The 115343-nt window shown below is 44.6% G+C and carries 103 protein-coding genes, 2 tRNA genes and 1 rRNA gene (1 of these 106 running past the window's edge); 64 read left to right on the forward strand and 42 right to left on the reverse strand.

What is annotated here, in order from left to right; genetic code table 11:
* The first annotated feature begins 4 nt into the window (after positions 1-4).
* A 5S ribosomal RNA gene (rrf, locus tag ACI882_RS07445) occupies positions 5-120 on the forward strand.
* 667 nt (positions 121-787) lie between these two features.
* Positions 788-1717, forward strand: coding sequence for an SRPBCC family protein (locus ACI882_RS07450; RefSeq protein ID WP_411748459.1), 930 nt, complete (start codon positions 788-790; stop codon positions 1715-1717).
* A gap of 704 nt (positions 1718-2421) precedes the next feature.
* Here ACI882_RS07450 and ACI882_RS07455 read toward each other — a convergent pair.
* On the reverse strand, positions 2422-2748 hold the full coding sequence (locus ACI882_RS07455; protein WP_411746932.1) for a hypothetical protein: 327 nt from the start codon (positions 2746-2748) through the stop codon (positions 2422-2424).
* Here ACI882_RS07455 and ACI882_RS07460 point away from each other — a divergent pair.
* Positions 2747-3334, forward strand: coding sequence for an alpha-ketoglutarate-dependent dioxygenase AlkB family protein (locus ACI882_RS07460; protein ID WP_411746933.1), 588 nt, complete (start codon positions 2747-2749; stop codon positions 3332-3334). The genes ACI882_RS07455 and ACI882_RS07460 overlap by 2 nt on opposite strands.
* On the opposite strand, the gene ACI882_RS07465 is transcribed toward ACI882_RS07460, so the two are convergent.
* Positions 3331-3933 (reverse strand): hypothetical protein, encoded by a 603-nt coding sequence (locus ACI882_RS07465; protein ID WP_411745877.1) that lies wholly within the window; start codon positions 3931-3933, stop codon positions 3331-3333. The genes ACI882_RS07460 and ACI882_RS07465 overlap by 4 nt on opposite strands.
* A 242-nt stretch (positions 3934-4175) precedes the next feature.
* On the opposite strand from ACI882_RS07465, the gene ACI882_RS07470 reads away from it, so the two are divergent.
* A complete protein-coding gene (locus tag ACI882_RS07470) occupies positions 4176-5042 on the forward strand; it encodes an acyl-CoA thioesterase (protein ID WP_411745878.1) in 867 nt (288 codons plus the stop codon).
* A gap of 2 nt (positions 5043-5044) precedes the next feature.
* On the forward strand, positions 5045-5647 hold the full coding sequence (locus ACI882_RS07475; RefSeq protein ID WP_411745879.1) for a UbiX family flavin prenyltransferase: 603 nt from the start codon (positions 5045-5047) through the stop codon (positions 5645-5647).
* Here the strand turns inward: ACI882_RS07475 and ACI882_RS07480 are convergent, their stop codons facing one another.
* The 5 genes from ACI882_RS07480 to traF all read right to left on the reverse strand — a co-directional run bounded on the left by ACI882_RS07480 (position 5648) and on the right by traF (position 11785).
* Complete coding sequence (locus ACI882_RS07480; RefSeq protein WP_411745880.1) at positions 5648-6871, reverse strand: multifunctional CCA addition/repair protein; 1224 nt, start codon at positions 6869-6871, stop codon at positions 5648-5650. It lies immediately after the preceding gene.
* A gap of 306 nt (positions 6872-7177) precedes the next feature.
* Positions 7178-7369: a hypothetical protein gene (locus ACI882_RS07485; RefSeq protein WP_411745881.1), complete on the reverse strand. Its 192-nt coding sequence runs from the start codon at positions 7367-7369 to the stop codon at positions 7178-7180.
* A gap of 10 nt (positions 7370-7379) precedes the next feature.
* Positions 7380-8594, reverse strand: a complete 1215-nt coding sequence (locus ACI882_RS07490) for a YeeE/YedE family protein (protein ID WP_411746934.1) — start codon at positions 8592-8594, stop codon at positions 7380-7382.
* A gap of 296 nt (positions 8595-8890) precedes the next feature.
* Entirely contained in the window at positions 8891-9826 is a 936-nt protein-coding gene (locus ACI882_RS07495) for a sulfurtransferase (RefSeq protein WP_411745446.1), read from the reverse strand.
* A 258-nt stretch (positions 9827-10084) separates the two neighbouring features.
* Positions 10085-11785 carry a conjugal transfer protein TraF gene (traF, locus tag ACI882_RS07500; RefSeq protein WP_411745447.1) on the reverse strand — a complete coding sequence of 567 codons (1701 nt, stop codon included), beginning with the start codon at positions 11783-11785 and terminating at the stop codon, positions 10085-10087.
* A gap of 348 nt (positions 11786-12133) precedes the next feature.
* On the opposite strand from traF, the gene ACI882_RS07505 reads away from it, so the two are divergent.
* Together ACI882_RS07505 and ACI882_RS07510 are read left to right on the forward strand one after the other, a co-directional pair.
* Complete coding sequence (locus ACI882_RS07505; protein ID WP_411745448.1) at positions 12134-12730, forward strand: LPP20 family lipoprotein; 597 nt, start codon at positions 12134-12136, stop codon at positions 12728-12730.
* A 12-nt stretch (positions 12731-12742) separates the two neighbouring features.
* Complete coding sequence (locus tag ACI882_RS07510; RefSeq protein ID WP_411745449.1) at positions 12743-13978, forward strand: flagellar assembly protein T N-terminal domain-containing protein; 1236 nt, start codon at positions 12743-12745, stop codon at positions 13976-13978.
* Positions 13979-13985: 7 nt separating this feature from the next.
* Here ACI882_RS07510 and ACI882_RS07515 read toward each other — a convergent pair whose 3' ends face one another.
* Genes ACI882_RS07515 through ACI882_RS07535 form a run of 5 tightly spaced genes read right to left on the reverse strand, consistent with a single transcriptional unit; the run spans position 13986 to position 20298 of the window.
* Positions 13986-14810 carry a symmetrical bis(5'-nucleosyl)-tetraphosphatase gene (locus ACI882_RS07515; RefSeq protein WP_411745450.1) on the reverse strand — a complete coding sequence of 275 codons (825 nt, stop codon included), beginning with the start codon at positions 14808-14810 and terminating at the stop codon, positions 13986-13988.
* An 8-nt stretch (positions 14811-14818) separates the two neighbouring features.
* A complete protein-coding gene (gene rsmA / locus ACI882_RS07520; RefSeq protein WP_411745451.1) occupies positions 14819-15598 on the reverse strand; it encodes a 16S rRNA (adenine(1518)-N(6)/adenine(1519)-N(6))-dimethyltransferase RsmA in 780 nt (259 codons plus the stop codon).
* Positions 15591-16592, reverse strand: a complete 1002-nt coding sequence (pdxA, locus tag ACI882_RS07525) for a 4-hydroxythreonine-4-phosphate dehydrogenase PdxA (protein WP_411745452.1) — start codon at positions 16590-16592, stop codon at positions 15591-15593. Before pdxA ends, rsmA begins: the two co-directional genes overlap by 8 nt.
* Complete coding sequence (locus ACI882_RS07530; protein WP_411746259.1) at positions 16589-17806, reverse strand: peptidylprolyl isomerase; 1218 nt, start codon at positions 17804-17806, stop codon at positions 16589-16591. The genes pdxA and ACI882_RS07530 overlap by 4 nt, the downstream gene beginning before the upstream one ends.
* 17 nt (positions 17807-17823) lie before the next feature.
* Positions 17824-20298 carry an LPS-assembly protein LptD gene (locus tag ACI882_RS07535; protein ID WP_411744673.1) on the reverse strand — a complete coding sequence of 825 codons (2475 nt, stop codon included), beginning with the start codon at positions 20296-20298 and terminating at the stop codon, positions 17824-17826.
* A gap of 150 nt (positions 20299-20448) precedes the next feature.
* On the opposite strand from ACI882_RS07535, the gene djlA reads away from it, so the two are divergent.
* Complete coding sequence (gene djlA / locus ACI882_RS07540) at positions 20449-21252, forward strand: co-chaperone DjlA (protein ID WP_411744674.1); 804 nt, start codon at positions 20449-20451, stop codon at positions 21250-21252.
* Positions 21253-21261: 9 nt separating this feature from the next.
* Here djlA and trmB read toward each other — a convergent pair whose 3' ends face one another.
* From trmB to ftsY, 6 genes are all read right to left on the reverse strand, one after another.
* Positions 21262-21960 (reverse strand): tRNA (guanosine(46)-N7)-methyltransferase TrmB, encoded by a 699-nt coding sequence (gene trmB, locus ACI882_RS07545; RefSeq protein ID WP_411744675.1) that lies wholly within the window; start codon positions 21958-21960, stop codon positions 21262-21264.
* A 13-nt stretch (positions 21961-21973) separates the two neighbouring features.
* A complete protein-coding gene (locus ACI882_RS07550; RefSeq protein WP_411744676.1) occupies positions 21974-22342 on the reverse strand; it encodes a DUF423 domain-containing protein in 369 nt (122 codons plus the stop codon).
* Between the two features lie 79 nt (positions 22343-22421).
* Positions 22422-23294 (reverse strand): RNA polymerase sigma factor RpoH, encoded by an 873-nt coding sequence (gene rpoH, locus ACI882_RS07555; RefSeq protein ID WP_411744677.1) that lies wholly within the window; start codon positions 23292-23294, stop codon positions 22422-22424.
* Positions 23295-23442: 148 nt separating this feature from the next.
* Positions 23443-24408, reverse strand: coding sequence for a permease-like cell division protein FtsX (gene ftsX / locus ACI882_RS07560; protein ID WP_411744678.1), 966 nt, complete (start codon positions 24406-24408; stop codon positions 23443-23445).
* Positions 24401-25084 carry a cell division ATP-binding protein FtsE gene (ftsE, locus tag ACI882_RS07565; RefSeq protein WP_411744679.1) on the reverse strand — a complete coding sequence of 228 codons (684 nt, stop codon included), beginning with the start codon at positions 25082-25084 and terminating at the stop codon, positions 24401-24403. Before ftsE ends, ftsX begins: the two co-directional genes overlap by 8 nt.
* Entirely contained in the window at positions 25081-26073 is a 993-nt protein-coding gene (ftsY, locus tag ACI882_RS07570; protein ID WP_411744680.1) for a signal recognition particle-docking protein FtsY, read from the reverse strand. Before ftsY ends, ftsE begins: the two co-directional genes overlap by 4 nt.
* A 77-nt stretch (positions 26074-26150) precedes the next feature.
* Between ftsY and ACI882_RS07575 the strand changes: the two genes are divergently transcribed.
* The 6 genes from ACI882_RS07575 to ACI882_RS07600 all read left to right on the forward strand — a co-directional run bounded on the left by ACI882_RS07575 (position 26151) and on the right by ACI882_RS07600 (position 31110).
* Positions 26151-27047 (forward strand): hypothetical protein, encoded by an 897-nt coding sequence (locus ACI882_RS07575; RefSeq protein WP_411744681.1) that lies wholly within the window; start codon positions 26151-26153, stop codon positions 27045-27047.
* Positions 27025-27618 carry a 16S rRNA (guanine(966)-N(2))-methyltransferase RsmD gene (rsmD, locus tag ACI882_RS07580; protein WP_411744682.1) on the forward strand — a complete coding sequence of 198 codons (594 nt, stop codon included), beginning with the start codon at positions 27025-27027 and terminating at the stop codon, positions 27616-27618. Before ACI882_RS07575 ends, rsmD begins: the two co-directional genes overlap by 23 nt.
* A gap of 62 nt (positions 27619-27680) precedes the next feature.
* Positions 27681-29108 (forward strand): coniferyl aldehyde dehydrogenase, encoded by a 1428-nt coding sequence (locus ACI882_RS07585; protein ID WP_411744683.1) that lies wholly within the window; start codon positions 27681-27683, stop codon positions 29106-29108.
* Between the two features lie 57 nt (positions 29109-29165).
* Positions 29166-29648, forward strand: a complete 483-nt coding sequence (coaD, locus tag ACI882_RS07590) for a pantetheine-phosphate adenylyltransferase (protein WP_411744684.1) — start codon at positions 29166-29168, stop codon at positions 29646-29648.
* Between the two features lie 28 nt (positions 29649-29676).
* Positions 29677-29931, forward strand: a complete 255-nt coding sequence (locus ACI882_RS07595; RefSeq protein WP_411744685.1) for a YfhL family 4Fe-4S dicluster ferredoxin — start codon at positions 29677-29679, stop codon at positions 29929-29931.
* 138 nt (positions 29932-30069) lie between these two features.
* Positions 30070-31110 (forward strand): GMP reductase, encoded by a 1041-nt coding sequence (locus tag ACI882_RS07600; RefSeq protein ID WP_411744686.1) that lies wholly within the window; start codon positions 30070-30072, stop codon positions 31108-31110.
* Positions 31111-31273: 163 nt separating this feature from the next.
* On the opposite strand, the gene ACI882_RS07605 is transcribed toward ACI882_RS07600, so the two are convergent.
* Genes ACI882_RS07605 through ACI882_RS07620 form a run of 4 tightly spaced genes read right to left on the reverse strand, consistent with a single transcriptional unit; the run spans position 31274 to position 35487 of the window.
* On the reverse strand, positions 31274-31969 hold the full coding sequence (locus ACI882_RS07605) for a CDP-alcohol phosphatidyltransferase family protein (RefSeq protein ID WP_411748460.1): 696 nt from the start codon (positions 31967-31969) through the stop codon (positions 31274-31276).
* On the reverse strand, positions 31911-32549 hold the full coding sequence (locus ACI882_RS07610) for an ATP-binding cassette domain-containing protein (RefSeq protein WP_411742761.1): 639 nt from the start codon (positions 32547-32549) through the stop codon (positions 31911-31913). The genes ACI882_RS07605 and ACI882_RS07610 overlap by 59 nt, the downstream gene beginning before the upstream one ends.
* A 12-nt stretch (positions 32550-32561) precedes the next feature.
* Complete coding sequence (locus ACI882_RS07615; protein WP_411742762.1) at positions 32562-34274, reverse strand: ABC transporter permease; 1713 nt, start codon at positions 34272-34274, stop codon at positions 32562-32564.
* Between the two features lie 13 nt (positions 34275-34287).
* Positions 34288-35487: an ABC transporter substrate-binding protein gene (locus ACI882_RS07620; protein ID WP_411742763.1), complete on the reverse strand. Its 1200-nt coding sequence runs from the start codon at positions 35485-35487 to the stop codon at positions 34288-34290.
* Positions 35488-35660: 173 nt separating this feature from the next.
* On the opposite strand from ACI882_RS07620, the gene glnE reads away from it, so the two are divergent.
* Positions 35661-38474, forward strand: coding sequence for a bifunctional [glutamate--ammonia ligase]-adenylyl-L-tyrosine phosphorylase/[glutamate--ammonia-ligase] adenylyltransferase (gene glnE / locus ACI882_RS07625; protein ID WP_411742764.1), 2814 nt, complete (start codon positions 35661-35663; stop codon positions 38472-38474).
* Positions 38475-38605: 131 nt separating this feature from the next.
* Positions 38606-39601, forward strand: a complete 996-nt coding sequence (locus ACI882_RS07630) for a branched-chain amino acid aminotransferase (protein ID WP_411742765.1) — start codon at positions 38606-38608, stop codon at positions 39599-39601.
* Positions 39602-39660: 59 nt separating this feature from the next.
* On the opposite strand, the gene yhbY is transcribed toward ACI882_RS07630, so the two are convergent.
* Positions 39661-39975 carry a ribosome assembly RNA-binding protein YhbY gene (gene yhbY / locus ACI882_RS07635; protein ID WP_411742766.1) on the reverse strand — a complete coding sequence of 105 codons (315 nt, stop codon included), beginning with the start codon at positions 39973-39975 and terminating at the stop codon, positions 39661-39663.
* Between the two features lie 84 nt (positions 39976-40059).
* Between yhbY and rlmE the strand changes: the two genes are divergently transcribed.
* From rlmE to ACI882_RS07720, 17 genes are all read left to right on the forward strand, one after another.
* Positions 40060-40680 (forward strand): 23S rRNA (uridine(2552)-2'-O)-methyltransferase RlmE, encoded by a 621-nt coding sequence (rlmE, locus tag ACI882_RS07640; RefSeq protein WP_411742767.1) that lies wholly within the window; start codon positions 40060-40062, stop codon positions 40678-40680.
* Between the two features lie 46 nt (positions 40681-40726).
* Positions 40727-42661: an ATP-dependent zinc metalloprotease FtsH gene (gene ftsH / locus ACI882_RS07645; RefSeq protein WP_411742768.1), complete on the forward strand. Its 1935-nt coding sequence runs from the start codon at positions 40727-40729 to the stop codon at positions 42659-42661.
* A gap of 107 nt (positions 42662-42768) precedes the next feature.
* Positions 42769-43605 carry a dihydropteroate synthase gene (gene folP, locus ACI882_RS07650; protein WP_411742769.1) on the forward strand — a complete coding sequence of 279 codons (837 nt, stop codon included), beginning with the start codon at positions 42769-42771 and terminating at the stop codon, positions 43603-43605.
* Between the two features lie 16 nt (positions 43606-43621).
* Positions 43622-44971, forward strand: a complete 1350-nt coding sequence (glmM, locus tag ACI882_RS07655; RefSeq protein ID WP_411742770.1) for a phosphoglucosamine mutase — start codon at positions 43622-43624, stop codon at positions 44969-44971.
* A 115-nt stretch (positions 44972-45086) separates the two neighbouring features.
* A complete protein-coding gene (gene tpiA, locus ACI882_RS07660; protein ID WP_411742771.1) occupies positions 45087-45836 on the forward strand; it encodes a triose-phosphate isomerase in 750 nt (249 codons plus the stop codon).
* Between the two features lie 11 nt (positions 45837-45847).
* The gene (gene secG, locus ACI882_RS07665) at positions 45848-46183 is read left to right on the forward strand and encodes a preprotein translocase subunit SecG (protein ID WP_411742805.1); all 336 of its coding nucleotides are present in this window, start codon (positions 45848-45850) and stop codon (positions 46181-46183) included.
* A gap of 9 nt (positions 46184-46192) precedes the next feature.
* A tRNA-Leu gene (locus ACI882_RS07670) sits at positions 46193-46279 on the forward strand.
* Between the two features lie 357 nt (positions 46280-46636).
* Positions 46637-47092, forward strand: coding sequence for a ribosome maturation factor RimP (gene rimP / locus ACI882_RS07675; protein WP_411742772.1), 456 nt, complete (start codon positions 46637-46639; stop codon positions 47090-47092).
* 64 nt (positions 47093-47156) lie between these two features.
* Entirely contained in the window at positions 47157-48650 is a 1494-nt protein-coding gene (gene nusA / locus ACI882_RS07680; protein ID WP_411742773.1) for a transcription termination factor NusA, read from the forward strand.
* A 17-nt stretch (positions 48651-48667) separates the two neighbouring features.
* Positions 48668-51250 carry a translation initiation factor IF-2 gene (gene infB / locus ACI882_RS07685; protein WP_411742774.1) on the forward strand — a complete coding sequence of 861 codons (2583 nt, stop codon included), beginning with the start codon at positions 48668-48670 and terminating at the stop codon, positions 51248-51250.
* A 75-nt stretch (positions 51251-51325) separates the two neighbouring features.
* Positions 51326-51730: a 30S ribosome-binding factor RbfA gene (gene rbfA / locus ACI882_RS07690; protein ID WP_411742775.1), complete on the forward strand. Its 405-nt coding sequence runs from the start codon at positions 51326-51328 to the stop codon at positions 51728-51730.
* A 3-nt stretch (positions 51731-51733) separates the two neighbouring features.
* Entirely contained in the window at positions 51734-52645 is a 912-nt protein-coding gene (gene truB / locus ACI882_RS07695) for a tRNA pseudouridine(55) synthase TruB (protein ID WP_411742776.1), read from the forward strand.
* 148 nt (positions 52646-52793) lie between these two features.
* Entirely contained in the window at positions 52794-53063 is a 270-nt protein-coding gene (rpsO, locus tag ACI882_RS07700; protein ID WP_411742777.1) for a 30S ribosomal protein S15, read from the forward strand.
* Between the two features lie 193 nt (positions 53064-53256).
* A complete protein-coding gene (pnp, locus tag ACI882_RS07705) occupies positions 53257-55380 on the forward strand; it encodes a polyribonucleotide nucleotidyltransferase (RefSeq protein ID WP_411742778.1) in 2124 nt (707 codons plus the stop codon).
* 266 nt (positions 55381-55646) lie between these two features.
* Positions 55647-56021, forward strand: a complete 375-nt coding sequence (locus ACI882_RS07710) for a helix-turn-helix domain-containing protein (RefSeq protein ID WP_411742779.1) — start codon at positions 55647-55649, stop codon at positions 56019-56021.
* Between the two features lie 116 nt (positions 56022-56137).
* Positions 56138-57949 carry a diguanylate cyclase gene (locus ACI882_RS07715; RefSeq protein ID WP_411742806.1) on the forward strand — a complete coding sequence of 604 codons (1812 nt, stop codon included), beginning with the start codon at positions 56138-56140 and terminating at the stop codon, positions 57947-57949.
* Positions 57950-58041: 92 nt separating this feature from the next.
* On the forward strand, positions 58042-59838 hold the full coding sequence (locus tag ACI882_RS07720; protein ID WP_411742780.1) for a diguanylate cyclase: 1797 nt from the start codon (positions 58042-58044) through the stop codon (positions 59836-59838).
* 154 nt (positions 59839-59992) lie between these two features.
* Here ACI882_RS07720 and ACI882_RS07725 read toward each other — a convergent pair whose 3' ends face one another.
* A complete protein-coding gene (locus tag ACI882_RS07725) occupies positions 59993-62515 on the reverse strand; it encodes a penicillin-binding protein 1A (RefSeq protein ID WP_411742781.1) in 2523 nt (840 codons plus the stop codon).
* 168 nt (positions 62516-62683) lie between these two features.
* Here ACI882_RS07725 and ACI882_RS07730 point away from each other — a divergent pair, with 168 nt between their 5' ends.
* From ACI882_RS07730 to ACI882_RS07775, 10 genes are all read left to right on the forward strand, one after another.
* Positions 62684-63760, forward strand: a complete 1077-nt coding sequence (locus tag ACI882_RS07730; RefSeq protein ID WP_411742782.1) for a pilus assembly protein PilM — start codon at positions 62684-62686, stop codon at positions 63758-63760.
* A complete protein-coding gene (locus ACI882_RS07735; protein ID WP_411742783.1) occupies positions 63747-64313 on the forward strand; it encodes a PilN domain-containing protein in 567 nt (188 codons plus the stop codon). The genes ACI882_RS07730 and ACI882_RS07735 overlap by 14 nt, the downstream gene beginning before the upstream one ends.
* Position 64314: 1 nt before the next feature.
* Positions 64315-64947 (forward strand): type 4a pilus biogenesis protein PilO, encoded by a 633-nt coding sequence (locus ACI882_RS07740; RefSeq protein ID WP_411742784.1) that lies wholly within the window; start codon positions 64315-64317, stop codon positions 64945-64947.
* Positions 64947-65498, forward strand: coding sequence for a pilus assembly protein PilP (locus ACI882_RS07745; protein ID WP_411742785.1), 552 nt, complete (start codon positions 64947-64949; stop codon positions 65496-65498). Before ACI882_RS07740 ends, ACI882_RS07745 begins: the two co-directional genes overlap by 1 nt.
* A 23-nt stretch (positions 65499-65521) precedes the next feature.
* Complete coding sequence (gene pilQ, locus ACI882_RS07750) at positions 65522-67597, forward strand: type IV pilus secretin PilQ (protein WP_411742786.1); 2076 nt, start codon at positions 65522-65524, stop codon at positions 67595-67597.
* Positions 67597-68112 carry a shikimate kinase AroK gene (aroK, locus tag ACI882_RS07755; protein ID WP_411742787.1) on the forward strand — a complete coding sequence of 172 codons (516 nt, stop codon included), beginning with the start codon at positions 67597-67599 and terminating at the stop codon, positions 68110-68112. The genes pilQ and aroK overlap by 1 nt, the downstream gene beginning before the upstream one ends.
* A gap of 2 nt (positions 68113-68114) precedes the next feature.
* Positions 68115-69197 carry a 3-dehydroquinate synthase gene (gene aroB, locus ACI882_RS07760; RefSeq protein WP_411742788.1) on the forward strand — a complete coding sequence of 361 codons (1083 nt, stop codon included), beginning with the start codon at positions 68115-68117 and terminating at the stop codon, positions 69195-69197.
* 76 nt (positions 69198-69273) lie between these two features.
* Positions 69274-70677, forward strand: coding sequence for an SPOR domain-containing protein (locus ACI882_RS07765; RefSeq protein ID WP_411742789.1), 1404 nt, complete (start codon positions 69274-69276; stop codon positions 70675-70677).
* 139 nt (positions 70678-70816) lie between these two features.
* Positions 70817-75262 (forward strand): glutamate synthase large subunit, encoded by a 4446-nt coding sequence (gltB, locus tag ACI882_RS07770; protein ID WP_411742790.1) that lies wholly within the window; start codon positions 70817-70819, stop codon positions 75260-75262.
* A gap of 17 nt (positions 75263-75279) precedes the next feature.
* On the forward strand, positions 75280-76698 hold the full coding sequence (locus ACI882_RS07775) for an FAD-dependent oxidoreductase (RefSeq protein WP_411742791.1): 1419 nt from the start codon (positions 75280-75282) through the stop codon (positions 76696-76698).
* Between the two features lie 333 nt (positions 76699-77031).
* Here ACI882_RS07775 and ACI882_RS07780 read toward each other — a convergent pair whose 3' ends face one another.
* Positions 77032-77607 (reverse strand): ACP phosphodiesterase, encoded by a 576-nt coding sequence (locus tag ACI882_RS07780; protein WP_411742792.1) that lies wholly within the window; start codon positions 77605-77607, stop codon positions 77032-77034.
* A 73-nt stretch (positions 77608-77680) separates the two neighbouring features.
* Here ACI882_RS07780 and hemE point away from each other — a divergent pair, with 73 nt between their 5' ends.
* The 3 genes from hemE to ACI882_RS07795 all read left to right on the forward strand — a co-directional run bounded on the left by hemE (position 77681) and on the right by ACI882_RS07795 (position 81525).
* Positions 77681-78745 (forward strand): uroporphyrinogen decarboxylase, encoded by a 1065-nt coding sequence (hemE, locus tag ACI882_RS07785; protein ID WP_411742793.1) that lies wholly within the window; start codon positions 77681-77683, stop codon positions 78743-78745.
* Positions 78746-78860: 115 nt separating this feature from the next.
* Positions 78861-81101: a DNA topoisomerase IV subunit A gene (parC, locus tag ACI882_RS07790; protein WP_411742794.1), complete on the forward strand. Its 2241-nt coding sequence runs from the start codon at positions 78861-78863 to the stop codon at positions 81099-81101.
* A gap of 154 nt (positions 81102-81255) precedes the next feature.
* Positions 81256-81525, forward strand: a complete 270-nt coding sequence (locus tag ACI882_RS07795; RefSeq protein WP_411746257.1) for a late competence development ComFB family protein — start codon at positions 81256-81258, stop codon at positions 81523-81525.
* Between the two features lie 47 nt (positions 81526-81572).
* Here ACI882_RS07795 and ACI882_RS07800 read toward each other — a convergent pair whose 3' ends face one another.
* Complete coding sequence (locus ACI882_RS07800; RefSeq protein WP_411742796.1) at positions 81573-82829, reverse strand: ABC transporter substrate-binding protein; 1257 nt, start codon at positions 82827-82829, stop codon at positions 81573-81575.
* A 201-nt stretch (positions 82830-83030) separates the two neighbouring features.
* Between ACI882_RS07800 and hemC the strand changes: the two genes are divergently transcribed.
* The 11 genes from hemC to ACI882_RS07855 all read left to right on the forward strand — a co-directional run bounded on the left by hemC (position 83031) and on the right by ACI882_RS07855 (position 97298).
* Positions 83031-83978, forward strand: a complete 948-nt coding sequence (hemC, locus tag ACI882_RS07805) for a hydroxymethylbilane synthase (RefSeq protein WP_411742797.1) — start codon at positions 83031-83033, stop codon at positions 83976-83978.
* Between the two features lie 2 nt (positions 83979-83980).
* Entirely contained in the window at positions 83981-84721 is a 741-nt protein-coding gene (locus ACI882_RS07810; RefSeq protein ID WP_411742798.1) for a uroporphyrinogen-III synthase, read from the forward strand.
* Complete coding sequence (locus ACI882_RS07815; protein WP_411742799.1) at positions 84718-85851, forward strand: uroporphyrinogen-III C-methyltransferase; 1134 nt, start codon at positions 84718-84720, stop codon at positions 85849-85851. Before ACI882_RS07810 ends, ACI882_RS07815 begins: the two co-directional genes overlap by 4 nt.
* Positions 85848-86993, forward strand: a complete 1146-nt coding sequence (locus ACI882_RS07820; protein ID WP_411742800.1) for a heme biosynthesis HemY N-terminal domain-containing protein — start codon at positions 85848-85850, stop codon at positions 86991-86993. The genes ACI882_RS07815 and ACI882_RS07820 overlap by 4 nt, the downstream gene beginning before the upstream one ends.
* Before the next feature lie 26 nt (positions 86994-87019).
* Positions 87020-87502, forward strand: coding sequence for a GAF domain-containing protein (locus ACI882_RS07825; RefSeq protein ID WP_411742801.1), 483 nt, complete (start codon positions 87020-87022; stop codon positions 87500-87502).
* A gap of 192 nt (positions 87503-87694) precedes the next feature.
* Complete coding sequence (locus tag ACI882_RS07830) at positions 87695-88942, forward strand: ABC transporter substrate-binding protein (protein ID WP_411742802.1); 1248 nt, start codon at positions 87695-87697, stop codon at positions 88940-88942.
* Between the two features lie 250 nt (positions 88943-89192).
* Positions 89193-90083 (forward strand): carbohydrate ABC transporter permease, encoded by an 891-nt coding sequence (locus ACI882_RS07835; RefSeq protein ID WP_411742803.1) that lies wholly within the window; start codon positions 89193-89195, stop codon positions 90081-90083.
* Positions 90076-90954: a carbohydrate ABC transporter permease gene (locus tag ACI882_RS07840; RefSeq protein WP_411742804.1), complete on the forward strand. Its 879-nt coding sequence runs from the start codon at positions 90076-90078 to the stop codon at positions 90952-90954. Before ACI882_RS07835 ends, ACI882_RS07840 begins: the two co-directional genes overlap by 8 nt.
* A gap of 13 nt (positions 90955-90967) precedes the next feature.
* Complete coding sequence (locus tag ACI882_RS07845) at positions 90968-92080, forward strand: ABC transporter ATP-binding protein (protein ID WP_411746256.1); 1113 nt, start codon at positions 90968-90970, stop codon at positions 92078-92080.
* 191 nt (positions 92081-92271) lie between these two features.
* The gene (locus ACI882_RS07850) at positions 92272-95205 is read left to right on the forward strand and encodes an EAL domain-containing protein (RefSeq protein ID WP_411743817.1); all 2934 of its coding nucleotides are present in this window, start codon (positions 92272-92274) and stop codon (positions 95203-95205) included.
* A 20-nt stretch (positions 95206-95225) separates the two neighbouring features.
* Entirely contained in the window at positions 95226-97298 is a 2073-nt protein-coding gene (locus ACI882_RS07855; protein WP_411743816.1) for a diguanylate cyclase domain-containing protein, read from the forward strand.
* An 8-nt stretch (positions 97299-97306) separates the two neighbouring features.
* Here ACI882_RS07855 and ACI882_RS07860 read toward each other — a convergent pair whose 3' ends face one another.
* A complete protein-coding gene (locus tag ACI882_RS07860) occupies positions 97307-98170 on the reverse strand; it encodes a hypothetical protein (RefSeq protein WP_411743815.1) in 864 nt (287 codons plus the stop codon).
* A gap of 34 nt (positions 98171-98204) precedes the next feature.
* Entirely contained in the window at positions 98205-99596 is a 1392-nt protein-coding gene (gene argH, locus ACI882_RS07865; RefSeq protein WP_411743814.1) for an argininosuccinate lyase, read from the reverse strand.
* A gap of 252 nt (positions 99597-99848) precedes the next feature.
* Between argH and ACI882_RS07870 the strand changes: the two genes are divergently transcribed.
* From ACI882_RS07870 to ACI882_RS07895, 6 genes are all read left to right on the forward strand, one after another.
* Positions 99849-100853 carry a sensor histidine kinase gene (locus ACI882_RS07870; RefSeq protein ID WP_411743813.1) on the forward strand — a complete coding sequence of 335 codons (1005 nt, stop codon included), beginning with the start codon at positions 99849-99851 and terminating at the stop codon, positions 100851-100853.
* The gene (locus ACI882_RS07875) at positions 100854-101573 is read left to right on the forward strand and encodes a LytR/AlgR family response regulator transcription factor (RefSeq protein ID WP_411743812.1); all 720 of its coding nucleotides are present in this window, start codon (positions 100854-100856) and stop codon (positions 101571-101573) included. It abuts the gene before it with no gap.
* A gap of 135 nt (positions 101574-101708) precedes the next feature.
* Positions 101709-101912 carry a hypothetical protein gene (locus tag ACI882_RS07880; RefSeq protein WP_411743811.1) on the forward strand — a complete coding sequence of 68 codons (204 nt, stop codon included), beginning with the start codon at positions 101709-101711 and terminating at the stop codon, positions 101910-101912.
* Positions 101913-102696: 784 nt separating this feature from the next.
* Positions 102697-104238, forward strand: coding sequence for a phosphoenolpyruvate carboxykinase (locus ACI882_RS07885; RefSeq protein ID WP_411743810.1), 1542 nt, complete (start codon positions 102697-102699; stop codon positions 104236-104238).
* A gap of 221 nt (positions 104239-104459) precedes the next feature.
* Entirely contained in the window at positions 104460-105458 is a 999-nt protein-coding gene (gene thiL / locus ACI882_RS07890) for a thiamine-phosphate kinase (protein WP_411743809.1), read from the forward strand.
* Positions 105459-105468: 10 nt separating this feature from the next.
* The gene (locus ACI882_RS07895; protein WP_411743808.1) at positions 105469-105948 is read left to right on the forward strand and encodes a phosphatidylglycerophosphatase A; all 480 of its coding nucleotides are present in this window, start codon (positions 105469-105471) and stop codon (positions 105946-105948) included.
* Here ACI882_RS07895 and ACI882_RS07900 read toward each other — a convergent pair.
* The 3 genes from ACI882_RS07900 to ptsP are packed head-to-tail and all read right to left on the reverse strand — an operon-like array spanning position 105945 to position 109845.
* On the reverse strand, positions 105945-106784 hold the full coding sequence (locus ACI882_RS07900) for a hypothetical protein (RefSeq protein WP_411743807.1): 840 nt from the start codon (positions 106782-106784) through the stop codon (positions 105945-105947). The two genes, ACI882_RS07895 and ACI882_RS07900, sit on opposite strands and share 4 nt — an antisense overlap.
* On the reverse strand, positions 106781-107587 hold the full coding sequence (locus tag ACI882_RS07905; RefSeq protein ID WP_411743806.1) for a hypothetical protein: 807 nt from the start codon (positions 107585-107587) through the stop codon (positions 106781-106783). The genes ACI882_RS07900 and ACI882_RS07905 overlap by 4 nt, the downstream gene beginning before the upstream one ends.
* The gene (gene ptsP, locus ACI882_RS07910) at positions 107587-109845 is read right to left on the reverse strand and encodes a phosphoenolpyruvate--protein phosphotransferase (RefSeq protein WP_411743805.1); all 2259 of its coding nucleotides are present in this window, start codon (positions 109843-109845) and stop codon (positions 107587-107589) included. Before ptsP ends, ACI882_RS07905 begins: the two co-directional genes overlap by 1 nt.
* Before the next feature lie 308 nt (positions 109846-110153).
* Between ptsP and ACI882_RS07915 the strand changes: the two genes are divergently transcribed.
* A tRNA-Ile gene (locus ACI882_RS07915) sits at positions 110154-110230 on the forward strand.
* 89 nt (positions 110231-110319) lie between these two features.
* Here the strand turns inward: ACI882_RS07915 and ACI882_RS07920 are convergent.
* The 11 genes from ACI882_RS07920 to ACI882_RS07970 all read right to left on the reverse strand — a co-directional run.
* Positions 110320-110442, reverse strand: a complete 123-nt coding sequence (locus ACI882_RS07920; RefSeq protein ID WP_411743804.1) for a hypothetical protein — start codon at positions 110440-110442, stop codon at positions 110320-110322.
* A complete protein-coding gene (locus ACI882_RS07925; RefSeq protein ID WP_411743803.1) occupies positions 110435-110593 on the reverse strand; it encodes a hypothetical protein in 159 nt (52 codons plus the stop codon). Before ACI882_RS07925 ends, ACI882_RS07920 begins: the two co-directional genes overlap by 8 nt.
* Positions 110590-111069: a hypothetical protein gene (locus tag ACI882_RS07930; RefSeq protein ID WP_411743802.1), complete on the reverse strand. Its 480-nt coding sequence runs from the start codon at positions 111067-111069 to the stop codon at positions 110590-110592. Before ACI882_RS07930 ends, ACI882_RS07925 begins: the two co-directional genes overlap by 4 nt.
* 468 nt (positions 111070-111537) lie before the next feature.
* Positions 111538-112083, reverse strand: a complete 546-nt coding sequence (locus tag ACI882_RS07935; RefSeq protein WP_411743801.1) for a hypothetical protein — start codon at positions 112081-112083, stop codon at positions 111538-111540.
* A complete protein-coding gene (locus tag ACI882_RS07940) occupies positions 112080-112538 on the reverse strand; it encodes a hypothetical protein (protein WP_411743800.1) in 459 nt (152 codons plus the stop codon). Before ACI882_RS07940 ends, ACI882_RS07935 begins: the two co-directional genes overlap by 4 nt.
* Complete coding sequence (locus tag ACI882_RS07945) at positions 112538-112765, reverse strand: hypothetical protein (protein WP_411743799.1); 228 nt, start codon at positions 112763-112765, stop codon at positions 112538-112540. The genes ACI882_RS07940 and ACI882_RS07945 overlap by 1 nt, the downstream gene beginning before the upstream one ends.
* Positions 112765-112929 carry a hypothetical protein gene (locus ACI882_RS07950; RefSeq protein ID WP_411743798.1) on the reverse strand — a complete coding sequence of 55 codons (165 nt, stop codon included), beginning with the start codon at positions 112927-112929 and terminating at the stop codon, positions 112765-112767. The genes ACI882_RS07945 and ACI882_RS07950 overlap by 1 nt, the downstream gene beginning before the upstream one ends.
* 8 nt (positions 112930-112937) lie before the next feature.
* On the reverse strand, positions 112938-113189 hold the full coding sequence (locus tag ACI882_RS07955; protein ID WP_411743797.1) for a hypothetical protein: 252 nt from the start codon (positions 113187-113189) through the stop codon (positions 112938-112940).
* A 12-nt stretch (positions 113190-113201) separates the two neighbouring features.
* Complete coding sequence (locus ACI882_RS07960) at positions 113202-114056, reverse strand: major capsid protein P2 (protein WP_411743796.1); 855 nt, start codon at positions 114054-114056, stop codon at positions 113202-113204.
* Positions 114057-114413: 357 nt separating this feature from the next.
* Positions 114414-115052 carry a hypothetical protein gene (locus ACI882_RS07965; RefSeq protein WP_411746471.1) on the reverse strand — a complete coding sequence of 213 codons (639 nt, stop codon included), beginning with the start codon at positions 115050-115052 and terminating at the stop codon, positions 114414-114416.
* On the reverse strand, positions 115042-115343 hold the 3' portion of the coding sequence (locus tag ACI882_RS07970) for a hypothetical protein (protein ID WP_411746470.1). It continues 124 nt past the right edge of the window; only the last 302 of its 426 coding nucleotides appear in the window; its start codon lies beyond the right edge, outside the window — the gene reads right to left on this strand; it ends in the stop codon at positions 115042-115044. Before ACI882_RS07970 ends, ACI882_RS07965 begins: the two co-directional genes overlap by 11 nt.

The following is a 115343-nucleotide window of genomic DNA, read 5'->3' on the forward strand; positions in this document are numbered from 1 at the left end:
TTTGCTTGACGACCATAGAGCGTTGGAACCACCTGATCCCATACCGAACTCAGCAGTGAAACGACGTATCGCCGATGGTAGTGTGGGGTCTCCCCATGTGAGAGTAGGTCATCGTCAAGCTCTTAAAAAAGAAAAGCCCGTTAGGTTATCCTAGCGGGCTTTTTGCTGTCTGGGGTTTTTAACAGATGGCTACGGGCTTCGAGCTGCGGGTAGGGTCAAAAGATGGCTGTAGCAAGGCAACCTGTAGGAGCGATCGTAGCAAAGCGAAGACGCGATAGCTGTAACTCGAAGCCAAAAGTCCGGTTAAAAAGCATTAACATTGAACATGATTTGCCGAAGCCTGTTTTGCTGAGGGTCTGCGACAGGATAAGTTGTAAAGCGGTTGCCGACATAAAGTGTTGGAACGGTCAACGACAAGCACCCTAAAAAACTCGCGTCTCCGCAAGCTCCGAGCGCTCCTACGTGAACAGGTTATTGAGGGTGGTTACGTAATAACCTTGTTGGCGGGGTTGGGTTGAGTGGGAATCTGAAGCATGGATGCCGAAGCTAAGCGGCGCAGGATGCGCGAACAGCGACCGCTCAAGCAACCCCACCAATGAGGCGACCACAGCCCCAGAAAGTGCCCTAAGCTAGAAAAGGTCTAGCCAAAAGGTATCAGCACAGCGACCGCTCATAGCTATATCTGCTATAGTGAATTTCATATAGTCGTTTATCTAATAATAAAAAAAGCGATCTATTGAGGCAGTTTGCGCTGTTTCAGTGTTACATAAAATTGAAGGAGTTCGTAATGCCTGCCTATCATGTTGAAGAATCCATTTTTATAAAAAAACAACCTGCTGAATTGGTTGAGTACCTTAGTGACTTTACGTCTTGGCCTACTTGGTCGCCTTGGTTGGTTATGGAGCCGAATTGCCCTGTGACTTATCAAGGTACTCAGGGTGAGGTTGGCGCTGGTTATCATTGGCAAGGTGATTTAACGGGTGAAGGTAAGATGACGCTTAAGGAGAAGTCTGATAAGCAGCTCGTAATTGATCTTCAATTTATTAAACCTTTTAAGTCATTCGCGACGGCGACTTTTAAAATTGGTCCAGAAGGTGACGGCAGTAAGGTAACCTGGTTACTTGATGCTAAATTACCGTTCTTTTTGTTTTTTATGAAAAAGATGCTCGAACAGACGTTAAGTATGGATTATGTTCGAGGCTTAAAAATGCTCAAAAGTTTACTTGAGGCGGGTAGTATCGCTAGCAAGATGGAACTGATCGGGGAGCGGCAGCAAGCAAAGATGCACTATGTAGCTTTAGCTAGTGAAGCTACAATTAATGAGTTGGGTGATCTTATTAGTTCTGACTATGAAAAAATTTACACACACTTCAAAGAGAAAAACATAAGCGCAGTAGGAGCTCCTATCACCTTGTATGAAAGTATGGATATGGAAACCTCTATCTGTAAAGTAAGGAACCTATTCCCTGTTGAGAACCCAGTCGCAGTGGAAGCGCCCTTTATTTGCGATTCGATAGCAGAATCAAAAACCTATGTTGTTAAGCATGTAGGTGATTATCAATTTATTGGTAACGCCTGGTCTTATGCAATGTTCTCAGCAAGACACAATAAAGTTAAAATTAAGAAAATGCCGGCGGGGTTCGAAGCTTACCTCAATAATCCTCATGAGGTTTCGACTGAGCATTTAGAAACAGAAATCGTGTTGTTTGCAAAATAGTTTTACCTTTGCCAGTTCAATCGAGAAAGCGTGATTGGTGTACAACCCAACCTACTCGACACACTCCTGAAAACAACACCTATAGGAGTTTTCGCAGCGCAGCGGAGAGACGATGGTTGAGCTGCAAGCCTCAAGCGAAATACAAAATTAAACCCAATCGCGTCTCCGCAGGCTCCTACGTGAACTCGATGTTGAGGGTGGCTACGTAAAAGCCTTGTTGGTGGGGTTGGGTTGAGCAGATATCTGAGCCATGGATGCCGAAGTTTAGCGGCGCAGGATGCGCGAATAGCGACCGATCAAGCCAACCCCACCAATGAGGCGACCAAAGCCATCGTAGAACCCAAGCCAACCTCGCCAATGAGGCGAACCATTGCCACAGTAGAATCCGATGATGCGTTCACAGCCAATCAATGTCAGTTAACATATGAAGCAAAAAAATGGCGGACCAAGTAGATGGCCCGCCATTTATGTACCTCCTTGTCCTAATATCCTTATTAGAAATCCTGTAAGTTTAATCCTTTAAACATGCCATCCTTGGCGTACTACTCCCTTACTATTCAAACATTTTGAAGCAAACTAGCTTCGGCCTGAATCGAAGGGAAATGTAAGGTAGTCGAAATGAAAAAGACACAAGTTTCCGAAAAGTACCTATATACTAGACACAGGGTAGCTTTAGATAATACTTTACTAGGAAACTTGAGTGATCAGTCAGAACGCTTATCAAGTTGCGCTTTCAATGCGGCGAAGGTTTCTAGCTTAATATCTTCAGCCAACTCTACGGGCTGGGTATCAGGGATTAATGCACCTGAGTCGAGCGTAGCGTTGATAGATTCAGACGCGATGGGTTGATTCTTAGTCAGTAAGTGAGCATTCAACGCATCAACCGCTTCAATCGAGCCTTGAATGTCATCATCGTCACCTTGCCAATTGTCGATACGTGTTTCTAATTTTTGAATCATTTCTTCGACTTGAGCATCACTGGGTGATGATTCTTTTAACCATTTTTCTGCACTTTGTGCGTTGGTAGACATGAGCAAACCTATAACATTAATTGATGATGGCCTATCTTGTGTCGAAGTATACTCAGATTGGCTCGATAATGCAGATGCTTGCTTTGAAAAGTTACTGCAAGAGATTGATTGGAAATATCGTGAAATAACTTTGTTTGGAACTCAGCACACCATACCCAGAAAAGAAGCATGGGTAGGTGAAAAAGGCATCGCTTATCGATACAGCGGCCATACTTACATCGCCAATGGCTGGCCAGAGGGCTTAATAAAGCTACCTAAATTAATTAACCGTCACTTTGGTTGGCAAGCCAATAGCGCATTATTAAATTATTATGCCGATGGGCAACAGTCTATGGGCTGGCACAGTGATAACGAGCCAGAGTTAGGAGTAGACCCTACAATAGTTATCTTATCTTTGGGTGAAAGCCGAACCTTACAATTAAGGCACAAATCTGAGAAATCGAAAAAGCACGCAATCGACTTAGCGCATGGCTCATTATTAGTAATGTCAAAAGAAACACAACAGAATTGGCAGCACGCAATTCCAAAGCGAATGAAGGTAAAGCAACCCAGAATCAGTTGTACTTTTAGGTGTGTTAAGAGTTAAAGGCCTTCAGATATTTCATCCGCGTCGCGGTATAACGAAGACATCTTGTCGAAAATAGCCTTTTTGATGTTTTCCTTTTCAAAGTTGGAACGCAAGTCTAATTCAGATAGCTTTAAGCGGTGAAGATGTAGGCAGGGTATGTCTGTATCAAACTCGCGTAAGTCGCCTTTAATAAGAATAGGTAAAAACGGGTCGTTGTCTTGTCCGGTACGTACCATTTTTTTCAGCGCATGTCGTATAGGTAGTGGTACAGGCCTTACATTGCTGTTTTTGTATTTCACAATAATATAAAGACCACTTTTTCCGATCAAAGAGCCAGGCACAATAAAGAGCCCTGTATCTCTGACGGCATTTTGGGAAATATTATGGAATGTGTCATGAAAAGCGTAAGGGTTGGGCAATACCACCATTTTTCCAGATTCAGTCGATGGAAAGTTGAGCGTATAGTTGGTATAAATTTGTTCCACAGAGGGGGAGTAAACGCAAAGTCGTGATTCAAAGCGCGATACAAAGCTTTTGGCCATATCTCTCTGTGAGAAGTTATCTAAACTCCAGACTAGGTCGTTATTGGCAGTTTGTGGGTTCGACGCTGAGGTCATAGGTAACTCCATTGCAACACACTTTTAATATAGCCTTAATCGGTCGCTATAACACTATTGTTTGAAAAGAATACTTATTATTGTGATGCCGTTTGGTTTTTGACCTTATTTCCATGAAAAACGCCAATATATTGATAAAAGGGTGCAAATTATTGTCCTATTGGCTCTCAACGTCAAAAAGACGCAGTAACTCTGCTTGGCTTAGGCTAAAATACTCACAAATTATTTATGGGTGAGAACTAATGTCCGATGTAGTAACTAACCTGATCGAGTTACTGAAATTAGAGTCTTTAGGTGAAAATCGCTTTCGGGGCTCGTCACAAGATTTGGGCTATCCTAAGCTGTATGGTGGTCATGTCATTGGCCAAGCTATATCCGCTGCGAGCCAAACATTAACTGATAAAACAGTTCATTCTTTACATGCTTATTTTTTGCGCCCTGGTGATGTTCATCACCCTATTGATTATCAAGTTGAGTGTGTACGTGATGGCCGTTCATTTAGTGTGCGACGAGTCATAGCGAGCCAGTTTGATAAGCCAATATTAGCGTTGACGGCATCTTTTCAAATCGAAGAAGAAGGTATTACTCATCAAGTAGCAATGCCAAACGTACCCGGCCCCGATTTGCTTGAGCCTGAACTTAAGATATTTCGTGCCCATGCCGAAGAAATTCCTGAGCGTGTTCGCGCACAATTTACTACAGATCGTCCAATTGAATATCGTATTGTTGAAGCTCAAAACCCATTTCGCCCGCGTCACGGTATTGCTAAACGGCACATGTGGATCCGCTCTACCGCGCCATTGCCTGACGACCCGATAGTTCATCAATCTATGCTGGCTTATACCACGGATTACGGGTTCTTAGAGACCGCGCTAATGCCTCATGGTATATCGGTTGTCAGCCCAAACTTAACCATTGCAAGTTTAGATCACGCAATTTGGTTTCACCGTCCATTCCGTTTGGATGATTGGCTGCTTTATGTTGCTGACTCCCCTACAACTGGAGGAGCAAGAGGCTTTGTACGTGGTCAAATATTTGATAGAGAAGGCCACCTTGTTGCCAGTACCACGCAAGAAGGTATGCTGCGATACAATGAAGGCGAGCAATAGTTATGTCAATTGAGATAACGCTAGCCATAACTGGGGCTTCGGGAGCCCCTTATGCTAAGAGATTGCTCCAGGTACTGTTAGACAAGCAGGTGACAGTTCACCTTCTGGTTTCTAAAGCCGCGCTAATGGTGTTGGCCCAAGAAGATAATACGCCTTGGCCTTCAAATCACGATAAAATGAAGCAGCATATTCGTGAAACGCTATCGACTAAAGGCCAGCTTCATGTCTATGGTAAAGAAGACTGGTCTAGCCCGGTTGCCAGTGGTTCTGGTGCACCTGAAACAATGATTATTTGTCCATGTTCAATGGGGTCAATGGCAGCCATTGCAACAGGACAGTGTGATAACCTAATTGAGCGTGCTGCAGATGTTGCCCTTAAAGAAAGTAATAAACTAATTATTGTGCCGCGTGAAACTCCTTTAAGTGAAATACATTTAAAGAATATGCTGACACTGAAACAGGCTGGCGCGCTTATTCTACCTGCGAGTCCAGGTTTTTATCATCAGCCTAAAAGCATCGAAGATTTGATCGACTTTATTGTCGCAAGAATTTTGAAAGCCGCTGGAATCAAGCAAGAATTACTCGCCCCTTGGGGACGAGGCTAACTAAAGTGTTGCTATGTAGATCTTGATACGCTTTGCACGCTCAAGATCTATTGCGTCACCTAATTTTTTACCTTCAACCCCTTGCTCAATAAACATCTGTGCCGTGACCTGCGAAGCTAGCTTTAAACACTCCTGTAGAATCTGACCCTGATAGTAAGTATGTTGCTCAAAGCCCGATCGGCCTCTGAAATCAGCTTCACAAACCATTGAAAAGTGCTCAACATTTTCAGGTTGTTGAAAACCGCCAAGTGATTTAAGCAGCGAGACGATAGTACTCGGCTTTAAGTTCTTGATGTTATGGCTATGAGTATGAAATCGAGCGACTCGCTCAGCTAACAAGGTTGCTTTTGTTGGCCATTTATATTGCTTTGCTATTTTTTTAATTAGGTTAGCGCCCTTGCCTTCATGACCATGGTGAGAAGGCAAAATATCAGTGGGTGTTAACCCTTTACCCAAATCATGGCACAGCGTCGCAAATAACAGATCTATTTTATTTGTTAATAAACGGCAAATGTCGAGTGCTTTTAAGGTGTGGATTCCGGTATCTACCTCAGGGTGCCAGCGCATCGTTTGTGGCACACCAAAGAGCCTATCTAATTCAGGAAAGACAACTTTTAGTGCATTGCATCGTCTCAAAACGTTGAAAAACTCACTAGGAACATCAGCTTGCAAAGCTCGCGACATTTCTTGCCAAACTCGTTCTGGTACCAGGTGTTCTAGTTCACCACTTTTTACCATGTTAGCCATAAGCTCCATGGTTTCATCTGCAATGGAAAAGCCAAGTGGTTTTAAACGAGCAGCAAATCGTGCTACACGTAATACGCGCAAAGGGTCTTCACTAAATGCCGGAGAAACATGGCGAAGTATTTTGTTGTTAATATCATCAAGGCCACCATACGGATCAACATACTGACCCTCATCTGACTTTGCGATGGCATTAACCGTTAAATCACGTCTTAGTAAGTCTTCTTCTAAAGTCACGGAAGGATCAAATGCGACTTGAAACCCAGTATAACCATGGCCAGATTTTCGTTCGGTCCGGGCAAGGGCATATTCTTGTTTTGTTTTTGGGTGTAAAAAAACAGGGAAGTCATCGCCTACTTGAGTGTAACCTTGACGCTTTAAATCGTCAGGCGAGGCGCCGACTACAACCCAATCTTTATCTTTGATGGGGATACCAAGCAGCTCATCTCTGATTGCGCCACCAACGAGGAAAGTTTGCATAGTTCTCAGCAGTTAGTAAGTATTGGTATAAGTATAGTCTAGTCGGGTGGGCTATGCGAAGGCGTTGTGGTTAATTAAAAGGACGCCTTATGTGTCCAGCTCTCCCAAAAATATTTAAGAGTATGCGCAAGGTTCAGCGGCCCACAGCTTGAAATTTCGGTCGCCATAGACCCGTCCATGGGGGCTTGCTTGAAACATCCATGTTTCAAACACCCGAATTCCAAGCAATGGGCCGCTTCTACACTATGGGACAGTAGTGGCCTTATGTGAGGCTGGCCTCTTTGAAATTAGAGCGAGTACAGGTGGTTATTTTCGCTCAGAAGGACAAGGTGCGCCACAAGGTGCGCAAGCGCCTAAATCTCTTTGCATCAAAGTTGTTTGCCCTCCTTGGCCCATATTGAACGCAAAAGTTGGGCTACGTAGATGATCAGCCAAAACCACAACTAGAATGGCGACCATAATCGCGCCTACACGCCAGCGTTTATACATTTGTGTCATGCAATACTCCTTAATTGCCTAAACCAAAAAATGGTCGTGCTTTTATGCCTAGCAATGAACCAACGAATGCTGACGCAAACCATATCCAGCCATGTACACTGGCTGATGCAATGCCTGAGAACATCGCGCCAATGTTGCATCCGAAACCTAGTCGAGCGCCGTAGCCCATTAAGGTGCCACCAACAATAGCGGCTAATACAGAGCGAAAGACTAGCGGGTTTTGACTGCCTGCGTTGTACTTGTTGGCTAAGCCAGCTGCGAGCATCGCACCGAGCAAGAGACCAAAGTTCATAACAGAAGGTACGTTCACCAACAGCGAGTCTTTCAATGCAAGAGCACCATAATCCCAAGTCCAGAATTCAACCTGGGTCATATCAATACCGACAAACTGAGCAATTTTTGCGCCCCAAAGTGCAAAGGCAAAGGTAACGCCCCAAGGCGTTCCGCTGAGAATCACCGTTAGTAAGTTACCAATTGCAAGAATGACGGCTGCCCACAAGAATGGCCAGCGTCCGGTTACTAGGGTTCTAAAAACAGAAACTGAACGGTCGCGTTCTAGTAAGCCATGACTGGTTTTACCTGTTAGGCGTTTTTCACGACGACCGACAATAAGCCACAAGCCAGCAAGCACTGCCCATTGCACGGCGATTGCGCCCCATGGCCCAAGACTGGTTGTCAGTTGAATAGGGTCGGTGCCCGGCGCGTCGAGCCAGAAAGGTAGGTGAACGGTACCAATGACCGAACCGATGATAAAAAAGGTTAACGTTAAAACCATGCGTAAGTTGCCCGCACCGACGGTAAATAATGTACCCGATCCACAGCCTCCGCCTAACTGCATGCCGAAGCCAAATATAAATGAGCCGAGTATTAGTGATACGCCGACAGGCGCAATCGTTCCGGCTGTGCCTTCTATGCCGCCAGAGATCACGGGCACAATTAACAAACAGGCTAGGCCCAATAAAAACAACTGAGCACGCATTCCCGTGCCGTTACCACTAACGACCCAGTTGCGCCAGCCAGCCGTGAAACCAAACGCGCCATGATACAAAGCAATACCAAGTACAGCCCCGACAAAAAACAGCCCGACAAGAAATGGCGCAGTTTCCAGCGCAATTAAACTACCAAGCACAGCCATGCCAAGCAGTGAGATAGTAATAATAAAACGATCGACTTTAAGAGGCTTAACAGCAGTCTCTTGAGTCACCTGATTATTAGACGTAGTCATTTAAAATGCTCTCGAAATGAAGTTATGTGAATAAACGGTAAAACCGCCTTTAATCGCTTACTTGCAGCTGGCGCAGTTTTTAAGCTTTTAAACCCGCAGCTCGAAGCCCGAAGCCAAAAACCGCCTTGACATCAATTCACTCTGTCTAGGTCGCTGTTCGCGCATCCCTGCGCCGCTAAGCTTCGGCATCCATGCCTCAGATTCCCGAGCCAGAGCAATTTGCTGCCAAGGCTACAGTTTGGTGCAGGTTTTAAGCTCTTAAACCCGCAGCCCGAAGCCCGCAGCCAAAAACCGTTTTAACCCCCAAAAACCCCCAACAACTTACCTAAACCACGACGCTCAGTTTGAACAGGGCGATCAGGGTCTTGTGTCCATGCGGTCATCGAGCCATCGTACATTGCCACGTTAGGTAAGCCTGCAATTTCAGATAGTGCAAACCAGTCAGTTGCTGCCCAGTGGCCTGTGTTACAGAAAGTCACTGTTCGACCGGCGTCTAGTTTTAGACTTGCATCTTCGGCTAGTTGACGAATTCGGTCTTTAGTTAGGAAATACGCTACTCCGTCATTCGTATCGACTAAGCTAGCCTCGGTTAAATTTATTGCGCCAGGTAGCGTACCTGCGACTCTTGCTGGGCCGGCTTTGGTTTGGCCATTAAAGAAATCAGTTGGCCGAGCATCGACAAACTGTACATCATCATTCTTCAAAGTTGCGGCAACATCTTCTGTGGTCGCAAGATATTGCTCTTGGAAGTTAACCTCAAATTGAGCTGGAATAGGGCTGTTTGGCGTATTGGCTACATCGTAACCTTGCTGTACCCAACCCTTATAGCCACCATTAAGAATGCTGACTGAATCATGGCCGAGTACTTTAAAGGTCCAGTAAACGCGGGCTGCACTGCCAAAGTCTGATGAATTTTCACCTGGTGGTACAATAACTACGTGCTGAGTATTATCGATACCTAGCTTACCAATCATGTCGGCCAAAACGGTCAGTTCTGGTAAGTTGCCCGTGACACCTTCACGCTCGGCACGCCAGCTACCGTAAGCTTGGAATACTGAACCAGGTACATGGGCTTCTTCGAAGGCTTTGGCATCACGAATATCCAGTACCGTAACGGATTTGTTTGAAAGTTCATTGTTTAACCAATCAGCACTGACTAAAGGCGTAAATGCCATCGTCAGGCTTGAAGCGAAAGATAGAGCAGTAGTTATAAAAGCAGTTCGTAACAACATCAAAGCATCTCCAGTTTTAATTCAAAAGTGGCTGGATTGTAACTTTGATTAATTAGAACAAGAAATACTTAATATTAATCTGGTTATTCTTTCTAGATATATGGATGGGTGGGTCGAGGCCATAATTTAGCTGAGCTTGTATCTGTTGATGGTAGATGTAACAAAGCCAGAATCTTTGCGATGCACTAAAGTTTCGTTACTTTGGCTATCGTTCAGATTCTGGCTTTATGTTAATGCTTTTGATTTTGAGCCGCTGAACTAGAAGTTCATTGAAAGCTCAACGACGGCACCTGCATCTTGAATGACCGTTGCCCAGTCATCGAAAGAGGCTGGTTTGGCCCAGGCGCTCACTTCAAGGCCGACACCAAATGGTGTAATACCAATACCGCCCGATACAACGCTGCTGTCTTCAACACTTAAGTTTGCACGATAACCAGCACGTAATGCTGCATGGCCCCAAGCATTTAACTCAGCACCGATTCCGAAGTAACGAGTTGGAACGCCGTATTTTAACGGCTTATTTTCGGTAATATCTAAATCTACGGCTACTTTAGTAAACTTAGTTTCGTGCGCCGCACCAACACGCAGTTTAGGCCGAATCAAAAGCTCTGTGCCAGCCTTACTTTCAAGTGTCCAAGGGATTAAGTCTTTTAACGCAACGCCTGCCCGCACTTTACCGTGGAAGTCCCAAGTTTTGGCTGCACCAAAGTCAACGTTAACACGCATTAATGAGGTGGTGTTGTTCAAAAAATAGCCGCTAGGGTCAGCAGACATTAAGTCCATTTCATCTTCTGCGTTGGCAAGAGCAATGGTTTTTTCGAAAATATTAATTGATTGGAGTTTAGGGGTTACACCGAATGCGATGTCTTCACCGGCCACGACAAAGCGACGGGCTGCGGCAATACTGACTTCAGTGATGTTTGCACCGACGAATTCGATTTCAGATTCAGGGTCACTGCTTGTACTAATAGTCAACTCACCATTAGTGATCGTGCCATTTGCCCCGTTGTAACCAGATAAATTGGCTTGAGCTGCGTTCACATCTCCTTGTGCATCAACGATGGCTTGCTCTTTTGCATCTAAACCATTAGCCCATGTATTATATTCCACAGGGTTCGTATCGGCATTAGGGCGTGAATCGAAGTAAGCTGTCATATCAGCATTGGCCGCAGCAAGAGCATTCACAGCAGAAGTTAAATTGGTTGCTTCCGCTGAAAACCCTGTTAAATCTGCAGACAAATCAATAACGGGGTCTAAATCATTTGACGCCACATTCAATGACGCACCAATAGTTGTGCCGCTTGAAATACTGAGGGCCATTCCTAGTGTTTCACTGGGAAGTGCTAGATTTAGAATATCGAGCCCTAAACCTAGTTGGAGAGGTTTTCCAGAGAACCCTTCTAAATCATCTTGAGCCGATTCCGTAGTTCTATTCAAATTCCCCATTTGAAGGTTTACAGTTGCAACATCAGTATCAAGGCTTGCTGAGTTATTTGATAGACTGGTTGACGCGGTATTAAGGTCGTCGATTGCAGTTTGCGCTGTTGCTTCATCGCCGGCATTCTCTAAGTCTGTAACTGCTATACCTACATTATTAATATCTGTAGCAATTGCTGTCATTGTAGGAGTAATTGCACTAACAGCAGTTTGTAATGCATCAGAATCGATTGTCTGAAACTGATCCCACGTCCCACCTTCCTCAGTGAACGCAGTTCCACTGGCTATTAATCCCTTAGAATCATCAATATAAAACTTAACACTAGGCAAAGTCATACCAAAGCCAACACCATCATACTGATCAGCTAATAGAGCTGGATTGAAAGCGATCGCATTTTGTACTTCAGAAGAAGCAACGCCGGTATTACCCATGGCGTTAGATTGTGCATCGTTACCGTTAAACGGTGTCGCAATTGCGGTACCTGAAATAGCAACAGCTACAGCTAGAAGTGTTTTTTTCATAGATTTTCCTAATTGGGTTTTCACTATATTTACCGTAGCTTAGACCAATAATTGCGATACAGCACAGTTCAGTAAGTAATTATTAACCTTGTGCAGCTCAAATAAAAAGGGTCAAGTGATGATATTGTCTTCAATTGTGCCTGAATGACGGACAATTGACGATTTTTTTGAAACTATTAGTCGTTTAGCTGGCGAGGCGCTATTTTCATATCAAAAAACATGACAAAAAAGCTGCCTCTACCGTGAGTATTTTATAAAAGAAATTTGAAGTTTTGCCTAAGGCTTTCTTCAGCTACGCCGATACACAAGTCAAAGCAGCAATTCAGCGGCATCGCAGTGGAGTGACCTATGACTGTTCGGAATCTTATATTAATGGCCTTTATCGTGGTTTTTACAACCAGTTGCAGTGTATGGCCGTTTAACAGTAAACAAAAGAAAGTAGATGAAATTGTCTCTAACGTTAAGCAGATTAACGAAAAGCTTCCGCCAATGGAGCCAATGGTGTTGCGAGTAACCGGGTACGGTGCCATTAACCCAACGACACGTGGCCTGACAGAAGTTCAAAAACGTTTGTTGGCTATGCGTGCTTCTAAGTTAGATGCTTACCGGACATTGGCGGAACGTGTTTATGGTACGCAAATTATCGGTAACTCTACAGTTGAGAACTTAGTCGTTCAAAGCGATCAATATCGTACCTTTGTTGATGCTAGTATTTTAGGCGCGAACGTGATTTACCAAGATGCCTTGCCCGATGGTAGCTATGAAACCATGGTTGAAATGATCATTGATGAAGGCTTCCGAAATTGTTTAGATAGCCAGAATAATGGTCGGCAAAACACAAGTTGCGCATCGAGTGCCTTACACGATCTAAATTCTTTGTCGCGTAGCAGCATGTCAGCGCAAGGCGTTGAGTCATCTGGTTCTGGTTTATATTTCATCGAATAAGAGGAGAGCAAAGTGATTGATTTTAAAATGACAATTCGTTTCGTGGTCACTTTGCTGGTCTCAGTGGTTGTAGGTGTGGCAGCAGACACTCCGATGCCTAATTTACGTTTAGTCGATGCACAAGGTTTTGCGCCGGTTGAGTACAATGATGAAAACAGTGCTCGCTTGCGTGCCTTACGCAACGCAATTGAAAACGCCTCATTTCAAGGGGCATCTAATATTCAAAGTACACAGATCATGGAGAACGGTAACTTAACCGTCGATTACTTACGAATCAGCAGTACCGCTAAAGTGTCTGATGTGCAAATTATGAGTGAATCGCGTGAAGGCGATTTGTATCAGGTTTCTATTTTAGCCAAGGTTGACCCGCAAGAAATGTGTGCCAACGTAATGGCAAACCAGTTTAGAAAATCAGTGGCTGTAACAGGTTTTTCTATGGAACATCCTGAGCATGCTTCGCTAGGGCACCTAGGTTCTGTCGATCGTTCGCTTGCTGCTTTGTTAGTGAATGATTTAAGCGGTCTCAATGGTTTGCGTGTACTCAATGCAAATTACATGACGCTTTACCCAAACAACGCCAGTGCACCCACACAAATTTCTCCGCGGATGACCTTGACCCGTGCGGTTACTGCGGCAAAAGATTTAGGTGTGCAGTTTGTGGTATCGGGTGTTATTCGTGATATCGCTATGGAAAATCCAGATGCGCCGCGTGCTAGTAATTGGGATCAATGGCTTAAAAAAGTTGGCATTACCAAAGCCGCTCGTACTCGCCATTTTGTTCTTGATGTTTTTGTCCACGATGGTTACTCAGGCGCGCTTGTTTTTCAAACTCGTTACCGTACCTACGGCATTTGGAATGAAAAAAATAATGCGCAGGTGGGCTTCGGCACTGCTAAGTTCTTTTCGACAGACTTTGGCGGCGAAGTTCGTGACATGTTAGATCAGGCCGTTACTGATCTGCAAAAAACTATTCAATGCCAGCCGTTTATGGCAACCATTGCTCAAGTAAGTGGTAAGCGTATATATATTTCGAGCGGTGCTGAAAGTGGGCTACGCCCAGGAGACTTCTTATCGGTTTATCGCACCAGTCAAAAATTTGATCGACAAGGTGAGAGCTTTTGGCAGATATCCGATACTCGTTTAGTTGCAGAGGTAAAGCAGGTACAACCTTACTATGCCGTTGCCGATTTACCGATTGATACTGACCGTTTGAATCTACAAATGGATGATATCGTGATGGCCTGGTAGCGGGTTGCTAAACTTGATAAAAAACCAGACCATTGCTGTCACAGTGCGTGCGTTCGCCGCTGTCTAAGTTCATCATAGTCATATAGTTCCCCCATACATAGCCAGTATCTAAGGCTAAGTAATCATCTGATTGGGTGACGCCCATAAGCGCCGCCCAATGCCCAAATACTAACGTATGTTGCCGGCGTTTCTGCCAATGAAACCAAGGCTGCATGTTATCGGGTGCATCATTAGCTGCTCCGCTATGAGAAAAATTCAACTGGCCGTTTGATGCGCAAAAACGCATGCGTGTAAAGGCATTAATGATGTAGCGAATGCGATCGTTGCCGGTGAGTGCTTCTTGCCAGGTATCAGGATTATTGCCATACATCTGTTCAAAGAAATCTAAACGCGTTGTTTCAACTTTTAAAATGCTTTCAGCTTGGGCTGCCAGTTCAATAGCCTGCTGATCTGACCAGCAAGGTGGTATGCCTGCATGGGTCATGATGAGCTTGCGCTGAGGGTCTTGTATTAATAGTGGTTGCTGACTTAACCACTGCAAGTCTTGATCGATATTGGCTGCTGCTAAGGTGGTTAATATATCTTTGCTGTTGGTGGTTTTTACCCCCGCGTGTATGGCTAATAAATGCAGGTCATGGTTGCCCAATACCGTTGACGCACTTTGTCCAAGCTCTCGCACAAACCTTAAGGTACCCGCAGAGTCTGGCCCACGATTAACTAGGTCACCGGTGAGCCATAGGTGATCTTGTGCTGGATCAAAATTGACATGATCCAGCAACATTTTGAGTGGGTTGAGGCAACCTTGTAAGTCGCCAACTGCGTACAAAGCCATTCGTTTTCTTAATCGCTGATAACGTTTGCGATGTCGACGAAGGTTTTAATGCTCAGTGTTTCTGCACGTGCTCCTGGATCAACATCAATAGACACTAGCTGCTCTTCAGTCACCATCCCTTTGAGGTTGTTGCGCAGTGTTTTACGACGTTGCGCGAATGCGGCTTTAACAACCTGCTCAAAGGTCGCGAAGTTTTTTGCTTTATGTTTTATTTCTTTGTGCGGTATCAAGCGAACAATCGCTGAGTCTACTTTTGGTGCTGGGTCAAATGACCCAGGCGGTACGGTAAACAAGTATCGAGTTTGGCACTGGTACTGCATCATAATACCGAGACGGCCATAGGCTTTTTCACCGGGTACTGCACAGAGTCGTTCAACCACTTCTTTTTGCAACATAAAGTGCATGTCAGAAATAATGGGTGCGTAGCTCAGTAGATGAAACATTAGTGGTGTTGAAATATTGTAAGGCAGGTTGCCAACAAGACGAAGCGGACGGTCATCGTTATGCAGCGATGCAAAATCAAATTGCATAGCATCGGCTTCGTGAATGGTCAGTGCTTTGGCATTAAAAAATTGCGTACGTAAAATTGGAATTAAATCGCGGTCAAGTTCAATAACATCTAGCACACCATCAGTAGCGGCTAACAATGGCTCGGTGATTGCGCCTCGGCCAGGTCCAATTTCAATTAGATGTTGATCAGGCTTAGGTGCAATACACGCAATAATTTTATCAATGACATGTGAGTCATGAAGGAAGTTTTGTCCAAATCTTTTACGAGCTTTATGCATAACGTTGCTCCCGGTGCATAGCCATAGTGTGCGCCGTGGTTAAGGCAGTAATGAGTGACCCTGTGTTAGCTTTGCCTGTGCCGGCTAAATCAAAAGCGGTGCCGTGATCGACAGAGGTGCGAATAAAGGGCAGGCCGAGAGTAATGTTGACCGCGTTACCAAAACCTTTGTATTTTAAAACGGGTAAGCCTTGGTCGTGGTACATGGCTAAAACCGCATCGGCTTTATCTAAATAGTGTGGCTGAAATAAGGTGTCTGCCGGTAATGGCCCGGTTAGGTTTATATTCAAGGCTCTGAGCTTATCAAGTGCTGGAATAATAGTATCGAGTTCTTCTCTTCCTAAATGACCATCTTCACCTGCATGAGGGTTTAAGCCCGTGACTAATATGTTTGGCGCAGCACAACCAAAATCTTGTTGCAATGCTGCGTAGAGAATTGCGATAGTGGTATGCAACTTCTCTGGAGTAATGGCAGCGGGTACATCTTTTAGTGGCAGGTGGGTTGTAACTAGTGCAACACGTAAGCCTTCGGTGGCGAGCATCATAACCACGTCCTCGACTTGGCAAGCGTCCCGCAAATATTCGGTGTGGCCAGTAAAGGCTAAGCCTGCGTCATTGATAACGCCTTTATGTACAGGCCCAGTAACAATGCCTGAGACAATATTTTGCTGAGCAAACTCTATGGCGGCATCAAGCGTTTGCAAGACATAAGCTGCATTTTCAATAGTTAAGGTGCCGCTGGTGCAAGGCGCTTTTAACGGGATGTCATAAACATAAAGCGTGGCTTTTGGTGCCGGCTTTAAATTTGCGAAGTCTTCTTTACCGACACTCACTAACTTAGTTGCTAAGCCTAACTCAGTGGCGCGGTCTGCCATTAATTGCATCGACGCAAAAACAACAAATAACTCATCGGTGCCTTTATCGACAAGCTGCAATACAACGTCCGGGCCGATACCAGCAGGCTCACCTGGGGTGAGCGCTAACGGTCTTATCATGGTCGGTACTCTATATAAGATTCTGCGAGTAATTCTGCCTGCCAGCGTTGAATGGCATCTTGGAAACGCAGATTTTGTAATTGATTGCGAATTTGATTCCGTAAGACATCTAAGCCTACGTTACGAGTACGAGTGCCTTCAACGCGTAAAATATGGAATCCGAATTGGGTTTGTATGACGTCCGATATTTCATTGACTTTAACAGCGGCTGCGGCATTAGAAAATTCGCCAACATAGGTATCCAAGGTAGCCCAGCCTAAGCTGCCACCTCGACCTCGTGTACCGGTATCGTCACTAAAATCATCGGCGAGTTTGGCCATATCGGCACCGTCGATAATCTGGGTACGAATATTCTCGATGGCTGATCTAGCCGAAGCCTCATCTAGCAATGCATCGGTTTTAATTAGGATATGTCGTATATCATATTCTGTAATGTCAATTTGTTTGGTTTCGGTTTTATCAACGAGCTGGCCAAGGTGTATGGCATTGTCTGTTTCAATTAAAATGGCTTCTTGTTCCGCGAGTACCGGCACAATAGTTTTGAAAACGGTCGGAATAGTTTCTAATTTACGCAAGCCTAAATCTTGAGCGTTAGGGTCTAATTTAAGCGACTGGCCATCGTTGAGCTTGGCGACTAGTGCTTGAGCTTCTGCTAACTCTGCAACCGGGAATTGACGATAAAATAACTGGTATTCAATTTCTTGTAACGATTGCCCCGCTTGACTGGCAATAAAGCGTTCAATTTCTGCTTCCGATACATAGACAGAGCGCGCAACAGAGCGTCGGTGAACTTCATTGAGTAACAGCTCGCGTTGAATTTGCTGTCGGAATGAAGCCACTGTTTGGCCTTGTTGAACTACTGCTTGTTGTAATTCTTCGGTGGTTAAATTTTGGCGTTGAGCAATGGTATTGATTGCGCTGTCGATGTTGGATTGAGGTATTGCCAAATTCATCTTGTCGGCTACCTGAGATTGCAACGACTCTAAAATCAGTTGGTCGAGAACTTGTTTTTCAAGTATTTCTTGGGCGGGTAAAATTTGTGGGTTTGCGCGATATTGGCCTTTAACGTTGTCAACGCGAGCGGTTAGCTCGACTTGAGTGACAATATCATCGTTCGCGATGGCTCGAATTCGATCGAGTTCTTGTGCACCGGAAAGGGCGCTAGCCAATACGATCATCGGGGCGAAGCAGTAATTAATCAGAGTCTGTTTCATGTTGTATGCCAGTGAACCTATTTGTAATTAAACATTTTACCGGAATAACCGATATTTAAATTAGTTAAAAAATCTTCAATGGTGCCAAAGCTTGCACCTATACCTTTAAGAGTGAATTCAAAATACACGCCTTTATTTGTTTCTAGAGGGAAGAAGGTATCGCTTTGATCATCTTCCACCGCAGTATTGTAACCTGCTAAACGAACACTCCAGCAGCAGCTGTCGTAATCTATGCCATAGACGAACTCTTTAAATTTATAATTTTCGACACTAAATTCTTGTTCATTATTTTCTGCAATAGCATACCCGATTAAGGCTATGTTGGGTCGAACAGGAAAGTAACTTGCAAAACCAATCTCACGTTCAAAACCTTCTTGTGTCGCATTTAAGCTAGTAAATACTTTGTCTTCGGGCTGATAACTCGCATTGACGCTGTAATCTCCAAGCTCTAAATCATCGTGGCCAAAGTCCCATCGCGTCGTTAGTTTAAATGCGTCGCTGGGTGTAAAACTGGCACTCACTTGCCAAGGCGAAAACTCTGCAGCAGTGTCCTCTGGAGTTAGAGGGTCGGTTAAGGTAATGCGTTCTTGGCTTAGTTTAACGCCTTTTGCGAGACTCAGTGTTGCGAAAGCTCGATCATCAGCGGCCGTGGCAAACTTGCTTGAAATACTAGTGGATAATCGATTGATATCACCAAGACGATCAATACTGTCAAAACGAGTGGTTTGGAACAGGGCATAATCACTTGCTTCGGTTGTTTCTAATACTGCATTGTTTTGCTCAGCAAAAGGCGTATAGGTGTAATGCAACCTTGGCGATAAGGTGGTGTTGATGTTAGTGCCTTGGCTTTCAAATGTTAAGCCTTGGTCAAAAGTAGCGCTCCAAAGTGCCCGGTCCGTATAAGCATCTGCTGTGGCCGCATCGGACGTCGGGAAGTCATTAAATAATTCGTTCGAGGTTTGGTAGCCTGTGTAGTAGCCGGTAACACTCGGTTTGAAATAACCCCAGCGTTCAATAAAGGGTTTACTTAATTCAACTTGACCGTGCATGCGCTGGGTTGAATTGTTAAGCCAAACGTCGGAGCTGGTTAAAGTGCTTTTTAATTCGTCAGTTAAGTTACGGTCAAAATACGCCAGACGAACTTGCTCTTTGGTTGTGAAACTGTCGAACCAGTTAGTACGATGATTGACATTGAGTTCAGGTTGTCTTTTAAGTTCGTATTTTGCCGCGGTGGCTGGGCGGTCTTGCGCATCGTATAACGTATGAAACTCGCCATAGAGACTGGTTTGCCAAGCATCGAATTGGGTCCCTACAGTTGAGTGATACTTTTTAAATAAGTAGGTGTTCGGGGCACTGTCGGCTACAGGCTGAACATAATCTAAGGCTAGCGTATTCTTAAATTTTCCTGCCTGATTGGTTATTTTGGCATTAAAGGTTTGTTCATGCGTGGCCTCCGTCTTTGCAGCGAAAGCTTGTTCATAGTTCACATCACTGACCCAGTTGGTGGTGAAGTTGTAACCCGTGGTTGAGTTGAACTTACCCGATTGACGGTGTTGAATGTTCCAGCGATTAGGGTCTTCTTGTCCGGCAGTGATTTCCTCGGCCGGTATGGCTAGAAACGCGAAGCTGTTAACACCATTGTGGTTAGGCGTTAAAAACCGGAATTCGTTATCGAATAAAGAGCCTTGGTTGCCTAAATAGTGGAACGTCAGAGTGTCGTCGTAATTAGGCGCTAAATTAATATAAAAGGGTAAGCGCAATTCGCTTAAAAACTGATCGTTTTCAGCAAAGCCGAACGTCGGCGTTAAAAAGCCCGTAAAACGCTGATCATCTAGTGGAAAACTCACGTAAGGCCAGTAAAAAACAGGAATGCCTTGAACGCGAAGCTGTGTGTGCCAAGCCTTGGCATAGCGTTTTTCGTTGTCGATGGTCATACTTGACGATTTCAAAGACCAAGCATTATCGGTGGGAGCGCAACGAGTTAACTTGACGTTTTTTGCAAAAGTGTAGGCTTCGTCTCGGCTCATGTAAGCGGCAGAGCCATGCATATCGTTATCGTGGATGACGAAATTCGTTTGGTCTGCATTGGCGTGGTTATCTAATGTGCTCACTTCGGCTTGGTCACTTGAGAGTGCAAAGCCGGGGAAGCGAATTAAAGCAGAACCGGTTAACGATGCCAATTCTGTGCTTCGGTCATAGCTGAGCTGATCGGACTGTGCTGATAAATTCTCACCGGTTAAAGAGACATCGCCGTAAAATACACCGGTGCCGTCGTTTTGAGTATCGGCACGGTCGTAAAACACTCGAGTTGTTGGCTCTACACTTAATTCAGGCGCCACAAAACCGCCTGTGCAGTAGGGAGCGATGTAACGCGACTCCTGCGCAGGTAAATTGTTCATTTCGACCCAATCTATGTCGACCACTGTTTCTGCGTAGCTAACGGTGGTGTAAGATGTGATCGCGACGGCCAAGGCTCGATAGTGTAATTTCAACGTTATTGGGTTGTCTGATTTAAAGCGTCGATTCTATCGAATTATGGAGCAGGCGCACAGTTTTAAAGGGTAATCCGTTAGTAAAATGTCAGTTGGCCAGCTAATCTAAGTTGAATTGACCTTTCGAGTTGTAAAGTGAGTATAGGGTTTATGTTAAATTGGACAGGAAAATTAATCGGCGCGGCATTGGGCTTGTATTTTGGCGGGCCGGTAGGGCTGGCCTTGGGCGTATTATTAGGTAATGCGTTCGATAAAACGCAAGCAAAACGAGCGCAAGGTGATTTATCAGGTGCTTCTAAGGGTGTGCTGCAAACGACCTTCTTTCAAGCTACTTTCTCGGTAATGGGCAAGGTCGCTAAGGCCGATGGTCGAGTGAGCGAAAAAGAAATTGAAATTGCTCGACATGTAATGGCTAGAATGGGGCTAAATGAGAATCAGCGCTTAGAAGCGATGAGCCTGTTCAATGAAGGCAAATCGGCAGAGTTTTCTATCGAGACTATTTTGACAGATTTAGCCGATGTCATTGGTCGGCGCGTGACGTTGGCGCAAATATTTTTAGAAGTACAATTGCAAGTTGCCTACTCCGATGGTCAATTAACGGTTAATGAGCGCAATGTTTTGCAAACCATCAGTAATTACTTGGGTATTAACCGGATTCAGTTTGAAATAATACATCAGCGTATTCGTGCTCAAATGCATTTTTCTGAGGGTCAGCAGCGCCAGCAAAACCGCTCTACTCAGCATCAAATAGAAAGCGCCTATCAAATACTGGGTGTAAGCTCCAACGCCTCTGAAGCTGAGCTGAAAAAGGCTTACCGTCGATTAATGAGCCAGCATCACCCTGATAAGCTGGTTGCAAAAGGCTTACCAGAGGAAATGATGTCGATAGCTAAAGAGAAAACACAAGAAATACAATTGGCCTATGAGCAAGTCCGTAAAGCGCGCAAAAGCTAAGTATGTTACTTAGCTTTGCTTTTGGTAAATAAGATCCCAAACTCCGTGACCTAACTTTTGGCCGCGTTTTTCGAACTTGGTCACCGGTCGGTGTGCTGGCCGGCCTTCGGTGTAGTTACCTTTTCCGCTGCTATTTTCATAGCCTTCGGCAGCTTCCATCACCTCAAACATATGCTCGGCGTAGTTTTCCCAATCGGTAGCCATGTGGAATATGCCACCTACTTTAAGCTTTTGACGGACCAGTTGAGCAAACTCAGGCTGAACAATACGGCGTTTATTGTGACGCTTTTTATGCCAAGGATCAGGGAAAAACAGTTGAACCGTCGCTAGTGAACCATCTGCGATGCATTGCTGTAAAATTTCGACCGCGTCTTCTTTGTAGCAACGAATGTTAGGCACCTGTTCTTTTTCGGTTCTATTGAGCATTCGGCCGATACCCGGCAAGTGCACTTCAATACCGATAAAATCTTTTTCTGGTGCGGCGATGGCCATATCAACAAAGGAATCGCCCATGCCAAAGCCAATTTCCAATACCACATCTGACGCACGATTAAATGTGCTCGCTAGATCTAAATGACCATCGGCTAGGGTTAAGCCATATTTTGCCCAGTTATCATCTAGGCTTTTTTTCTGGCCATCGGTCATGCGTGCTGCCCGCATCACGAAACTACGGATCTTGCGTTGGATGGGTTGATCTTGGTCTGTCATTAGATCTCTCTGCTTATGAACGTTTAAATAAGATAGCGGCGGCGGTGATCCAGCCCGATATCATGAGTACGCCACCTATAGGCGCAATAGCCCCAAGCCAGCTTAAATTGAGTATCACCAGTAAATACAATGCACTGCTAAAAATGATGCTACCGGCAAACATTAGCAAAACCGCGGGCTTAAAAGAAACCGTTAAATTAATAGCTAATGATGTAAGTATTAACAGCGCTAGGCCGTGAAACATTAGGTATCGACTGGCAGTTTGCCACGTTTCTAAACGGGCAGGGCTAACTGTATCGGCAATGGCATGAGCCCCAAAGGCACCGAAAGCAACGGCAACAGCACACATTAATGCCCCCGCAGTTAAAGCAAATCGATTCATAAGTGTAGCCGCCTCCTAAGCCGTTATTATAGCCAAAAAAAAGCCGCACGAAGCGGCTTTTTAATGTCGTTAAGCAGTCTTAGAACTCGACCGACATAACCTTTTTAACTTTATTCATTGCGTTCTTTTCTAATTGACGAATACGCTCTGCAGAAACACCGTATTTATCGGCCAGTTCATGCAGAGTGGCTTTCTCGTCACTTAACCAACGCTGTTTGATAATGTCTTTTGAACGATCGTCTAAATCTGCTAATGCAGCGAATAATTGCTCGTTTGCATCATCGGTATAGTTGGCGTTCTCAACCGTGAGGGCAGGGTCGTCAGCGTTGTTCATCAAGTAATCAGATGGGTGAAAAGCTACGCCATCATCCTCATCGTCTTGCATACCATCGAATGTTGGGTCGCCGGAGGTGAGTCGGCCTTCCATGTCATAAACGGTTTTTTTCGGTACCCCAAGGGTATCGGCAATGTCTTGAGCTTCTTTGTCGTTTAACCAGCCTAAGCGTTTTTTTGAACTGCGTAGGTTAAAGAATAACTTACGTTGGGCTTTGGTGGTGGCGATTTTAACGATGCGCCAGTTACGAAGAATAAACTCATGTATTTCTGCTTTAATCCAATGCACGGCAAAACTAACTAAGCGCACACCCACTTCTGGGTTAAAACGACGCACTGCCTTCATTAGGCCTACGTTGCCTTCTTGGATTAGGTCACCCTGATTTAGGCCGTAACCTGAATAGCTTTTTGCGATGTGCACAACAAATCGTAGGTGAGAAAGCACCAAACGACGGGCAGATTCTAAGTGTTCATCATAATATAGACGCTCTGCTAATTCTTTTTCTTCCTCGGCAGTCAGTAACTCGAAGCTGTTGACAGTTGAAATATACGCTTCAAGGTTCTGGCCTGGTGACAAGGTGTCTAAAACCAGTGCCGGTACTGTGTTGTTAAGTTTCACTCAGATGATCCTCCTGGGAGTTAGTGTGAAAGTTACGCGATTAACCATTATAGGTCAGCTGGGCTATGAAAGAAAACCCAGTTTTACATCTTAGAGACATATACGTTGCAATAGTGTGTTTAGATCGGCCCAATAATCAAATAAAACCTTAACGGGCATTTTCTATGTCTCGTAAATGACGCCATAAGGCTATTCTCGCCCCTAATAGGCTGATCAGTATAGAGGCCAGAAGTAACAATATGATATCGGTGCCTTTTAGCCAAATGGACTGGGCAGAAATACCATAACTGCTTAAGAAAGAGTCTAACACTGGGTGAATGCTTAGGCTGATGGTCGTGATCAGCAACCAAGCTGCAATACCGCCAATTAAACCGTACCAAAAGCCGAGATAGATAAAGGGGCGTTTTATATAGGCATCGGTCGCGCCAAGCAGTTTAATGATAATAATCTCGTCTTTGCGAGATTCGATACTCAACCGAATGGTATTGCCGACAATCAATATCACCGCAATCGCTAAAATGGCGCCCAATAGCTGCACTACTTTTTCGGCCAGAGATAAAAGTTGGTTAAGCCGGTTGATCCAATCTAGGTCTATTTGAATGTTGTCTACGTGCGCCAAGCCTTGCAGGGTTAGAATCATGGCTTCTAGTTCGACGGCATCTTGCTGTGTGGGTATCAATACGATGCTTGCTGGAAGCGGGTTATCGAAATCGACCAGTTCATTACTGAGAGTGAGCGTTTGACGAAATTCTGACCAAGCTTGGTCTTTACCAATAAACTGGCTGAGTTCAATTTCGGGTCGATCAGCTAGCTCAGCGCTGAGCTGTAAGCCTTCGGCTTTGGTGGTGTCATCGGATAAGTAGAGCGTTATTTGGCCGCCAGCTTGCCAGGCTTGGGTCGATAAATTTACCGCATGAAAAGCAACATAAAAAAGAGTTGGAAGCATGATGGCAATGGCAATAACTAACCAAGTTAATGCAGAAGAAATAGGGTGCTTCACCAAACGTAACAGTGAATCTATGGCGCATTGCTTATGATGTCGAAACCAAGATTTATAATCTATTGATGGTGCTCTGTTGCGGCGTCTGTTGGTTGCGGCTTTGCGTTTAGCCATGGGTTGCTCCTTGCAGGAACGGAGCAGCTAAAAGCTTACCTTGACTTAAAGACAGCACTCGGTAATCAAGTCGGGCAATCAAGCCTAAATCATGGCTGGCGATCAGGACGGTGGTACCAATTTCATTAAATTGGCGGAACAAACTCATAATGTCACGAGATAACTCGGGGTCTAAGTTACCGGTGGGTTCATCGGCTAAAATAAGGTCTGGCTTTTTAACAACCGCACGAGCAATACCGACACGCTGTTGTTCACCACCAGAAAGCTGCACGGGGTTGAACTTTTCTTTGCTTAACAAGCCGACTTTATCAAGGGCTGCGCGAACACGACGTTTAACGTCATTCGGGGCTTCACCGGCAATGAGCAGCGGTTGCGCTACATTGGTGAATACGCTTTGATCCATAATAAGCTGGTGGTCTTGGTGAACGACGCCTATTTTGCGTCTAAAAAACGCAATGTCTCGGTTCGATAAGGTGTTAAGTTGCTGGCCATCAACCCGGATTTGGCCCGAGGAAGGTTTCTCTACCGCAGTTAATAACTTTAAGAATGTGCTTTTACCTGCACCAGAGTGCCCGGTTAAAAAGGCCATTTCACCTCTTGCGAGGTGGCAACTGACACTTGATAGGGCTTCAAAGCCGCCGTCATAGCGTTTACTGACTTGGTCAAAGTTGATCATTCGGTATCGGAACCCAGCAAGGCATCGACAAACTCAGATGCAGTAAAGGTATTTAAGTCTTCCGCCTGTTCGCCAACGCCAATGAAGCGAACCGGGAGCCCTAGTTTTTTTGCCAGTGCGAAAATGACGCCGCCCTTTGCGGTGCCATCGAGCTTAGTTAGAACTAACCCTGTTAATGGTGCGACTTTGGTGAAATTTTCTGCTTGGCTGACGGCATTTTGGCCGGTGGCGGCATCTAAAACTAATAGAACTTCGTGCGGAGCGGTGTCATCAATTTTCTTCATGACACGCAGTACTTTTTCAAGTTCTGCCATTAGGTTGTCTTTGTTGTGTAAGCGGCCCGCGGTATCGGCGATAACAACGTCAAAATTACGCGAGGTCGCTGCTTGGACTGCATCATAAATTACGGATGCACTGTCAGCGCCAGTATGCTGTGCAATGACCGGTACGTCGTTGCGCTCACCCCAAGTTTGCAATTGTTCTACTGCTGCCGCGCGGAAAGTATCGCCAGCGGCTAGCATTACTGAGTGGCCTTGGGCTTTAAAGTGCTTGGTCATTTTTCCAATGGTGGTGGTTTTACCAACGCCATTTACGCCGACCACTAAAATTACAAAGGGTTTGTCAGATTTTTCGATCACAAGCGGTGCTTCAACGACTTGCAGTTGCTCTGCTAAGGTATCGTGTAAGGCTTGCATAAGCGCCTCGGAATCTTTCAATTCTTTACGGCTAACACGCTCAACAAGGTCATCTAAAATAGCTTGAGTGGCTTCAATGCCCACATCGGACGATAAAAGCAGTGTTTCTAGCTCTTCAAGGGTATCTTCATCGAGTGATTTTTTACCAAGCAAGGCGGTCGCCATGCCACTTGAAAACTGCTGACGAGTTTTGCCTAATCCAGATTTAACTCGGTCAAACCAAGAGCTTTTTGGCTCGGTTTGAGTTTCAGTTGTTTTCTCTGATTTGTCTTTACGTTTTGAAAATCCGAACATTTTAAGTATTTGCCAGTTTTGCTTTGATAAACGGGACGGTATGCTAGCACAGAGTCACCAAAAAATGGATAAGTAGAATGCTGCACTTTCAGCGTCGAACCTTGTGGATCATTATTTATGTCACCATTCCACTGGTCATAATTTTAAATAACTTAGATGGTACGCCAGATAACGAGCATGTTGGCGAGGTGAGCGGGTCTGATCTCCTCTGGTCTCTTGATGAATTAACCGTCGAGCAGCAAGGCGGAATAGCTTGGTTAGACCTAAGGACGGCAAAATCTGTTGAGCTGAGTGTCATCCTAAACGCCATCCCAACTACTTCGCTTGCACTACCTAATAGCACTGCCTTTGCTAGTTATTTTCAAGGTGGAAAGTTTGTTATTTCAGTGACAAACCCGGTAAATGAAGCCGCGTTCGATGAGTCGTTGAAGTTTATAGCGCAATGGGTGCCCGCGGACATCGAAGCCATAGTAGTGTCGGGTCCTTATTCATCACAGTGGGTAGAGCTGATTCAGAAACGCTTACAAACACCAAAAGGCGAGGGTTTGGCAATTAGTTTTGCCGCCGGAAAAGGTTTGGCACGGTTAGCGTCACCGGCCATGAGCTCTCCAGATCAGCTCGCCTTCTTGATGGCGGTTAGTATCTTAAAGCAACGATTGTCGGGTTATAATATTCAAATGGCATGGGATCACCGGCGTTCTGAAAGCCAGGTGACCTTTAACAGTACGTTGTCAGAAGATGCGTTTTACCCTGTGACGCAAGAAGAGTTTGAGCCTGTACATCGGGCATTTTCACAGTCAGCCTCCGTGCGAGAGCGTTCACAATTGCAATTACATAAATATTTACAGACGGCAATGATATATGAATTGCCTTTCAGTTTTTTTGTAGAACAACCCAGTCGGCTCGCAGCGGTTAAGGTTGAAGATGTTAATCGAATGATGGAGTTCGCCCTTGAGCAAGTCAAAACGCGCTAAGCCCGCTGAAACCAATGCGCAATTAAGAATTATTGGTGGTAGGCACAGAGGCCGGAAATTGCCAATCCCGTCATTGCCAGGCTTGCGCCCAACACCGGATCGGATTCGAGAAACAATATTCAATTGGCTGCAGTTTGATCTGCACGACAAATTGGTCGTTGATTGTTTTGCGGGTACTGGCGCTTTAGGCTTAGAGTCTTTATCTCGCGGGGCGGCATCTTGTCAGTTTGTTGAACCGGCAACGCCAGCCGCCAAGTCAATTGAAAGCTCGTTGGGTTTACTTAAAGAAACCACAGGCACGGTTCATAAAACCAATGCCAGTGCATTTTTGGCGACCATGACGGAGCCAGCCGACCTGTTTTTTGTTGATCCTCCATTCGAGCTTGACCTTTGGCAAACAACTCTGGAAATGATAGCGCAGCGGTCTTTATTATCGGAGTATGGCTTTGTTTACGTAGAGTGCCCTAAAACCAAAGCCATTGAGTTAGATGAAACATGGCTCACGGTGAAAGATAAGACAGCGGGGAATTTAAGAATTCGGCTCTTACAGCAAGTCAATATAGGTAGTTGACCGATAGTCATTTAGAGTTAGAATGAATTTTTTATGAAACTGATTCAATAAGGCAATTAGATATGTCAGAGCCCAATTTAGATACTTCTTTCGGTGCTGTAGAAACACAGTTTAATGTGCTTCGGCGTGGCTACGGCTCTTTGCCTTATCCAAGCGTTGCGGTGCGAAAGCAGCGTTTGCTCAAACTAAAAGCTCTCATTCTTGATAACCAAGATGCCTTGATAGCGGCGATATCGGCCGATTTTACTATTAGGGCGAGTAACGACACTCTATCGGCTGAAGTATTACCCAGTATCATGGGGATTAACGATACCATGAAAAAATTAGGCCGATGGATGAAGCCTGAACGTAAGTTCGTTAACTTACTGTTCCAGCCTGCAACCGCCAAGGTACTCAATCAACCATTGGGCGTCATCGGTATTATTGCGCCATGGAATTACCCTTTATTTTTAACGGTAGGCCCGTTGACCAGCGCATTAGCGGCAGGAAATGTTGCCTTAGTTAAAGTTTCTGAATTCACACCAAATTTTGGTGTTCTATTTGAGCGATTGGTGGGTGAATACTTCGATGAAACAGAAATAAGAGTGGTTAATGGGGATGTCAGTGTTGCTCAAGCTTTTTCTGAATTACCGTTCGATCACATGTTGTTTACCGGTTCGACGGCCGTAGGCAAGCATATTATGCGTGCAGCGAGCCAAAACTTAACGCCGGTCACATTGGAGTTGGGTGGTAAAAGCCCGGTGGTGATCGACCCGTCAATGCCCATTCGCGAAGCGGCTGCGCGGCTAGTGTTCCCTAAATGTGTCAACGCAGGGCAAACCTGTGTCGCGCCCGATTACGTACTCTGCCCAAAGAAAGATATTGAAGAGTTTGTTCAGCATTTTATGGTTGAAGCTAAACGCCAATTCCCAACGGTCAGTGATAACAATGATTATACGGCGATCATCAATGATCGACAGCGTGCGCGTTTAGTTGGCTATGTTGAAGAAGCTGTAGCGAAAGGTGCTAAGGCACATATTGCCGGAGAAAGTGATGACCTCGCAGATTACGGTGCAAAATTACCGCCTATTTTGCTAACTAACGTGCCACTCGATTGCGCTGTTATGCAAGATGAGATCTTTGGGCCGATACTACCCATTATTGGTTATGAAACATTGGCGGAAGCGGTCAGATTCATCAACCTTCGCCCACGACCACTCGCTCTGTATGTGTTTGGTTATGATGCCTCTTTAAAGCCCGTTTTTGAGCTACAAACACACAGTGGCGCGCTGGTCTTTAATGAAGCTATGATTCATGTTGCAATGGATAACCTACCATTTGGTGGTGTGGGGCCAAGTGGCATGGGGCATTATCATGGTGAATATGGCTTTCAAACCTTTTCGAAAGCCAAACCGGTGCTCAGCAAAGGCCGCTTTAGTAGTTTAAAATTAGTTTATCCACCCTATAAAAGCTGGCTTATGTCATCAATTATGAGAATATTTGGTCGGTAATTTGTCTGTAGCGTTCGCATACGTTAATATGCGCGCGCTTTTAACTGGAGCCAAAAAATGTCGAGCATTGTGGTGTACCCTGGTACATTTGACCCAATAACCCGTGGTCATATGGATTTAATAGAACGTGGTTTACGCCACTTCGACAAAGTTATTGTGGCCGTCGCAGACAGTCCACGTAAAAAACCTCTCTTCGATTTAGCTAAGCGAGTCGAGCTTGCGAAGCAAGTCACCGAAGGCATGGGTAATGTTGAAGTCGCTGGGTTCAGCAATTTACTGGTTGAGTTTGCGCGCGAAAAAAATGCGTCTGTGATTCTACGTGGTTTACGTGTCGTCAGTGACTTCGAATACGAGTTTCAATTAGCGAACATGAACCGTGTCTTAGCTCCAGACTTAGAAAGTCTATTTTTAACGCCATCTGAGCAATATTCGTTTATATCTTCGACTTTTGTCCGTGAAATTGCCCATCTAAATGGTGATGTGTCAAAAATGGTCCACCCAATTGTTGAAGCGGCTTTAAAAGAGCGTTTTAATAATTAATTGATATTTTAACCAGAGGATTAAACGCATGGCGCTTATTATCACTGATGAATGCATTAACTGTGATGTGTGTGAGCCGGAATGCCCAAATAGCGCAATTACCGAAGGTGAGGAAATCTACGAGATAGATCCAAACCTATGCACAGAGTGTGTTGGCCATTACGATGAGCCTCAATGCCAGCAGGTATGTCCTGTAGACTGCATTCCTAATGACCCTGAACATGTTGAAGACAAAGAACAGCTGCAAGAAAAATACGAACGAATTATGGCCGCTTCAGCCTAATTAAAATTGTGTTTTTGTAGGTTTCTTCGTTCTACCTCGATTGCCTAACCAAGTGGTCAAATATCTATACTCTTACTGTTAGTTGCGTGTTAGCATCCTACTCCGGCCTGAACAAAAGATTCAAAACCCGGAGTAGTTATGCACGTAGAAAATGACATCAAACTTGGCTTTAAAGATGTGATGATTCGACCTAAACGGTCGACATTAAAAAGCCGCTCGCAAGTTTCCCTAGATCGAACCTATACCTTTCGTAACAGCCATAAAAAATGGACGGGTGTACCCATTATTGCTGCAAATATGGATACCGTAGGTACCTTTGACGCGGCCAAAACCCTCGCCAACCATAAAATGCTCACGGCAGTCCATAAGCATTACAGTGTTGAGCAGTGGCAGCAGTTTTTAACTGAGCTAACCGATGAACAATGTAATTACATAATGGTCAGCACGGGTACTTCTGATACCGACTTCACTAAGTTAAAGGATATTCTCGCGCTAGATTCGCGTTTGATGTTTGCCTGTATAGATGTGGCGAATGGCTATTCAGAGCATTTTGTTGAATTTTTACGCCGAGTGCGTGCCGATGATGCCAATGTGGTGATTGTTGCGGGTAACGTGGTAACCGGTGAAATGGCTGAAGAGCTTATTATTTCAGGTGCCGATATTGTCAAAGTTGGCATTGGTCCAGGCTCAGTTTGCACCACTCGCGTTAAAACCGGCGTGGGCTACCCTCAAGTATCTGCAGTAATAGAATGCGCCGACGCGGCTCATGGTCTGAATGGTCACGTGATCTCAGATGGCGGCTGTTCAAGCCCAGGAGATGTGTCGAAAGCGTTCGGTGCTGGCGCCGATTTTGTCATGCTCGGTGGAATGCTGGCCGGACACGATGAGTCTGGAGGTGATTTAGTAGAGCAAGACGGCAAACAATTTAAGCTGTTTTATGGTATGAGCTCAGATACAGCAATGAACAAATATCACGGCGGTGTCGCAAATTACCGCGCCAGTGAAGGAAAAACCGTAAAAGTGCCTTACCGTGGGCCATTAGAAAACACCATTTCTGATATTTTAGGTGGCGTACGTTCTACCTGCACTTACGTTGGCGCAGCGTCGTTAAAAGAGCTTTCTAAACGAACCACCTTTATTCGAGTTCAAGAACAAGAAAATCGAGTTTTTACTCAGTAGCGGTTTAAATACAAAGACTGTATTGGGCTGCCCCCAAAGTCACAAGCGGGGCTGAGGTGCTGTAAAAATAGGGCGTTCATTGGCATGGATGCCAATGACGAGCCCCCATGGATGGGTTCACGGCGTCCCTAGTTTTACAGCACCTCGGCTCAGTAGCCACCGTTCACGAGCTTTCAGTGGGTTTGGTTTTACACTGCTCGCTTTGCTTTAAAGAATAAACAGCGCTGCGAACCCTTATCGCAGTGGTAAGTGCACACAAACCTGCAAACATCCAAGCTAGTTGCATAAAGTATTGTGGTAATAGGCACATTAATACGAATATTGCGATTGTTTCGGTGCCTTCTGTAATGCCATTGAGATAGTAAAAGCCTTTGTTCGGGTAAGTCATCGATGATAGTTGTCGGCGTTCTGCAAAAATGGCAAACGCTAAGAAGCTAGAGCCGGTACCCATAAAAGAAAAAATTAACGCACTCGCTGCTAAGGAATTTTGTTCAGGGTTGGCGAGTGCAAAGCCAAAGACTATGGCTGAATAGAAAATAAAATCTAAAACTATATCCAAAAAAGCACCAACATCTGTTGGTTCCTGCAAGCGCGCTAGTTCGCCATCGAGTCCATCTGCGAGTCGATTCAGCAACAGGGCCACTAATGCCCAGCTGTATTGCTCGTAGGCGAGCAAAGGTACGCACAGCATGCCAATCATAAAGCCCGTCACTGTTACATGATTAGCGCGAAGCCCAGTTCGAGACAGTTGCTTTGCGACTCCTTTTAAACCAGGTTTTAGGTGTTTGAGCGACCAACGATCAAGCATAGACATTCTCCAGAACAAAGGTATTGCTGCCAGCAGGAACGTCTTGTTCATCGTGGGTGACCAACAAAGCAGGAATGCTATAGGCTTTAATCTGATCAAATACCCGTTGACGAAACTGTGCTCTTAACTGTGCATCAAGTTTTGAAAAAGGTTCGTCGAGTAAAATGAGTTTCGGGTTCGACAAAAGTGTACGTAGCAAGCTAATGCGCGCTCTTTGCCCGCCTGATAAAGTAGCTACATCTCTGGTTTCAAAGCCTTCAAGGCCGGATGCCGCTAACGCAGTCAAGAGCTGCTTTCGTTTATCAGCTTTTGATAACCTGGCGGGTAGACCGAAGGCCAAATTATCAAACACATTTAGATGGGGAAATAATAGATCGTCTTGAAATAAAATACCGACACCGCGCTGCTCTATAGCGACGTTTTTTAATGACGTGCCATTTAACGATATTTCACCGTTAATTTGAAAATTACCGGGTAACGTGCCAGAAATTGCAGACAGTAGGGTCGATTTACCTGAACCACTTGGCCCCATAATAGCTGCAATTTCGCCATTGTTTACGGTTAGGTTTATGGCATCAAATAACGGTTTGTCGTGTAAGCAGACGGTTAGTTGATCAATAATAAATGACATGCCTTATAGCCTCTATTGATGACTCATGGAACGGTGACGGCGAAAACGCAGTGCAGGGATAATAATGGCCAAACTGAATATGGCAAAGGGCAGTAATTGTTGCCACATGGCCATGACCGCCATCATTCTTCGATTGCTGCCCGAGGTCATCGCGACTGCCTCGGTAGTAATGGTCGCAAAGTGACCCGCGCCGACAAAGAGTGTAGGCAAATACTGTGCAATCGAAACTGAAAAACCGATCGCAAACGAATATAAAATAGGTCTTAGTAACATGACAAATTTTATGGTCATAAAAGATTTAGTGCGACGCTTAGAAAGCGTTTTAGCAATGTAGATATAACGGTCATCGAAATTTCGATACGGCTCACTGAGCGTTAAAAAAACATAGGGTATAACAAATATTAAGTGCGACCATAAAACAGCCAGCCAAGAACTGTCTAAACCAAAATAAATTAAGCTAACCTGAAAACCAAATAAAAAGGCGACCTGAGGAACCAATAACGGAATATATATCCATAACAACAGTTGCCTAGTATTTATTTTGCGATTGTATTTATAACGCATTCTTACTTCATTTTCTAATGCACCAATACATAAAATAACAGCAATAATGGCGGCAGCAGAGGCGAGCCCAAATGTAGTTAATAGCGTGTCCAACAATCGATCAAAAGACCGACCCCATGAAGAGAATGTAATTGCCTCAGGTAATAAATCTGGGTAACGCCAGCGTTGAGCAACACTCCATAGCGCTGTGACCGTAAAAGATAAAATATAGCTTACCGATAAACCAATCAGTAAAACCCACGTAATAAAGGTTAACGGTTTTGAGGGTAGGCGATGACGCACGCCACGCCACAGTACGTAGCAACATAAACGCGCTAGAACTTTTTCAAAAACACGCACCAATAACAAAGTGGCGACCAATAGTGCCAGTAAATGACTCGCGCCCACGGCACCAATTAAGCGATAAGATAAGTCAGCATCGGTAAACAAACGGGTAATCACAACCGCTGCGGTCGGCGGTGCAGTCGGGCCGGCAATAATGGATAAGTCAACCACTGATAAAGAGTAAGCAATGATAGAATAAAATGGTAATCGTAAGCGTTGATAAAGTTGAGGAAATAGCAACCATAACCAAGAAAACAAACGCGAGTAACCTAAGCTTGCTCCTAACCAAAGCGTTTTAGATACTTTTAATGAAGGCAATGTAGCGAGTGCCATAAAAAGTAGAAATGGCGCTTCCTTGAGCATCAATACAATCATTAAACTCACACCGTCGCTATCTTGTAGCGTGGTGATAACTGGAGGCCGGTCAAAATAACCCGTCAATGAATTAATGACTCTAAACATCCAGCCGCTCGGTGTAATGAGAAAGCCAAAGCCAATAGCAAAGGCGGCATGTGGAATAGATAGAATCGGCGCGAGCGCCCGCTCCACTTTTTTAAACAGCGCTGATGGATACAAGCCAATTAGAACGATAAAAACCATCGCCAAAGCAAAAATAGAAGACAGTATTCCTATGAAAAAAGATAAAGAGAATGCGCTTCCCATGCCAGGGTGTTGATAAAAGTCGAGTACGGGTTGCCAAGAAAAATTATTTTGCCCTAAAACCGGAAAGTAACCGGCAGCCGGTAACCAGGTCCCCAATAAACCAACGGCAACGGGACCTAGAAAAAGACAGGCCATGAACCATGGCGCTGTCGCAAGCAAAAAATTACGCTTCACGTTGTCTGCTCGATCAGTTGGCGTATCGCGCTAACCAAGCTTTTTCCAATGCATCTACCCAGCTAGTGTGAGGCTCCCGTAATACCGCGCCTAATTCTGCATCGGTAAGGGTTGCAACACCCAAGGGCAGTGCTGCAAATAAGGCGCTATCTTCAGCGGTTAACTTACTGGTAGCAAGTACCGTAGGGTCCCCCCATATAGCAGGATCTGCTTTACGAGCTTGCGCTTTCGGAGACATTAAAAAATTTGCAAACACCATAGCGCCTTCGCTGCTGCTTGAGTTAAAAGGAATGCTTACAAAGTGGGTGTTGCCAATAGAGCCCTTGCTGTGGACATAGGTCTTTATTGATTCTGGTAGCTCGCCGGTGGCGATGGCATTGCTGGCATCGTTTGGATTAAAGCTAAGTGAAATATCAAGCTCACCATCGTTGAGGAGCTGCTTCATTTGTGGTGCACCTGAGGCGAATGTTTTACCTTGACCCCACATGTGAGGGTGCAGCGAATCTAAGTAGTCCCAAAGTGGAGCCGTTACTTCATCAAAATCAGCCAAAGTAACCGGGGCATATACTGCCTCTGGCGTAGCGGTTAGTTCAAGTACGGCTTGCTTAACAAAGGTAGTTCCGTAAAAAGACGGTGGTGCTGGGTAAGTCACACGGCCCGGATTGTTTTCAGCGTATTGCAGTAACTCAGGCATACTTTTAGGTGGCGTTGATAGTTGCTCAGAATCATACATAAACACCAATTGTGCCATGCCCCAAGGTGCTTCCATGTTGTCGACCGAGGTAGTGAAGTCAAACAAGGTGGTCGGTTTATTTTCAGTATCGACATATTGATAGTTTGGTAGGTTTTGCGTGAAAGCACCCAGCAATAAGCCGTTTTCTTTCATTGAGCGAAAGTTTTCGCCATTAATCCAAATTAAATCTACCGCGCCATCTTGGTTTTTACCTGCGGTTTTTTCGGTTAACACTTGGCTAACGACATTGCCCGCATCTGTTATACGCACTTGTTTAACGGTGACATTGTGGCTAGCTTTAACTTGTGTGGCGGCCCAATCGATATAATCATTGATGGTTTCGCTGCCACCCCATGCATGGAAATAGACCGTTTGCCCTTTGGCTTTTTGTTCGATATCTGTCCAAGATTGCGCATGTAAGTAACTAGAGGTAGCTAGCACCGTGGCCATTGCCACCTGAGCTAATTGGGTTATGCTCATTTAAAGCGTCCTTAATTGATGTAGAGTCGTTGCAAATTGGTTCTAACTCGCAAATGATAGTAACAGTTCGTGAATAACCAGACTCAGAGTAAATTAAAAAGTTCCGTGAATACATCGGCTTGTCTCATTATGTCATTGTACCGACGGGCTTTCTAATAAGGAATGACCTCATTATGGATAAATTACTAAAAAAGGCCTTGGAGGCTTTCCAAGCCCTTGATAACTATAGCCAATTTGAAAATAAAGCGCAGCTAGATCAAGTGATTATTGCTAGTCCTTGGTTTTGTGAGTGGTTGAAAAAACAGACTGATTGGCCAGAACAATTTACGTTTTTCTTGACTGAAGTCGATGTTGTAAAAGAGCTTGAATCTTTAGCGATGCATTGGACTGTTGATAATGAAGCTCAGGTGATGCAAGACCTGCGCGTTTGGCGTAACCGTCATATGGCGCGAATGATCGCGCGCGATGCACTGAATCTATCTAGCGTGCGCGAAACAGCTGCGCAAGTGTCCGCTTTAGCAGACGCAGCCGTGACTTATGCCGTGCGCTGGAGTGAGCAGTTCTGGCAAATAAAAAATGGTGTGCCCGCGCCTTGCCCATTTACCGGGCAGCCGCAACGGTTGCATGTTATTGCAATGGGTAAGCACGGCGCACAAGAGTTAAACCTTTCTTCCGATATCGACTTGATCTTTGCATACCCAACTGAAGCCACGACAGATAAAGGCAAGTCTCATGAGCAATTCTTTACCCGAGTAGGGCGCAAGGTTATTCAGCTGCTCGACGCAAGAACTGCAGAAGGCATCGTCTTTCGTGTTGATATGCGATTGCGACCCTGGGGGCAATCGGGCGTGTTAGCGTCTAACTTCAAAGCCCTAAACAGTTACTATCAGCAGCAGGGTCGGTTTTGGGAACGTTTTGCGATGGTCAAGGCAAGAGCTGTGACGGGCACCAACGACTCCAAATTTGAATTGGAGCAATTGCTCAGCCCGTTTGTTTATCGCCGTTATGTTGATTTTCAAGCCGTGGGGGCTTTACGCGAATTAAAGGATAAAATACAACAAGAAGTTCGTCGGCAAAATTTAGAGCGCAATATTAAATTAGGTCGTGGTGGCATTCGAGAAGTAGAGTTTATCGCTCAAGTCTTTCAATTGGTGCGTGGTGGGCAAGATGAAGCACTGCAAACACGAGGCACTTGGCCAGCGCTAAAATTATTAGCTGAGCTGGGGCTGCTGCCCGAGAACGTAGTCGATGAGCTAATACTGGCCTACGACTTTCTGCGTGACCTTGAACATAAAATACAAGCCCTGCGCGATGAGCAAACTCAAATGCTGCCAGTTGACGAAGGTGATCTAGAGCGTTTAGCCAGCAATATGAACCAAACTTCCGTAGCAGATTTACTGGTAGCTTTAGAACAACACCGTGAGCGGGTGAATGTGCATTTTAGCAATCTCATTGCAGAAGAGGAGCCGGTCTTACAGTCGCCAGAAATAGGTCCACTCATTAGTGCATGGTTAAACAAGAACCGACCTGAGGGCGTAACCAAAGCTGAAGGTTTATCAGATGAAGTGCTTGCCTTCGCAAGTGATCCATCGGTCATGAAGCTAAGTGGAGATTCAAAATCTAATTTAGATAACTTTATGCCAATGCTGTGGCATGAGCTCACTAAGTTCTCGGATGGAGCGAAGCGATTCTTAGCCATTCGACCCATATTAGAGTCAGTATTACGCCGTTCATCTTATTTTGTATTACTTTCAGAAAATCCAAACGCTATTAAGGAATTAGTGAAGTTAGCGCCTTTAAGTTTATGGGTCGCAAAGCAATTTAAAGAAAAGCCGTTCTTATTAGATGAACTCACCGACTTAAAGAGTTTTTATCAATTGCCACGGCAAGCAGAGCTTCAAGATGAACTACACCAGCTTATGTTGCGTGTACCTGAGGATGATCTTGAGCGGCAAATGGAAGTATTAAGACACTTCCGCCATGGACGAGTATTGCGTGCCGCCGCTTGTGAAGTGACCAATCAATTACCGCTCATGAAAATTTCTGACTATTTAGCATGGGTTGCGGAAGTGGTGGTTGAGCAAGCGCTTGCGATTGTTTGGCGGCAAATGCTAGCAAAACACGGGCGTCCTTTAAAAGCAGATGGTGAATGGAGTGAGCCACTATTCGGTGTCATTGCATACGGCAAGATGGGCGGTTTAGAAGTTTCCTACGAATCTGATCTAGATTTAGTCTTTTTACACGATGCCGATACTCAAGGGCAAACCGAAGGCCCAGTGGTGGTAGATAACGTGGTATTTATGGCTCGCCTGGGTCAAAAGCTTATACATATTCTCAGTAGCGTAACGCCGTCTGGCAGACTGTACGAAGTCGATACACGGTTAAGGCCGTCAGGAAGCTCTGGATTATTAGTGACAGGCTTGGCGGGTTTTGAGAAGTATCAGCGCAGTGATGCATGGACATGGGAGCATCAAGCGCTAGTCCGAGCAAGGTTTATAGCTGGGGATCGAGAGTTGAAAGATAAGTTTGATTTAATTCGTCAATCTATTCTATGTCAGCCACGAGTCCCTGCTGCATTGAAAAAAGATATTATTGAGATGCGCGCCAAAATGTCTGGACACCTATCGACGAAATCGGCAGATCCAGATGCCGCCGTGTTCGATATTAAGCATGACTTTGGCGGGATTGTTGATTTAGAGTTTTTGGTGCAGTACTTGGTGCTCGCGAATGCAGAGCAACACCCTGCTTTAGCGGTTTGGTCGGATAATGTTCGCTGCATTGAGTCGTTGGCTCAACAAGGTCTGATAACAGAGCAATCACAGCAAAGTTGGATGCAGGCTTATTTGGCGCTAAGGCAAGAAGTTCATTATGCGATTTTACAAAATGAAAACCGGCAACGGCAGGTCAACGAGCTACCTGAAGCCTTTGTCGAAGCCGCAAATTTAGTGCGCAAAGTCTGGCAAGAACAGATGGGCCAAACTGACTAAGAATAATCGTTGTGTACATTGGAATGAACAGTTGCAATCTTTGCGGATCAAAGCAGGTGGCAAGTGCTAGTGATTTAAGTTGAAATTGTCATACAATGGTAAAATGACCGAATTTAATAAGAGACTTTAATATGGCTGCATTTGGAACTGTTTTTATACCGGAAATGACCTTGGCAACATTTTCTGATAATCAATGGAGCGACAGTAAAATAGTTCCAGCCGATAAATTGGAGTTTCATCCGGGTGCGCACGTACTTCATTATTCAAGCACCTGTTTTGAGGGCTTGAAAGCCTTTCGCCATGAAGATGGTTCGGTAAAAATCTTTCGTATGGACGCCAATATTGCGCGTATGGCGCAAAGCTCACGAATCTTGAGTCTACCTAAACTAGATGAAAGCTTGTTGTCCTCAATGATTACCGACATTGTCGCTAAATACGCAGATGAAACACCAGCGCCTCCGGGGTCTATGTATATTCGCCCAACCCACATTGGCACCGAAGCGGCGATTGGTAAAGCGGCGGCACCGTCACTGAGTTCAATGTTGTATGTTTTGTTGTCGCCAGTGGGAGATTACTTTGCTGGTGGTTCAAAGGCATTGCGGTTATTGCTTGAAGAAGACGGTATGCGCTGTGCCCCGCACATGGGTATGGTGAAAAGTGGTGGTAATTACGCCAGTGCGTTATCGCCTATTTCAGCCGCACGTGAAAAGTACAATGCAGATCAAGTTCTATTTTGCCCTAATGGCGATGTTCAGGAAACCGGCGCTGCGAACTTTATCTTAATAGACGGTAACGAGATTATAACCAAGGCACTAGATAGCTCATTTTTGCATGGCATAACGCGTGATAGTATTTTAACGCTGGCACGCGATATGGGTATGACGGTATCTGAACGTGAATTTAGCGTTGAGGAGCTGTTGGAGCGAGCGGCGAAACCCGGTACTGAAGCTGCTTTGTCGGGAACTGCTGCGGTATTAACGCCAGTGGGTACTTTGATCCACAAGGACAAAGAATATTCAGTTGGTACTGGTGAAGCAGGCCCTACAACTGAGAAGCTACGCCAAGCATTGAATGATATTCAGTGGGGTAAAGCGGAAGACAAGCACGGCTGGTTAACTAAAATTTAGTCGCAGTTATGGCACATTAACGTACAGGTTCCACTGTACGTTAATGTTAGAATACTTGCTTAAAGGTGGGAGAAGCGGCTGATATTCGACAGCTTAGGGTTTGGTTCTTTGCACTTTTTCAATAGAAGCGCAATATGACCGACTTGTTGAACTAAGGTTGCACTGCTTTGCTCAATAATAGTGTCGATGATTGTCTTCTTATCTTCGCGATCTTCAGCAACGATTTTCACTTTAATTAACTCATGGTCACTCAGTGCTCGTTGAATTTCAGCCATAACGGAGTCACTCAGGCCCTTATCGGCCACCGTAACGACAGGGCTGAGCTGATGTCCAATGGTGCGAAAACGTTTCTTTTGCTCTTGAGTTAATTTCATATTCTTTATGTCTCATGTTTAAATGTAATCGAAATGATGTAATTGTACTTTAGATCGACACAAATTACCTAAAGAGGAATTGAATTGGCACGATCAAAAACCAGCAAACAGTGGTTGGACGAACATTTTGATGATCGCTATGTGAAAATGTCTCGTCAAGACGGTTATCGTAGCCGTGCAAGTTATAAACTGTTAGAAATCAGTGAGAAAGGTAAGTTGATACGCCCCGGCATGACCGTGGTAGATCTAGGCTCGGCGCCAGGCGGCTGGTCACAGGTCGCGGCGCGGCTGGTGGGCGATAATGGCCGCGTTGTTGCTTCAGATATCTTAGAAATGGACGCGATAGCCGGAGTTGAATTCATACACGGCGATTTTACAGATGACGCGGTATTTCAGGCCCTGTTAGACTGTATTGGGGATTCACCGGTTGACCTTGTAATTTCCGATATGGCCCCAAACATGAGTGGTAATGCTTCGATAGATCAACCAGCGGCTATGTATTTAGTTGAATTGGCTTTAGATATGGCACAGTCTATTCTTAAGCCTGGGGGCGGATTTGTCGCAAAAGTTTTTCATGGTGAAGGTTTTGATGCATACGTCAAAAGCATCCGCCAGCAGTTTACAAAAGTTACAATGCGTAAACCTGAAGCTTCTCGAGCACGTTCACGAGAAACCTATGTGGTTGCTTCGGGTTATAAAGGATAAGTCAGTACGTGATATACATTACGTAAGAAGGTGAAAGTTGAACGATATGGCGAAGAATTTAGTACTTTGGCTCATCATTGCAGTGGTTTTACTGGCTGTATTTAATAATTTTGACATGGCACCAAGCGCTGAGAAAGTTAATTACTCACGCTTTGTACAGCAAGTACAGCAAGATCAGATTCGTTCTGTGGCTTACTCTGGTCAAATCATTGTTGGCGAACGCCGTGACGGCTCTACGTTTGAGACTGTGCGCCCACCGCAAACAAGTGATCAAGAATTAATCGATAATATGATTACTCATGGCGTTGAAGTTGAAGCCAAGCAGCCTGAGCAGCCAAGTATATGGACGCAGCTTATTGTTGCCTCCTTCCCTATCTTGATTATTTTGGCCGTATTTATGTTTTTTATGCGCCAGATGCAAGGCGGTGGCGGCGGTGGCAAAGGCCCAATGAGCTTTGGCAAAAGCAAAGCTCGCCTGCTCAGTGAAGATCAGATTAATACTACTTTTAAAGACGTTGCCGGCGTTGAAGAGGCCAAAGATGATGTGCAAGAGCTTGTAGAGTTTTTGCGTGATCCAGGTAAGTACCAGCGCTTAGGCGGTAAAATACCTCGTGGTGTTCTTATGGTCGGCCCACCGGGTACCGGTAAAACCTTGCTTGCTAAAGCGATTGCTGGTGAAGCGAAGGTTCCGTTTTTCTCTATTTCAGGTTCTGACTTTGTTGAAATGTTCGTCGGTGTGGGTGCATCTCGTGTGCGCGACATGTTTGAGCAAGCCAAAAAGCAAGCGCCATGTATTATCTTTATTGATGAAATTGATGCCGTGGGTCGTTCTCGGGGTGTCGGCATCGGTGGCGGTAACGATGAACGTGAGCAAACGTTAAACCAACTGCTTGTTGAGATGGATGGCTTTGAAGCAAACGACGGTGTTATTGTTATTGCCGCAACCAACCGCCCAGACGTATTAGACCCTGCCTTGTTGCGCCCAGGCCGTTTTGACCGTCAGGTCACGGTTGGTTTGCCTGATATTCTAGGCCGCGAACAAATATTAAAAGTGCATATGCGTAAAGTGCCAATTGCAGATGACGTTGACGCAAGCATTGTTGCTCGTGGTACGCCAGGCTTCTCAGGTGCTGACTTAGCTAACTTAGTAAACGAAGCGGCATTGTTCTCGGCTCGATTGAACCGTCGCTTAGTGTCTATGGAAGAGTTTGATCGAGCGAAAGATAAAATCATGATGGGCGCCGAGCGCAAAGCTATGGTGATGTCTGAAAAAGAAAAAACCAACACAGCTTATCATGAAGCAGGTCATGCGATTGTCGGTAATTTGGTGCCCGACCATGATCCGGTTTATAAAGTTAGTATCATTCCGCGTGGTCGCGCCCTAGGTGTGACGATGTTTTTACCTGTAGAAGATAGATACTCGATCAGTAAGCGTGCATTGGAGAGCCAGATCGCTGGGCTATACGGTGGCCGTATTGCTGAAGAAATGACCCTTGGTAAAGAAGGTGTTACAACCGGTGCGTCGAACGATATTGAACGTGCGACGGCTTTAGCTCGCAGCATGGTGACTAAGTGGGGTCTAAGCGAATTAGGTGCTCAGCAGTTTGAAGAAGAACAGCAAGGTTATCTTGGTAACCAAACATCTGCTCTAGGTGCTTCTCAAGTTACCGCTCAGAAAGTAGATGAAGAGATCAAGTTGATTCTTGATCGCAGCTATCAGGTAGCTGCTGATATTCTAGAAGAAAACCGCGATAAGCTCGAAGCGATGAAAGATGCGTTAATGGAATATGAAACAATTGACGCCGAGCAAATCAAAGACATTATGGCCGGGCAGAAGCCTCGTCAGCCAAAAGGCTGGGGTGATCGTGATAAACTAAAGGCTGATCCAGTAGATTCAGAAGAGATTGCAGCGCCTGAAGTCGCTGAGCCAGAAGAGGCACCTAGTAACGAAACTGAACAAGATCAAAAGCCGTCTGAGTAAGTGGCTAATGTTCTGAATCGAACTTGCAATGCTAGACTGTAAAGACAATTAATCGGGCTCTATGCCCGATTTTTTTACTCTGAACAGCTTTGTTCAGGAGGGTTAATTTGGCTAGTTTTTCATTTAAAAATCGCTTCCTATCCTTGGATCAAGCTCATGTTATGGGGATACTTAATGTTACCCCAGACTCCTTTTCTGATGGTGGACGCTTTGCCAACATAGAACAAGCGCTTGTCCAAGCACAGCAAATGATTGCCAGCGGTGCTGCTATTATTGATATAGGTGGTGAAAGTACGCGCCCTGGCGCCAAGCTTGTTTCAGAGCAGCAAGAATTAGATAGAGTGATTCCCGTTATCGAGCGGTTGGTAAAAGAGTGCGATACAGTTATTTCCGTTGATACCAGTACTGCAGCGGTTATGAAAGAAGCGGCCCGAGCAGGTGCTCACCTAATAAATGACGTTCGGGCACTGACCAGACCCAATGCCATGTTTGCCGCCGTAGAATCTGGTTTGCCAGTCTGCCTCATGCACAGCCAAGGCGAGCCAGGGACTATGCAAGACGACCCTCAGTACGCCGATGTTGTCGCAGAAGTTAGTGTTTACTTAGCGCAGCGAGTAGATGCTTGTGTATCGGCAGGCATCACCCGCGAACAAATAATAGTTGATCCTGGCTTTGGCTTCGGTAAAACCTTAGAACACAATTTATTACTAATGAAAAACCTACAAGACTTACAATCTCTTGATTTGCCTTCATTGGTGGGCGTCTCAAGAAAGAGTATGGTGGGTGGCATACTAAACAAGAATGTCGAAGATCGATTAATCGGAAGCTTAGCACTGGCCGCTAAGGCAATCTGTGCAGGAGCCTGGTTGATTCGAGCGCATGATGTTGATGAAACAGTACAGCTTGTTACTACGTTAAATGCCGTGCATAGCTGTAGATACTGAATTTTATAGGAGAGTTATGGTGGGTAAAGGGAAAAAGTATTTTGGTACCGATGGTATCCGAGGCGAGGTGGGCAAAGGGGTTATTAACCCAGATTTTGTTTTGAAATTGGGCTGGGCTGCAGGCCGCGTATTTTCAAAACAAGGGCGGGGTAAAATCGTCATTGGCAAAGATACTCGTATTTCAGGTTATATGTTTGAATCGGTCCTTGAGGCGGGTTTGGCCTCGGCCGGGTGCGATAGTCTATTGGTTGGCCCAATGCCTACGCCAGCAGTCGCCTACCTAACGCGCACGTTTCAAGCTGACGCTGGTATTGTGATATCGGCATCCCATAACCCGTTTTTTGACAATGGCATTAAATTTTTCTCGGCAACTGGGACTAAATTGCCAGATGAAATTGAATTTGCCATCGAGGAAGAGCTTGAAAAGGTTTTGCTGACGTCGCCGAGTGCGGAGCTAGGGAGAGCTCGACGAATTGATGACGCGAACGGACGTTATGTTGAATATTGTAAGAGCACATCAGGGTACTTAAATTTAAAAGGCTTTAACATCGTACTCGATTGCGCGCATGGGGCGACTTATGATGTTGCGCCGAAAGTATTTCGTGAGCTAGGCGCAAATGTCACTGTTATTGGCGCATCACCTAATGGCCTGAACATTAATGAAAATGTAGGATCTACATCTCCTGCCGCATTGCAAAAGGCTGTTTTAGAGCATAAGGCTGACCTTGGAATAGCTTACGACGGCGACGGTGATCGGTTAGCAATGGTTGATCATGAAGGTCAATTCGTAGACGGTGATGAGCTGTTGTATATTTTGGCTAAGCACCTGCAAGCCCAAGGTATTGTCAAAGACGGTGTCGTCGGCACCTTAATGACAAATTTAGGTCTTGAGGTTGCGTTGAATAAGTTGGATTTAAAATTAGTCCGTGCCGATGTTGGTGATCGATATGTTAATGAGCAGTTGACGGAGCAAGGCTGGGTGCTAGGCGGTGAAAACTCTGGGCACCTAGTTCTCAAGCATGTTTCTACGACAGGCGATGGTATTGTCGCTTCATTGCAAGTGCTTGTGGCGCTGGTTTTGGCTAAGCAGTCATTATCAGAAGCCAAGTCAGGTATGCGCAAATATCCGCAAGTGATGATCAATGTCAAAATGCCTAAGAAAGTAAACGTGCTAAAATTGCCCGCTGTGGTGGAAGCCGTTGCTAGCGCAGAAGAAGCGCTGGCTGAGACTGGCCGAGTTTTACTGCGGCCTTCTGGTACCGAGCCCGTCGTTCGGGTCATGGTTGAAGGTGAAGACGTGAGTTTGGTCAAACAAGTCTGCGAAACCCTCGCTGCTGCTGTTGAAAGTGCAGTAGGTAAACCCTAATAGACTGATTTAATTGATTTTTTTAATAATGGGTAAAAAGAGTTTTTTCTTATCTATACTTGCTCTAAAGCTGCAAAATAAGTAAACTCTGCGCCCGCTTAATGGAGGCAATACTATGCGCCGCACTCTCGTAGCTGCAAACTGGAAAATGAACGGAAACAAAGAAACAGTCGCAAGTCTGTTAACTGCATTTAAAAATGGCATGAGCGGTTCTGCCGATGTAGCGATTTTCCCGCCAGCTTTGTATGTTCCTCAAGTCGCGCAAGCCCTAGCAGGCACCGACATAAGCTTTGGTGTACAAAATGTAAGTGCTCAAGAGTCTGGAGCATTTACTGGTGAACTAAGCTTATCAATGGTAAATGACTTTGCCTGCAAATATGTATTAATAGGCCATTCTGAACGTCGTGAGTTATTCGGAGAAACCGATGCTGACGTAGCTCAGAAAGTGGTAGCTACATTAAAAGCGGGTCTTATTCCAATGTTATGCATTGGTGAAACGCTAGAGCAGCGCGAATCGGGCATTACCGAGGAAGTTGTTGGTACGCAAATAAAGGCCGTACTAGATGCCGTTGGTATAGCCGCATTTGAGACGATTGTTATTGCTTATGAGCCAGTTTGGGCAATAGGGACGGGTAAAACAGCCAGTCCAGAGCAAGCGCAAGACGTTCATGCTTTTATACGTGGCATGCTCGAAGCTGAAGATGCTGCGGTTGCAGCGAAGACGAGAATTTTATATGGCGGTAGTGTAAAGGCCGCCAGTGCCGAAGCATTGTTTGGGCAGCCTGATATTGACGGTGGCCTTGTCGGTGGTGCTTCTTTGTTAGCAGATGAATTTGTGGCGATTTGTAACGCCGCAAAAGGGTAAATATAATGGGTATAGAAAAAATAGTTCTACTTATTCACGTTGTTCTGGCCATTGGCGTCATTGCTTTTGTTCTGTTGCAACGTGGAAAAGGTGCAGAAGCGGGCGCCTCTTTTGGTGGCGGTGCTTCGCAAACAGTTTTTGGTTCTGAAGGCAGTGGTAACTTTTTAACACGCACGACAGGCATATTAGTAACAGGTTTTTTCGTAACGAGCATGGCATTAGCCTTTATCGCTCAAGAAAAAGCGCGCGGATTGGATAATATAAATGTACCATCTGCCGTACAAGCTGTTGAAGGTGATGTGCCTGCTGCTGTTAATACAGATTCAAGCGTACTTCCAACAGAATAAAAGTTTTATGCCGACGTGGTGAAATTGGTAGACACGCCACCTTGAGGGGGTGGTGGGCTTAAGCTCGTGCTAGTTCGAATCTAGTCGTCGGTACCATATTTAAGAAAGGTCTGTTTATTTACAGGCCTTTTTTCTTGGTGTGTTGAAAGTGCAAAGATATAACCGTATACTACCGCGCTGATTTTAGAGGTCTTTGACTTCATCGGTGCATTGCGGTTCTCGCACTGTATCGCTTCAACTTCGGTTGAATAGCACGAAGGTGCTACAGAGAACTTTGAGAGGGCTCTGGTAAAAGGTAGTTGTTTAAGGCCCCTCTTTGTAGGGGTTTTTTAGTTTTTGGAGGTCGGCTATTGGCTGGCACCCTTGTAAGATGGGCCTTAGGATAAGCGTCTTCGATGTTTGTTCACAGTTGCCCATTTTTTATAGCTGTCAAAGTTAGGTGAACGGTTTTTAATGGCAAAAGTAGATGAAATAAATGCACTGGTTGAACCAGTGGTGGTTGGCATGGGTTTTTCTTTGTGGGGTATTGAATTTGTCCGTAGCGGCAAATACACAACATTGCGAATCTATATCGACCATGAAGATGGTATAGGTGTTGATCATTGCGCCGATGTCAGCCGCCAAGTAAGCGCGGTTATGGATGTCGAAGATCCAATTTCAACAGAATATACTTTAGAAGTTTCTTCCCCAGGTATGGATAGACCTCTGTTTACACTAGAGCAGTACGGTGCGTTTGTTGGTGAGTGGGTTGAAGTGAAATTACGTTATGCCTTTGAAGGCCGGCGCAAATTCAAAGGCGTTATCATTGGCATTGAAGAAGGCGATGTCATAGTTGCCGCCGATGGTGAAGAATTTTTATTGCCAATTGAAAGTATTGATAAAGGTCGGGTTATACCGAACTTTAGCTAATAATTGATTAAATTAACTATAAGATTTGAGCAGAATGCTCGAGCGAAAGGAAGGGGCTGAGACGATGAGTAAAGAAATTCTTTTGGTCGTAGATGCAGTTGCGAACGAAAAAGGTGTTTCGCGCGAGGTCATCTTCGATGCAATGGAGCTAGCATTAGCGACTGCTGCAAAAAAACGACTTAACGATGAAGGCGAGCCAGATGTTCAGGTCGTCATTGACCGCAAAACAGGCGAATACACTACTTTCCGTCGTTGGGAGGTTAAAAGCGATGATGAGGTGTCTATTCTTGGTTCTCAGTGGACCACTGAAGAAGCACGTGAAGTAGACCCTAATCTTGTGCCGGGTGATGTCTATCAAATTGAAATCGAAAGCGAAGGTTTCGGACGCATCAGCGCACAAGCAGCCAAACAGATTATTGTTCAAAAAGTACGTGATGCTGAACGTGCACGAATAGTCGATACTTATCGTGAACGTATTGGCGAGATGGTATCTGGTACGGTTAAAAAAGTTACCCGTGAAGCCTTAATCGTAGATTTAGGCAATAACGCAGAAGCTATTTTACCGCGTGAAGAAATGATCGGTCGAGAAATGTTTCGTTTGGCAGATCGTGTTCGCGCTGTTCTGCAATCGATTAAAACAGAAGGGCGTGGACCGCAATTGGTACTAAGCCGTTCAAGCAATGAAATGCTCATCGAATTGTTCCGAATCGAAGTACCAGAAATTCAAGAAGAAATTATTGAAATTCGTGGCTGTGCTCGTGACCCAGGGTCGCGTGCAAAAATTGCAGTAAAAACAAACGATGGCCGTATTGACCCGATCGGCGCATGCGTTGGTATGCGCGGTTCTCGAGTTCAAGCGGTATCTAACGAATTGGGTAATGAGCGTGTCGACATCATCACTTGGGATGATAACCCAGCACAATTGGTCATTAATGCGATGGCTCCTGCCGAAGTTGCATCAATTGTTATGGATGAAGACACCAATACAATGCAAGTTGCGGTTGAAGAAGACAACCTCGCCATGGCGATTGGTCGAAATGGTCAGAACGTTCGTTTAGCGAGCGATCTAACCGGTTGGACTATCAATGTCATGACCGAATCGGAAGCTGGCGAAAAGCAAGAAGAAGAATCAACGAAGCTAATTCAAAACTTCATAGATAAGCTTGATATCGACGAAGAAGTCGCTGTTATTTTAGTTGAAGAGGGTTTTGCGACACTAGAAGAAGTTGCTTATGTCCCGATTGACGAAATGCTTGAAATTGATGGTTTCGATGAAGAAATTGTCACTGAATTGCGTCAACGTGCTAAAGATATTTTAGTGACACTTGAGTTAGCCAGTGAAGAGCAATTAGATTCAGCACAGCCAGCTCAAGACCTCTTAGAGATGGAAGGTATGGATGAACCTTTAGCGCGTTTAATCGCATCTAAAGGCATTTGTACAATGGAAGATCTCGCTGAGTTAAGTATCGATGAGCTAGTAGAAGCAGGTGGTGTAGATGAAAAAGCTGCCGGCGAATTAATCATGACTGCGCGTGCGCCGTGGTTTGAGAATGAATAGACGGGAAGGAGTTATTAATGTCTGATGTTACTGTAAAAGAGTTGGCCGAATCGGTCGGCACTCCCGTTGATCGACTGCTCCAACAAATGGGCGCAGCGGGTCTGCCACAAAAGAAAGAAACAGAAACGGTTGATGATGGTCAAAAGAAAACACTATTGTCATATTTGAAAACGAGTCACGGTGAAGCCACCGATGCGCCTAAGAAAATAACCTTAAAGCGTAAAGTGACGACGACTCTGAAAACAGGTGGCGGTTCAAAAGCTAAAACGATTAGCATTGAAGTGCGTAAAAAGCGTACCTATGTTAAGCGTGATGATGTCGATACCAGTGCCGATGCACCTGCACCCGTAGTTGAAGCTGTGCCTGTGACAGAAGACCGTGCAGCTCGTCGAGCCGAAGAAGATGCTAAATTAGAAGCAGCACGTGCCAAGGCCGTTGAAGAAAAACAACAGCAAGAAAAGGCAGCTCAAGCAAAATCTGAATCGCAAGCCAAAGCTGACAAGCCTGCTAAAGCAGCAGTAGCCGCTAAGAAAGAAACACAAGCAACTGTTGCTGATGCTGAAGCTACCATGGCGAAAGACGATCGTGTTGCTGATAAAAAGAAACATGATAAGCCTCGCCCAAGCGGTCCGCGTCTAGAAGATGGCCAAGCTAATGCTCCGCGAAAAGCGGGTCATAAAAAAGGCGGTGTAAAAACTGAAGCGCAGCGCACTTCACAGCATCGTACTGGTAATAAGCACCAACAAATGCTCGATGCTCTAGATGATAACGGTGGTTCACGTCGTCGTCGTCCTAAGAAGATGAAGAAGTCGACTGAGCATCAGTTTGAAAAACCAACAGCTCCGGTTATCCGTGAAGTTGGTTTAGGCGAAGCAATTAGCGTTGCTGAGTTGGCAGGTAAAATGTCAGCTAAGTCTGCTGAAGTGGTCAAAATCTTATTCAAGATGGGTGTAATGGCGACCGTTAACCAAATCATCGATCAAGATACGGCGATTTTAGTCATCGAAGAAATGGGTCACAAGTATACTATCGTTAACGAAAACGCTCTTGAAGACACCATGATGGAAGTGGCTTACGAAGGTGATGTAGCTACTCGAGCACCGGTTGTAACGGTGATGGGCCACGTTGACCACGGTAAAACAAGTTTACTTGATTACATACGTGAAACTCGTGTTACTGCAGGTGAATCGGGTGGTATTACTCAGCATATTGGTGCTTACCACGTTGAATCTTCACGCGGCATGATTACCTTTTTAGATACACCTGGACACGCAGCTTTTACCGCTATGCGAGCTCGTGGTGCTAAAGCAACCGACGTGGTTATTATCGTCGTTGCTGCAGATGACGGCGTAATGCCACAAACGATAGAAGCTATTCAGCACGCGAAAGCCGCAGGCGTTCCTATTGTTGTTGCCATTAATAAAATGGACAAAGAATCAGCTGACCCTGAGCGCGTAACAAACGAATTGTCTCAGCAAGATGTTATTCCTGAGTCTTGGGGTGGTGATACTCAGTTTATACAAGTATCAGCCCACACCGGCCAAGGTATTGACGAGCTTTTAGAGGCAGTGTCATTACAAGCAGAACTATTAGAATTAACAGCTCATCACAGTGGCCCTGGTAAGGGTGTTGTGATCGAATCTAGCCTTGATAAAGGCCGTGGTGCGGTTGCAACCGTCCTAGTTCAGGCCGGTAAGTTGAAGCGTGGCGATATCGTCCTAGCGGGAACTTATTATGGTCGTGTTCGTGCGCTATTTGACGAAGGCGGTCGCCCACTCGATGAGGCTGGTCCTTCAATTCCGTGTGAAATACTGGGTTTGAATGGTACGCCTGGCGCGGGTGATGAATTTGTTGTAACAGAAAGTGAGCGTGCAGCTCGTGAAGTTGCCGATTTACGTTCTTCGCGTACTAAAAACGCCGCTCACGCCATGCAGCAAGCCGCTAAGCTTGATGCACTGTTTGCTAACGTTGGTGATAACGAAGTACGTATTCTAAACATTGTTCTTAAGACCGATGTTCGGGGTTCATTAGAAGCCATCAACGGTTCGTTGATGAAAATTGGTAACGAAGAAGTTCGTGTCAACATCGTTTCTGGCGGCGTAGGTGCAATTTCTGAATCGGATGCCAACTTAGCGATCGCAGCGAATGCGGTTGTATTCGGCTTCAATGTCCGAGCAACAGGCAAGGCGCGTGAAGTTATTGAGCGCGGCGGTTTAGATTTACGTTACTACAACGTTATCTATGACTTAATTGATGATGTTAAAGCAGCATTGAGCGGTATGTTGTCGCCAGAGCTTCGCGAAAACATTGTTGGTTTAGCAGAAGTGCGTGACGTCTTTAACTCACCTAAGTTTGGCCAAATTGCCGGTTGTATGGTGATTGAAGGTACGGTTTATCGTAACAAGAAGATTCGTGTCTTACGTGATGAAGTTGTTATCTATGAAGGCGAGCTTGAATCTCTACGTCGCTTTAAAGATGACGTTCAAGATGTAGGTCGAGGCATGGAGTGTGGTATTGGTGTGAAGAACTACACTGATGTTAAGCCAGGCGATAAGATCGAAGTCTTTGACGTCAAAGAAGTTGCACGTACCATCGACTAATTGGTTCGGTAGACAATAAAAATAAACCGGCCGCGAATGACTTTGAGGCCGGTTTTTTATTTTAGAGGAATTATTATGGGTGCGAATTCGAGTCGTGTACGTCGAATAGGTGATCAGATTCAGCGTGATCTTGCGAAAATAATCCAGCAAGAAGTAAAAGATCCACGTGTTGGTATGGTGACGCTGAATGATGTGAAAGTATCGAGCGATCTATCGTATGCAGATATTTATTTTACTTGTATGGCCTTTGGTCGTCAGGATGCGGTGCAAGAACGCAGTGAGCAAGAGAAAATCCTTAATAATGCTGCAGGTTTTATGCGCTCTAAGTTGGCAAAAGGCTTGAACATGCGCGTTATTCCATTGCTACGCTTTCATTATGATAAAGTGATTGATACAGGTTCAGAATTATCAGCTTTGATCGATCGTGCAATTGATGAAGATAAGTTGCATCAAGGCAATACAGACGATTCTGAAGGTTAAATAATGGCACGACGCAAAAAAGGCCGTCCAATTTCAGGGGTCCTGTTAATTGATAAGCCGTTAGGCTTCAGTTCAAACCAACTGCTGCAAAAGGCCAAGTGGCTTTACCAAGCGCAAAAAGCCGGTCATACAGGTACATTAGACCCCGCCGCGACAGGCCTGCTACCGATCTGCTTTGGTGAGGCAACCAAGTTTTCGCAATTTTTGTTAGACGCTCGTAAGGCCTACCGTACTACTGGTACTCTAGGTATAAGCACCGATACGCTCGATGCGGAAGGCGTTATTACCAAAACTACTCCCGTCCCTGATCTCTCAGAATCTCAACTTGTAACAATTGTTGGGCGGTTTATGGGAGACATTGAGCAGGTTCCGCCAATGTACTCAGCATTAAAGCGTGACGGTAAGAAGCTTTATGAACTGGCGCGTGAGGGTATTGAGGTCGAAATTGAACCCAGAGAGGTGACGATTTATAAGAATGATCTGCTAGGTTTTGTCTCGCCCGATTTTGAGCTAGATGTACATTGTAGCAAAGGTACCTATATACGCACCCTTGTCGCTGATATTGGCGACTCTGTCGGTTGTGGTGCGCATGTGAAAACATTGCGACGAACCCAGCATGGGCAGTTTAATATTGATCAGGCAGTGCAGCTAGAAGTATTAGAAGGTCTTCGGGAGCAAGAGCGTTTTGATGCATTAGATGCTTTGCTAATTTCGATTGATGATTTACTTGTTGATTTGCCAAGAATCGAGCTTGATGAACACCGTGCGAAGTACTTTTCAAACGGTAACGACGTGAACTGCGATGCGCCAGAGTCTACCGCCAGAGTGTACTTAAATGAGCGCTTTTTAGGTGTCGGCCGGGTCAATAAACATCAACGTTTACAGCCTGAACGGCTGATTTCGAAGGAAGATTGAGTAATACAGCTGCAAATAGTTGGTTACCGGAGTTAGGTCATGTATAATCCGCCGCGATTCTGTCTCCTATTTGAACAGGGTTGGAATACGGCTGTTAATGTGCACGGCCCGTATTTCATTGTTTAGGCACATTCTTGGAGTTATAACGATGGCATTAAGCGTCGAAAAGAAAGCGGAAATTTTAAAAGAATTCGGACAAGGTGAAGGTGACACTGGTTCTCCAGAAGTTCAAGTTGCACTGTTAACTGCAAACATTGAAACCTTGCAGGGTCACTTTAAAGATCATGCGAAAGACCACCATTCTCGTCGTGGTTTGATTCGTATGGTAAACCAACGTCGTAAGTTGTTGGATTACCTTAAGCGTAAAGACGTAGCTCGCTACGCATCTTTGATCAAGCGTTTAGGTCTACGTCGTTAAGATCGCGTTTTCTTCAGAAGGGCTCCTCATCGGGAGCCCTTTGCCGTTTTACCTCTTTATGAACTCTACACTTTAAAAATGAAATTAGCCTCAGCGGTTACTGCCCAGTTCAATGTATTGGGGCTTCTATCTATGTGTTTGATTGCAAGGACATCGATAGAAGCATCGTTGAGGCCTCACATGAGGAAATTAAATGTTAGATTTAACACCTAAAACGAAGCAGTTTGAATTTGGTGGCAAAACAGTCACTCTAGAAACAGGCCGTGTTGCGCGTCAAGCGACAGGTGCTGTGCTATGTACCATTGATGATATCGTGGTATTAGCGACCGTTGTTGGCGCGAAAGATACCAAGCCAGGTCAAGATTTCTTCCCGTTGTCTGTACATTACCAAGAGAAATTTTACGCAGTTGGTAAAATTCCTGGTGGTTACTTGAAGCGTGAAGGTCGTCCTTCGGAAAAAGAAACACTTACCTCGCGTCTAATTGACCGTCCTATCCGTCCATTGTTCCCGAAAGGTTTCATGAACGAAGTTCAGGTTGTCATTAACGTTATTTCTGCAAACAAAACAGATGATCCAGATATTGCAGCCATGCTTGCAGTTTCTGCTGCCTTGTCTATTTCTGGTATTCCATTCAGTGGTCCAATTGGTGCTGCACGTGTGGGTTACACAGATGAGAAAGGTTACTTCATTAACCCTTCTTATGAAGAGCTATTAGATACGCGTTTGAACATGGTTGTTGCCGGTACTGAAGACGCGGTTCTTATGGTCGAATCCGAAGCAGAGCAGTTGTCAGAAGATCAAATGCTAGGTGCGGTATTATTTGCTCACCAAGAATTCCAAGTTGCCGTTTCTGCCATTAAAGAATTCGCGGCTGAAAATGGCAAGCCAGCATGGGATTGGTCTCCAGAAGTTGAAAACGAAGCACTGAAGACTGCTGTTGCAAATGCTTATGGCGCTAAAATTTCTGAAGCTTACCAAGTGTCAGACAAAATGCAGCGTTATGCCTTATTGAATGACGTACGCTCAGCGGCGGTTGCAGAATTAAGCAACGATGACGCAGGCGTATCATCTGATGACGTGAGCGGCATGTTCTCAAAAATCGAGAAGCAAACTGTTCGTCAGCGCATTATTAATGGTGAGCCACGTATTGATGGCCGTGATGGCAAAACAGTTCGTGGCATTGAAGTTGAAATCGACGTGCTTCCAGGCGCACACGGTTCTTCTTTGTTTACCCGTGGTGAAACTCAGGCAATTGTTACGGCAACCCTTGGAACTCTGCGAGATGGCAAAATGGAAGACATGTTGCACGAGAAGAACACTGACCACTTGATGCTACATTACAACTTCCCTCCATTCAGTGTCGGTGAAGCAGGTCGTATGGGCGGTATTGGTCGTCGTGAGATCGGTCATGGTCGTTTAGCGAAGCGCGGTATCTTAGCGGTTATGCCTACCATCGAAGAGTTCCCATATACCATTCGTTTGGTATCTGAGATCACTGAATCTAACGGTTCATCTTCTATGGCGTCTGTTTGTGGTTCATCTCTTGCACTTATGGATGCTGGTGTGCCAATTAAGCACCCTGTTGCGGGTATCGCGATGGGCTTAGTTAAAGAAGGTGATAAATTCACTGTCTTAACTGACATCTTAGGTGATGAAGATCACTTAGGTGACATGGACTTTAAAGTTGCGGGTACTGAAAACGGTATTACTGCGCTACAGATGGATATCAAAATTCAGGGTATCACTGAAGAGATCATGGAGCTTGCTTTAGAGCAGGCGATGGATGCACGTTTACACATCTTACGCGAAATGGCGAAAGTAATTGGTTACTCACGCCCTGAGCTACCAGACAACGCCCCTTCTATGGATCTTTTGAAGATTGATACTGATAAGATCCGTGACGTGATTGGTAAGGGTGGTGCAACCATCCGTTCAATCATCGAAGAAACTGGTGCTGAAGTTGATATTCAAGACGACGGTTCTGTTCGCATATATGCACCGACGAAAGAAGCTGCAGATGCTGCGAAAGATCGTATTTTAGGCATTACGGCTGAGCCAGAAATTGGCGCAGTTTACCTTGGCAAAGTTGCACGTTTAGCCGATTTCGGCGCATTCGTTACCTTCTTGCCGGGTAAAGATGGCCTAGTCCACATCTCTCAAATCGCTCAAGAGCGCATAGAGAAAGTATCTGACAAGATCAGCGAAGGTGAAGAAGTCATCGTTAAGATCCTAGACGTTGATGCACGTGGTCGGGTTAAGTTGTCTATGAAAGAAGTAACTGAAGAAGACAAAGCTAAGTTAGCAGCTGCTGAGTAAGTTTTTACTTCAATGATTAAGCCCGCAGTTGCGGGCTTTTTTTTGCCTGAGTTTTATGGGGTGGCTGTATTACTGTACCGTATTGCTCTTGTTCGGTCGCTTTTCGTGCATCCTGCACCGCTAAACTTCGCCATCCATGGCTCAGATTCCCGATCAAGAGCAATCCGACACCTCAGCTCAAGCCGGTACCGTACTTTTTACATGCAGACGAAGCCCGAAGCCGATTCTATGCTACCATCCCCTCAACCAAACAAAGAGCCCGATTTATGCACCCAGCCGAGTTTAAAACACTTCGTGAGGCCTTAGGCCTAACAATATCAACGCTAGTTAAAGTAATCGACGTAGACGAACGCACGATTCGAAAATGGGAATCTGGTAAAAAGAAACTACCTCAAGGCGTAATAGATTCGCTTAATGCAATTGATGGACTTTTGAACGCAACCGCTGATAAATTATTCAACTTCCATGAGCAAGACTCTCAAAGTGGTGTGGTTTTATACCGATTTATTGAAGAAGAAGATTTGCTTAATGAATATCCTGAGTTTGAGGGGTTGCCAATGAGCACATTCGGTGTCGTGCTTTTCCGTATTAGGCAGCGATTTATCGACTTGAATATTCCGGTATCAATCGAATATAAATGAATTTTCAGCAGCAATTGAAATATTACGGATATCTTAATTGCCCATTCGCGCACTGTTAAATAATAGGCTACGCTTTAACTATTCATAGTTTGCAGCGGACGTTTTACTTGAACCCCATGCCTCCCTTGCTTCAAATCCAGTTAATTGCATTAATGTTTAGTATTTTGTGCGCATTTTCAGCTAGTGCAGATACTAGCGGAAAGCTTCGCTTTGAGGTTGATGAGGGTTTGCTGGCCAGCGGCCAGCGAGTGTATTTGAACGCCGATTGGTATTTTGTTTTTGGGGAACAAATTCCAACTAATCAACTTCGACAGCGAATAGAACGCAATCAAATGGACTCTCTTAGCGTACCGGGTTCATGGAATAAGAAAGTAAAAAACCTGACTGATGACCCCTTTCAACATGGTGTCGCAACATTCGCCCTTCCGTTGAGTTTTAGTAAGCCGCCAAACTATGCACTGACGATACATGCTCAGTATATTGCTAGCTCTTATCGTTTATACTGGCTTCCAGAAGGTGATCAAGAGCCTGTTATTATCGGCACGTCTGGTGACTGGGAGACTGGGCTATATAATGGCTCTAAAATAGACTATTTCCATTTTCCAAATGGATCCGCCGGTATTCTTATAGCACATGTTGCTAAGAAAAATGTAAATCTAGGTGGCTTTCAAGAGCCTATCTATCTACAGCGTAGTGAGCCTTTTACTCAGGCTAATAATCAAGATTTGGTAGTACGCAGTATTCTGGTTGGCAGTATGCTTATTATGTGTATTCATTACTTGATTCAATATTTTTACTCTCGAGCAAGCATAAGTACATTATTATTGTCTTTGCTATGTTTGTCTGCGGTACTTCGCAGTCTCAGTACAGCTGGGTTTATTGAGTTATTTCTTCACGAGTGGGTAAGCAGCTATTATGCAATTCGTATTAAGCTTGAATATACGAGCATGCTTATAATTCCGACTGCCTATTTTGTCTACTTGAATTCGATGTTGCCGAAAATTGTTCCTAAATTTATCGTTAAGATTGCTTCCGTTTCATTCTTTATTGGTTTAGTTGTCACTTTGGTTATATCGACGCCACTAATGACTAAGTATTTGCAGATTTATCAGTTGTTTTTGTTTGTTTGGGCAATGGCTATTCTTGTACTCATCGGCTATGGAGTCTATAGAAGGAGGCGTTTTTCACGACAGATAATGGTGAGTACTTTGATTGTTTGTATTGGTGGATTTAATGATGTCTTTGCGTCATATAGCGGGGTTTATAACTTCTATGTAGTGGAGTATGTATTTTTTGCTTTTCTATTTTTTCAGGCCCAATTGGTTGGTCAGCAACTTCGCGATAGTCAGGTAAAGTCAATTAGGTTGACAGAAGAAAAACAAGAGCTTCAGTTAGCTCATTCGAAGGCAATTATGGCAAGCCATCAGGATCATTTGACTGGGCTGTGTAATCGGCTTGCGCTTGCGGAAGAAATTGAGCAACTTACCCGCGTTGCTGCAGCTAAAGCAGACTATACGGTTGGTGTCATCTTATTTGATTTGGACCATTTCAAACAGGTCAATGATACTAATGGTCACGATATTGGAGATGAAATTTTAATTTTTGTCGCGTCCCTTTTGCATGGTCACTCCCTACGAGCAAGTGACTTTAAGTGTCGTTATGGGGGGGAGGAATTCTTGATCTTATTGCCCGGTGCTGGTTTAGAGAAAGCCCAAGAGGTAGCGCAAGAAATTCGCATTAAGCTTGAAGGTGCAGTTGCTTATTCAGATGAAAAAATAACACTAAAAATTACAGCGAGTTTCGGAGTCTCGGTCTATTATGTAAACAGAGGTGAATCTCTGAAAGAAGTTATCTCACAAGCGGATTCAGCATTATATCGCGCGAAACAAAGCGGAAGGAACTGTGTTTCGGTTGTAAACTTAAACTAAAAACAAAATTACAGGCATCCCTATAGCGATTCGCACCCTTTTAATAAATAGTCTACGCTTCATGAATTGAACGTACATAGTGGAAATTTCGCTTGAAACCTCTATTTAACCCTCACTTTAATTGTTTTTTTGCATTTTTATTTTGCGCCTTCTGTGGACTAGCCAATGCAGTTGAGGTAAGCCGTTTTGATCTTGATAGAGAAACGCTTTTAAGTGGCCAGCAAATAGAGTTGAATGGTAGTTGGTGGTTCAGCTTTGGCGAGCATGTACCGATTAATGAACTTCGTTCAAAAATAGAGGCAGGACAAATAGGCACGTTAAACGTGCCTCAGCCGTGGAACGATGCGGTTGCTGAATTGACTGATAATCCTTACCAGCATGGCTCAGCGACCTATGCGTTACCATTACGAATTCCCAGAAATTTAGGTTTTGCAATAAGTCTTAATGTTTCCTATATCGCTGGCGGGTATCGGCTATATTGGCTTCCTGCAGGATCGAACGAGTCCATAATTATAGGCACATCAGGGGACTGGCAATCAGGTGCTTACACTGGGATAGAATCGGAAAGCTATAGTTTCACAGGTGAATCAGAAGGCTTGTTGATTGCTCATATTACAAAACAGAATATGTACAAAGGTGGCATTCGCCAGCCAATATCAATTCAACGCAGTGAGTTTTTTCACCGAGCAGATAGCCAAAATTGGGTTGTTCGCGGAATCCTCATTGGCAGCTTGTTCGTTATGAGTCTTCACTATTTAGTTCAGTATCGCTTCTCTCGTGACAATTTAAGTACCCTGCTTTTATCTATCTTATGTTTTGCGGCAGCGCTTAGAAGTGCGAGTACTGCAGGTTTTATAGAGTTGTTCGTTCAGCAATGGACCGTAAATCATTTTTTGCTAACAATAAAAACCGAATACCTGAGTTTAGTGCTTTTGCCCGTATCCTATTTCATTTTCCTAAATTATATGCTGCCGAGAATAGTGCCTAAGTTTATAATTTACTTCGCGGTGCTTTCTTGGTTAATAGCTTCTCTTTTAACTATATATTTGCCAGCACCGCTGATATCCAAATATTTGGATGCCTACTTGTTATTTTTAAGTTTTTGGAGTGCAGCAGTCATTGTTGTTATGGTTGTCGGTGTACTTAGAAAACTGAGGTTTTCATGGCAAATATTTATAAGCTCACTCATTCTTGGTGCAGGGGGAGTTAATGACGTTATTGCTTCTCGCAGCTCAACGCATAATATCTATCTGGTCGAATATGTCTTTTTTATATTTTTGTTTTTCCAAGCACAGCTAGTGGGTCAGCAATTACGCGACAGTCTTTCTAGATCGAACCGGCTTTCGAAGGAAAAGGAAGATTTACAGCAAGCACACTCTAAAGCGTTAATGGAAAGCCATCATGATCATTTAACAGGGCTAGCCAATAGAACGGGTTTAAAAAAATTAGAAGATAGTTTTGAGTTTAGTGATTCAGAAAAAGGAGTGACAACAGGGGTCGTAATGCTCGACTTAGACTATTTTAAACATATTAACGATACCTATGGGCATGATATAGGTGATGAAATTTTAGTATATGTAGCCTCTTTATTACATGGTTATTCCTTACGGATAAGCGACTTTAAATGTCGCTATGGCGGCGAAGAGTTTTTGCTCATACTGCCAGGAGCAAGTTTGGATAGGGCAGAAGAAATGGCCGAAAGCCTTCGCTCGCGCTTAGAGAATTCAATAGCCTATTCAGACAATAAAATAACACTAAAAGTCACCGCCAGTTTTGGTGTAGCGGTTCATCACTCAGGTAAAGGGGTAAAACTAAAAGAAGCCATCATTGCGGCAGACAAAGCACTCTACCGCGCAAAAAATAGAGGCAGAAATTGTGTATCCCTCTAATCCAATAGGGCAGGTAGCTCAAACATTGTTAGGCCGCTAAGCCCCAAGAAGTTTTGCTGTTGCCCGCAGCCCGCAGCCCGCAGCCCGCAGCCCGCAGCCCGCAGCCCGCAGCCCGCAGCCCCAAACCCTTTACTTGCAGCTTGAAGCTGACCGCTTAAAACAACGATTCCACCGAAGCCTCTGGCTCGCCTTCATCCTCAATCGGCGCTGATTGTTCAGCACTAAAATCAATAGTGAGCTGAGTATTGGTGTATTCCGTTGGGGCAGTCCCTTGAGCGAAATACTCGAAACTGGCGTTTGGGGTACTTGGCGTTGCCAAAAGACCTGTTTTCGGGTCGATCCTGACTTGCGTGATGCCAACGGGTTGCGGCAGATTATTCAATGGTTTGTTTTTCAATGCGGTTTGCATGAATTCTATCCAACCGGGCAGCGAGGCTTTGCCACCAAATTCATTGAACCCTAGAGAAACGTTGCTGTCGTAGCCTACCCAGGTTGCGGCGACAATATCGCCGTTGTATCCAGTAAACCAAGCGTCGACTGCATCGTTCGTGGTGCCTGTTTTACCAGCTAGGTCAGTACGGGGGAGTGCATTGTAGGCGGCTCGTCCGGTGCCTTTTGTTATGACATCTTTCAGCATTGAATCTATTAAGAATGCCGTTTGAGGGGATAGGACTTGCGGTGCATAACGCTTTGCTATTGTGGTGTCTTGAGTACTTTCGCCATCAATGGCTAGGGTAAGCGGCGCAATATCAATAGCTTCTGAGCTTTCGGCGACGTTGGCATTTTCATCAAATGCGGCTGAGGTTTCTGGGCAGCCTCGGCATACAATAGCAGGGTTCGCTTCAAATAAAATATTACCGTTTTTGTCTTCAATGCGATCAATAAAGTAAGGGTCAACGAGATACCCACCGTTTGCAAAGGTTGCATAGCCTCTTGCGACTTCCATAGGAGACATAACAGAACTGCCTAGAATAAGGGTCATATCGTTGACCAATGACTCTTTTTTGAAACCAAAGCGGGTGGCATAATTTCTAGCGTATGATACGCCGATATCATCCAGTATCCGAATGCCAGATAAGTTTCTAGATTGATATAAGGCTTGGCGCATTGGAATTGGGCCCAGGTAGCGATCGCCTGAGTTTTTAGGTCGCCAAACATCTTCTTGAGCTGAGTCTGCTCGAACGATGGGTGCATCATTAATGATCGTAGCGGGTGTATAGCCCTTGTCTATGGCCGCACTATAGACAAAGGGTTTGAAATTGGAGCCAGACTGACGAGCCGATTGAGTAACTCGGTTGTACTTGTTTAAATTGTAATCAAAGCCACCTACAAGTGCTTGTACGCTGCCGTCAGTTGGAGACAGGGCAACTATCGCACCTTGCGCATAAGGTATTTGTGCCAATAGCCAACCTTCTTTGGTCGCTTCTAGGCGCACGATATCGCCAGGGCTGGCAACTTGTAGGCCATCGGTAATGGCAGGTCCAAATTCGTCGACTTTAATGCGCTCTCGGGCCCATTTTATGGATTCAAGATCAAGGGTAATAAGTTCTTCAGAGCCTTTTGCTTGGACTGTAAGCCCTTCGGGACCAGATTGTATGACTAATGCGGGAATAAGTCCGCCATAAACAGACGTGCTGTTTAATACTTCTAAGCGGCTTTCTAGCTGAGTTGCAATGTCAAAGTCTTTATCTTCAGGGGTTGATTCGGGGCCAAGGTAACCATGCCGGCGAGAGTATACGACTAAGTTCTTACGCACCCCACGGTTGGCGGCTAGTTGTAGCTCACTACTAACCGTGGTGTAAACGGTATAGCCATCGTTATAAGCGTCTTCACCGTAACGGTTAAGCATTTCTGCTCTGACCATTTCAGCAAGGTACCAAGCTTCAAAGTCAGGGTTGTTACCGTGATATTTTGCAGTAATCGGCTCTAACTTTGCCTCTTCGTATTCAACCAGGGTGATGAAATTATTGGTGTACATTGCTGTTAGTACGGTATTACGGCGTTTCATCGCCCGTGTTTTATTGGCAATCGGGTTGGCGTAGGATGGGGCTTGGTGCAAACCAGCGATCATGGCAAGTTGCGCTAAACTAAGGTCGTTAATATCTTTTCCATAGTAAACGGATGCTGCCGCCTGAATTCCGTAAGATCGATAACCTAAAAAGTGTTTATTGATATAGAGCTCGAAAATGTCCGCTTTGGTTAACTCGCTTTCCATTTTTAGCGCGAGCAAAATTTCGGTAAATTTCCGTGTAAATGTCTTTTGCTGGGTCAAAAAGTAATTTCGGGCGACTTGCTGGGTCAAAGTTGAGCCGCCAGCCCCTTCCTTATTGCCAGTAATTAATACATCTAAAACAACGCGCGTGAACCGAACCGGGTCAACGCCAGAATGTTGTTCGAAGCGTTTATCTTCTATTGCGATGAGCGCCTGAACAAAACGAACGGGTATTTCTGAGTAATTCAGAGGCGCTCTACGTTGCTCCCCATACTCGGCGATCAGTTTGTTATCAGCGCTCAAAATTCGCATGGGCGTCTGTAATTTGAAGTCTCTAAGCTTCTGAACATCCGGTAATGCCGGAGATAAGTAGAGGTACATACTGGCAGAAATGAGAACCAAGCCACAAAAACCAGCAAAGAGTGACCAAATGAGTAGTCGGATTGTTTTAGTCAAAAATTTCATGTTTTTCCAATCAAAATAAGGAGTTACGTCACGTTTTAGATAAAAGCCCCCCATTATAAGCAGAAATTGTCCTTTTTATACATTGCGGATTGGTCTATTGTGTTATGTAATAGTTAATGTAAAAACTAAGAAACGTTCGTAAGTACGTGTTGTTGAAGGGAAACATCCGTGGCCTCCTTATTCAAAAAGAAACAAAAAAGGTTACTTGGTGTCGATATCAGTTCTACTTCGGTAAAATTGATGGAGCTAAGTCGTAGTGGAGATGGCTATCGCGTCGAGGCGTATGCTGTTGAGCCGTTGCCTGAAAATGCTGTCGTTGAAAAGAATATCAACGATGAAGCAGCAGTGGGCGAAGCAATAGAAAAACTCTACAAAAAATCTCGTTCAAAAATCAAAGAGGCTGCCGTTGCAGTCGCGGGTTCGTCTGTGATCACGAAAACGATCGAGATGAATGCCGGTTTAACTGATGAGCAGATGGAAACAGATATTGAGGTCCAAGCAGACCAATATATTCCGTATCCACTCGATGAAGTAGCGATAGACTTTGAAGTTCAAGGTCCTTCGGCTAAAGGTGAAAACCTTGTCGATGTGTTACTTGCTGCCTGCCGAAAAGAGAATGTTGAGTTAAGACAAGATTCATTGGCTATTGCAGGGTTAACCTGTAAAGCGGTCGATGTTGAAGCCTTTGCATTAGAACGTGCGTTTGGATTGTTGTCAGATCAGTTAGAAAAAACTGATGAAGGCATCACCGTCGCAATTGTTGACGTCGGTCATACGATGACAACTCTCAGTGTTTTGAATGAAGGCAATACCATTTATACACGTGAACAACTCTTTGGTGGCAAGCAGCTAACTGAAGAGATTATGCGTCGCTATGGTATGACTCAACAAGAAGCCGGTTTAGCTAAAAAGCAAGGTGGGTTGCCAGATGACTATACCAGCGAGGTTTTAGAGCCGTTTAAAGAGGCGGTTGTACAACAGGTTAGTCGTTCCTTGCAGTTCTTCTTTGCTGCGTCGCAGTACAATGATGTTGACTATATTATTTTGGGTGGTGGTACAGCTTCTATTCCAGGTCTTGCGCAGCGAGTGCAAGAGAAGATAGGGACCAATACTATCATTGCGAACCCTTTTGCTAATATGACGTTATCAAGCAAGGTGAATGCAGCTAATCTGACTAACGATGCCCCCGCAATGATGATTGCTTGTGGACTTGCCCTGAGGAGCTTCGAAGATGGCAAATATTGATTTACGCCCCTGGCGTGAAGAGCGCCGAGAAGCTAGACAGAAACAATTTATACTTATTCTTATGTTAGTTGCTATTTGTGCCGGAGCGGCGGGCTTTAGCTGGAATCAGGCGGTTCAAGCGCAAGTAGACTACCAGGTTACACGTAACACTTACCTCGATACTAAGAATAAAGAGTTAGACGGTAAAATCAAAGAAATTGAGGGTCTCCGGCAGCAGCGTGAAGCGTTGGTCGAGCGTATGAATGTTATTCAAAGCCTGCAAGGCGATCGACAGATTATCGTGCATATCTTTGAAGAACTGGTCGCTGCGACTCCCGATGGTGTTTATTTCAATAGCTTAAGTAGAAAAGGCTCTCTCCTTGAAATAAAAGGTTTTGCGGATAAAAAATTGGCGATTTCAGACTTTCTTCGTAATCTAGACCGGTCTGAGTGGTTTAGTAATACTTTTTTACAAGATGTTGAAGCGATTAAAGAAGGAAATGACGTTGTTGGCAATAACTTTAGCTTGAAAGTAAATGTCACTAATCCTCTCCGACCTAAAGAGGATGCATAAAATGAGCGCAAAAGGTTTTTTTGAAGGCTTTAAAGAATTCGATTATGAAAATCCGGATTTTAATAACATAGGTTCTTGGCCTTTGGTTGTACGGATTACTGCATTATTGCTTGTCGCCGCACTAATTGTGTTTGGTTTCTACTGGTTTACAGTGAAAGCATCACAAGAGCGTTTCGTGCGTGAGCAGGGCAAAGAGCAAGGGCTTAAAGAACAATACCGAACTAAATCATTTCGAGTCGCAAACTTAGATGCGTTTAAGGAGCAACTCGCTGAAATGGAAGAAACGTTTGGCGCCCTATTATCTCAGCTGCCTGATGAAACTGAAATGCCTGGGCTGTTAGATGACATCAGCACAACAGGTACTCAAAGCGGTTTAGAGATAGATAAAATTACCCCACAGGGTGAGCAAACCAAGGAGTTCTATATTGAAACACCCATTAATATTACGGTGCGTGGCTCTTATCATGAAATGGGGAACTTCGTCAGTGCCATGGCCGCAATCCCACGTATCGTGACATTGCATGACTTTGATATTAGTACTCAGTCCAGAAGCAGTTCATCGGGTGATGAAGCGGAAGCTCCCCTATCTATGAGAATTTCAGCGAAGACCTATCGCTATAAGGCGGAGGAATAATGATGAAAAAGTCCTTATTACTGTTGCCGTTAGCCTTAGTTGTGTTGCTTACGGGCTGTGTGCAGCAAGATCCACTAACAGATCTAAAAGCATATGTTAACGAACAAGATTCTCGGCCTAAGGGGACTATTCCTCCACCGCCAGAATTTATTCCTCCTGATCTAGTCTCTTATACCGCCAGTGGAAATCGATCTCCATTCGAAGTCCCAAGGCCTATTGAGTTAATTCAAGCAGAAAGAGCAGCGCCGAAAAGCAATGTAAAGCCCGACTTAGATCGAGTTAAAGAATACTTAGAAACTTTTCGTGTTGAGAATATTAAAATGGTCGGCACGCTAAACGGCTTAGACGAAGCACCTGTATTGTGGGCGCTCGTTAAAGATGGCCAGAGCGAAGTTCATCGGGTTCAGGTTGGAAATTATTTAGGCCGTAACTTTGGCCGCATTATTGATATATCAGAAACACAGATAGATTTAATAGAAATTGTCCCTTCAGGGAATGATAACTGGGTAGAGCGCCCGAGAGCCATTGTTCTCGATGGCATAGAACAATGAGCAAGGGTGGTGAGGTGAAAATTGTGAACGTTATTAAAAGTTATAAAGCACTGCTTGCTTTCGTAAGTATCTGCTTCCTATCGAACGCCTTTGCGTCGAGTCTTACAGATTTGGAAGTGTTGTCATTGTCGGGTGATCGGACACAAATTGTCCTGACATTTGATGGCATTGCTCCTGAGCCCGTTGGCTATAGCATTGAAGATCCTGCGCGGATATCGCTAGATTTTGCAGGTGTGTCTAGCTTGATAGGTAAAAAATATATTCAAATTGGTAGTGGAAATACGCGAAATGCTGCCATTTTGGATACCGGAGACCGTACTCGAGTTGTGTTTAGTCTTACGAAACTAGTGAGCTATGCAACTGAAGTAAATGGCAATGTTGTTTCTGTATTTATTGGTGACGATGCGAGTTCATTAGTATCAAAACCTGGGGTAGCAAAGAAAGCGCAAGCTGTTCCAGCTGTTCAGCCAGCATTAAAAGCAAAGATTAATGAAGTGCAAAATGTTGATTTTCGCCGGACGGAAACGGGTGCAGGTCAAGTAGTCGTTGAATTTGCAAACTCAGGTGCGAATGCTTCAGTTTACGAAAAAGGTGGTGACATCTACATTCAAGTCGATGGGTTTGAAGTGCCTGCAGATTTACGCCGTCGATTAGATGTTGTCGATTTTGCAACCGCAGTTCATTTTATTAATGTTTACAATGAAGATAATCATGCAATCATTCGTTTAGAAGTAGATGGAGCCTATGATTACTTGGCTTACCAAGCAGATAATCGAATGACCGTTGAAGTTAATCAATTAACTGCAGCTGAAGAAGAAGAGCGTCTGAAAGAACGCTTCCCATATAGTGGTGACAAACTATCCTTAGTATTCCAAGACATTGAAGTGCGAGATGTACTGCAGATTATTGCTAACTATGTTGGTATTAACTTGGTCGCTTCGGATTCAATTAACGGAACCATTACTTTGCGGCTTAACAATGTTCCATGGGACCAAGCACTTGACTTAGTTTTGAAAACAAATGGTCTTGATAAGCGTCAAAACGGTAACGTTTTACTTGTGGCTCCGGCAGCTGAATTAGCGGAACAAGAGCGTTTAGAGTTGGAAGCAAGAAAGCAAACCATTCAGTTGGCTCCACTACGTACTGAGTATGTGCAGATTAATTACGCCAAAGCAGAAGATATCGCCAAGATTATTTCTGAGAAATCAGGCTCATCAGATACAACGACCACCACCAGTGAAGATGGCGCCACTACTGCAACGTCTACGGGTTTATCAAATGGCTTCTTGTCTCCTCGCGGTAGCGTAGTCGTTGATACTCGAACAAATACGTTGATCGTGACGGATGTTGCAATCAACCTAAATGGTATACGTCGTGCAATTGAAGTGTTCGATGTACCCGTACGTCAACTGTTGATTGAAGCACGTATTGTTACCGCTCGTACGTCATCTAGTGAACAGTTTGGTGTGACATGGCAAGGTGCGGTTGAGCCGGCTATAGGTGCAAACCTAACAACGCCGAGTTCATTTTTTGTAGGCTTACCTCCAGGCGCTTCAAACAATACCTTCTCAATTGGTTTGTCTGATGCAGGCTTATCGCTGATCGATTTACAGATTGCCGCGCTAGAAAGCCAAGGTGATGCTGAAGTTGTTTCACAGCCTAAAGTGATAACTTCTGATGGACAGTCTGCGAGTATCTTCTCAGGTCAAAGTATTGGTGTTAGCGGTCCTGATGGCGAAACCGTGTTTGTTGAAGCAGGTTTGAAGCTTGATGTTATTCCTCAGTTAACGCCCGATGACCGTGTCATTATGCAACTGAAGATAAACCAAGACTCAATCTCATCTTCGGGTGCTGTAGGTGCTGTTACGCTAGACGTGAACAATGTGACAACGCAAGTGTTGGTCGATAACGGATCAACCTTGGTGCTAGGTGGGGTTTATCGTATAAGTAAGAATACCAGTACAGATAAAACTCCAATTCTAGGTGACTTACCGTTAGTTGGAAGCTTGTTCCGAAGAACCTCAGAAGTTGAAGAAAAGACCGAGCTACTAATCTTTATTACACCGAAGATTATTGAAGAGGGAATCGTGGCGAACTAATGCCTCTGCAGAAACACCTCATATTAGTTGGACCAATGGGCGCAGGCAAAAGCACCATTGGTCGACTCCTTTCTGAGCAGCTTAGCTGCTCTTTTGTTGACGTCGATAAAGTAATTGAAGAGCGTTCTGGTGCGACTATTCCCTGGATTTTTGATATTGAAGGCGAAGAAGGCTTTCGTGATAGAGAAACTCAAGCGATAGAAGAAGTTTGTGCAGAGTCTCCACAAATTATTGCAACAGGCGGAGGCTGCATTTTAAGAGTGCAGAATCGGCAATGTATCAAGCAATCAGGCGTGGTAATCTTTCTTTCAACGTCAGTAGAGCAGCAATTGCAGCGAACTGGACGTGATAAAAATAGACCTTTATTGCAAACAGAAAACCCGCAGGCAACCTTAGAGGCCATGGCGGAAGTGCGAAATCCTATTTATAATGAAGTCGCAGACTTATGCATTGATACTAATTTAAAACCAACTAAGTTAGTCATGCAGGAAATTATTTCTTTCATAGAAGACTAATCATGAAAACTGTCAGCGTTGCTTTAGGCGATCGTTCCTACCCTATTTATATTGGCAATTGTTTTAACTCGCCCGAACTCTTGGTGCAGTCATTGCCGAATCAAGAAATAATGATTGTAACCAATAGCACAATTGCCCCGCTTTATTTAGAAAAAATCAAGGCACCGTTAATCGAGGCAGGTAAAACGGTCGACTTCGTAATTCTACCCGATGGCGAGCAATATAAGACCTTAGAAACGGTAAACTTGATTTTTGATGCGCTGCTTACTAAGCCTTGTAGTCGAAAGGTTGCTTTGGTTGCTTTAGGTGGAGGGGTCGTTGGTGATATGACCGGCTTTGCTGCTGCAACTTATCAGCGCGGTGTCGATTTTTTACAAGTACCGACAACGTTATTGTCACAAGTTGACTCATCTGTTGGTGGCAAAACTGGTGTTAACCATCCACTCGGGAAAAATATGATCGGCGCCTTTAAGCAACCATTGGCGGTGTTTATAGATCCTACTGTGTTGTCTACCTTGCCTGAGAATGAATTTGCAGCGGGCTTTGCTGAGGTAATTAAGCATGGCGCGTTGCACGATGAGACTTACTTAGCCTACCTAGAAGAAAACCTCGATAGCATCTTGGCTTTAGAGCATGCTAGTCTCATTGAGGTAATTTCAAGGTCCTGTGAGATCAAAGCTGCGGTGGTTGCCCAAGATGAAACAGAGCAAGGCGTGCGGGCAACATTAAATTTTGGCCATACCTTTGGCCATGCGGTTGAAACGACGATGGGCTATGGCACCTATTTACACGGTGAAGGCGTAGCGATTGGCATGGTAATGGCCGCTTATATGTCTGCACACCTAGGTTATATCTGCAAAGCAGATGCTGCTCGGCTTACTAAGCTGATCAGACGTTCAAATTTACCAGTAGACTCCCCTGAAGGAATGACTTCAGATCAGTATTTAACCGCCATGTATCGAGATAAAAAGGTTGATGCAGGTACCTTAAAGCTGATTTTACTCAAGCAATTAGGGCATGCGTTTATAACATCAGAGTTTTCTCAGGATGATCTTTTAGCTACCTTGAATCATTTTTGCCGCTAAAGCTCACTATAACTCTAGACAGCGCGATTAATAGCCGCTTAAATGGCTGTTAATCGCATTTAAGTTGGAGAAATACGTGGATCTATCTGAACAATCCGAGCGAATGCAGTCCTTTTACGGTTTAAAATACGACCCATTCGGCGCTCTAGTCGATGCAATGGTCTTCAGTGGAGCGGGTGGTCGTTACGAGATAGCAGAAACTATCCGCCATTTGCTTACTTATAGCCCTCAAGATGGGCTTGTTTTCGGCCCTGTAGGTTCAGGTAAGCGAATGCTTACACAGCATGTATTAAAGATGCTGGAAGACCATTGGCGAATCGCGTGGTTAGATGGCAGTGAAGTTGAAACCACAGATGAGCTACTAAAAGAAATAGTGGGCCAGTTGGGTTTAGGGCTAAAAGTTGAGCCCGATGCAGATACAATGGTTGCTCAAATTAACCAAGTCATAGCCGAACGTACTGATGCAGGTGAGGCTTTTTTATTGGTTATCCAATATGCCGACCAGCTTGCTGAGCCGTTATTGTCGCTAGCGGCTCGATTTCGTACTTCTGCGCAATTAGAAACCCGATTACGCCAACTTTGGTTAGTGGAATCTTATGACTCTATTTCAGGGTTGCACGAAGATGATTGGTTCTCTTATCCGCTTGATGCATTGTCTGATGATGATGCTGCGCTTTACCTCAAAGACCGCTTAGTCGCCGCAGGCAATGTCGGTGACCTGCCTTTTTCTCCAAAAGACATCGTTCGGCTCAATCAAATGTCAAAAGGCTCTCTACTCGCGCTCAACGAGCTGGCTCGGGATTATTTAATCGGCACGACATTCCGTACGGCCGAAAAAACAAAAGGCTTCCCTATTACCCATATGATTGCGGGTATTGCCGCCCTGACCATTGTCAGTATCGCCTTACTCTATAATTTAAATGAGAAAAAAGGCGCAGTTACGCAAGTCGAGGTCACTCCTACTGCAGAGCCGCTATCTAATGTTCAGCAAAAGTTAGCCGATGCGGCCGCCAAAATAGAAGCGAAAACTCAGCAGGTAGCTGAAACTCCAGAGGTTGAACCAGGGCCAGCAAATGAGCTCTCGCCTGCAATAAATTCGCAAACTAATGAATTAGATGCGACGAATAAAGATGAGCCTGTTGTTGCTGTTACAGAAGAGGTTGTTGTAGAAATAGCGCCCAAGCCTGCGCCTGCCACCAATTTGCTGGCTCGTGCTAAGGATGAGCAATTTACTATGCAGCTTATTGGTGTTCACGATCGAAACAAACTCAACGCCGTTGTTCAGGAGTTTAGCGAGCCAAAACTAGTCGATATAGTTGAGACCACTTATGAGGATAAGCCTTGGTTTGTATTAATTTATGGCCAGTATGATTCTAAGGCTGAAGCGCAAAAGGCAGTAGGCTCTTTGCCAAAAAGTTTTGAGAAACAAACCCCTTGGATACGCACTTTTTCGGCTATCCGCAAGACATCTGTAAATTAATATAGCTTATTATACCGTTATAAATATGCTCGGCGGGAAATTGACATTAAACTGACTTTCATCAAATATTTGGATTAGTCTCCAAGTGCTTCACAAAGCAATAAGTTCGAAGCACGGAGCAAACAAAAGGTGAACGTCTATGAGTCAAGGTTTATATAACCCGGCTGAATTCCGAGACAACTGTGGCTTTGGCTTGATAGCCCACATGGAAGGTCAAGCAAGTCACGATTTACTCGCAACGGCTATTGAATCATTAACCTGCATGACTCACCGTGGTGGTATCGCCGCGGATGGTAAAACAGGTGATGGTTGTGGTTTATTGCTGCAAATGCCAGAAACATTCTTCAAGGCCCAAGCTCAAAACTTATTTGAAGTAGACTTAGGCGATGCATTCGCCATCGGCATGATCTTCCTTAGCCAAGATACGGCAAAGAATCAACAGGCAAGGCAGGTACTAGAAAAAGAAATTACCAATCAAGGTTTGGACTTTGTAGGATGGCGCACTGTGCCAACCAATACGGAATATTGCGGACCAATGGCCTTAGATTGCCTACCTGATATTCAGCAAGTCTTTGTTCGAGGCAGCGATGCAGACAAGCTCGCAATTCAACTCTATACCGCACGCCGAAAAACCGAACAACAGCTTTCTCAAGATGAAGAATTTTATATCTGCTCACTGTCCAATACGGTGGTTTCGTACAAAGGGTTGGTGATGCCGGTTGATCTGCCTGGTTTTTACCTAGACCTTGCCGATCAAAGTTTAGAGACAGGTATCTGCGTTTTCCATCAGCGTTTCTCAACCAACACTGCACCGAAGTGGCCTTTGGCTCAACCTTTCCGCCTAATTGCACATAACGGTGAAATTAATACCATTTCTGGTAACCGTAACTGGGCGAAAGCTCGAGCGTCTAAGTTTAAAAATGACAATATTCCGCACCTAGCTGAACTGCAACCTGTTGTGAATACAACCGGTTCAGATTCATCCAGTATGGATAACATGATGGAACTCATGTTGTTGGGTGGGATGGATTTATTTCGAGCTTGTCGAACGATGATACCGCCAGCATGGCATAACGTTGAAAATATGGATGCTGACTTAAAGGCTTTCTATGAATTTAACTCGATGCACATGGAGCCATGGGATGGACCGGCCGGTGTTGTATTAACAGACGGTCGTTATGCCGTTTGTATGTTAGATCGAAATGGCCTTCGTCCAGCACGCTGGGTCATTACTAGAAACGGCTATATTACTTTAGCCTCCGAAATAGGCACCTTCAATTACAAACCTGAAGACGTGGTCGCCAAAGGCCGCGTAGGACCAGGGCGTATTGTTGCCATTGATACTCACACGGGTGAGTTTTTAGAAACTGAAACGATCGATAACCGTTTAAAAACCGCACATCCTTATAAAGATTGGCTCAAGAAAAATGCCGTTCGTCTGCGCAGTCGCTTTGAGCATGCCGAAGAAGGCGACGGCTCTAGCTTGAGCACTGACTCAGTGAATATTTTTCAAAAACTGTTTCAAGTGACTTCAGAAGAAAGAACACAAGTATTACGCATATTAGCTGAAACCGGTCAGGAAGCAGTAGGCTCGATGGGTGATGATGCACCGATGGCCGTCCTATCTCATAAAATACGCCCAGTAACAGACTATTTTCGACAACAGTTTGCGCAAGTGACTAACCCTCCTATAGACCCTTTGCGTGAATCGGTTGTTATGTCTTTAGAGACTTGTTTAGGACCAGAAGCCAACTTGTTTTCACCACAAGCTGAGCATGCAACCCGTTTGATCTTGGCTTCGCCAGTATTATCTCCGCTAAAGTATAAGAACATGCTGCAGCAAATCTCAGCGCAATTTAAAAATCGAAAGCTATCGTTAAGTTATGCGCCGGAGCAATCTTTGCAGGATGCAATACTTCAGCTAGCCGATGCAGCCGAGCAAGCTAGTTTAGAAAATATAAAAATTGTTATCTTAACCGACCGCGACATTCAAGCCGGCTCTCTGGTCATTCCAGCAGCTATGGCAACCGGTGCTGTTCATCACCGCCTCATATCTAAGGGTTTACGCTGCGATACAAATATTGTTTTGGACTCTGGCGCCATACGAGACCCACATCAGTTTGCTGTGGCACTTGGTTTTGGCGCCACCGCGATATACCCATACTTAGCGTATGAAGTGATTGATGACATGATCCGTACCAGCGAAGTGGTGGGTGATCATCACATGCTGCATAAGAATTATCGCAAGGGTATCAACAAAGGGCTGTTGAAAATAATGTCTAAGATGGGCATTTCAACGGTCGCATCTTACCGCGGCGCGCAGCTGTTTGAAGCAGTGGGTATTTCGACCGAGGTGGTTGATCTTTGTTTCACCGGTGTGACCACGCGTATTCAAGGTGCTAGGTTTGAACATTTTCATGACGAGCAAATTAAGCTTGCTGCCGATGCATGGAAAGCTCGCAAGATAATTGATCAAGGCGGTAAATTTAAATACGTTCATGATAGCGAATATCATGCATTTAACCCCGATGTTGTAACCGCGTTACAAGATGCAGTGCAACAGGGTAATGAAAAACGCTACCGTGATTTTGCTCGTTTTGTAAACGAACGCACACCATCAACCATTCGTGATTTATTAGAATTAAAAAGTGGTCGAGAACCAATTCCATTGTCAGATGTTGAGCCGGTAGAATCAATCTACCCACGCTTCGATTCTGCAGCAATGTCCTTAGGTGCTTTATCGCCAGAAGCTCACGAAGCTTTAGCCGTTGCAATGAACGAATTAGGCGGGCGTTCAAACTCAGGTGAAGGTGGTGAAGATCCTAAGCGTTATGGCACTATAAAACGTTCGAAAATAAAGCAGGTCGCGTCGGGTCGTTTCGGTGTAACTCCAGCTTACCTGATGAGTGCCGATGTTATTCAAATTAAAGTTGCGCAGGGTGCTAAGCCAGGCGAAGGAGGTCAGTTACCCGGCGGTAAAGTAAACAAACTTATTGCTGAGCTGCGTTATTCTGTTCCGGGCGTAACATTAATTTCGCCGCCGCCGCATCATGATATTTATTCTATTGAAGATTTGGCGCAATTAATATTTGACCTTAAAGAAGTAAACCCGCAAGCGTTGGTTTCCGTAAAGCTTGTTTCAGAACCTGGCGTTGGCACTATCGCTGCTGGTGTTGCAAAGGCGTATGCCGACTTGATCACCATTTCTGGCTACGATGGCGGCACCGCTGCGAGCCCGTTAACGTCGATTAAACATGCCGGCTCTCCTTGGGAACTTGGCTTAGCAGAAGTTCAGCAAACGCTGCGCGGCAACAATTTGCGCGACAAAGTGAGGTTGCAAACAGACGGCGGTTTAAAAACTGGCCTTGATGTTATTAAAGGCGCAATTTTTGGTGCAGAAAGCTATGGTTTTGGTACCGCTCCAATGGTTGCATTAGGCTGTAAATATTTACGAATCTGTCACCTAAACAATTGCGCAACGGGTATTGCAACGCAAGATGCTTACCTACGTGACAATCATTTCCGCGGTACGGTTGAAATGGTAAAAAACTATTTCCGCTTTGTTGCCGAAGAAGTACGTGAGCACTTAGCTCAGTTGGGCTATAGCTCGCTTGGTGAATTAATTGGTCAAACACAAATTTTTTCTGCTCGAACAGGCTTAACTGGCAAGCGCGCTTCATTAGATTTATCTGCATTGTTATTTAGTGACAATATCCCTGCTGATAAGCCTCAGGTTTGCCAAGTGGAGCGTAACGAGCCATTCGATAAAGGCACCAAGCAACGCGAAATTTATGCTGCAATTGAACAAGCAATCGAACATAAGTCTGGTGGCGAATACAGCTTTAACATTGGTAACTGTGATCGGTCAATCGGGGCACTAGCCTCTGGCGCTATCGCGAAAAAATACGGTAACCTCGGAATGTCCGATGCACCCATCACATTAAATATGTCGGGTATAGCAGGGCAAAGCTTTGGCGTTTGGAATGCAGGCGGATTGAACTTAATACTCGATGGTGACGCTAATGACTACGTTGGCAAGGGTATGTCGGGCGGCAAAATTGTTATACGTCCGCCGAAAGGCAGTGCTTTTGAAACGCAAAAAACCTCCATCATGGGTAATACCTGTTTATATGGCGCAACTGGTGGTGAGATTTTTGCCGGTGGTGCAGCGGGTGAGCGTTTTGCAGTTCGCAACTCAGGTGCGCATGCTGTCATTGAAGGCGCTGGTGATCACTGCTGCGAATATATGACTGGCGGTTTGGTGACTGTATTAGGAAAAGTAGGTGGTAACTTTGGAGCTGGCATGACGGGTGGCTTTGCCTACGTTTTAGACTTAGAAAATACTTTCGCCGATAAATACAACCGCGAACTGGTTGATATTCATCGTGTACACATTGAACAAATGGAAAATCATCGCGATCATTTGTTCCGTATTATCGTTCGTTTTGTTGATGAAACTCACAGCGCCTGGGGTGCCGAGTTGTTAGATAACTTTGATGATTACATTGGTCGCTTCTGGTTAGTAAAACCTAAAGCCGCCGGCTTGAGTGACTTAGTAACCACAACTCGTGCACGCACTGAATAATTGACGGAGAACTGAAAATGACTGAACGACTTAATAACGATTTTCAATTCATAGATGTTGGCCGTCGAGATCCAGCTAAAAAAGAATTGACTGCACGTACAGAAGAATTTGTTGAAATTTATGAGCCAATGGGGCAACGCCAAGCGGCGGAACAATCGCATCGTTGTCTAGATTGCGGTAACCCTTATTGTGAGTGGAAGTGTCCTGTACATAATTATATTCCTAATTGGCTACAGCTGGTCAGTGAAGGCAATATCTTGGAAGCAGCCGAGCTCAGCCACCAAACCAATTCGTTACCTGAAGTTTGTGGCAGAGTGTGTCCGCAAGATCGCTTATGCGAGGGAGCCTGTACTTTAAATGAGGAGTTTGGCGCCGTAACCATTGGTAATACCGAAAAATATATTACCGATACTGCTTTTGCGATGGGTTGGAAACCAGATTTATCTAAAGTTGTTAAAACCGATAAACGCGTCGCCGTTATTGGAGCAGGCCCTGCAGGGTTAGGTTGTGCCGATGTGCTTATTCGTAATGGCGTCACGCCAGTAGTTTTCGATAAGTATCCTGAAGTGGGCGGCTTACTGACCTTTGGTATTCCTGAGTTTAAATTGGAAAAGTCAGTGATGGCTAAGCGTCGAGTACTGTTCACTGAAATGGGTGTTGAATTTAAACTAAACACGGAAGTGGGAAAAGACATTGACTTTCAAGCCATTATTGATGAATACGATGCTGTATTTTTGGCCATGGGTACCTATACCAATATGAAGGGCGGTTTTGAAGGTGAAGACTTGCAGGGCGTTCACGATGCCTTGCCGTTTTTAATCTCCAATGTGAATCACAATCAAGGGTGGGAAAAGGATCCAAGTGAGTTCATTAGCATGAAGGGCAAAAAAGTTGTGGTTTTAGGTGGTGGCGATACCGCTATGGATTGCAACCGTACGTCTATTCGCCAGCAGGCAGCTTCAGTAACTTGTGCTTATCGTCGTGATGAAGCCAACATGCCAGGTTCTGTTCGTGAAGTGGGTAACGCGAAAGAAGAAGGCGTGAACTTTTTGTTCAACCGTCAGCCCGTTGGCATTGTCGGTGATGGCAAGGTAGAGGGTGTGAAGCTTGTTACCACTAAGCTTGGTGAGGCTGATGAAAATGGTCGTCGTCGCCCAGAAGTGATTGAGGGCAGCGAAGAGATTCTAGCCGCTGACATCGTTTTGGTTGCGTTCGGCTTTCAACCTAGTCCGGCGCCATGGTTTGAAAAGTTTGGCATTAAGTTAAATGGCTGGAAAGGCGTTATTGCACCAGAGCAGCAAACTTATAAATTCCAAACCAGTAACGACAAAATCTTTGCCGGTGGCGATATGGTACGCGGCTCAGATTTAGTGGTTACGGCGATCTATGAAGGCCGCCAAGCTGCGGAAGGCATTATGGAATATCTTGGTGTTTAAATCTTAAAGCACCTCGGCTATTCGGTGGAGGTGCGTTAGTTTGGCCTGTGGTTTTTTGCCGCTGAGGTACTGTAAAACTAGGAGCGCCGTGAACCCGTCCATGGGGGCTCGTCATTGGCATCCATGCCAATGAACGTCCTATTTTTACAGCACCTCAGCTATTAGGTGGCGGTGCGTTAGTTTGGCTTGCGGGGTCTGCCGCTGAGGTACTGTAAAACTAGGAGCGCCGTAAACCCGTCCATGGGGGCTCGTCATTGGCATCCATGCCAATGAACGTCCTATTTTTACAGTACCTCAGCTCTTATATAGCGGTGAATTAGTTAGAGGTGTTTTTCAGTCTTGTTTGTTTAAGTGCTGGGTTAAAGAATTTAAATAGTCAGAAAAGCACTCATCATACCCTGCGACCAATGAGCAGGCTTGGTGCGCATGCGTTGCCAGTGGTGTTTCAAATCGAATACGACGGGACATGCCGGTTAATGCTTGTTCAATTCCTTCTGGTTGCGCATAAGCGTTGAACCAATCCTGCTTCGTCATCCAAAACAGCGTTTGTTCAAAGCGCTTGCTCATCGGAAACTCATTAAACTGGTCTAGGTGCTGGTAGCATTGACTTGCGAATTGCTCTAAAGGTACTGGGTGATGAGAAGACCAATGCTTCGCTAGGTAATGATCGATCAGTACATCAATGACCAGCGGTGACGTTTTTCTAAAGACAGGCCGTAGTTTCAGACGCATGGGTTCGAGTTCGTCGCACTGGTCGGTAAATTTATCAATGGCTTGATGTCTGTCAAAGTGCGCTAAAAATACCTTTGAGGCGTTGTTATTTGGCCGCAAGCCAAAGTCTGGCCATAGGCTGCCTGCCAGTGCTTCTGGTGTCTGGTCAGAAAACAAACAATGCCCGAGAAAGTTCATAGTTAGGTAAGCACCATCGTAAGTTGATGAAAGTCACAGTATAATGCCCTATTACTAAATTAGGGGCTAAGTTGTGACTGAGTTGAAGAATGATCGCTTTTTGAAGGCGTTGATGCGTGAACCTGTTGATAGAACACCCGTTTGGATGATGCGCCAAGCAGGTCGATACTTACCTGAATACCGTAAAACGCGCGCAAAAGCCGGCGATTTCATGAGTTTGTGTAAAAATGCCGAGCTTGCCTGTGAGGTCACGCTACAACCTCTAGAGCGATACCCATTAGATGCGGCTATTTTATTTTCGGATATTTTAACAATCCCTGACGCCATGGGCTTAGGGTTATACTTTGAGACGGGAGAAGGACCAAAATTCAAGCAAACTATCCGTTCAGAGCAAGATTTAAATCGCCTTATACAGCCAAAAATGGACGACCATCTTGGTTATGTTATTAATGCTGTGAGCACGATTCGTCGCGAGCTAAACGGTCGAGTTCCTTTGATTGGCTTCACCGGCAGCCCTTGGACGTTAGCGACTTATATGATTGAAGGCGGTTCGAGCAAAGACTTCCGCCACAGCAAGGCAATGTTATATAACCAGCCTGAGTTGTTGCATGCTTTGTTAGATCAGCTAGCCGATGTCATCATTGATTACCTTAATGCGCAAATTATCGCCGGTGCGCAAGCTGTACAAATCTTTGATAGCTGGGGAGGTAGTTTGAGTCATGCTGCTTACCCTGAGTTTTCTTTGAATTACATGAAGAAAATTATAGCTGGGCTCATTCGTGAGCACGATGGCCGCAAAGTCCCAGTTATTATGTTTACCAAAGGCGGCGGTCAGTGGTTAGATGTCATGGCTGAAAGTGGCGCTGACGCTTTAGGCTTAGATTGGACTACCTCTTTAACCACCGCTCGTGCTCAAGTGGGCGATAAAGTAGCACTGCAAGGCAATATGGACCCCTGCGTTTTGTATGCTAGCCCAGATAAAATTCGTGCGGAGGTTGAGCGAATTTTAAAAGAGTATGGTCCCGGTAACGGTCATATATTTAACTTAGGCCACGGTATACACCAGTTTGTAGACCCTGCGAATGCACAGGCGTTTATTGAAGCGGTCGTAGAGTTATCGCCTAAATACCACCGTTAAGTCTCTTATGCTGCGGAGCTTATCAGCTCCGTAGCGGTATTGTTCTCGCCGCTATAAACTGCGACACTAGCACCAACAGCAACGCTAATTATCTGATTTTTAACAGGTTCCCCTAATGTCCGAACAGAACACTGATTTTTCAGAATCGATTTCTCTGAGCCAATTTACTGAAAAAGCGTACTTAGATTATTCCATGTACGTCATTCTTGACCGTGCTTTACCTCACATTGGTGATGGTTTAAAACCGGTACAGCGTCGTATCGTTTATGCCATGAGTGAGCTAGGCCTAAAGAATACGGCTAAATATAAAAAATCAGCTCGAACCGTCGGTGACGTGTTGGGTAAATACCACCCACACGGTGACAGTGCTTGTTATGAAGCTATGGTATTAATGGCGCAGTCGTTCTCTTATCGATACCCATTGGTCGATGGCCAAGGAAACTGGGGTTCCCCGGATGATCCTAAGTCATTCGCGGCGATGCGTTATACAGAATCCCGCCTGCACAAAAATGCTCAACTGCTGCTTTCCGAGCTTGGCTTAGGAACTGCTGATTGGGTGCCGAACTTCGATGGCACCATGGATGAGCCTAAAGTATTGCCTTCTCGATTACCACACGTATTGCTCAATGGTACAACGGGTATTGCTGTGGGTATGGCAACCGATATTCCACCGCATAACTTGAAAGAAATAGCAGCGGCCTGTATCCATTTAATTGATACGCCAAAGGCCACGGTTGCCGATATTATGATGCATGTCCGAGGTCCTGATTTCCCAACGGGCGCGGAAATGATCACCTCTCGTACCGATCTTGAAAAAATATATGAGTCTGGTCGCGGTACCTTAAAAGTACGCGCTAAGTACATGCAAGAAGGTTCAGATATTATTGTAACTGAATTACCACATCAAACCTCAGGCAGTAAAGTGCTGGAGCAAATCGCTGCGCAGATGCAAGCGAAAAAGCTTCCGATGGTGGTTGATCTTCGTGATGAATCAGACCACGAAAACCCAACTCGTTTAGTGATAGAACCGCGCAGCAATCGAATTGATATAGATGCACTCATGAACCACCTGTTTGCAACGACAGATCTTGAGAAGACCATTCGAGTCAACCTCAACATGATCGGTATTGATGGTCGTCCGCAAGTTAAAGCATTGAATACTATTCTTTCAGAATGGTTAGAATTTAGAACCGATGTTGTCCGTAAACGCTTGCAATATCGACTCGATAAAGTACTGGCGCGCCTGCATATACTTGACGGCTTGCTTATAGCGTATCTCAATATTGATGAAGTCATTGAGATCATCCGTACCGAAGATAAACCAAAAGCGGAGCTCATGAGCCGCTTTGGCTTAAGTGATATTCAAGCGGAATCAATTCTTGAGATCAAATTACGTCAGTTAGCGAAACTAGAAGAAATACGTATCCGTGGCGAGCAAGATGAACTCTCTGCTGAACGTGAAAAGTTAGAGAAAATTCTTGGTTCACCTGCGCGTATGCGTACTCTAATTAAGAAAGAAATATTGGCAGACGCTGAAGAGTTTGGTGACGATCGCCGAACACAATTAGTCACACGAGCCGAGTCAATCGCTTTCAGCGAAAATGAAATTTTACCCTCTGAAGCGGTTACAATTGTGTTGTCTCAACGCGGCTGGATTCGTAGCGGTAAGGGGCACGAAGTAGACCCAGAAGGATTAAGTTATAAAGCAGGTGATGGTTTCGCCTTCGCAGCTATAGGTAAAAGCAATCAAATAACGGTGTTGCTTGATTCAACTGGTCGATCGTATTCATTGCAAACCCACCAACTGCCTTCTGCGCGTGGACAAGGTGAACCTATTACCACCAAGTTAAACCCACCACCGGGTGCAGAAATGAAAGGTTTGCTTATTGCCAACCCCGAGCAGCAGTATTTAGTCAGTTCTGATGCGGGCTACGGCTTTATCGCAAAACTATCTGATATGGTCAGTAAGAACAAAGCCGGTAAGGCATTGTTGTCGCTACCCAAAGAAGCACAGGTGTTGGCGCCTCAGCCCATATCGCAAGCTTCAACTGATTATTTAGCAGCCGTGACCAACGAAGGTCGGCTTCTGGTTTTTCCTGTACGAGACTTACCAGAACTTGCAAAAGGTAAGGGCAACAAAATTATTAATATACCCGCTAGCAAAGCCTCAGCCCGCGAAGAGTTAATGGTTGGCGCAAAGGTTGTCGGTGCTAAAGATACCTTATTGGTTTATTCTGGTAAGCGAAAGCTCAAGCTAAAAGGTGCAGATTTAGAGCACTATTTAGGTGAGCGAGGCCGAAGAGGCAACAAGCTGCCCCGTGGCTTCCAAAACGTATCGGGCTTAGATATCGAATAAGCGTGATGCTCTGTATTCTTCAAGCCTCTTGAGACTAACCATTCAAGAGGTTTTTTTATGCTTAAGCATATTTGAAAAATATAGGTTGTTAGGTTAAATATGCTGCTAGACTCAATTTAGGTTCCAAATTAGATTTCAGCAAAAGGGGTTGAATATGAGTTTTGAAAGTCAGATTTCAAATTTTTATGAAAAACTAGTGGTTGATGATTTAGCAAAGCGTTCTGAATTGGATTCGACAGAAGAAGGGGAGTTGATTGATATTGCTTGTGTAGCCTTAAATCAACTGCCTTCACGTTATTATCGCTATTCGGTTGATATGGCTTTTTATTTATCTGCACCTGAAATTCAACGTATGGAAGATGAAGTAACTAAGGCAGTTACCTATGCCATTGCTTTTGTGCAGAAAAATAAAAAAGCGCAATAGCAACCCTGAGGTTACTATTGCAAAAGCATTTTTCAATGCTGGACTGGCTACCTAATGATATATTGGCCGTATCGAATGGCCTTGGTTAGTTCTTTTGCGGCACGATCAGGCTCTAGTGGAGTGCGGGTTAATTCACCTAGGCGTTCTAGAAAGTAGCCTTGTACCGTGCCCGTTGTTGCCATGCCATGGGCAATGCTTGGCAATAAAGTCTGTTGTTCACTGGCAGTTAAAAATTCAGACATTGAATACTGAGAGCAGAAATCAAAACTGGCCATCGACATATCAGTTCGCACAGGGATAGACCCTTTCGTTAAATTGAAGGCTTTTTGGAACGGCTCCCCCATTATGTTTCGCGCCAGTGCTTGTTGGGCGAGTTGATCTTCAGAGCTTGATTTTTTTAAATTAAACATTGCAAAGCTATCGATGTTAAACAAAAACATGTTTTGAGTTTCAGGAACAGGCAAGCAGAAGTAATCTTGATTAGGTTGTTTGTTAGCATTGGTAAACTCACCCTTAGCCCAGTCGCCCATCACTTGGAATGCAGCTTCACCCTTAATCACATTGGCGGTCGCATCTGGCCATTCATCGACCCAGCTTAAATCTGCATAACTTAAAACCTTGTAATATCGTTCAAATACTTGAGCCATGATTTTATTGTTTTTCGTGTTAAAGATGTGGTCAACAAAGGCATCTTTATAGAAGCGAGGACCACCAACAGACAAAGCAATGGTTTCAAATAACGTAGCGTGCTGCCAATCTTGATCACCCTGTGCAATTACTTGATATCCAGCTGCTCTGATTTTCTCGGCAGCTTGATCGAATTCAGACCATGTTTTAGGGGCTACAATATTGAGTTTGTCGAGAATTGATTTATTTGCCCATAACCAATTTACGCGGTGCACATTGACGGGAACGGCAACATACTGACCATTGTGTTGCATAACATTGGCAACTTCGTTCGGAAGTAAGTTTGCCCAATTTTGGTTTTGGGCTAATTCGTCTAAGTTTGCTAAAAAACCTAATCTTGCCCAACGTTGAATGTCGAGGCCTTTAATTAGAGCCGCTGTAGGTGGGTCACCTCTTAAAACATGATCTTGTAACTCGGCATTGGCATTTCCACCACCACCGCCTTCTACTTTGAAATCTAGCCATTCGTGGCCATCAGCGGTCATTTGCGCTTTGAGAACATCTAAAGCTGCGGCTTCTCCGCCAGAGGTCCAGTAATGTAGTACTTCTACTTGTCCTGCATTGGCCATATTGAATGCACAAAAAGACAGTAAAATAGGTGCGATATAATCACGCATTAGAGCTCCTAGCCGGTTATTTTAGTATTTATGTTGGCTGTATTAGGAGCGTTATAGTAACTGTGAAGCATGTAACTTTATGTATCAAAGGGTGTTAGATTTATTGCGTTTGTAACGAGCATGTAACATGGTTCGGTTCTTTCATGCCAAGTGGTACACTTTCGGTTAATTTTCAAATTTATTAGATAGAGACCCAGCACTATGACACAGCACCTACGCATCGCTACTCGAAACAGCCCATTAGCACTATGGCAGGCGGAGTTTGTTCAAGCGCAATTGAAACACTTTCACCCAAACTTAGTTGTAGAGCTTGTCCCGATGACGACTATTGGTGATCAGAGGCTGGATGTAACCTTATCTAAAGTGGGTGGGAAGGGGCTTTTTGTTAAAGAACTTGAAGTGGCAATGGCGGCAAATGAAGCCGACATCGCCGTTCACTCCATGAAAGACGTGCCCATGGTATTACCAGAAGGTTTTGAGCTGGCGGTTATTTGTGAACGTGAAAACCCTTTTGATGCCTTTGTTAGTAACACTTACAAATCGATAGATGATTTACCTCAAGGAGCCATCGTCGGTACCTCAAGTATGAGACGGCAAGCCCAATTATTAGCTCGCCGCCCCGATTTAACTATTAATTTTTTACGTGGCAACGTAGGTACTCGCTTATCCAAGCTCGATGCAGGCGAGTACGATGCTATCATCCTAGCGTCTGCGGGTTTATTACGTTTGGGCCTAGAAAGCCGAATAGCTCATGATATTGATAGTAATTGGCTATTACCAGCGGTCGGCCAAGGTGCGGTCGGCATTGAAACCCGTTTAGGGGATGACGCAATTAAAGCCTTGCTTGCTCCATTGATTCACCAGCCAACGTCGCTTCGATTGCATTGCGAACGAGCGATGAACCGCACCCTAAATGGTAGCTGTGATGTGCCAATTGCAGGTTACACCTTATTAAATGCAGAAAATTTGAGCCTTGAGGGTCGAGTAGGGACCGTCGATGGCAAATTACTTTTGGTGGCAAAAGCTGAGCATAAGTTAATTGGTGATACAGAAGCTGATTTCAGCGCAGCGGAAGCCATGGGTATCGCCGTCGCGCAAGACCTGCTCGGGCAGGGCGCAGATAAAATATTGGCAGAACTAGGTAAGTAACATTGAACGTAATAGTTCCTAAAGCAGCAAAAGAATGGGCCCGATGGCAGCTTGGACTTGAATCATGGACATCGACAATTGTCTGGATAGACCCTTGGCAGTTTGAGTCTTTAGCTCAGAGCGAAGAAGTAAAACAGCTCTGGATGAACATTGACCAGTTTAAGGTTGTTCATTGTGTAAGCCCAGAAGCGGCGCAAGCATTGATTGATCAACTCGATATCTATTGGCCAATGATTCCAGCGGGTGTCAATTGGACATGCAATGGTCCAGGAACAGCGAATGTATTGAACCAGCATGACTTGCCGACCCAATACCCTGAAGCAGGTTACACCGCCGAAGATGTTATTGAGCTAGTGGCCACCCTGCTAGAGCCTCATGACTCAGTTTTGATAGTTAAAGGCGAGGGAGGGCGAAATGCATTTAAAGAATATTTCGCATCGACAGGTCAAAAAGCAACAGAGGTTTTTGTTTACCGACGGTTGGTCGATAACAACGTTTTGGCTCAAATAGTGGAGCAAGCAGACACAAGTGATGCCCTTTGGTTAAGCTCGAGTTTTTTAGGCGAGGCTCTATTGCAGCAAAATGGTGAATATTGGCGTAGCTGGTCGGGCCAATGGTGGGTATCATCAGATAGATTAAAACAATGGTGTTTAGATAATGGATTGGTAAACGTCAAGCTAGCAGCCGATGCTTCGGTTGACGCATTGGCCACGATGTTACGCAACCAACAAGGTGAGTTATGAGCGATCAAGCACAAAATGAGCAGTTAGAAGATACCGATATCACGGTGCCAGAGACCGACACTACCAAGTCGGTCGAAAATAAAGCGCAGCAAAAAGACAAAGTCCAAGATAAACCAGTTAAAGAAGCTAAAAAACCTTCGGCAGGTATTTCTGTCTTTTGGCGCCGTTTTTTGATTGTGCTCATGGTGATTATCGTCATATCCGCGGGTATTGCGTATGGTGGCTGGTGGCTTTGGCAGAACAATTTAGCCCAAGTAAACCAGTTACAACAGCAAAACCAGCAACTTGCTGAACAAGTCGCTATTGCTCAACAACAAATTACTGAAGTCAGTAATCGTCGTGTCGATTATGCCGATGACCTGACGCAGCAAGTTTCACAAATAGAATCTTTAGTGGTCGAATCGGCGCAACGCATGAATCGTGAAGCGGATCGTACTGAAAACCGATGGCCGCTTGAAGAAGCCCTTACCTTAACTCGCTTGGCGCAACGGCGGTTATTTTTAGATAAGAATGCAGCTGTTTCCATCAGCTTGCTTAAATCAGCAGATGACATCATAGCAACGCTAGACGCAGCTGCGGTATTACCTCTACGCCAGCAAATCGCCAGTGACATTCTTGCGCTCAATAATGCACGTTCAGTTGATCTTAATGGAATCTATTTCCAGCTCGGTGCAATCGCTGATGAAGTACGCCAACTCACTTGGGTACCAAAACCGACGGAAACGGTACAAATTGAACCGGAGATATCACCCGTTGAAGGTTTTTGGCAGAGTGTGAAAAAAGTCGTCGTGATTTCAAGATTAGACAGCATTGTGCAAGCACCGCCCATTCAAAGTGATTTTGAACTTTGGCGACAACACACCTTGATGGTATTAGCTCAGTCACAGCTGGCACTGTTGGCCCAAAATCAACTGTTATTTGAGGCTGCCCTGAGCCAATCACTAGATCAACTAAAGGCAATGAACAGCCAATTTGATTTCAAAGTGCCTAGTCAACAATTACAGCAGTTGAAAACCTTGCAGTTAAATCCAACTTGGCCAGATATTGGTAAAAGCGTGTTAGTTATCGACACCTATATTAATAAACAAAATGAAATAGAATCGGAAGCAACACAGGAGAGCGGATCATGATGCGGCTTCTGGGTTGGGCACTTCTTTGGATCATTGTATTATTACTGGGAGGGGTGTTAGCAAAAATGATGTTGGCTGATGCCGGCGTCATGATGGTGACATGGAATGGCTGGTTGGTTGAAACAACATTTTGGGCCGGTATAGGCTTCCTATTACTATTCACTATTACCATTCTAATTTTTATTCAGCTTTGGCGAGGTTTCGCACCGACGCGATTGTGGCAGCGTTTCCGTCAACGTAAAAATCAAAAAACCGCCAAAAAAGACACCGTCCAAGCGGTGAATGCTTGGTTAGCAGGGCAAGATGATAAAGCCATTGTAGCTTTAAAGCGTGTTGCCGATGCAGGTGGTTCCGACCGGCTACCAAGAGCCATGACGCTTGCATTAGGCTGGCAGCATGCTGACTGGCTAGAGCGCCAGGCTGAGTTGATTCAAATTGATCCTGAATTGAAATTATTTGCCTATGCTATTGGTGCCCAGCGTTTGTGGGCAGAGAACCAAACCAAACAGTTTATTGCGCAAATGAACCAACATTCAGAGCTAAAAAAAGTGCCTTGGTTACGCCGTCACTTGTGGCAATCGCTATTAGAACAAGGCGAAGGTGAAGCACTCTTAGACCTTGCAATTATTGCGGCCAATATTCAGCCCGATGAACGACATAGTTGGGTGGTGAAAGGCGCCAAACTCGCCATGGAAAAACTGACAGGCAAGGCAGATGAAGGACGCCAGCTGCTTAAAAAAGTTCCAAAAGCAACCCGATTACAGCCTGAGTTTTTATTAGTCGAAATTGATTTCTGGGTCTCTATAAATGACCACGATACCGCTTATAAAAAATTGTTAGCGGGTTTTAAAAACGGTCACTTTGAAGCGCTTTTACCCGCACTGTCTGTCATTCAAACAGATGCAAGTAAAAAACTAGCCCTGTTAGAGCAATATGAGCAGAGCGAGCCAAGCGCAAACTATTGTCGCGCGTTGGGGCAAGTTAATCTGGCGCTGCAATTATGGGGGCAGGCGCAAAGTTGGCTTGAGAAAGGCTGGGCGTTAAATGACCGAGAAAGTGGCCTAATGCTAGCGCAACTTTTTGAACAACGCAAAATGCCAGAACAAGCTAATAAGCTTTATAAGCAATTGGCAACGGCTTAAATACAAAATATATTACGGAATAGAACATGGCAGAAGAACTGGCAATACAAACGGGTCTCAATAAAGCACAGCAATATCAAGAGTTGCTCCCTCAGCTCGAAGGCTTGATATCAGGAGAATCAAGCTTAGTTGCGAATATGGCGAATATTAGCGCGGCGTTAAGGCAAACCTTTGGCTTTTTTTGGGTTGGTTTTTACCTTGTTGAAAGCGACACTTTAGTTCTTGGGCCATTTCAAGGTGACATCGCCTGTACTCGTATTGCCAAAGGCAAGGGTGTCTGTGGCACGGCTTGGGCAACCAAAGAAACTCAATGGGTACCCGATGTCGATGCGTTCCCTGGTCATATTGCCTGCAGTAGTCAATCTCGATCAGAAATAGTGGTGCCAATTCTAAAGGGCAATGAGGTTGTCGCCGTTTTAGATGTCGACAGCGATGTTGTTAATGACTTTAACCAAGAAGATGTCGACGGCCTGATCCAAGTCGCTGCGCTCATTGCACGCCAAATGTAACAAACGTGTTACGTTACGTTGCGTTTCGGAACGTTACTTCCTTCCTTATTCAGTCTAAATTTGATCTTGTCATAGACAGTGACTGTTTACGGAGTGCCTCAAAGGCACTCCAAAGTCACCATTAATAAGGCTTTATGTTTCAAACTCAGGCAAAAGACCTGGTTAAAACAAAAACAAATAAAGGAAACGATGATGTTTAAAAAGACACTCTTAGCAGTAGCGCTCGGCGGAACAATTGTTGCGTCAGCTCAAGCAGGCCAAGTTGAAGTGATGCATTGGTGGACTTCAGGTGGCGAAGCAAAGTCAATTGCAGTTCTTAAAGGCATGGTAGAAGACGCTGGGCACACTTGGAAAGATTTCGCTGTTGCTGGTGGCGGTGGTGAAAACGCGATGACCGTTTTACGTTCGCGCGCCGTATCGGGTAATGCTCCTGCTTCAGCACAAATTAAAGGTTTAGAAATTCAAGAGTGGGGCGACCTAGGCTTCTTAGCCGATCTTACTCCAGTTGCAGAAGCTCAAAACTGGGAAACAGTACTGCCAAGCGTCGTATCAGATGTTATGAAGCATGAAGGTAAGTACGTAGCAGCGCCAGTTAACGTTCACCGTGTAAACTGGATGTGGGCAAACAAGTCTGTATTTGATGATAATGGTTTGGAAGTTCCAACGAGTCTTAAAGAGCTTTGGAAAGTCTCTGATACTTTAAAAGCAAAAGGTATTACGCCTATCGCGCACGGTGGTCAGCCGTGGCAAGATACAACAACCTTTGAAAGCATCGTTCTTTCACTAGGTGGCGCTGATTTCTTCGCAAAAGCTTTCGTAGAGCATGATGTGAAGACCTTAGAAAGTAAGACAATGAAAACTGCTTTCGATGAGTTCAGAAAAGTTAAGGGCTATATCGATAAAGGTGCGCCAGGTCGCGATTGGAACGTGGCAACCTCTATGGTCATTAAAGGCGAAGCCGCTATGCAGTTTATGGGCGACTGGGCAAAGGGCGAATTTACCGCTGCTAACAAAAAACCAGGCGTAGATTACTACTGCGTACCGTTCCCAGGTACCGATGGTGAATTTACATTCAACATCGATTCACTTGCTATGTTTAAGCAAAACAACGCTGAAAACGAAAAAGCACAGATGAAAATGGCTGAATTAGTTGTTTCTCCTAAGTTCCAAGAAACATTCAACTTAAACAAAGGTTCTATCCCAGTACGCTTAGACCAAGATATGTCGCCATTCGATGCTTGTGCGTTAGCCGCGATGGATACATTTAAGTCTACAGCTAAATCAGGTAAAGGCTTAGTACCTTCAATGGCACATGGTATGTCTACCACGTCTGCAATTGGCGGCGCGATTGCCGATGTCGTCACTGACTTCTTTAACTCAGATATGACATCAGATGAAGCGGTCCTTAAATTGTCTCGTGCAATTCGTGCGAATCAATAAGTAAGTTAATAAAGCACTAATCTTGTGCTTCATTAAAACGCTGCAGGTTTTGCCAGCTCAACTAGGAAAAACCTGCAGTTCTTCAATTTTTCAAGTCATCGTCTATAGTGAAACAGCAGTTTGTTGAAAAGCAGCTCGGGATGCGCCTGCCTATCTAATAGAAAAGCCTTCAGGCTGGTTTTCAACAAACTGACCGATAAGACATAACCATTGACTTATTAAAATACAATACACAGAGGACGGAGTAATGATGTCCGTATCGAAACGAAAAAAAGGCATAGATTATTGGCTGCCAAAGCTAGTGCTATCGCCAACAATGGCAATAACCATCGTCTTTATTTATGGCTTTATCATTTGGACAACGATTCTATCGTTTACTAAATCTCGATTTCTGCCAGATTATGAATTTGTGGGTTTTGCACAATACGTCAAACTATTTATGAACGATCGATGGATGGGCGCGCTGGCAAACTTAGCCATTTTTGGCACTCTGTTTATTATCATTTGTATGGTTATTGGTCTAATTTTCGCAATTTTGTTAGACCAGAATATTAGGGCTGAAGGCGCGCTGAGGACTATATACTTATACCCAATGGCCTTGTCTTTTATTGTTACAGGTACCGTGTGGAAGTGGATTTTAAACCCTACGGTTGGTATCGAAAAGTTTATGCGCGATGCCGGGTTTGAAAGTTTTAGTTTCGATTGGATAATTGATCCAGATATGGCCATTTATACGGTGGTAATTGCAGGGGTATGGCAATCGAGTGGCTTTGTGATGGCTCTGTTTTTAGCCGGCCTAAGGGGTATAGATACCTCGATCATTAAAGCAGCGCAGTTAGATGGCGCTAATTTATTCTCAGTATATACACGCATCATTATTCCATCGATGCGGCCAGTGTTTTTCTCTGCTTTTATTATGTTGGCACACATCGCCATTAAGAGTTTTGATTTAATCATGGCACTAACAGGCGGTGGCCCAGGTACATCAACAGACGTTCCGGCCATTTTCATGTATCAGATTTCATTCCAGCGTGCTCAATTGGGTGTGGGGGCAGCCTCTGCTGTAATCATGCTTATGGGGGTGACGGCCATCCTGATTCCTTACCTGTATTCTGAATTAAGGACGAAAGACAATGATTAAAGTTAGAGATAAACGATATTCTGATATTACAGGGCGCGCCATATTATATGCAGTGCTTGTTATTGTTGCGCTTTACTACCTTGCCCCTCTCGTATTGATGATTGTGACGTCTTTTCGTTCAATGGATGAAATACGTATCGGTCAATTAATTGAGTGGCCTAAGTCTTTTAGCTTCGATGCATGGAAAGAAGCGTGGAGTGAAGTACAAATTGGCGCGAGAGATGATAAAGGCTTGCGCCCTTACTTCATTAATTCACTGCAAATGGTTATTCCTTCGGTCTTTATTTCCACGCTGCTCGGAGCGTTGAACGGTTATGTACTTAGCTTTTGGAAGTTCCGTGGCAGTGAATTGTTCTTTGCATTTTTACTCGCGGGTTGTTTCTTACCGTTTCAAGCTATTTTGCTGCCTCACTCAGTAGTGCTCGGTAAGCTAGGGTTGAGTGGAACGCTTGTTGGTCTAATTTTTACCCACGTTGTCTACGGCGTAGCCTTTACGACATTGTTTTTCCGCAACTACTATGTGAGTTTGCCTGGTGAACTAATAAAAGCCGCCAAGCTAGATGGGGCCGGATTTTGGTTGATATTTACGCGCATCATTTTACCGCTGTCGACTCCCATTATAGTGGTTTCAGTGATTTGGCAGTTCACGCAAATATGGAATGACTTTTTGTTTGGTGTGATTTTTTCAGATCCAGATTCGCAACCTGTCACCGTAGGTCTAAATAATATGGTCAACTCTACGACAGGTGAAAAACGCTACAACGTTGATATGGCCGGCGCAATTATCGCCGCATTACCAACAATATTTGTTTATGTTGTCGCAGGAAAATATTTTGTTCGCGGCTTAACTGCCGGTTCAGTAAAAGGTTAATAGGAGTTTTATAATGTCTGGTTTATCAATTCAAAATGTTCAGAAAAGCTTTGGCCAAACTCATATTTTAAAGGGAATTGACCTTGAGATTAATGATGGTGAGTTTGTAATTTTAGTTGGACCATCAGGTTGTGGTAAGTCAACGTTGCTAAATTGTATTGCTGGTCTAGAAGAGGTCACTTCAGGCAAAATACTCATGGGTAAAACCGATATGACTTACGCCGCCCCTAAAGACCGCGATATCGCCATGGTGTTTCAAAGCTATGCCCTCTATCCAAATATGAATGTTCGTAAAAACATTGCGTTTGGTTTAGAAATTAGAAAAATGCCGAAAGAAGAGATTGCTGCTATCGTCGACAAAGTGGCTAAGTTGCTGCAAATAGAAGACTTATTAGATCGCAAACCATCACAGTTATCGGGTGGTCAACGCCAGCGCGTGGCAATGGGCCGCTCGCTCGCTCGACAACCGTCGGTATTTTTGTTTGATGAACCTTTGTCGAACCTTGATGCCAAGTTACGTGTCGAAATGCGTACAGAAATCAAAAAACTGCATCAGCGCTTGGGCACCACCATTGTTTACGTGACACATGACCAAATTGAGGCTATGACCTTAGCGGATCGTATTGCTGTTATGAAAGGAGGTGTTTTACAGCAGTTTGGTTCACCTCAAGAAGTCTATGACGAGCCTGAAAATATATTCGTTGCCGGCTTTATGGGTTCACCGTCGATGAATTTTTTACGATGTGATGTTGTAAATTCAGATGGTAATGCGGCAGTGGAAATTGAATCAGAAGGCAAAAAATTTCAGTTACCGGTGCCTGCTAGCCAAGCCAATTTGTCGAGCTATATTGGTAAGAGTGTCATTTTAGGCTTACGACCGGAGCAGTTGACACATGTTATGCCTCATGTTTTGGATGATCCAAATGTCACCCGAGTAACCATCAAGGTTGAAGTCACCGAACCAACAGGCGCGGATACACTGGTACTAACGCGCATTAATGGTGAAGAATGTGAGTGTCGAGTTCACCCAGCAGAAGCCGGAAAACCGGGGGAAATGATGGATATTCTGTTCAATATGGGTAAGGCTGTGTTTTTTGACGGAGATACAGAGGCTAGAATTCGCTAGTCAAGAGCATAGGAGATCGGTCGAAATTTGAGCGATTCTCCTTTCATTGCGTTAATTGAAACATTGATACTGTGGTTTTAATCGCATTTTGAGTTAGTTAGCGGCGTAGCCGCTTTTTTTTTAAGTTAAATTACTGCAATTTGAGGTGAAAGCGCTAGACTTGAATAGATATCATTTAAGAACCGAGTGGCATGCTTAAAACCGAGTTGTTACCCCCCCAATATGAGAAAGACCGAGGCTGGTCAGAAGCACGATTTTTGGCAGAATCAATGCTTCGAACTGACATTGAGACGTTACATCGCCTCATGCCAGAAGTGAATAATGTAATTATTCAGGTAATGGATATCTACTCTGGTACTTATGAAACTATTTTCAGGAGCCAACCGGCCATTTCTAGGCGCGGCTTCGATAAGCATGAATACAAAGTAAATAGCACTTCGCAAGTACACATCTACGGTCAGTTAAGTTCTGAGCAAGCCGAGAACGTCTATCAGCGGGTTGAACATAAAGCAGCCATCATTGGTGCCCATATGCATCAGCTGGCTGGTATTCATACACTTGCAGCAACTCAAGCCATTATCTATCAAGCAGCCGAGGTAGATGGGCGTTGGATATTACTATACGCCAACGAAAGTTTAGAGGAATTTACAGGCTTACCAGTTAGGTCATTTCTTGGTGGCAGTGCCCCAGTACAGGTCTCTGAATTTATTCATCCAGATGACTTAAACTCAGTTTTTACCGCCTACGGCTTCACACGATCAACCATGCAATCGGTAGTGTTGAGCTATCGCTTGCGTGATAAAAATGGTATTTACAAGCGAGTGTCAGAGCAAGCTAAATATCAGGAGGTTGATGGTCGTTACCAGTCGGTGTCTCTAATTTGGGAGTCCGAAGGCGATAAAGATCAAAACGACCAAGTTGTCGATATTTTTAAAAAACTGGAAGACTTTACTCAAGATGTCAGCTTGCAAACTGGCACCGAATTCCTAAAGTACTTCGGCCTTCGTATTGGGCAGTTAAGTGGTGTAAGCCGAATTATATTGGGCTCGCAAACAAAATCAACCTGGTGGCGAACGTGGCTTATTGCCGAGAATGCTATTAGGAACCCCAACTTCCATTTTTTATTAAATAGTGAAGAACAATTGATGACTTCTAGTTGGAATGTCACTCCTACTAGGAAAGAAGAGTTTTACCAGTTACTGTACGGCGACTATCTATATTATTCTGTATTACCTATTACCGATACGACCGAATCTACAACGGCTTTTATTATGTTGTGTACGAACGAGCCTATTGAGAATCGGGCTTACATTTCGAATTTAATTGATCTCTTTGGCGTACGCGTTCTGCGTGAAATAGCGCAATGCGAAGCGAGAGATCGGCTTGATGAACAGAACAGTTTGCTTAACCGCCAAAAGCACCAACTTACACAACTTGTGACTCTACTCGGTGAGCTTGATACTGTTTCAGATGAAGCCGAATTTCTATATGGCTGCCAGAAATCTTTTGCAAATGCTTTCGAGTTAGCAGGGCTAAAATGGTACTTCTGGGAATCGGGCGATTGGTATCAGTGCTCACCTTTGAATGAGCCTCATCAGAATTGGTATAAGGGCGCACAATTAGTTCAGGATAATCAGAAAATTCTGCAGCTTGATGAATGCCGCCGTACAGATCAGCTAATTAAGTTAAAACAGCAGCGATGTATTCATTGGCCTATCGGTATTAGCCATGTCGGCTTCTTGGTCTTGGAATTGAGCTTCATTAATGCCATGCCCGATGTTGAAATTCTACAGTTCTCAAAAAACGCTGTTCACTTAGCGATGCAAGGGTTGACTCAACGTGAAGTGTTGAGGCGCCAAGCAATGCGAGATAGCTTAACTAATTTAGGCAACCGCAGTCAGTTACATGCGTGGATGAAAGCCATGCTTCCTAGCCAGCGTAAGTCCGCGCTCATGCTGTTTGACTTAAACCGTTTTAAAGAAATCAACGACAGTTTCGGACATCAATTTGGAGATAAATTGCTGCGAGAAATTGGTCCAAGAATTGACCAAAACTTACGGGGTGAATTTTATTTTCTATCTAGGTTGGGTGGCGACGAATTTGCACTATTTTACCCCAATATATCACCTAAAGAAGCGACAAAAAAAGCACGTATGTTGCATGATGCATTAGCTGAACCTTATTTGGTTGATCAGTTAACGTTCCAAGTTGAAGCCAGTGTAGGTATTTCTTTTTACCCTCAGCACGGTGACGACGGCCACGAGCTTCTGCGTTGCGCCGATGTCGCTATGTATTCTTCAAAGAATACCGGCCGGCAAGTAACATATTACAGCACAGATTTAGATACCAGTACCCCCCACAAAATAGCGGTGCTATCGGAGTTAGACAGTGCCTTAGCTTCTGGCCAATTATTTGTAGTATATCAACCCTTGATGGATACCAGTACAGGGCAAACAGGCGGGTTAGAGGCGCTGGTCCGCTGGACACACCCTGACTTCGGATACCTTTCACCTGCCGACTTTATACCTATATCGGAAATGGGCGAAGGAATTCGAAAAATTACCGACTTTGTTATAAGGGATGCCTTTAGTCATATTAACGAGTGGCGCGAAATTATCCCAAATTTGCAAGTTTCAGTGAATATTTCCCCAAGGGTTTTACTGAATCAGAACTTTCCAGCCTACATTGAAAATTTGTTAGAGGAGTACGGGGTATCTGGTAAGAGTGTCATTATGGAATTAACGGAGTCGACTTTATTAGTTGATCCAACACGAGCAATTGAAATTATCAAAAGCTTAGCGTTACTCGACATCGAGGTTGAAATTGATGATTTCGGAACAGGTTATTCTTCATTGTCCTACTTAAAACAGTTGCCAATCTCTGCGTTAAAAATTGACCGCAGCTTTGTTGCTGACATTTTGTCAGATACCAGTGATGAAGTTATTGTTTCTTCAACCATCAAGATGGCGCACAGCTTGGGGTTAAAAACGGTCGCTGAAGGGGTTGAAGATGAAGTCACCTTGGTAAGATTAATGCGCCTTGGATGTGATATTATTCAGGGTTATTACTACGCTAAACCTATGCCCGTTAATGAAGTAATGGGTTGGTTAGATCGGAATAGATAATCTTATAATAAAAGGCAACCATGAATCAGGACAAGTTAAAACTCGAACTCGTTGACGCATTAGCGCTAACAAGCGAAGAACCGACAAAGGCTCAATTGATCGCTGAAAAAGCGATTATAAGAGCTCAGCGCAATGGTTGGGTGGGTGCTATGGCGTTAGCGAACTTGGTTATTGCCTGGAGTAGTGTTAAGCGGGATCTAGTGAGGCCCGCTTTAGAAGACTTTCATAAAGCCTTGGCGCTCTTTCGTGACTTAAACGACAGCGCTTACATTGCTCAATGTTACTTTGGCTTAGGTTTAGCTTATACAAGTCTTGGACAATATTCGCTCGCCTTGGAGCAGTATCGCAAAGCACTATCCGGCGAGCTAGCAGCCACTGATACTTTAAATCACGAAATTCATTTAGCTCTATCTAGCACGCTGATGAACATCAGTCGCTGGTCTGATGCTGAGCAAGAACTATTAGGTTTGCCAAGCCAAGCCGATCTAACTAATGCACAACTTGTACAGTATCAACTGCAGGTCTTGAGGTTGGCGTTTTATCGAGGCGATCAAAGAACGATTAAAGATCAAATTAAACTGTGTGAACAGCTAGTCGCCGACTATGAAGTAGATCACAGTCGGCTGGTAGTGGAATTCTATCGTGCTCGGTACGAACTGAAATTTGGTCGTTTTAAAACAGGTTACTCTCAACTTGAGCAATTGTGGATGAAAGGCCACGGTAGGAAGTTTTACTTTTTGCAATTCGAAGCTGCGCAAGATCTATTGCGATCTGACTACCCCAAAAAAGGAATATGGGCGCTTAATAACCTGTTGGAACTTGATCATATTCCCGGCACGCTAAGGCTAAAAATACATCAGCAATTAGCACATTTTTATGCCATACATCTTAGTTTTGAACTTGCAACCGCGCACCATCAAACTGCAGAAAAAGTTGCTAACCAAGTTCGAGACAGTGAAATTAACGAACAATGGGCACGCTTTAAGGTTGAAGAGCAACAGCAAACCTTACGTGACCAAATAGCCGTTGAAAAACATAACAACTCAGTGCTAGCAGAAAGTAATGCCATGTTGCAAGCGGTGAACCGCATCGCATTGGCCGTTAATGCAGCACTAGATTTTGAAATGCTAACACGTAATCTACGTGATCAGCTTGTGGGTTGGATAGATGTTTCTGTTATTGCAATTGGTGAAGTCAAAGGTGAGACTTTAGAATTTAAATGCATGATCGAAAACAATATCGTAATACCTCCTGAAACTCTTTATCTAACAGAGGAGAGATCTTGGTCTGTTCGTGCTGTTAACCAAGGGCGAATTTTGTATGAAAATGATTTTGTTTTAAAAAATGAAATTTTGATGACTAACCAAAGCAATGTTGTTCGATCAGTTGGCTTTGTGCCGTTAAAGTTTGAAAATAAAGTTATTGGTTTACTAACATTACAGTCGCACCAGCCAAATGTATTCGATATAAAAAGCATTTCCTTGCTTGAATACATTGCGCCTGTCGTGAGTATTGCATTTGCAAATTTAATCCACCTATATCGCAATATTGAATTAAGTGGAGAAGTCAGTCGACAAAAAGATGAGTTGCGAGATGTTCGCGATTTAATGGCTCACCTATCAGATCACGATGAGTTAACCGATTTGCCCAATAGGCAGAGCCTCAATGGGCACTTTAAGCGATGGCAGCCTCATGGGAATTTCCATTGTTTAATGATGTCTGTTACTAACTTATCTGAGTTAACAACTTTAGTCGGATATGGCACCGATGACGACATCATTAAAGTAATCGCAAAGCGACTAAATAATCGATTACGACCCGATGACCTATTGGTTCGAAGTACCGACGACCAGTTTGTACTGTTTATCGAGCGCATGAAAAGTGAAGAGGTCTTATTGGAGCTGGCCAACCAACTTAAAGTTTTATGCGAACAGCCGCTGCGCGCAAAAGATCAGACTATCAGTGCGAATATCGCCATAAGTCTAGTTTCATACCCAGACCATGGTGAGACGCTTGAAGAGTTAATGTCTATGGCCAGTGTATCTTTAAAGCATGCCATTGAATCTGAAAATGGATTGTTCTCTGTCGGTTGATATCGATGTTACTGAGTTAAAATGTTGTAACTCTTCAGCATTTCATTAGTGAGAGTTAAATCGGTATCCTTTGCTTGTTTATAGTAGAGCGCGAATGTCGATTTTTTATAAACACCCCGTTTTTCAAAGTACTCGCGGTCTTTCACTTGCTCCCTCGTAATTGTCCAGTCTGAACGGTAACCATTTTCATATCCACGCTGGTGATGAAAACTGAAACTTGCAGAATCAGCAGCCGTTCGTTTTGTACCGCCCATAAAAACAATTAAGCAATTTAGAGCGCATTGTTCTTCTACATGCGTATGGTATGGCTGCTTTGCTAAATATTCAGAAAGTTGACGAGCTTCATAAAGGTGGCCACCCGATAAATTTAACTCAATGGTGTCAATTGCCTTATTGCTTTTGAGCATGCTGGTAATGGTCTTCGCGCTGCCATAAGTTAAATAACCTGAAAGGCTCAGTTGATTATCATAGCCAATGACACTGTATGATTCTGATTCTTTCTTGAACGCGATATTCACCATGTTATTGAGCCCCGGCAAATAGTCTTTAAACTGCATTGTGCAATACCCAAAGGTGATAATTAAAGCTACTAACAGCCAAATGCCAGTTGTACGATCTTGAAATAAATGAATATGCTGCCATGTCGAGCGAACCGAGCCAATAAAGCTCCAAGGTAAGACCACCAAAAGTACAACTAAGCTGATCAGTAACCAAATACGAGTCGACAGAACAGGGTTTTCAATTACGCTGATAATCGACAGCATTGCAATGGCAAACTTTAGTAACAATAGAAGAGAAACAACATTGACCCAATAAGCCGTGCCTTGGGTTCTATCTCCTTGCCAATGTTGTTTTAGGTATTGAATGATCACTCTAGGTCCTTGAGATTTAGTGTGACTAGAGCGCTTAGCTACGCTCTGCTAGTTTTTGGGTTGCACGTTGGGCTGCCTTTAAAACTTGCGCAGGTGCTGTACCACCTAAATGATCACGCGCCGCGACAGAACCCTCTAAGGTAAGTACATCAAAAACATCTTCACCGATATCAGTCGAGAAGGTTTGTAGTTGTTCAAGGCTTAACTGCGCTAAGTCTTTCCCTTGCTCAATGCCGTAAGCGACAGATTGGCCAACAACCTCATGTGCATCTCGAAATGGTAAGCCTTTTTTCACTAAGTAATCTGCTAAGTCGGTTGCGGTGGAATAACCACGAGCAGCAGCTTCGTACATGACTTCTCGCTTAGCTTTTATGTTTGGAATCATATCGGCAAAGGCTCTTAAGCTGCCTGCTAATGTATCAACGGTATCAAAGAGTGGCTCTTTGTCTTCCTGATTGTCTTTGTTGTAGGCAAGCGGTTGAGATTTCATCAAAGTAAGAAGACTCATAAGATGGCCAAAGACGCGCCCAGATTTACCACGAACCAATTCAGGCACATCAGGGTTTTTCTTTTGCGGCATAATAGAAGAGCCCGTGCAGAAACGGTCGGGTAGCTCAATAAAGTTAAACTGAGCAGATGCCCACAACACTAATTCTTCTGACATACGCGATAAATGCATCATAATTAATGCACCTGCGTGGGTGAACTCAATGCCGAAATCACGATCCGATACAGAATCAAGTGAGTTTTCAGAAGCACGGTCAAAGCCTAATAGCTCAGCCGTACGTTCTCGGTTAATTGGGTAGGTTGTTCCTGCTAAAGCGGCAGCACCTAATGGCGACACATTAACGCGCTTACGGCAGTCTTGTAAGCGTTCAAAATCGCGCTGGAGCATTTCATTCCAAGCCAATAAATGATGGCCAAACGAAACTGGCTGCGCAGTTTGTAAGTGAGTAAAGCCCGGCATAATGGTGTTGGCTTCAGTGCTAGCTAATGCAATTAAACCTTGCTGTAAACGGGTAAGCTCAGTGCTAAGGAAATCAATTTCATCGCGAATATATAAACGAATATCGGTCGCAATTTGGTCGTTTCGGCTACGGCCAGTGTGAAGTTTTTTACCAACAGTGCCTATTTTGTCGGTTAAGGCTTTTTCAACATTCATGTGAATGTCTTCCAAGGCCACTGACCACTGAAGCGTGCCTGATTCAATATCAGCCTGAACGGCCTTTAAACCTTCAACTATTTGTTCTTTCTCTTGAACTGTCAACACGCCGACTTCACTCAACATGGTCGCATGGGCAACAGAGCCGGCGATATCTTGGCGATATAAGCGTTGGTCAAAGCCAATCGATGCGGTAAATTCAGCTACAAATGCATCGGTCGCTTCTGCAAAACGCCCGCCCCAAGCGGAGTTAGTATCGGTCATAATCAACTGTCCTAGTTTGAGAGAAAAGAGCCCCATTATAAGCGGCACAGCTACGCTGTCACCTCTAAATAAAGCAATACTGTTTTTAACCTATAAATCTGTGATTGTTTAGTTTAAACCGCCTTCAAAAATAAGTAATTCAACTTAACGAAGAGGTTATGAGGCTGCTCGCCTTGGCTCAAAGCGTGACCTACTATACATTAGTGATCTTTGCTTCAGTCTTTTGACTACAATTTTGAGATACTCGTGAGTATGAATAAAAAACATTTTCAACTGCCCGATCTATGCCAGACCACGAGTTTACTGTTGTTGATTTTAGTAACCGAGCTAGGTGTGCTTACGTGGGAGTTAATTAGCCCTGGCTTTATTTGGGCGCGCATGGGTTATCGAAGCTTAGTCATACAGTGGATGGTACTGCTTAGTGCCACTGCCTTGTGTCAAATGAAACCAATCCTGACCAAGCTAACGGTCACAGCTGGCTGGATATTGGCCTTTTCAGGCTCATTTATCATTAGCAGTGCGGTGCTGATTACAGGGCAAATAGTTGTCAGCGGCTTTGAGCGGATGGACGTTTGGCAGGTCACTCAACAGGTGATGGCTATTGCTATGATTACGGCAATGGTACTGCGTTACTTCCAATTGCAGCAGCACCTAATAGTACAAAACAAAGCAGAACTGAATTCCCGTCTAAATGCCTTGCAGGCTCGTATTAAGCCACATTTCTTGTTTAATAGTTTAAACACGATAGCGGAGCTGATAGCCACTAAACCAGAGGCTGCGGAAGTAGCGGTGCTAAACTTATCGAATTTGTTTCGGGCAAACCTAAAAGAAACCGAAGGGCTCAGCTCAATTCGCCAAGAAATAGACCTTATTCGAGGGTATTTAGGGATAGAGCAATGGCGTTTAGGCGAGCGCTTAACGGTGCACTGGCAGCTACCTGAACCCCTGCAAGATTGGCCAGTACCTGTGCTCTCTATTCAACCCATTGTTGAAAATGCCATCGTTCACGGCATTGCCGTCAGCGAAGTCGGGGGTGAACTGACGATTAAAGTTGAGCAAAATAAAACTCAAATGACGGTGACGGTGGTTAACACCGTAACCTCAAGCCAGGTGGTTTTCACCGGTCATGGCGTTGCCTTAGAGAATATTCGCCATCGCTTGGCGGTTATTTATGGTGATCAATCTAAACTGACGATTGATTCAACCGGTAATCACTACAAAGTAATACTTGTTTTTCCAGTGATGGGGGCACAATAAATGAGAATATTAGTGGTCGATGATGAGCCATTAGCACGTGAGCGGCTGTTGCGTTTTATTGAAGAGTTAGAATTGGTCGACAACGTGATAACAGCGAACAACGGCTTTGATGCCATTGAGAAAATCAAGTCGCAGGCTGTCGACATCGTTTTACTCGATATCAGAATGCCCGGCCAAAATGGTTTAGACGTTGCCCGAGCTATTCGGGAGTTTGAAGACCCACCTGCGGTTATCTTTTGTACTGCTTACGATGAACATGCTTTAGATGCATTTAAAGTCAATGCAGAGGCTTATTTGCTCAAACCCATTCAAAAAACTGAGTTTTTAGCCGCAATTGAACAGTGCCAAACCATTAACCGAGCCCAAAAGAACGCTTTAACAGCACAAGATGATATTCCAACCATTGTCGTGCAAAACGGAAGAGAAAAGGAGCGCGTACCACTCACCGATATCTACTATTTTCGAGCCGATCAAAAGTACGTATCTATGTTCTGTGTCGGTGGTGAACGGGTCTGCGATGAAAGCTTAAAAGCACTTGAAGAGCGTTTCCCACAGCAATTAATTAGAATACATCGCAATACGTTAGTGCCTAAAAGCCGTGTTCAGCGGCTAAGTCGAGACTCAAAAGGAGGCTACTGGCTACACTTACTCAATGTAGAATCACCTTTATCGGTAAGTCGACGCTACGCCCGCGAGCTTAAACCCCTATTCGACTCGTAACGGTTTTTCGTAACGTTGTGTAAAATTAAAAGCGTCAAAAACTGGCAAAATTGTGAATTTAGGCTATAACTCACTGATCGAATTTTAAAAGTGTCAAATCTAACACTTATTGTTTTTGCTCAGGAGCCTGAAAATATGACAGCACCAAAAACGGTAACACCCATTACACCAGAAGAACTCGCACGCACTCCTAAATGCCAAGAAGACGTACGCTCACAAATGGCCGATGAAATTGAATTGTTCCTAGCCAAAGGTGGAGCCGTCACCGAAGTGGAGCGCGGCTACCGAGCCGACCCCCCGAAAAAGCCAGAAAGCAAATATGGGTCGAGACCTATTTAAGGCAGAACGGTGCCCTTCGGGCATCCGCGAGCTTCGAGCTGCAAGCTGCGAGTAAGTTCCAAAAACAAGCTGCAAGTAAGTTCAAAAGATAGGTCAGAACGGTGCCCTTTGGGCATCCGCGAGTTTTGAGCTGCAAGCTGCAAGTAGATTCAAAAGACAAACCCATAAACACTCCCACTACTAAAAGTTTATCAGTACCTACTGTAGTGGGGTCATATCACCCGCAGCCCGCAGCCAATAACAATCCCCCTATTCACCCTCCCTATGCCAACAATTACTTTTATATATACGCTTTTTGAAATGTTTTTTAATTACCAAACCTGCCCATTTTTTATTAAATTTTCGTAACATAACAACATTGTTGTTGGTTAGGTTTGTCCGTATTTTCTGACAGAGTTGGTTTTAAGCTCGATTTTAGCGGCTTACAAAGAAACGCTATAAGCCTAGGTTTTAATAGATGCTTTACATATTAAAGGGGGTAGGAGTGTTGATGCGTGTCAATCTATAATACTGATGACGGTTGATATTGGGGCTATACTTTAATTGATTAAGCGCAATATTGATTCTTGGGTTGTTGGGCGTTACTGATAAGTTGTGTTGTTAAGTTTCAAGTTAGCGAAAAAGTAACGTTAGTTGTCAGTAAATTCTTGACGTTTTAGGGGTATTAAACACAAGGCCATTATCGTTACACTTGCCCTATAACTATGATCACCATCAACGGACAATCAATTTTTGCCGCCTCAGGCTAAAAAAGTATTTTATTTGAAAGGAAAGGAGAGTACCCATGAACGCCACCGCTCAATTTACTCATGTCGACATAAATAGTACGCAATTGTTAGAGCATGCTGTTCGTCGAGAAGAAGGCCGCTTTGCTGACAACGGCGCTTTTGTTGCCGTAACGGGTGCAAGAACGGGTCGATCTCCTAAAGACCGCTTTATTGTTGAGGATGCGTTAACAAAAGACACTGTAGCTTGGGGTGTTGTAAACCAGCCAATTTCTACAGACAAATTTAACGCACTTTGGAGCAGAGTGTCTGACTATGTGAATGCCCGTGAAAGGTTTGTTGGTCATTTAGAAGTAGGTTCAGCTAAAGAACATGTTTTGCCTATTAAAGTCACGACCGAATTAGCCTGGCACCAAGTTTTTGCTCGTAACATGTTCATCGTGCCTGAAACATGGAATGAAGCCAATGCACCAAGCTGGGAAGTGCTAAATGTCCCAAGCTTTGAATGTGACCCGCAGCGTGACGGTACCAACAGTGAATCAACAGTGATTGTTAACTTTGAGCAGCGTAAAGTTCTGGTGGCGGGGCTTTATTATGCAGGCGAGTTAAAGAAATCTATGTTTGCCGTGCAAAACTTCCTTCTTACAGATAAAGCAGTTCTACCTATGCATTGCTCTGCAAATATTGGTGATGATGGTAAGTCTGCCTTGTTCTTTGGTTTGTCCGGTACTGGCAAAACAACATTGAGCGCAGACCCTGAGCGTTTCTTGATTGGCGATGATGAACACGGCTGGGGTCCTGGTCAAGTGTTTAACTTTGAAGGCGGTTGCTACGCTAAAACAATCGACTTAACCCGTAAAAACGAACCAATGATTTACGATGCCATTAAATTTGGTGCTGTTTTAGAAAACGTAGTGATCGATGAAAATCGCAAGCCAGATTACGCCGATACCAGTTTAAGCCAAAATGGCCGAGTTGCTTACCCATTAACGCACATAGAAAAGCGTGAACTCAGCAATAAAGGCGGTGAGCCAACTGCCGTGGTATTTTTAACCTGTGATCTAAACGGCGTATTGCCGCCAGTTTCTAAGCTTAGCAAAGAAGCCGCAGCTTACTACTTCTTAAGCGGCTACACCGCATTAGTGGGTTCAACGGAAGTTGGCGAAGGCACCGGTATTAAATCTACTTTCTCTACCTGCTTTGGCGCGCCATTCTTCCCGCGTCCAGCTTCGGTATACGCGGACTTATTGATTGAGCGTATTGAAGGCACAGACGTTGAAGTCTACATGGTCAACACGGGTTGGACAGGTGGTCCGTTTGGCGAAGGCAAGCGTTTCGATATTCCAACCACTCGCGCCGTCGTCACCGCCATTACGAACGGTTCATTGAAGAACGTTGAAACAGAATACGTTGCAGAATTGAACTTAAATGTACCGGTAAAAGTTGAAGGCGTAGATACCAAGCTATTGAACCCTAAAAATACTTGGGCCGATAGCGCAGCATTTGAAGCACGAGCTAAAATGCTTGCTAAAGAGTTTGAAGAAAACTTCAAAAAATACGATGTCAAAGAAGCCATCGTGAAAGCAGGCCCAAAAGCCTAACACCTTTACCCCCTTAGATTTATTTGCCCGCCTCGTGCGGGCTTTTTTATGTCTGATATCACTGCTGTCCTAATGTTAAGAAGCGGCCCATTGCTTGGAATTCGGGTGTTTGAAACATGGATGTTTCAATCAAGTCCCCATGGACGGGTTTGTAGCGACCGAAATTTTAAGCAATGGGCCGCTGAAACCTACGTAAATTGAGAGAAATTTATGGCGCAGTTGTGGTTTGGTCTGTATTTGAGCTTTCAAATAAGAAAGCGATACCGCACAATTCCGTTATGCATGAATTTGACTTAATTAAGCAGTGTTTTGCCAATTGGCCGCAACAGCATGACGATGTTGCCGTCGGCATTGGGGACGACTGTCTCTTATGGATGGGAACCGGCCCATTAGTTATTTCGACCGATACCGCAGTAATTGGTCGGCATTTCCCTGCCTTTTCATCCCCAGAGCAAGTTGCGCAACGGGCTTTTTTGCCTGCCATCAGTGACTTGGCCGCAATGGGTGCCAGGCCAGCCTTTTTTACCTTGGCGCTGACGCTGCCGCAGGGTTTGAATCAAGAATGGGTTATTGCCTTTGCACAACGTCTAAAAGACTTGGCTAGTGAGGTGGGCTGTATGTTAGCCGGTGGCGATACCACCAAAGGCGACCAGCTAACCGTTACTATTAGTGTGCACGGCACCTGTGCTCACCCGTTTTTACGCAGCGGAGCCAATATTGACGATGATATCTGGGTGACAGGATATTTAGGGCAGGCAGCCGCGGCGTTACCCCATGTTTTGGCGCAAACAGAATCAGCACTGCCCAAAGCATGGCAGCAAGCCTATTGGCAACCCGAGCCCCCTGTTGGCTTAGCGCAACAGCTGGTGGGCATAGTGCACAGTGCAATGGATATTTCAGACGGGTTAGCAGGCGATGCCGTTCACTTGGCTAAGGCCAGTAGCGTAGACTTGGAAGTTGACCTGAGCGCGCTACCGCTAGATAAAGAGCTGTTGGCATTAGGTCAGCAGGGTTTGCAATACGCAGTCGCCGGTGGCGATGATTACCAGCTACTCTTTACTGCAGACCCGAGCGTTCGCCGAGAAATTGAGCAATTAAGTATTGAAAGTGGCGTAAAAGTTACAATAATCGGCTCAGTTCGTGAAGGCAATGGCCAAGTGCGCTGGTATGATAAAGAAAAATTAATAGATCTGCCTTGGCAGAGTTTTCAACACTTTTAGAGAGTAAGTTATGATTGAACCTTCCCTGCGTCGTTGGAATAACCATTGGGTACACTTTTTAGCCTTTGGTTTTGGCAGTGGTGCCGCACCGAAAGCCCCCGGCACTTTTGGTACCCTAATGGCAATACCGCTATATTTATTGTTAGCGCAATTGCCATTGTGGGCGTACGTTGTTGCTCTAGTTGTCAGTTTTGCTGTGGGCATTTATTTATGCGAACAAGCCTCGAAAGATATGGGCGTGCACGATCACGGAGGCATTGTTTGGGATGAGTTCGTTGGCTTTTGGATCGCCATGACGGCACTGCCTTTTCATTGGGCGTGGATACTTGCGGGTTTTGTGTTGTTTCGTATATTTGATATTTTAAAGCCTTGGCCAATAAGTTGGTTAGATAAGCGAGTTCATGGCGGTTTAGGCATTATGATCGATGATGTGTTGGCCGGTCTTTTTGCATTAATTATTTTACAGCTCGCCAACCATTGGTGGTTTTAGCGTGTTGTTAGTATAATTAAACCGTAACTTTCAGAACTAGAGCCTGAGTCGGTGCTAAAGCTTAAAGTAGGCGACACCAGCAAAGGCTCTTGTGCTAAATAATCTAACAACCAACGCCAGCTATCAAAATAGGGCGAAGGTTTACCTACCTTTAGTTGTATTTCACAAGCTTGCTCACTGCAAAACAAATTTTCTATCGAGAAGTTGGGCGTAGTTTCCTCTTTTTTGGCCATTAACCTGTCTAGCGCAGCATAGAGCGCATCATTTTGATTGTACTGTTCAGGCTGTAGCATAATTTCAAAGCGCGCTTGTACGATGGTCATGTTTTTTCTAGGCTGTTGCTGCAAAGCCTGGTTAAGTTCAGTAAAGCTATTTAACGAGTGTGGGTAAGCAAGTAAAGACGTTATATCGGCGGCAAGCTCATAATCGGTTTTCTGAGGTGCTAGCGCATTGGCTTCTAACGAAGATTCAATCATTAAATCTAATTTGTCAATTTTATTCGAGAGTTGCTCTTTTTGTTGTTCTATCGTCAGTAACAGTTGGGACTCACTGGTTTTATAAACTTGCATTTCACTCATGAGAGCTCTAGCCCGCCCTTCAACAATGCGATGCGCTTCATCGAGCTTTAAATAAGTATTCTCTGCCAGTTTGAGTTCGGTTTTTATATCGCTGCTGTCATCGAGTAATTCTATTCTTTGCTCTAGTGCATCATCACTGGCTAAGTAGTGCTGATCGGCATTGGGTCGTACTCGCCAATGCACTGCTAAGGTTAAAATAAAACCAATAATGAAGCTGGTTAGCGCCAACGAGATGCCAAGTAACAGTGAACGGTTCATCGATTCACCTTAAAATACCAAACACCAATATGACGGCCATTGCCACGATACTCATGCGCACTTTGGTCATCTATTAAGTCAAACCAAGGCTGTTGGCTGACTTCGTCTTTTAAAGCAGCCATACCATCGTAGTAGGGGTCTTGCCACTGATGACTAAGGTGAACCGCGCAGGTTTCACGATGACATTCAAGCGTGAACTGTTGTATTTTATGTTGTGTTAAAAACAGCCGTAACGTCGGCTCGTACAAGGCCGCAATAGAGGCATCGCGTGGTTGGGCAATAAAATCATTGTGCGCACGTGCAAGCTCACCACCTACCTGACGAATAAAATCATTATGGATAGATGGGAAAGTAAATAAACTTTCGCTGTTAGCCAAAGGGACATAATTAGCATTTTTTTGCGCACTGTTGTATTGGCTGTGTTTTCGAACCAGCTCAATATAAAGTTCTAAGCGATCATCGAAACTCTGCTGTGTTTTTTCAGCAAAAGCATAGCGGTATTCATTTATTTGGGTTTCTAATGGCGCAAGGTAATCTTCAATGGCTTTTTTCTTGAGTGCGAGAGTCTTAGTTTTACTTTCTAGATAGCTCACACGTTGAGCATAAATAGCCTCTTGTATGGCTAAGTTTTTTTCTGTATTGGGTTTTAACGCTTGTTGTATTTCTAGATTAAAAAACTCTCTATCGGAATGGATAGAAACATCGAGATTGGTGACCAAGGTGTTTGCAGTCAATACGCCCAAAATCAAGCAGCTCATAAAAATAATTAAATATTTTAAAGAGCTGCGTTGTGTTCGAACCATTACTGACGACCAAACATTTTGCCGTAACCTAGCTCCTCTAAATGAGCTTGTAGGTAAGCCTCTATGTCTTTGGTGTTGGAAAAATCTTTCACATGCTCCAGTAGCGTTTTGCAGTCTTGGGTGTCTGCGTGACGTACCAACCATTTAATAATTGGGAGTTTAAAGGCAGACATACTCAAAGTGCGAATACCCATACCCATAAGTAAGAGTACAGCCTTAGGGTCGGATGCCATTTCCCCGCACACACTCAAACCAATGTTTAATCGTTTGCATTCTTTGGCAATTAAATGGATTGCGTCAATCACCGCCGGATGATTATGGCTATATAAATGCGATACCCGAGCGTTGTTACGATCTACCGCTAACAAATATTGGGTTAAGTCATTAGAGCCAATGGAAACAAAATCTATTAAATCGCGCAGCTTAGGCAGCATCCAAATAACGGCCGGTACTTCCGCCATTATACCAATGGCTGGCTTATGTACCGGGTGATCTTCTTCTTTAAGCTGACGTACGGCTTCATCAACTAAACGATGAATACTGATTAGCTCATCTTCATTGCTGAGCATAGGCACCATAATTTGTAAGTTATCGAGACCTATGTTCGCCAGTAACATGGCACGTATTTGATCAAGTTGAATATTGCGATAATCTAACGCAAAACGAATGCCTCGCCAGCCCAAAAAAGGATTATCTTCTTGGATAGGGAAATAGGGTAGTGCTTTATCACCGCCGACATCGAGAGTGCGCATTATCACCGGCTTAGGCGCATAGGCATTTAACACGCCACGATAAATTTTGACCTGCTCTTCTTCGGTCGGAAAGGTATCGTGCACCATAAATGGAATTTCAGACCGGTAAAGACCAATGCCTTCTGAGCCGCGCTCTAAACCTGGAGAAATGTCAGCCAATAATCCAGTGTTGCAAAATAAACGTACCGTTTCGCCATTGATGGATTCGGCCGGTAAGTCTTTTAAGTGGGCAAGGTTGGCTTGGCGGGCTTTCTCAAGCTTAATTAGCTTTTGGTATTCGGCGATAATCGCTTCGGGTGGGTTGGCTATTAACACACCTAAATTACCATCTAAAATGATATCGCTGCCGTGCAAATCATCTAGGTTTTTTTCATCTAAGCCAACCACCGCCGGAATACCTAAGGCATTGGCCAGTACCGACGTATGCGACAGAGAAGAGCCTTGGCTACTGGCGACCCCCGCGATCCATTTCGCATCAACTTTGGCAAAATGTTCAACAGTGATGTTTTGGCCAATCAGGACAATAGGCTCATCGGTTTCGATAACTTCGGGTTCTAAATTTTGTAATTGACGATAAATACGTATTGCCAACACACGTAAATCATCGGCACGAGCCTTTAAATAAGGGTCTTCCATTGCATCGAAGACGGCAATTTGCTTCAGCATAGAGCGTTTTAAAGCAGTACTGGCGCTGACCCCAGCCAACAGTTCGCTTTCCATGCCTTGGCTGAGCTCAGGGCTAATCAATAACAAACGATAAACTTCCATCAAGGCATTTAAGGTATCGCTGCCTTGGTAGTTAAGGGTATCGCCGTCTAAATCTTCACGGGTTGATTGCAAGGCATCGGCAATGCGAGAGCGTTCAAACTCTAAGCCTGAGCCTGGGCGTTCTGGAATGTTTTCGAGCGAGAGCTCATCTTTAACTACCCAACCTTTAGCAATGCAAACCCCAGCCGCCCCATTAATACCGCGTAAACGGCGAATATTGCTGGATTCGCCTTGGGTGTCTATATCGAGCAGCTTCTGTAAGTTACCAGACAAACTAGCAACCAAATGCGCGCCCATGGTCACTAAAAAGGCTTCTTCTTCATCGGTAAAGCGGCGTGTCTCTTTCACCTGGACCACAAGCACACCTAAGGTATTGCCTAGGTGGATCATGGGAACGCCTAAATAGCCTTTATAGTGCTCCTCACCAGAGGCAGCGAAGTACTTAAACTTAGGATGATCTTCGGCGTCAGGTAGGTTTAATAAGTGTTGGCGCAAAGCAATGGTGCCCACCAAACCATCCCCAACCGCCATTTTAATATTGCCCACAGCCCCATCGGTTAAGCCCTCGGTGGCTGTTAAGGTAAGGTGATGTTCGGCATCCATTAAATAGAGGCTGCACACATCGGCCTTTAAGGCAGAACGAATACGCTGCACAATAAGCTGAACCAGCTCTTGTGTATTACCGGCTTGGGCAGATTCTTGCAGTATTTTTTTTGCAACCAGTAAAGGCTTTAGCATAACCGTTTCAACGTGGGGAGTTAGCCTCGATTGTACCGCTTATCACAAAAGTGGCAATATTTTCGCAAGCGTAGCAGCGCCTAAAATTCAATCATTCTTCATAAAGCAGACACAAATCAAAGAACACCGTTTGCGGCAAAGCGCCGAACAGTCTACATCTCAGAAAACTAAGCCCACAGACCAAGCTACAAAGGAAAACACCAATATAATTGTATAAAAAACAAACGAAGACGCTGAAAAAAGTTCATATAAATCAATAAGGTGGCTAGACTTGGCTCATCACGCAGGTATAATGCGTGCCTCTGTAAGGGCCTTTAGCTCAGTTGGTTAGAGCATACGACTCATAATCGTCAGGTCCGCGGTTCAAGTCCGCGAAGGCCCACCATTTTTTTACTAAGTAAATCAATGACTTACAGACTTTAAGGGAAGCAGTGAAAATTGGGTGTGTCCACATTTTGTCCACACCTAAAATTTTCAAGCTTTGTTTTCCAGCCTAGATACACGTTTATCTAGCTGATAAATCGCGTAGGCTATTACGATCAAAGCACCATCGGCACCCGTTGACATTAACTCCTGAATTATTAAAAGCTCACTCATCAGCTAACACCTGATCGTCATAAATTTCTGCTACTACGTCAGCAATCACGCCCTTTGCTGGCCCCGGCAAATTAAGGCCAGTTATCGCAGTCACTACCGTAATGCCAACTATGGCAATCATACGAACCGTTTTCTTTTTAAACTTTTTCACGCCCAAGCCCTCTCTACTGAAAAATATTCTTGATTGTATCCAACCATCACACCCGACCACGAAGCCGAATTAGGCCGAACGTCAACATGAAAACCAGCGCTTGGCTTCCAGTCTGGATACACACCCACGCCACCAAAAATCCGTTTGGCCACTTCAAAGTATTCTTTTAAATCTTCAACCGTTGCACCCGGAAACATAATGTCAGCGGCTTGAACTTCACCCCACTTTGTCACATTGTGCCGACTCGTACCCGCACCCACACGACCCAGCGCACCCATTGCCGGGCTAATCATTACAGGACGCCCAATTTCATGCCGGAATTGATCAAGCTTTAAAAGCAAGTCAATTGACATCAGCGGCCACCAAGTACCAAATTCAATTGGTTTAAAATATTTCAAATCAACATTACGCATTTTTAATCCATACCCCAGTGCATAAAGGCCACCGATCACGGCGGCAACCTTCAATGTTTTCATTCGACTTGCTCAACATCAGCCCGAACATAATCAGGCATCAAAACAAAATCTCCTTTTACTACGCAGCCAGATAACAGCACTACAACAAAGACCAAACAACCAGACTTAAACATACTCACACCCACCTCTGAACTGCTAGAATCCTTTGCTTAGTATTATCTGAATTAAACACCCAAATTCTACCGTCAGAAAAATATCGCGCTGAAAAGCCCGAAAACCCCCCGACATAAGTAGTCCTACCCGTAACCCTCATCAACAATTGAGTCATACCACCAACTATTGTCACTATATAAAACCCATCATCTAAATTTGCCAGCGTCACCTCTGTAGAATCACCAGACCAAACCGTCTGCAACGACTGCCCAAAACCAATTTTCGAGTTTATACTCGTGTTAATTGAAGAAATAACCGATTGCAATCCATCAACACTAGCAACATCAACTTTTGAATTAATACTCAACGACCCCATCAACTCACCTCCAGCACATAAACAACACCAGAGCCATACAACGGAATTTCACCCTCAATATCTAAGTCAATAGTCGCGCTTGCAGGTAATGGTAAACCGGAATTCTCAACACCGCCTACCCAGATCAAACCAGTATTAGCCGCATCAGTTAAAAGTGTCACTCGCTTTCGTCCCGTCGCGGCCGCGATTGTTTTTACTTCTGCCGTTAGTGTCATTTTTGGCAGACCAACAATACTAGAACCCGACTTCACACCTACAACTGGCTCATTATTAATTGCAACAGAACTTGACGGGCTAATTAAATCAGCGCCGCCCGTTTCCATTATTACCAATTGCACAACGTTGACAGCGTTATGGTCATTTATAACAACAACACTTTTCACGGTTTCAGGTATTACGGCAAGCTCGCCAAGCTCTAACGGAATACGTTCACGACCTGTATCAATAAAGACGGGCCCAGAAGCTTTTCTCAACTTTACTTTTTTTAAGTCGCCGCCCACTGGTATTTTTCCGCCTAGTGGAATAATAAAATCCTGTACTCTCATTTTTTACCCCACGCCATAAACCCGAAAGTTATTACCAAACCACCCACCAACATCATTCCGATTTTTTCAATTGACTTTGACGTTGTTGCATTTTCGCTTGCAGATAATCGTTCCACTGCACCCAAGGAACTTGCATAACCGCCGGCTATTTGTTCCATTGCATTTTCATTAGAACTTGCAACCGATTCAAAAACACCGTTGGCAAAGTCAAATGCGGTATCAGTCGTTTTTGCAACGTGACCCATTGACGTTTCAGACAAGCTTTCCATGTGCCCCAGCGCATCACTGGCTAAGTCGAAAGCGCCACCGTCAACCATGGTTACATCGCCACCCGCACGGATAGCCCCATCACCTAACTCAGCTTCATTATGAACATCTGTAAATTGCCGCTGGTCATAATTGTTTGTGACGCTCGAATCAACCTCGGTTGTACTCTTACTAGATAAAAGACCCATTATTTACGCCCCATCAAATAAAAGCCGCCAACGCCCAAAAGAGCCAAACCAATCAATGCCGGAACAGACATTACCCCGCCCGATCCTTGATTAAATGTAAGCTGTGCGCCGGATATTCGACCCCCGTCAACATCAAACCGATTCGAGCCCGACACGTCACCCGTTTCAGCACCGGCACTGATCGACATATCACGGCCGCTTGCTAAATCTAAACCCGGTATATTCATCAAACCCCCTTTTTAACCGCTACATAGGCAGCCGCGCCAATCAGCGCAGCCCCCGCGATTTTTAGAGCGCCGTTGCCAACCTCCTCGACACCTTCACCCGCCTTATCAACACCAAGACCCGCAAACAGTACAGAGACACCGCCAGCAACTAACCACCACGCCACAACAGGCATTACTTCATAAACTTTGCCGCTAACGTCAAAGCCCCCACGACAACACCCGCCGCAGTCCAATTGATGCCACTGCCCGAAGGTGTGACCCCATTTGTGCCCGGTATAGCGTCTTTTTCTTGCTCTACGGCTTCATCGTCACCGACAAAATATTCTTTTACATCACCCGCTTTATCAGAGACATAATCAAATGCTTTTTCGCCAGAATCGGTTACTTTATCAACCGCAGTATTTACCCATCCAAAGAACGACATATAGCCCCCTTATTATCGACGGCCCGTTGCTTTACGCTTGGCCACTGGCGCAGCTTTAGCCGACCAATTAGCCGCGAACGGTTCTAGTCGCTCGATTAGCACTTCAATGTTACCCGCGCCGCCAGTTTCAATTTTAAAATTTAGCGCATTGGCTTGTGTTGAAAACGCATCTTTCAACGGAAAGCCTTCACGCACTGGATCGAAAACGTACTTGATACCCGCTGTATCATCGACATCACAATCAGCGCCGTAGCTACCGTGAATTAGCCGCGCGCGATCTTTGCTTAATTCCCAGACCTTTGCAGAATCACGGATAATTTCTAACCCGTTAATTGCGAAAGGTGCCATGAAGTAAACCTTCAACAAACGAGAACCACGCTGCATACTTGTAAAATCAACTTTACCCGCCGCAGCCGATGGAACAGTCAAACGCTCGAACTTTCGTACAACAGAACGCATACCCGGAAAGCCACGCGTTTCTGAAAACGCAGATAACACAGGCGCAACTGCACTAGATTTTATTTTCACATCGAGAACGCAGTTATCACCCGGCCCCACAACCAAACCCGTCACACGTTGCGTACCGTCATACAATGCGTCACGCAATTGCAAAGGCAGTTCAACATATTCATTTGTCTGATCAACTGGACGGTGACCTTTGCGGTATTGAATCGCTTCAATTTCTGCCACAGTCATGCGCGGCAAAATTTCCTCACCATTCAGTTTTAGCGTGATGTGTTCAATATCAGCTTTTAAAGCCGATTCGATATAAATTGAGTCGTACGTGACACCCGGCTCAATAACCAAGTTCGCCGTTTGACCCGGCCCAACTGCTGAAAATGAATTCAGCTCAATAATATTACGCATTGGTTTTTTTCCTCTCTACCAACCTAAAACCATTAAATTTTTTACCGCTGGTTTAGAACCAACCACGGTCACCTAGAACGTCATTCACTTGATCAACGTTGTTTGTCATCCACACGACAGCCGCGGCTGAAACCAGTGATATTAATAACGCTTTTTGCGTGCCCTTATTCATACAAGACCCTTCTTAATTAATTAAATGAGCCGAAGCCCGAACGTACCAACAAATCGACCCCTCGATTTAGGTGTACAGATAACCAGATTGAATGAATAAAGGCGACCTAATAGCCGTACGTACGTACGTACAGAAAACAGGCCAAAACAGGGTTTTAGGGCACAAAAAAACCGCTAAAGAGCGGTTTAGGTGACTGGCCGTTTTGCAATATGGGCTTTATAAACCCCGCGCCGCTCAAACATAATGCAGTCGTGATAAGGTGAACTTCTCAGTTTTAAAATTTCTTGTACGTGTATATCGGTTTCTTTAGCTAAGTATTCAGCGTCACCCGTACGGGCCATGTGTCCGATCCATATGCCGTTATGGTTTCCTATTAGCGTTTTATCAATTTCGGGCGGCCTCTGCGCCCCAGCGCGGATTTTTAAGCCAAACTTACGCCCAAGGTTAATGATGTTGTTCCAATGCTCTGGGGCTTTCGCTGGCGAGGTCACACCGGATAACTCATCTACAATTAGATAACACTCTTGACGCGCATCAGCTAACGCAAACACCCATTTGCACCACTTTTCAAAATTGGCTTTACCGGGGGCCTGATATGCAATGCGAATATTGCCACGCTGTTTACTCAACGCCATGAATTCACGCCAGCTTGTGACACCCTTAAAACTTTTGTCTGTACTTGTGACCGAGCCCGCCGGATCAAAAGCCAAAGCCCGTTTACCAGGCGGTACACTTTTCAACATTGAATAAGTTTTACCCGAACCCGAAGCACCAAAAAAGGCTTTAATATCTGCTTTTAGGTTGTCGTTAATTCTACTCATCATTGGCCGCCTTTGTTGCTACTACTGAATTTTTTTCTTTTGCTTTGTTACTGGCGTTCATCATGCCTGTTTTGATCATTCTAGGCCCAACCATCATAGCGGTAACTAATGCCAAATTACCCGCTGGCCCTAAACGCTCGAACCACTTGATATAATGATCGGCACATTGTGCCAATGCCACACCTAAACGCTCTCGATCATCACGGCGTAAATTCCAATGATCACCAAACTTTTTAGAGGCCATATTAAAACCGATAGCGGTTATCATGGCGGCGTTTTCTGCAATGACAGGGT

It is taken from the genome of Reinekea sp. (genome assembly GCF_046710285.1).
In the GTDB taxonomy this organism is placed as follows: domain Bacteria; phylum Pseudomonadota; class Gammaproteobacteria; order Pseudomonadales; family Natronospirillaceae; genus Reinekea.

Excerpts from the sequence above, each read along its gene's own strand:
- ACI882_RS07480 (WP_411745880.1), bottom strand. The coding sequence starts at position 6,871 with ATGCAAACTTTCCTCGTTGGTGGCGCAATCAGAGATGAGCTGCTTGGT.
- nusA (WP_411742773.1), top strand. The coding sequence starts at position 47,157 with ATGAGTAAAGAAATTCTTTTGGTCGTAGATGCAGTTGCGAACGAAAAA.
- ACI882_RS07880 (WP_411743811.1), top strand. The coding sequence starts at position 101,709 with ATGACAGCACCAAAAACGGTAACACCCATTACACCAGAAGAACTCGCA.
- ACI882_RS07485 (WP_411745881.1), bottom strand. The coding sequence starts at position 7,369 with ATGACACAAATGTATAAACGCTGGCGTGTAGGCGCGATTATGGTCGCC.
- ACI882_RS07800 (WP_411742796.1), bottom strand. The coding sequence starts at position 82,829 with ATGCGTGATTATATCGCACCTATTTTACTGTCTTTTTGTGCATTCAAT.
- tpiA (WP_411742771.1), top strand. The coding sequence starts at position 45,087 with ATGCGCCGCACTCTCGTAGCTGCAAACTGGAAAATGAACGGAAACAAA.
- pdxA (WP_411745452.1), bottom strand. The coding sequence starts at position 16,592 with ATGATAAGACCGTTAGCGCTCACCCCAGGTGAGCCTGCTGGTATCGGC.
- ACI882_RS07825 (WP_411742801.1), top strand. The coding sequence starts at position 87,020 with ATGGCAGAAGAACTGGCAATACAAACGGGTCTCAATAAAGCACAGCAA.
- ACI882_RS07740 (WP_411742784.1), top strand. The coding sequence starts at position 64,315 with ATGAGCGCAAAAGGTTTTTTTGAAGGCTTTAAAGAATTCGATTATGAA.
- ACI882_RS07920 (WP_411743804.1), bottom strand. The coding sequence starts at position 110,442 with ATGAGTGAGCTTTTAATAATTCAGGAGTTAATGTCAACGGGTGCCGAT.
- ACI882_RS07875 (WP_411743812.1), top strand. The coding sequence starts at position 100,854 with ATGAGAATATTAGTGGTCGATGATGAGCCATTAGCACGTGAGCGGCTG.
- infB (WP_411742774.1), top strand. The coding sequence starts at position 48,668 with ATGTCTGATGTTACTGTAAAAGAGTTGGCCGAATCGGTCGGCACTCCC.
- ACI882_RS07475 (WP_411745879.1), top strand. The coding sequence starts at position 5,045 with ATGTCAATTGAGATAACGCTAGCCATAACTGGGGCTTCGGGAGCCCCT.
- glnE (WP_411742764.1), top strand. The coding sequence starts at position 35,661 with ATGGATAAATTACTAAAAAAGGCCTTGGAGGCTTTCCAAGCCCTTGAT.
- ACI882_RS07610 (WP_411742761.1), bottom strand. The coding sequence starts at position 32,549 with ATGTCATTTATTATTGATCAACTAACCGTCTGCTTACACGACAAACCG.
- ACI882_RS07495 (WP_411745446.1), bottom strand. The coding sequence starts at position 9,826 with ATGTTGTTACGAACTGCTTTTATAACTACTGCTCTATCTTTCGCTTCA.
- ACI882_RS07945 (WP_411743799.1), bottom strand. The coding sequence starts at position 112,765 with ATGAATATACCGGGTTTAGATTTAGCAAGCGGCCGTGATATGTCGATC.
- rbfA (WP_411742775.1), top strand. The coding sequence starts at position 51,326 with ATGGGTGCGAATTCGAGTCGTGTACGTCGAATAGGTGATCAGATTCAG.
- aroB (WP_411742788.1), top strand. The coding sequence starts at position 68,115 with ATGAAAACTGTCAGCGTTGCTTTAGGCGATCGTTCCTACCCTATTTAT.
- ACI882_RS07840 (WP_411742804.1), top strand. The coding sequence starts at position 90,076 with ATGATTAAAGTTAGAGATAAACGATATTCTGATATTACAGGGCGCGCC.
- ACI882_RS07895 (WP_411743808.1), top strand. The coding sequence starts at position 105,469 with ATGATTGAACCTTCCCTGCGTCGTTGGAATAACCATTGGGTACACTTT.
- ACI882_RS07450 (WP_411748459.1), top strand. The coding sequence starts at position 788 with ATGCCTGCCTATCATGTTGAAGAATCCATTTTTATAAAAAAACAACCT.
- parC (WP_411742794.1), top strand. The coding sequence starts at position 78,861 with ATGTCCGAACAGAACACTGATTTTTCAGAATCGATTTCTCTGAGCCAA.
- ACI882_RS07605 (WP_411748460.1), bottom strand. The coding sequence starts at position 31,969 with ATGAACAAGACGTTCCTGCTGGCAGCAATACCTTTGTTCTGGAGAATG.
- ACI882_RS07630 (WP_411742765.1), top strand. The coding sequence starts at position 38,606 with ATGGCTGCATTTGGAACTGTTTTTATACCGGAAATGACCTTGGCAACA.
- ACI882_RS07465 (WP_411745877.1), bottom strand. The coding sequence starts at position 3,933 with ATGACCTCAGCGTCGAACCCACAAACTGCCAATAACGACCTAGTCTGG.
- rpsO (WP_411742777.1), top strand. The coding sequence starts at position 52,794 with ATGGCATTAAGCGTCGAAAAGAAAGCGGAAATTTTAAAAGAATTCGGA.
- ACI882_RS07470 (WP_411745878.1), top strand. The coding sequence starts at position 4,176 with ATGTCCGATGTAGTAACTAACCTGATCGAGTTACTGAAATTAGAGTCT.
- ftsE (WP_411744679.1), bottom strand. The coding sequence starts at position 25,084 with ATGATCAACTTTGACCAAGTCAGTAAACGCTATGACGGCGGCTTTGAA.
- hemC (WP_411742797.1), top strand. The coding sequence starts at position 83,031 with ATGACACAGCACCTACGCATCGCTACTCGAAACAGCCCATTAGCACTA.
- ACI882_RS07815 (WP_411742799.1), top strand. The coding sequence starts at position 84,718 with ATGAGCGATCAAGCACAAAATGAGCAGTTAGAAGATACCGATATCACG.
- ACI882_RS07795 (WP_411746257.1), top strand. The coding sequence starts at position 81,256 with ATGAGTTTTGAAAGTCAGATTTCAAATTTTTATGAAAAACTAGTGGTT.
- ACI882_RS07735 (WP_411742783.1), top strand. The coding sequence starts at position 63,747 with ATGGCAAATATTGATTTACGCCCCTGGCGTGAAGAGCGCCGAGAAGCT.
- ACI882_RS07490 (WP_411746934.1), bottom strand. The coding sequence starts at position 8,594 with ATGACTACGTCTAATAATCAGGTGACTCAAGAGACTGCTGTTAAGCCT.
- ptsP (WP_411743805.1), bottom strand. The coding sequence starts at position 109,845 with ATGCTAAAGCCTTTACTGGTTGCAAAAAAAATACTGCAAGAATCTGCC.
- ACI882_RS07745 (WP_411742785.1), top strand. The coding sequence starts at position 64,947 with ATGATGAAAAAGTCCTTATTACTGTTGCCGTTAGCCTTAGTTGTGTTG.
- ACI882_RS07930 (WP_411743802.1), bottom strand. The coding sequence starts at position 111,069 with ATGAAAACATTGAAGGTTGCCGCCGTGATCGGTGGCCTTTATGCACTG.
- aroK (WP_411742787.1), top strand. The coding sequence starts at position 67,597 with ATGCCTCTGCAGAAACACCTCATATTAGTTGGACCAATGGGCGCAGGC.
- ACI882_RS07900 (WP_411743807.1), bottom strand. The coding sequence starts at position 106,784 with ATGAACCGTTCACTGTTACTTGGCATCTCGTTGGCGCTAACCAGCTTC.
- ACI882_RS07780 (WP_411742792.1), bottom strand. The coding sequence starts at position 77,607 with ATGAACTTTCTCGGGCATTGTTTGTTTTCTGACCAGACACCAGAAGCA.
- ACI882_RS07455 (WP_411746932.1), bottom strand. The coding sequence starts at position 2,748 with ATGTCTACCAACGCACAAAGTGCAGAAAAATGGTTAAAAGAATCATCA.
- ACI882_RS07715 (WP_411742806.1), top strand. The coding sequence starts at position 56,138 with ATGCCTCCCTTGCTTCAAATCCAGTTAATTGCATTAATGTTTAGTATT.
- ACI882_RS07905 (WP_411743806.1), bottom strand. The coding sequence starts at position 107,587 with ATGGTTCGAACACAACGCAGCTCTTTAAAATATTTAATTATTTTTATG.
- ACI882_RS07955 (WP_411743797.1), bottom strand. The coding sequence starts at position 113,189 with ATGTCGTTCTTTGGATGGGTAAATACTGCGGTTGATAAAGTAACCGAT.
- ACI882_RS07505 (WP_411745448.1), top strand. The coding sequence starts at position 12,134 with ATGACTGTTCGGAATCTTATATTAATGGCCTTTATCGTGGTTTTTACA.
- ACI882_RS07870 (WP_411743813.1), top strand. The coding sequence starts at position 99,849 with ATGAATAAAAAACATTTTCAACTGCCCGATCTATGCCAGACCACGAGT.
- ACI882_RS07600 (WP_411744686.1), top strand. The coding sequence starts at position 30,070 with ATGCACGTAGAAAATGACATCAAACTTGGCTTTAAAGATGTGATGATT.
- ftsY (WP_411744680.1), bottom strand. The coding sequence starts at position 26,073 with ATGTTCGGATTTTCAAAACGTAAAGACAAATCAGAGAAAACAACTGAA.
- rsmA (WP_411745451.1), bottom strand. The coding sequence starts at position 15,598 with ATGCATAAAGCTCGTAAAAGATTTGGACAAAACTTCCTTCATGACTCA.
- gltB (WP_411742790.1), top strand. The coding sequence starts at position 70,817 with ATGAGTCAAGGTTTATATAACCCGGCTGAATTCCGAGACAACTGTGGC.
- rimP (WP_411742772.1), top strand. The coding sequence starts at position 46,637 with ATGGCAAAAGTAGATGAAATAAATGCACTGGTTGAACCAGTGGTGGTT.
- coaD (WP_411744684.1), top strand. The coding sequence starts at position 29,166 with ATGTCGAGCATTGTGGTGTACCCTGGTACATTTGACCCAATAACCCGT.
- pnp (WP_411742778.1), top strand. The coding sequence starts at position 53,257 with ATGTTAGATTTAACACCTAAAACGAAGCAGTTTGAATTTGGTGGCAAA.
- yhbY (WP_411742766.1), bottom strand. The coding sequence starts at position 39,975 with ATGAAATTAACTCAAGAGCAAAAGAAACGTTTTCGCACCATTGGACAT.
- ACI882_RS07965 (WP_411746471.1), bottom strand. The coding sequence starts at position 115,052 with ATGATGAGTAGAATTAACGACAACCTAAAAGCAGATATTAAAGCCTTT.
- trmB (WP_411744675.1), bottom strand. The coding sequence starts at position 21,960 with ATGACAGACCAAGATCAACCCATCCAACGCAAGATCCGTAGTTTCGTG.
- ftsX (WP_411744678.1), bottom strand. The coding sequence starts at position 24,408 with ATGGCTAAACGCAAAGCCGCAACCAACAGACGCCGCAACAGAGCACCA.
- ACI882_RS07725 (WP_411742781.1), bottom strand. The coding sequence starts at position 62,515 with ATGAAATTTTTGACTAAAACAATCCGACTACTCATTTGGTCACTCTTT.
- ACI882_RS07960 (WP_411743796.1), bottom strand. The coding sequence starts at position 114,056 with ATGCGTAATATTATTGAGCTGAATTCATTTTCAGCAGTTGGGCCGGGT.
- ACI882_RS07775 (WP_411742791.1), top strand. The coding sequence starts at position 75,280 with ATGACTGAACGACTTAATAACGATTTTCAATTCATAGATGTTGGCCGT.
- djlA (WP_411744674.1), top strand. The coding sequence starts at position 20,449 with ATGTTAAATTGGACAGGAAAATTAATCGGCGCGGCATTGGGCTTGTAT.
- ACI882_RS07575 (WP_411744681.1), top strand. The coding sequence starts at position 26,151 with ATGCTGCACTTTCAGCGTCGAACCTTGTGGATCATTATTTATGTCACC.
- ACI882_RS07515 (WP_411745450.1), bottom strand. The coding sequence starts at position 14,810 with ATGGCTTTGTACGCAGTTGGCGACTTACAAGGTTGCCTCAACCCACTC.
- ACI882_RS07835 (WP_411742803.1), top strand. The coding sequence starts at position 89,193 with ATGTCCGTATCGAAACGAAAAAAAGGCATAGATTATTGGCTGCCAAAG.
- ACI882_RS07820 (WP_411742800.1), top strand. The coding sequence starts at position 85,848 with ATGATGCGGCTTCTGGGTTGGGCACTTCTTTGGATCATTGTATTATTA.
- argH (WP_411743814.1), bottom strand. The coding sequence starts at position 99,596 with ATGACCGATACTAACTCCGCTTGGGGCGGGCGTTTTGCAGAAGCGACC.
- ACI882_RS07585 (WP_411744683.1), top strand. The coding sequence starts at position 27,681 with ATGTCAGAGCCCAATTTAGATACTTCTTTCGGTGCTGTAGAAACACAG.
- ACI882_RS07855 (WP_411743816.1), top strand. The coding sequence starts at position 95,226 with ATGAATCAGGACAAGTTAAAACTCGAACTCGTTGACGCATTAGCGCTA.
- ACI882_RS07460 (WP_411746933.1), top strand. The coding sequence starts at position 2,747 with ATGAGCAAACCTATAACATTAATTGATGATGGCCTATCTTGTGTCGAA.
- ACI882_RS07710 (WP_411742779.1), top strand. The coding sequence starts at position 55,647 with ATGCACCCAGCCGAGTTTAAAACACTTCGTGAGGCCTTAGGCCTAACA.
- ACI882_RS07620 (WP_411742763.1), bottom strand. The coding sequence starts at position 35,487 with ATGAGCATAACCCAATTAGCTCAGGTGGCAATGGCCACGGTGCTAGCT.
- truB (WP_411742776.1), top strand. The coding sequence starts at position 51,734 with ATGGCACGACGCAAAAAAGGCCGTCCAATTTCAGGGGTCCTGTTAATT.
- ACI882_RS07850 (WP_411743817.1), top strand. The coding sequence starts at position 92,272 with ATGCTTAAAACCGAGTTGTTACCCCCCCAATATGAGAAAGACCGAGGC.
- ACI882_RS07885 (WP_411743810.1), top strand. The coding sequence starts at position 102,697 with ATGAACGCCACCGCTCAATTTACTCATGTCGACATAAATAGTACGCAA.
- ACI882_RS07830 (WP_411742802.1), top strand. The coding sequence starts at position 87,695 with ATGTTTAAAAAGACACTCTTAGCAGTAGCGCTCGGCGGAACAATTGTT.
- ACI882_RS07530 (WP_411746259.1), bottom strand. The coding sequence starts at position 17,806 with ATGAAACAGACTCTGATTAATTACTGCTTCGCCCCGATGATCGTATTG.
- traF (WP_411745447.1), bottom strand. The coding sequence starts at position 11,785 with ATGAAAAAAACACTTCTAGCTGTAGCTGTTGCTATTTCAGGTACCGCA.
- ACI882_RS07935 (WP_411743801.1), bottom strand. The coding sequence starts at position 112,083 with ATGAGAGTACAGGATTTTATTATTCCACTAGGCGGAAAAATACCAGTG.
- ACI882_RS07595 (WP_411744685.1), top strand. The coding sequence starts at position 29,677 with ATGGCGCTTATTATCACTGATGAATGCATTAACTGTGATGTGTGTGAG.
- ACI882_RS07940 (WP_411743800.1), bottom strand. The coding sequence starts at position 112,538 with ATGGGTCTTTTATCTAGTAAGAGTACAACCGAGGTTGATTCGAGCGTC.
- glmM (WP_411742770.1), top strand. The coding sequence starts at position 43,622 with ATGGTGGGTAAAGGGAAAAAGTATTTTGGTACCGATGGTATCCGAGGC.
- ACI882_RS07845 (WP_411746256.1), top strand. The coding sequence starts at position 90,968 with ATGTCTGGTTTATCAATTCAAAATGTTCAGAAAAGCTTTGGCCAAACT.
- ftsH (WP_411742768.1), top strand. The coding sequence starts at position 40,727 with ATGGCGAAGAATTTAGTACTTTGGCTCATCATTGCAGTGGTTTTACTG.
- ACI882_RS07550 (WP_411744676.1), bottom strand. The coding sequence starts at position 22,342 with ATGAATCGATTTGCTTTAACTGCGGGGGCATTAATGTGTGCTGTTGCC.